The organism is Staphylococcus sp. T93, assembly GCF_016743875.1.
In the GTDB taxonomy this organism is placed as follows: domain Bacteria; phylum Bacillota; class Bacilli; order Staphylococcales; family Staphylococcaceae; genus Staphylococcus; species Staphylococcus aureus.
Window position 1 is genome coordinate 288357 of the sequence record NZ_CP068247.1, and the last position, 115343, is coordinate 403699.

Sequence of the window (115343 nt, forward strand, 5' to 3'; positions counted from 1 at the left end):
AGTTGTAGCAGTAAACGACTTAACAGATGACGACATGTTAGCGCATTTATTAAAATATGACACTATGCAAGGTCGTTTCACAGGTGAAGTAGAGGTAGTTGATGGTGGTTTCCGCGTAAATGGTAAAGAAGTTAAATCATTCAGTGAACCAGATGCAAGCAAATTACCTTGGAAAGACTTAAATATCGATGTAGTATTAGAATGTACTGGTTTCTACACTGATAAAGATAAAGCACAAGCTCATATTGAAGCAGGCGCTAAAAAAGTATTAATCTCAGCACCAGCTACTGGTGACTTAAAAACAATCGTATTCAACACTAACCACCAAGAGTTAGACGGTTCTGAAACAGTTGTTTCAGGTGCTTCATGTACTACAAACTCATTAGCACCAGTTGCTAAAGTTTTAAACGATGACTTTGGTTTAGTTGAAGGTTTAATGACTACAATTCACGCTTACACAGGTGATCAAAATACACAAGACGCACCTCACAGAAAAGGTGACAAACGTCGTGCTCGTGCAGCGGCAGAAAACATCATCCCTAACTCAACAGGTGCTGCTAAAGCTATCGGTAAAGTTATTCCTGAAATCGATGGTAAATTAGATGGTGGTGCACAACGTGTTCCTGTAGCTACAGGTTCATTAACTGAATTAACAGTAGTATTAGAAAAACAAGACGTAACAGTTGAACAAGTTAACGAAGCTATGAAAAATGCTTCAAACGAATCATTCGGTTACACTGAAGACGAAATCGTTTCTTCAGACGTTGTAGGTATGACTTACGGTTCATTATTCGACGCTACACAAACTCGTGTAATGTCAGTTGGCGACCGTCAATTAGTTAAAGTTGCAGCTTGGTATGATAACGAAATGTCATATACTGCACAATTAGTTCGTACATTAGCATACTTAGCTGAACTTTCTAAATAATTTTAGTATAGTTTTTATTCAAATACGCTAGTGCTCAGAACTATTTAGCATTAATTAAAGCTTATGAGTAAGCGGGGAGCACAAACGCTTCTCCGCTTATTTTTATATAAAATTTCCTAATTACAAGGAGGAAACACCATGGCTAAAAAAATTGTTTCTGATTTAGATCTTAAAGGTAAAACAGTCCTAGTACGTGCTGATTTTAACGTACCTTTAAAAGACGGTGAAATTACTAATGACAACCGTATCGTTCAAGCTTTACCTACAATTCAATACATCATCGAACAAGGTGGTAAAATCGTACTATTTTCACATTTAGGTAAAGTGAAAGAAGAAAGTGATAAAGCAAAATTAACTTTACGTCCAGTTGCTGAAGACTTATCTAAGAAATTAGATAAAGAAGTTGTTTTCGTACCAGAAACACGCGGCGAAAAACTTGAAGCTGCTATTAAAGACCTTAAAGAAGGCGACGTATTATTAGTTGAAAATACACGTTATGAAGATTTAGACGGTAAAAAAGAATCTAAAAATGATCCAGAATTAGGTAAATACTGGGCATCTTTAGGTGATGTGTTTGTAAATGATGCTTTTGGTACTGCGCATCGTGAGCATGCATCTAATGTTGGTATTTCTACACATTTAGAAACTGCAGCTGGATTCTTAATGGATAAAGAAATTAAGTTTATTGGCGGCGTAGTTAACGATCCACATAAACCAGTTGTTGCTATTTTAGGTGGAGCAAAAGTATCTGACAAAATTAATGTCATCAAAAACTTAGTTAACATAGCTGATAAAATTATCATCGGCGGAGGTATGGCTTATACTTTCTTAAAAGCGCAAGGTAAAGAAATTGGTATTTCATTATTAGAAGAAGATAAAATCGACTTCGCAAAAGATTTATTAGAAAAACATGGTGATAAAATTGTATTACCAGTAGACACTAAAGTTGCTAAAGAATTTTCTAATGATGCCAAAATCACTGTAGTACCATCTGATTCAATTCCAGCAGACCAAGAAGGTATGGATATTGGACCAAACACTGTAAAATTATTTGCAGATGAATTAGAAGGTGCGCACACTGTTGTATGGAATGGACCTATGGGTGTATTCGAGTTCAGTAACTTTGCACAAGGTACAATTGGTGTATGTAAAGCAATTGCAAACCTTAAAGATGCAATTACGATTATCGGTGGCGGTGATTCAGCTGCAGCAGCAATCTCTTTAGGTTTTGAAAATGACTTCACTCATATTTCAACTGGTGGCGGCGCGTCATTAGAGTACCTAGAAGGTAAAGAATTGCCTGGTATCAAAGCAATCAATAATAAATAATAAAGTGATAGTTTAAAGTGATGTGGCATGTTTGTTTAACATTGTTACGGGAAAACAGTCACAAGATGACATCGTGTTTCATCACTTTTCAAAAATATTTACAAAACAAGGAGTGTCTTTAATGAGAACACCAATTATAGCTGGTAACTGGAAAATGAACAAAACAGTACAAGAAGCAAAAGACTTCGTCAATACATTACCAACACTACCAGATTCAAAAGAAGTAGAATCAGTAATTTGTGCACCAGCAATTCAATTAGATGCATTAACTACTGCAGTTAAAGAAGGAAAAGCACAAGGTTTAGAAATCGGTGCTCAAAATACGTATTTCGAAGATAATGGTGCGTTCACAGGTGAAACGTCTCCAGTTGCATTAGCAGATTTAGGCGTTAAATACGTTGTTATCGGTCATTCTGAACGTCGTGAATTATTCCACGAAACAGATGAAGAAATTAACAAAAAAGCGCACGCTATTTTCAAACATGGAATGACTCCAATTATATGTGTTGGTGAAACAGACGAAGAGCGTGAAAGTGGTAAAGCTAACGATGTTGTAGGTGAGCAAGTTAAGAAAGCTGTTGCAGGTTTATCTGAAGATCAACTTAAATCAGTTGTAATTGCTTATGAACCAATCTGGGCAATCGGAACTGGTAAATCATCAACATCTGAAGATGCAAATGAAATGTGTGCATTTGTACGTCAAACTATTGCTGACTTATCAAGCAAAGAAGTATCAGAAGCAACTCGTATTCAATATGGTGGTAGTGTTAAACCTAACAACATTAAAGAATACATGGCACAAACTGATATTGATGGGGCATTAGTAGGTGGCGCATCACTTAAAGTTGAAGATTTCGTACAATTGTTAGAAGGTGCAAAATAATCATGGCTAAGAAACCAACTGCGTTAATTATTTTAGATGGTTTTGCGAACCGCGAAAGCGAACATGGTAATGCGGTAAAATTAGCAAACAAGCCTAATTTTGATCGTTATTACAACAAATATCCAACGACTCAAATCGAAGCGAGTGGCTTAGATGTTGGACTACCTGAAGGACAAATGGGTAACTCAGAAGTTGGTCATATGAATATCGGTGCAGGACGTATCGTTTATCAAAGTTTAACTCGAATCAATAAATCAATTGAAGACGGTGATTTCTTTGAAAATGATGTTTTAAATAATGCAATTGCACACGTGAATTCACATGATTCAGCGTTACACATCTTTGGTTTATTGTCTGACGGTGGTGTACACAGTCATTACAAACATTTATTTGCTTTGTTAGAACTTGCTAAAAAACAAGGTGTTGAAAAAGTTTACGTACACGCATTTTTAGATGGCCGTGACGTAGATCAAAAATCCGCTTTGAAATACATCGAAGAGACTGAAGCTAAATTCAATGAATTAGGCATTGGTCAATTTGCATCTGTGTCTGGTCGTTATTATGCAATGGATCGTGACAAACGTTGGGAACGTGAAGAAAAAGCTTACAATGCTATTCGTAATTTTGATGCCCCAACTTATGCAACTGCCAAAGAAGGTGTAGAAGCAAGCTATAATGAGGGCTTAACTGACGAATTCGTAGTACCATTCATCGTTGAGAATCAAAATGACGGTGTTAATGATGGAGATGCAGTGATCTTCTATAATTTCCGACCTGATAGAGCAGCGCAATTATCGGAAATTTTTGCGAACAGAGCATTCGAAGGCTTTAAAGTTGAACAAGTTAAAGACTTATTCTATGCAACATTCACTAAGTATAATGACAATATCGATGCGGCTATCGTCTTCGAAAAAGTTGATTTAAATAATACAATTGGTGAAATTGCACAAAATAACAATTTAACTCAATTACGTATTGCAGAAACTGAAAAATACCCTCACGTTACTTACTTTATGAGTGGTGGACGTAACGAGGAATTTAAAGGTGAACGCCGTCGTTTAATTGATTCACCTAAAGTTGCAACGTATGACTTGAAACCAGAAATGAGTGCTTATGAAGTTAAAGATGCATTATTAGAAGAGTTAAATAAAGGTGACTTGGACTTAATTATTTTAAACTTTGCTAACCCTGATATGGTTGGACATAGTGGTATGCTTGAGCCGACAATCAAAGCAATCGAAGCGGTTGATGAATGTTTAGGAGAAGTGGTTGATAAGATTTTAGACATGGACGGTTATGCAATTATTACTGCTGACCATGGTAACTCTGATCAAGTATTGACGGATGATGATCAACCAATGACTACGCATACAACGAACCCAGTACCAGTGATTGTAACAAAAGAAGGCGTTACACTTAGAGAAACTGGTCGCTTAGGTGACTTAGCACCTACATTATTAGATTTATTAAATGTAGAACAACCTGAAGATATGACAGGTGAATCTTTAATTAAACACTAATATTGTAAAAGATGTTAAGTAAACGCTTAATGACACTTATTTTTTGAAAATAATAGTAATATCATTTTGTTAAATGAAAGAATAAAGCTATAATAATTATAGAATAACTATTTAAAGGAGATTATAAACATGCCAATTATTACAGATGTTTACGCTCGCGAAGTCTTAGACTCTCGTGGTAACCCAACTGTTGAAGTAGAAGTATTAACTGAAAGTGGCGCATTTGGTCGTGCATTAGTACCATCAGGTGCTTCAACTGGTGAACACGAAGCTGTTGAATTACGTGATGGAGACAAATCACGTTATTTAGGTAAAGGTGTTACTAAAGCAGTTGAAAACGTTAATGAAATCATCGCACCAGAAATTATTGAAGGTGAATTTTCAGTATTAGATCAAGTATCTATTGATAAAATGATGATCGCATTAGACGGTACTCCAAACAAAGGTAAATTAGGTGCAAATGCTATTTTAGGTGTATCTATCGCAGTAGCACGTGCAGCAGCTGACTTATTAGGTCAACCACTTTACAAATATTTAGGTGGATTTAATGGTAAGCAGTTACCAGTACCAATGATGAACATCGTTAATGGTGGTTCTCACTCAGATGCTCCAATTGCATTCCAAGAATTCATGATTTTACCTGTAGGTGCTACAACGTTCAAAGAATCATTACGTTGGGGTACTGAAATTTTCCACAACTTAAAATCAATTTTAAGCAAACGTGGTTTAGAAACTGCAGTAGGTGACGAAGGTGGTTTCGCTCCTAAATTTGAAGGTACTGAAGATGCTGTTGAAACAATTATCCAAGCAATCGAAGCAGCTGGTTACAAACCAGGTGAAGAAGTATTCTTAGGATTTGACTGTGCATCATCAGAATTCTATGAAAATGGTGTATATGACTACAGTAAGTTCGAAGGCGAACACGGTGCAAAACGTACAGCTGCAGAACAAGTTGACTACTTAGAACAATTAGTAGACAAATATCCTATCATTACAATTGAAGACGGTATGGACGAAAACGACTGGGATGGTTGGAAACAACTTACAGAACGTATCGGTGACCGTGTACAATTAGTAGGTGACGATTTATTCGTAACAAACACTGAAATTTTAGCAAAAGGTATTGAAAACGGAATTGGTAACTCAATCTTAATTAAAGTTAACCAAATCGGTACATTAACTGAAACATTTGATGCAATCGAAATGGCTCAAAAAGCTGGTTACACAGCAGTAGTTTCTCACCGTTCAGGTGAAACAGAAGATACAACAATTGCTGATATTGCTGTTGCTACAAACGCTGGTCAAATTAAAACTGGTTCATTATCACGTACTGACCGTATTGCTAAATACAATCAATTATTACGTATCGAAGATGAATTATTTGAAACTGCTAAATATGACGGTATCAAATCATTCTATAACTTAGATAAATAATTTTCTTTATAATCAAATGCTGACATAATTTTAGTTGAGGATTATTATGACGGTATAAATTAAATAAAGATTTTGAGTTCACGCTTAAATAAGTTCACGCTTAAATTTATAGCCTGCCACAGAGTTGAGACTGTGGTAGGTTTTTTATTTTGAAGTATTAATCATAACAGACTAATAATCATGAGGTAACTAATAACACATATTTAACTTGTATTCTTAAACTGGTATAATAAATTTATGTTGAAATGAATATTGTATGACAGGGTATTCACTTTTATTAAAAGGTAAAATTAAATAAAGGTTTTATAGAACGTATTTAAATATATGAGGAGTAAACAAATGGCTGATAGAACGAATAAAGAAATTAAAACAGGACGCTTTATTGCAACTGCATCAATCGTATTCTCAATATTATTGATTATTCATTACTTTGTTTCGTTGGATAATGCGACTGCCAAAGCATTACTTAATTTAACGAATCAAAACACTTCAGATAAAGCGATTGATTACATTTTAAACAGCTTTAGATTCACTGGTATTATGTATATTTTGGCTTATCTAGCAGGCTTCATCACTTTTTGGAATCGACATACTTATGTGTGGTGGTTTATGTTTGCAGTTTATGTATCAAATAGTTTGTTTACGTTGATTAATTTATCAATCACAATTCAAGCAATAAAAGCTGCACACGGTGCGTACTTAACATTGCCAATTTTAATTGTTATTATAGGTTCGGTTGCATTAGCGATTTATATGCTTGTTGTTTCTATCAAACGTAAAAGTACATTTAATCGCTAGAAAATTGATTTTAACAATAAAAATATGATATACTACTTGTCGTATATAAGGAACGGAGGACAATTTATGCATACATTTTTAATCGTATTATTAATCATTGATTGTATTGCATTAATAACTGTTGTACTACTCCAAGAAGGTAAAAGCAGTGGACTTTCAGGTGCCATCAGTGGTGGTGCTGAGCAGTTATTCGGTAAACAAAAACAACGTGGCGTCGATTTATTCTTAAATAGATTAACAATTATTTTATCAATATTATTTTTTGTACTTATGATTTGCATAAGTTATCTTGGTATGTAAGGTCCGGCGATGTAAATGTCGGGCTTTTTTATTTATAATTAAGAATGTAATAGTTTAACAATAAGCTATGTAAAATATATAGCCTAGTTAAGTATGCAAAGGGAGCGTTAGATTTATGCAGATAAAATTACCAAAACCTTTCTTTTTTGAGGAAGGTAAACGTGCCGTGTTATTACTACATGGTTTTACAGGCAATTCGTCTGATGTTCGTCAATTAGGTCGATTTTTACAAAAGAAAGGTTATACATCATATGCACCGCAATATGAAGGCCACGCGGCACCACCAGATGAAATACTGAAATCTAGTCCTTTCGTTTGGTTTAAAGATGCGTTAGATGGTTATGATTATCTTGTTGAACAAGGTTATGATGAAATTGTTGTTGCTGGTCTATCATTAGGTGGGGATTTTGCTTTAAAATTAAGCTTAAATAGAGATGTAAAGGGTATTGTAACGATGTGTGCTCCTATGGGTGGCAAAACTGAAGGTGCCATTTATGAAGGCTTTTTAGAATATGCACGCAATTTTAAAAAGTATGAAGGTAAAGATCAAGAGACTATTGATAATGAAATGGATCATTTTAAACCAACTGAAACTTTAAAAGAACTAAGTGAAGCATTAGATACGATTAAAGAGCAAGTTGATGAAGTGTTGGATCCTATTTTAGTGATTCAAGCAGAAAACGACAATATGATTGATCCACAATCCGCAAATTATATATATGACCATGTAGATTCTGATGACAAAAATATCAAGTGGTACAGTGAATCTGGACATGTTATTACGATTGATAAAGAGAAAGAACAAGTATTTGAAGATATTTATCAATTTTTAGAGTCATTAGACTGGTCAGAATAAAAAGAGATTTTAACATTAGAAAGGAGGGGCATAATGAATTTAAAGCAATCTATAGAAGAGATTATTAATCAACCTGAATATGAACCTATGTCAGTGTCAGATTTTCAAGATGCATTAGGTTTAAGCAGTGCCGACTCGTTTAGAGATTTAATTAAGGTGCTTGTGGAGTTAGAACAATCAGGATTAATCGAACGTACAAAAACAGACAGATACCAAAAAAAGCATAGTTATAGAGGTCAATCAAAATTGATAAAAGGAACGTTAAGTCAAAATAAAAAAGGCTTTGCATTCTTAAGACCTGAAGATGAGGATATGGAAGATATATTTATTCCCCCGACGAAAATTAATCGTGCCTTGGATGGAGATACTGTTATTGTAGAAATCCATCAATCAAAAGGTGAACATAAAGGTAAAATCGAAGGGGAAGTTAAGTCGATTGAGAAGCATTCTGTAACTCAAGTTGTTGGTACGTATAGTGAAGCTAGACATTTTGGCTTTGTTATTCCGGATGATAAACGTATTATGCAAGATATTTTCATTCCTAAAGGTCAAAGTTTAGGCGCAGTCGATGGTCATAAGGTACTTGTACAAATTACTAAGTATGCTGATGGTTCAGATAATCCAGAAGGACATATTTCTGCTATTTTAGGACATAAAAATGATCCTGGCGTAGATATTTTATCTATTATCTATCAACATGGCATAGAAATTGAATTTCCTGATGAAGTGTTACAAGAAGCTGAAGCAGTACCTGATCATATTGAAAATACTGAAATTAAAGGCCGTCATGATTTACGTGATGAATTGACAATCACAATTGATGGTGCTGATGCTAAAGACTTAGATGACGCAATTAGTGTTAAAAAGTTAGCGAACGGTAATACGCAATTAACTGTAAGTATTGCTGATGTCAGCTATTATGTAACAGAAGGTTCTGCATTGGATAAAGAGGCATATGATAGAGCGACAAGTGTATATCTTGTTGACCGTGTAATTCCAATGATTCCACATCGATTAAGTAATGGTATTTGTTCATTGAATCCTAATGTTGATCGTTTAACTCTAAGCTGTCGCATGGAAATCGATGCTAGTGGTCGCGTTGTTAAACATGAAATTTTTGATAGTGTTATACATTCTGATTATCGAATGACGTATGATGCGGTAAATCAGATTATTACTGAAAAGGATCCTAACATTCGCGAACAATATAATGAAATTACGCCTATGCTAGATTTAGCACAAGATTTATCTAATCGTTTGATTCAAATGAGAAAACGACGTGGTGAAATCGATTTTGATATTAGTGAAGCAAAAGTATTAGTTAACGAAGACGGTATACCAACAGATGTTCAATTAAGACAACGTGGCGAGGGTGAACGTCTAATTGAATCATTTATGTTAATTGCAAATGAAACAGTTGCTGAACATTTTAGTAAGTTAGATGTACCTTTTATTTACCGAGTGCATGAGCAACCTAAATCAGATCGCTTAAGACAATTCTTTGATTTTATTACAAACTTTGGCATCATGATTAAGGGTACTGGCGAAGATATTCATCCAACAACACTTCAAAAGGTTCAAGAAGAAGTAGAAGGTCGACCTGAACAAATGGTCATTTCAACAATGATGTTGCGTTCAATGCAACAAGCGCATTATGATGATGTGAACTTGGGACATTTTGGCTTATCAGCTGAATATTATACGCATTTTACATCACCAATTAGACGTTATCCTGATTTAACAGTTCATCGTTTAATCCGTAAGTATTTAATTGAGAAATCAATGGATAACAAAGAAGTGAAGCGTTGGGAAGACAAATTGCCTGAGTTAGCTGAACATACTTCTAAACGTGAACGTCGTGCTATTGAGGCAGAACGTGATACTGATGAATTGAAAAAAGCAGAATATATGATTCAACATATTGGTGATGAATTTGAAGGTATTGTCAGCTCAGTAGCTAACTTCGGTATGTTCATTGAATTGCCAAATACGATAGAAGGTATGGTTCATATTGCGAATATGACTGATGATTATTACCGTTTTGAAGAGCGTCAAATGGCATTAATTGGTGAGCGTCAAGCTAAAGTATTTAGAATTGGTGACACAGTTAAGGTTAAAGTGACGCATGTTGATGTAGATGAACGATTAATTGATTTTCAAATTGTAGGTATGCCTTTACCGAAAAATGATCGATCACAGCGCCCAGCGCGAGGTAAGACAATTCAAGCCAAAACGCGTGGTAAATCATTAGATAAATCAAAATCTGATGATAAGGGTCGTAAGAAAAAAGGTAAGCAACGTAAAGGTAAAAACCAACGTAATAATGATAAATCAGGTAATAGTAAGCATAAGCCATTTTATAAAGATAAAAGTGTGAAAAAGAAAGCACGTCGTAAGAAAAAATAAGCAGCAATGAGGTGAGTATGAATGGCTAAGAAGAAATCACCAGGTACATTAGCGGAAAATCGTAAGGCAAGACATGATTATAATATTGAAGATACGATTGAAGCGGGAATTGTATTGCAAGGCACAGAAATAAAATCAATTCGCCGAGGTAGTGCTAACCTTAAAGATAGTTATGCGCAAGTTAAAAACGGTGAAATGTATTTGAATAATATGCATATAGCACCATACGAAGAAGGGAATCGTTTTAATCACGATCCTCTTCGTTCTCGAAAATTATTATTGCACAAGCGTGAAATCATTAAATTGGGTGATCAAACACGTGAGATTGGTTATTCGATTGTGCCGTTAAAGCTTTATTTGAAGCATGGACATTGTAAAGTATTACTTGGTGTTGCACGAGGTAAGAAAAAATATGATAAACGTCAAGCTTTGAAAGAAAAAGCAGTCAAACGAGATGTTGCGCGCGATATGAAAGCCCGTTATTAAGCGATTTAGTTGCTTAATCGGGCTATATTTGATATAGTTATATGTGCTTTTGTAAATTACAAAAGTATGATTTGTTTGATTTATTATTTCGGGGACGTTCATGGATTCGACAGGGGTCCCCCGAGCTCATTAAGCGTGTCGGAGGGTTGTCTTCGTCATCAACACACACAGTTTATAATAACTGGCAAATCAAACAATAATTTCGCAGTAGCTGCCTAATCGCACTCTGCATCGCCTAACAGCATTTCCTATGTGCTGTTAACGCGATTCAACCTTAATAGGATATGCTAAACACTGCCGTTTGAAGTCTGTTTAGAAGAAACTTAATCAAACTAGCATCATGTTGGTTGTTTATCACTTTTCATGATGCGAAACCTATCGATAAACTACACACGTAGAAAGATGTGTATCAGGACCTTTGGACGCGGGTTCAAATCCCGCCGTCTCCATATTTGTAGCCTACAGCCTTTGTGGTTGTGGGCTTTTTTATTTTGTGTTTTTCAGGGGATAATGCATTGCAGAATTTGTTGTGAGTATTGATATAGCAGTGTTTGTATAGGTGTTTATTTGATGGAGGAAAGAGTAATAAGTGATTATGAATTAGTTTTTGAGATATAAGGGGACAGTGATGTGTGTCAAATAAGTGTCAAAAAAGTTGGATTCTGAGTTTTACATTCAACATTGTTCATGAAGAAACTTCTTTATACGCAAAAAATTCTCCATGTTATATATGTCAATATAAAAATGTGAATCGTCTACACTTAATTGGATAAATGGCTACTGAAAAAGAACTTTTCATTTTTGTTACGTCACTAAGTGGGTGTAGTTATAAAGAGATGAGCCGAGTTTTGATATTTTCATTAGAATCAATATGCCTATTAACACAATCAGCAATAGTTGACGAGACGGAAATAAAAGAAGTCGTAGTTAAGAAATGCATTTCACAACATACCATTGTAGCCATTTTTATTGTTTTGGATGATAAACTCTTTTTGGAATTTTTAGTTTTTATAATTTGCAACTACACTACTTCTTTTACTAATATTAATGTCTAAGTAATCGATAAAAAATTTTCCATTGAATAAATGAGAAGTTAAAAACTTTACTTAACCTTTCTCATTGCATTTTCCTATTCACGATTTTAAGAACCCAACATACTACAAACGAATTTTAAAAGGCGAGAGTAAAGCTTACTTGTTTATTATACATATTTAAAATCCAAGAGTCAGAACAGACTACTCCTCTTTATAACTATAAAAAATAGCTATGAAAAAATCTATCGTCATAGATTCCTTCATAGCTAATCTTAGTATGTTTATTTTTATTTTAGGATGCTATTTATCAACTCAACATATAACTCACTATTTTTATAACCTTCTAATATATCATTAACTTGTCTAATAGGTATTTCTGGTACTTCTCTAATGTTTTCCAATTTTGTTTTAAATTGTTTTTTTGTTATTTGCTCTTTATTTGTAGCCAATTGGAACAAGTAAGAATCTAGCATATTAATTTCTTTATATGAATACATATATCTTAATAACACTAAATCTCTAGTTTTTAAGTTAGGCGCTAGTTCTTCTTGTAATTGTTCTATTGATTGTTTCATTAATAACAATCTCATTTCTAATTCTTCATTATTCATTTTATCACACTCTTTTTATATTAATGCTTGACCAACTTGGGAAACCCAAAACCCTATGCTTCTTGCAGTAGAATCTTTAATACCAGTTCCCATCAATGCTTGTGAAACTTGACCTTGTACATTTCCCCATGTAGCCTCTTCTTGTTTTAATGCATTATTCAATGCGGGATTTACAAATTTATCCCATCTTTTTTTTATGATTTTCCGGCACGGGGACTGATTTCTTTAACACCATTAAACACAGATTTTTTATTTTTAATCATAGCTTTATAGTATCATGTTGGCTAAGCTATAAATAAGTCAGTTTCTCTAAAAATTAAATAACTGAATGTAAGACAATCAACAAACCAAATTTATACTTCATCTAAACCACTGTGGTCGTCATCTTTTTGCTTTTCTTTTTCTTTCTCTCGTTCTTGTTCTTTTTTGTACTCTTCTTCAAATTCTTTTTCTTTCTTTTCTACTTCTTCTCTTGTTTCCGCTCTATGAGAAAAATCTTCGGTTTTAAGTTTACTAAATTTGAATGATTTAGAATCAACTGTTTTATCTTCTGAGTATTTATGGACATTTAAATTAATATTTCCATCACCTCTTAACTCATAGATAAACATGGCTTGTGCAGTTTTGCCTTTTTTAATTTGATCTTGGTTATGTTCTGTCCAATCTTTATATTTTTTATCACTTAAAAGATAACCATCTCTTAATTTATTTACTGTATTTTTATCATCTTGAGTGATATTAATATAGTCATGAGAAATAGAAGATGGATTTAAATCTTTATCGTCTTTTTTAGCAGTAATTTCCATTTTAAAAGCGATATATTTCTTTTTCTCATCTTTTTCATTGATGATAAACGGTTCTTTTATTTTAGCTTCAAATTTGTCACTAACAATAGTATCGCCTTTAATTTTTATATCCATATTTTTTTTGCTTTTAAATTCTTTAAGTTCTTCATTTAATTCTTCATTGTCATTTTCTTTCTTTTTGTGACTAGTGCTCTCTTTTTTTGCACTATCTTGATGATGTCCACAAGCACCTAAGATAAGTGTACTTGCTAATAATATCCCCATTACTTTTTTCATTTAACATGTCTCCTTTATTTCGCAAAAATTTATTTTAAAAACTCTAAATGACTTATCATTTTGAGTAATTAAACAAAGTTGATATTTTGTGAGATTCTAAGATGATATTAAATAATTCTTGTAATAATGATCCTATGTATTGTTGCAATAAATTAATGAAACTATAATTACTAATATTATATTACTTTTATTGATAGAAATATATTACTTTTTTAAAAAAACTTGTAATATATCGAAAGATTTAAATGTAAAATTTTGATTTGTTAAGAAATTACGTTTGTAAAAATAAAAAAATCAACTTATTTGTATGAGATAAATATGTATTGAAGAAGACGTGTTATTAATTTGGAAAATACTGGTCAAAGATGGGAGCTCTTAAAAGCGTTATTGTATTTTTTAGTCAATACAAATAGATTGCCGTAATAATAATCGTACTTGATGGTTAAAAAATTACTTAAGGCTATAAAGCAAAACTTTTTATATGAGCAGTCGAATATAACGTTTAAAATGATTGTTTTTGGATATAAACGATTAAGTAAAATGCTTTTTCAGTTTGAAATTAATCATATAAATTTCTTATGGGAGGGTTGATATCTTAATGATTAACATTATTTCAGCTATAGGATCTATTGGAACATTTATTATGGCTTTATTTTATTTTGTATCAGTTTCAGTTCAACTTTATCAAATGAAAATTAGCTTTCTGCCAGCTTTAGGTTTTAACCAAATTTTATTAGAAAGGGAGGAGGATCAACTTAATATAATGAATTCGGCAACAGAAGAGCATCATCATAAAGATTATATTAAACTATATAATTTAGGTGGCGGTGCTGCTAAAAAAATTGCAATAGAGGTTTTATTGGGGAAGGATAAAGTCATTCAGAAAAAATACGTGCATATTTTACCTAGTAAAGAAGGGTACATGTTACCAATTAATAAAAATGTGTACGAAGAATTAGAAAGAACGATTGAGAACAATGGTCATGAAGCTGATTTGAATGTACGTATGACTTATTATCATAATGTAAGTCGCAAACAACAGGAAGTTATATTAAAAGGTCAAATCGACCGTTTTAATACTTATAATAATAAAGAAATTTATGATTTGCAGTTTATCTAAAAATTGATTTAAGAGGGTAGTTGTTTATTGCGAAAAATATCATTCAATTTTAATGAAATAATGGCGTCATTACTATAAAATATTACTTTATGTTGTAATGCATTTTTCTATAAGATAGAACTAAAAGGAGGGGCAAAGATGCAAATTAGACAAATACATCAACATGACTTTGCTCAAGTGGACCAGTTAATTAGAACGGCATTTGAAAATAGTGAACATGGTTATGGTAATGAATCAGAGCTAGTAGACCAAATTCGTCTAAGTGATACGTATGACAATACCTTAGAATTAGTAGCTGTTCTTCAAAATGAAGTTGTAGGGCACGGTTTACTAAGTGAAGTTTATCTTGATAACGAGGCACAACGGGAAATTGGATTAGTGTTAGCACCTGTATCTGTTGATATTCATCATCAAAATAAAGGTATTGGGAAGCGATTGATTCAAGCATTAGAACGAGAAGCAATATTAAAAGGATATAATTTTATCAGTGTATTAGGATGGCCGACGTATTATGCCAATCTAGGATATCAACGCGCAAGTATGTACGACATTTATCCACCATATGATGGTATACCAGACGAAGCGTTTTTAATTAAAGAATTAAAAGTGAACAGTTTAGCGGGAAAAACAGGTACCATAAATTACACATCTGCTTTTGAAAAAATATGATTTCAAGCTAGGATTACATTAGGTAGAGTTCATATTAATAATAAAAAATGTTTGCAATCAAATCGTACGTTGTCGTTTGTAATTCTTAAAATAGCAATAAATAAAATGTTTGTTAGTAAAGTATTATTGTGGATAATAAAATATCGATACAAATTAATTGCTATAATGCAATTTTAGTGTATAATTCCATTGACAGAGATTAAATATATCTTTAAAGGGTATATAGTTAATATAAAATGACTTTTTAAAAAGAGGGAATAAAATGAATATGAAGAAAAAAGAAAAACACGCAATTCGGAAAAAATCGATTGGCGTGGCTTCAGTGCTTGTAGGTACGTTAATCGGTTTTGGACTACTCAGCAGTAAAGAAGCAGATGCAAGTGAAAATAGTGTTACGCAATCTGATAGCGCAAGTAACGAAAGCAAAAGTAATGATTCAAGTAGCGTTAGTGCTGCACCTAAAACAGACGACACAAACGTGAGTGATACTAAAACATCGTCAAACACTAATAATGGCGAAACGAGTGTGGCGCAAAATCCAGCACAACAGGAAACGACACAATCATCATCAACAAATGCAACTACGGAAGAAACGCCGGTAACTGGTGAAGCTACTACTACGACAACGAATCAAGCTAATACACCGGCAACAACTCAATCAAGCAATACAAATGCGGAGGAATTAGTGAATCAAACAAGTAATGAAACGACTTCTAATGATACTAATACAGTATCATCTGTAAATTCACCTCAAAATTCTACAAATGCGGAAAATGTTTCAACAACGCAAGATACTTCAACTGAAGCAACACCTTCAAACAATGAATCAGCTCCACAGAGTACAGATGCAAGTAATAAAGATGTAGTTAATCAAGCGGTTAATACAAGTGCGCCTAGAATGAGAGCATTTAGTTTAGCGGCAGTAGCTGCAGATGCACCGGTAGCTGGCACAGATATTACGAATCAGTTGACGAATGTGACAGTTGGTATTGACTCTGGTACGACTGTGTATCCGCACCAAGCAGGTTATGTCAAACTGAATTATGGTTTTTCAGTGCCTAATTCTGCTGTTAAAGGTGACACATTCAAAATAACTGTACCTAAAGAATTAAACTTAAATGGTGTAACTTCAACTGCTAAAGTGCCACCAATTATGGCTGGAGATCAAGTATTGGCAAATGGTGTAATCGATAGTGATGGTAATGTTATTTATACATTTACAGACTATGTAAATACTAAAGATGATGTAAAAGCAACTTTGACCATGCCCGCTTATATTGACCCTGAAAATGTTAAAAAGACAGGTAATGTGACATTGGCTACTGGCATAGGTAGTACAACAGCAAACAAAACAGTATTAGTAGATTATGAAAAATATGGTAAGTTTTATAACTTATCTATTAAAGGTACAATTGACCAAATCGATAAAACAAATAATACGTATCGTCAGACAATTTATGTCAATCCAAGTGGAGATAACGTTATTGCGCCGGTTTTAACAGGTAATTTAAAACCAAATACGGATAGTAATGCATTAATAGATCAGCAAAATACAAGTATTAAAGTATATAAAGTAGATAATGCAGCTGATTTATCTGAAAGTTACTTTGTGAATCCAGAAAACTTTGAGGATGTCACTAATAGTGTGAATATTACATTCCCAAATCCAAATCAATATAAAGTAGAGTTTAATACGCCTGATGATCAAATTACAACACCGTATATAGTAGTTGTTAATGGTCATATTGATCCGAATAGCAAAGGTGATTTAGCTTTACGTTCAACTTTATATGGGTATAACTCGAATATAATTTGGCGCTCTATGTCATGGGACAACGAAGTAGCATTTAATAACGGATCAGGTTCTGGTGACGGTATCGATAAACCAGTTGTTCCTGAACAACCTGATGAGCCTGGTGAAATTGAACCAATTCCAGAGGATTCAGATTCTGACCCAGGTTCAGATTCTGGCAGCGATTCTAATTCAGATAGCGGTTCAGATTCGGGTAGTGATTCTACATCAGATAGTGGTTCAGATTCAGCGAGTGATTCAGATTCAGCAAGTGATTCAGACTCAGCGAGTGATTCAGATTCAGCAAGCGATTCCGACTCAGCGAGCGATTCCGACTCAGACAATGACTCGGATTCAGATAGCGATTCTGACTCAGACAGTGACTCAGATTCCGACAGTGACTCAGATTCAGATAGCGATTCTGACTCAGACAGTGACTCGGATTCAGATAGCGATTCAGATTCAGATAGCGATTCAGATTCCGACAGTGATTCCGACTCAGACAGCGATTCTGACTCCGACAGTGATTCCGACTCAGACAGCGATTCAGATTCCGACAGTGATTCCGACTCAGATAGCGATTCCGACTCAGATAGCGACTCAGATTCAGACAGCGATTCAGATTCAGACAGCGATTCAGATTCAGATAGCGATTCAGATTCCGACAGTGACTCAGATTCCGACAGTGACTCGGATTCAGATAGCGATTCAGATTCCGACAGTGACTCAGATTCCGACAGTGACTCAGACTCAGACAGTGATTCGGATTCAGCGAGTGATTCGGATTCAGATAGTGATTCCGACTCCGACAGTGACTCGGATTCAGATAGCGACTCAGACTCGGATAGCGACTCGGATTCAGATAGCGATTCGGACTCAGATAGCGATTCAGAATCAGACAGCGATTCAGATTTAGACAGCGACTCAGACAGTGACTCAGATTCAGATAGTGACTCGGATTCAGCGAGTGATTCAGACTCAGGTAGTGACTCCGATTCATCAAGTGATTCCGACTCAGAAAGTGATTCAAATAGCGATTCCGAGTCAGTTTCTAACAATAATGTAGTTCCGCCTAATTCACCTAAAAATGGTACTAATGCTTCTAATAAAAATGAGGCTAAAGATAGTAAAGAACCATTACCAGATACAGGTTCTGAAGATGAAGCAAATACGTCACTAATTTGGGGATTATTAGCATCAATAGGTTCATTACTACTTTTCAGAAGAAAAAAAGAAAATAAAGATAAGAAATAAGTAATAATGATATTAAATTAATCATATGATTCATGAAGAAGCCACCTTAAAAGGTGGCTTTTTTACTTGGATTTTCCAAATATATTGTTTGAATATAATTAATAATTAATTCATCAACAGTTAATTATTTTAAAAAGGTAGATGTTATATAATTTGGCTTGGCGAAAAAATAGGGTGTAAGGTAGGTTGTTAATTAGGGAAAATTAAGGAGAAAATACAGTTGAAAAATAAATTGCTAGTTTTATCATTGGGAGCATTATGTGTATCACAAATTTGGGAAAGTAATCGTGCGAGTGCAGTGGTTTCTGGGGAGAAGAATCCATATGTATCTAGTCGTTGAAACTGACTAATAATAAAAATAAATCTAGAACAGTAGAAGAGTATAAGAAAAGCTTGGATGATTTAATATGGTCCTTTCCAAACTTAGATAATGAAAGATTTGATAATCCTGAATATAAAGAAGCTATGAAAAAATATCAACAGAGATTTATGGCTGAAGATGAGGCTTTGAAGAAATTTTTTAGTGAAGAGAAAAAAATAAAAAATGGAAATACTGATAATTTAGATTATCTAGGATTATCTCATGAAAGATATGAAAGTGTATTTAATACTTTGAAAAAACAAAGTGAGGAGTTCTTAAAAGAAATTGAAGATATAAAAAAAGATAACCCTGAATTGAAAGACTTTAATGAAGAGGAGCAATTAAAGTGCGACTTAGAATTAAACAAATTAGAAAATCAGATATTAATGTTAGGTAAAACATTTTATCAAAACTATAGAGATGATGTTGAAAGTTTATATAGTAAGTTAGATTTAATTATGGGATATAAAGATGAAGAAAGAGCAAATAAAAAAGCAGTTAACAAAAGGATGTTAGAAAATAAAAAAGAAGACTTAGAAACCATAATTGATGAATTTTTTAGTGATATAGATAAAACAAGACCTAATAATATTCCTGTTTTAGAAGATGAAAAACAAGAAGAGAAAAATCATAAAAATATGGCTCAATTAAAATCTGACACTGAAGCAGCAAAAAGTGATGAATCAAAAAGAAGCAAGAGAAGTAAAAGAAGTTTAAATACTCAAAATCACAAACCTGCATCTCAAGAAGTTTCTGAACAACAAAAAGCTGAATATGATAAAAGAGCAGAAGAAAGAAAAGCGAGATTTTTGGATAATCAAAAAATTAAGAAAACACCTGTAGTGTCATTAGAATATGATTTTGAGCATAAACAACGTATTGACAACGAAAACGACAAGAAACTTGTGGTTTCTGCACCAACAAAGAAACCAACATCACCGACTACATATACTGAAACAACGACACAGGTACCAATGCCTACAGTTGAGCGTCAAACTCAGCAACAAATTATTTATAATGCACCAAAACAATTGGCTGGATTAAATGGTGAAAGTCATGATTTCACAACAACGCATCAATCACCAACAACTTCAAATCACACGCATAATAATGTTGTTGAATTTGAAGAAACGTCTGCTTTACCTGGTAGAAAATCAGGATCACTGGTTGGTATAAGTCAAATTGATTCTTCTCATCTAACTGAACGTGAGAAGCGTGTAATTAAGCGTGAACACGTTAGAGAAGCTCAAAAGTTAGTTGATAATTATAAAGATACACATAGTTATAAAGACCGAATAAATGCACAACAAAAAGTAAATACTTTAAGTGAAGGTCATCAAAAACGTTTTAATAAACAAATCAATAAAGTATATAATGGCAAATAATTAATGCATGGCTGCAAAGCAAATAATGAGTTTGTCGTAAAAATAACAACATTTTAAACTAGCAATAAATAATATCAAAGTCATCATTTCAATGATGCAATCTAGTATAGTCCACATTCTAAACAGGTGTGGACTATTACTTTTTTCACTTTATATTACGAAAAAATTATTATGCTTAACTATCAATATCAATAATTAATTTTAAGCTGAAAAACAATAAAAATGTTAAGACAACGTTTACTTCAAGTTAATTATTATACTGAAAATTCTGGTATATAATGCTGTTAGTGAATATAACAGGGAAATTATATTGGTTATAATATTGAGTCTATATAAAGGAGAAATAACAGATGAAAAAGAAATTATTAGTTTTAACTATGAGCACGCTATTTGCTACACAAATTATGAATTCAAATCACGCTAAAGCATCAGTGACAGAGAGTGTTGACAAAAAATTTGTAGTTCCAGAATCAGGAATTAATAAAATTATTCCAGCTTACGATGAATTTAAGAATTCGCCAAAAGTAAATGTTAGTAATTTAACTGACAATAAAAACTTTGTAGCTTCTGAAGATAAATTGAATAAGATTGCAGATTCATCGGCAGCTAGTAAAATTGTAGATAAAAACTTTGTCGTACCAGAATCAAAGTTAGGAAACATTGTGCCAGAGTACAAAGAAATCAATAATCGCGTGAATGTAGCAACAAACAATCCAGCTTCACAACAAGTTGATAAGCATTTTGTTGCTAAAGGCCCAGAAGTAAATAGATTTATTACGCAAAACAAAGTAAACCACCACTTCATTACTACGCAAACCCACTACAAGAAAGTTATTACTTCATACAAATCAACACATGTACATAAACATGTAAATCATGCAAAGGATTCTATTAATAAACACTTTATTGTTAAACCATCAGAATCGCCTAGATATACACATCCATCTCAATCTTTAATTATCAAGCATCATTTTGCAGTTCCTGGATATCACGCGCATAAATTTGTTACACCAGGGCATGCTAGCATTAAAATTAATCACTTTTGTGTTGTGCCACAAATAAATAGTTTCAAGGTAATTCCACCATATGGTCACAATTCACATCGTATGCATGTACCAAGTTTCCAAAATAACACAACAGCAACACATCAAAATGCTAAAGTAAATAAAGCATATGACTATAAATACTTCTATTCTTATAAAGTAGTTAAAGGTGTGAAGAAATATTTCTCATTTTCACAATCAAATGGTTATAAAATTGGGAAACCATCATTAAATATCAAAAATGTAAATTATCAATATGCTGTTCCAAGTTATAGCCCTACACACTACGTTCCTGAATTTAAGGGTAGCTTACCAGCACCACGAGTATAAAAATTGGCACTAAGTTTACGAGATATGATAAATACCTATTATTTTAAATATAGTCTACAATCTATGTGGTTGTAGGCTGTATTTTTTGCAGTTTATCAATAAACACCCATCAACAAATTATACCGTTTTTCTACTTTGAAAGTTGGAAGTAACATAATCTTAAATAAATATATTATTAATTAAGATAAATATAATACTCAAGATTATTGTTAATAGTTTGTTCATCGCAAGTTAATTATTGTTTCTAAAATATTGGTATATAATTTTCAATGGCGAAGAAAACAGGGTGAAAAAGTCGGTTTTTATATCAAAGCAAATAAGGGAGCATAAACAAATGAAAAGGAAAGTATTAGTACTAACAATGGGTGTAATTTGTGCAACTCAATTATGGCATTCTAATCACGCAAACGCATTAGTAACAGAGAGTGGCGCAAATGATACTAAGCAATTTACTGAAATTGTATCGGAAGAGAAAGTTATAACAGTTGAACATGCTCAAATTAATATTTTTCAATCTAATAGCAATTCAAACTTGATGGAGTTCAACATATTAACAATGGGCGGTAAATCAGGAGCTATGGTTGGTTATAGTGAAATTGACTCATCACATTTCACAGACCGTGACAAACGCGTTATTAGACGTGATCATGTTAAAGAAGCACAAAGCTTAGTAGAGAACTATAAAGATACACAAAGTGCTGATGCTAGGATGAAAGCCAAACAAAAAGTTAACACATTAAGCAAACCGCATCAAAACTATTTCAATAAACAAATTGATAAGGTTTATAATGGATTACAACGCTAATCCAAAGTAAATTATAAGTTATACATCTCGTTTTTAAATGACAATTTATCCCCGTAAATATTATAAATAATCTTTTCAAATTCCACATAGATATAGAGACACTAATAAACCTCTTTGTCTCGATATGATAGTCTGCAACGATTCATGTTGTAGGCTTTTTAATTTTACAAATAAGGCTAAATATATAAGTTCTGGCACCTAAAATATAGAAAATACATAAAAGTAAGTATAGTTATTTTATTATAATTATTAAATTTTTATTAATTAATTGTAAAAATGTATAATTATAATTAATTAACGTTTAATATTAAAATTAACTAAAAAGAAAGAGGTGTTAGTTATGACAGAATACTTATTAAGTGCTGGCATATGTATGGCAATCGTTTCAATATTACTTATAGGGATGGCTATCAGTAATGTTTCGAAAGGGCAATACGCAAAGAGGTTTTTCTATTTCGCTACTAGTTGTTTAGTGTTAACTTTAGTTGTAGTTTCAAGTCTAAGTAGCTCAGCAAATGCATCACAAACAGATAATGGCGTAAATAGAAGTGGTTCTGAAGATCCAACAGTATATAGTGCAACTTCAACTAAAAAATTACATAAAGAACCTGCGACATTAATTAAAGCGATTGATGGTGATACGGTTAAATTAATGTACAAAGGTCAACCAATGACATTCAGACTATTATTGGTTGATACACCTGAAACAAAGCATCCTAAAAAAGGTGTAGAGAAATATGGTCCTGAAGCAAGTGCATTTACGAAAAAAATGGTAGAAAATGCAAAGAAAATTGAAGTCGAGTTTGACAAAGGTCAAAGAACTGATAAATATGGACGTGGCTTAGCGTATATTTATGCTGATGGAAAAATGGTAAACGAAGCTTTAGTTCGTCAAGGCTTGGCTAAAGTTGCTTATGTTTATAAACCTAACAATACACATGAACAACTTTTAAGAAAAAGTGAAGCACAAGCAAAAAAAGAGAAATTAAATATTTGGAGCGAAGACAACGCTGATTCAGGTCAATAATGCTCATTGTAAAAGTGTCACTGCTGCTAGTGGCACTTTTATAATTTTTAGATCACGATATGATTTATTATCAATTCAGAATTAAAAAAGTAAATAGTATCAAAAGTAAGTGTATTTAATATTAGAAAATAAAAATTTTAAATTTAGTATTAAAATGGAATGTTACTATATAGTTCAATGTGTATTATCACAGAAAATAAAATAATGCTTTACTTCTATATTTAAAAGTGTATAATGAAAGTTAAGTAATAAAGAGCGTGAAGAAAAATGTGAGTTATTTATATAGAATATTCTCCTTTTCATTTATGAATTTGTTACAAAATATTTAGTGCAAAAGCACGACGGAGGTATTCAATATGAATAACGGTACAGTTAAATGGTTTAATGCAGAAAAAGGTTTTGGTTTCATCGAAAGAGAAGATGGTAGCGACGTATTCGTACACTTCTCAGCAATCGCTGAAGATGGATACAAATCATTAGAAGAAGGCCAAAAAGTTGAATTCGACATCGTTGAAGGCGACCGTGGCGAGCAAGCTGCAAACGTAGTTAAAATGTAATTTTAACTTATTCAAACAGTCCTTACTATAGGGCTGTTTTTTTATGCTTTAAATCGATAACAGTTGGTGTGGTAAAAGCACTAGCCGTTATTTTTTTGTCCAATAAATTTAGTTGGAGATTTAACAATATATAATGGTTCTAAAATAAATCGAACTGATGGAAAAGTTTTTTACTTTTCATCTGTCCGACTTTTGATTTTGAATATAAAAAAGCGCCAATACAGAACTTTAATAATGACGAGAATTAAAGTCTGTATATGGCGATAACAAGAAGTAATGTTAAACACTCAAAATGTTTAACAATAATAGGATACCACATCGCATAATATCTTACTACTTAATTAATAATTTAACTAATCAACTTTTTGTTAATTTTTTATTAAGACTGATTAATTATTGAGAATATTTATTGTTTTTAAAATCTCATAATAATTCAGTAATCTTGTTTTCATTTAAAAGGCGAAACATTAAAATAATTAAATAAAAATATTGCGTTTAATTTACAGCGTCAAATATACTTATTTCTAATGCTTTGGGGTCTACTGAAACAAGTAAAGAATGATCGATGTTACTAATATTGCCATTCTCCAAATTTATTTCTGTGAGTATTTGGAAGCTACCATTAGGCAACGGTTTAACAATAGACAATTGCTTTTCCGCTTGTTGTATTAAAAAAGGTTTTGTAGATTGATTATTAATATGCCATTCACTCATGTATGTTTTTCACTCCTGCTTTAAAATAGGGTTAGAAAGTTTATAGTTGAGACATTCATGTTCAACCAAAATTTTGTTCGAATTCAATAAATGTCTTGTTTAAAATAGAAATATTGTAAATGTTATCGTCCAAAACTTCACCAGTTAAGTATTTGTTTTGAATTAAAATTTGGCAGTTAGTTAAGAAGTCTTGATAATCACGATCGCAAAAATAGTTTTCACGTGCATCTTTAGCATCGCCAAAAAAGTTAGCGACTGTTTCTGTTTCTCCTTTATTCGAACGTTCAATATATAATTTGTAAAATTTAGCTATTGTATACTTTTGTTCTTTAGTTAGTTCATTCAAAATATTGGGCCTCCTGAAATATCATTTGTAATCTATACCCAATTTATTGCAAAACAAAAACTAATTTAACTATTTGATGAAACTGTGTTAATAAGCTTTAACAAGCCTTAGTTTGTATGGATCTATAAAATTATCTTTAATTGCATAGGGTGAAATAATATGTAGTCCATAACTTTTAACTGATTTTTCACTTACACCAAATTTATAAGCTTGGTAGATAATTTTAGTACAATACGTAAATTTTTTGCTGTTCAAATTTAATGTAACTAGATAACGATGATTTGTATTCTCATAGTTTTTCTTAACCCATTCAGCCGCTTTTTTACCTGCACCAGGATAGCTGCAACGATAAACTTTCATCCAATCATTTTTGCCACTTGCATAATTATATTTAAAAGATTCGAAGGATTGTGTAGTTGGTTTGTCGCCAGGCCCCTCAATTTGTAAAATCGTTTTATCATCAATCGCGATACTACAATGACCAAAAAATCCCCACATGACAGGGCCTTTTGTAACAATAATATCACCAGGTTGTAATTGGAATTTGTCATCTTGAATTTCTGAATACTTATTATCTGCAATTGTTTTTGGTGAGTTTATTGGGGATACGACAACGAATAATATAAGTAAAATTATCGTTCGTTTAATATAGTTCACTTAAAAGCTCCTTGTTGAAGAAATATATGTAAATAGTCTTAAATTAGAATTGTAATCTTTAATAAGCTTGTAAGACTAAAACATATCTTAAATATTAAAGTATGAGAGTGTGAAATGTCTATTAAGAATAAAAAACAGTCTGAAACATCATTGAGACGTTTCAGACTGGATATAAAATGAATTTCATTTATAGCACACCAAATATAAATGTGTATATTAATATAGCGAATCCAAAAATATAGAGAATGACAGTGAAACTTAAATAGGACTCTTTTTTAGATTCTTTGCTAGTTTTTTTCATTAATACGAGTATAAACGTAGCGGCAACTAAGAAAATTAATGCTAGCCAAAACAGAATTGCAAAATGTAAAGACATGTGAAACCCTCCTTATATACCGTAATTATTAACCTATAAAACTATAAAAAATAGGATAAATGTAATAGAGAACGAGTACGATATTTATAAAAAATAATATTTCACTTAACCAGTTTTTAGTTATCATTGCAATGGTAAAGGATACGATGAGTATCACACCACAAATGATAATACCAGGCAGGAGCCAACATAAATCATCTAAATCTTTATTATATGTGATTAAAATATTAAAGATAACAAAAGTGGTAGTAATAACTATATTGATAGCATTTAACAAAATGTTATTCATGACTGACACCTACTAGTATAAAAATAGCTTCTTAATAAATATGATAACACTATTTTTCAATAGGTAAATAAAAAGTATAGTTATTTTTAAAATATTATTTGCAGAATGCTAAAGTTTATTAATTCAAACAAGTGAGCATATATAGGGGTGTATTGTATTAATATGAAAAGAATATTTACATACTAAAAACTCTTAAAGTTGTATAATTCGTTAATATTTTTAGAATCAGATATCAAAAAAATGTGCAAAATCACTTTTGCACATTTACAAATACTAGTTTTCTGATAAGATTAATAATAACACTTTAAATAGCGCTTAATAAATGAAGGGGGCAAGTCTTATGACGTTTTACAATTTCATCATGGGTTTTCAAAATGATAACACACCATTTGGTATATTGGCCGAACACGTTAGTGAAGATAAAGCATTCCCTCGATTAGAAGAAAGACACCAAGTAATTAGAGCATATGTGATGTCTAATTACACAGATCATCAATTAATTGAAACTACAAATAGAGCTATTAGCTTATATATGGCAAATTAATTTGAGTAGTACCAATTATGATGTATTAGTGCATCCCAAATATCTTTTGTTTTAAAGTTTATTTCATCATTTCTTATCGAAAATGGTGTAATAATGTCTTTATCTAACCAAGTGTTGATAAGTTCATTTGGTACACCATCTAACAACATTTCACTTTTACTAATTATAAAACATTCCCAGTCAAGTGAAACATTTTGTGGATTCACATAATTACATTGATTATGATTATCCATAAACACTCACTCCTTTAAAATTCTGTACTCTTCATTGCGTTTTACCCCGTCACATTATCTTTTAAACTAAAATCATCATTACTTATGAAAAAAATGTACATCAAAAGCAAAGGTTTTCGCTACCGAAAAAGTTTAAATAATGGTTTAATATATTTGGTACTCATTTTAATAAAAAGAGAATACATTTTGAGCTATCAATACTTTTTATTGAAGAGGTGTTATTGTTGGCTAAAACGTTATATTTAATGCGCCACGGACAAACTTTGTTTAATTTTAAGGGACTAATTCAGGGATTTGGAGATTCGCCGCTAACAGAACTTGGAATTGCTCAAGCTCAAAAGGCACGTAGTTATTATGAAACTAAGGGGATAAACTTCGATTTATATGCATCATCAACGCAAGAACGCGCAAGTGACACACTTGAAAATGTTGCACCTAACCAATCGTATCAACGTTTTAAGGGACTGAAGGAATGGCATTTTGGAATATTTGAAGGTGAGTCAGTCTATCTATTTGATAATCTATACAAGCCTGAGGACTTATTCGGAGATCGAATTGTTCCTTTCAAAGGAGAGGCAAGGCAACAAGTTGAAGAACGCATTGTGAAAACTTTACATGACATTATGTCTCAAACAAAGAATAATGCATTAGTCGTGAGTCATGGAACAATAATGGGAGTATTTTTAAGATATTGCCTTAAACTAGATGAAGCATTAAAGCATAATATCGGTAATTGTAATATCCTGAAATTTGAATATGACAATGGAACATTTAAATTTGTTGAGTTAATTGATCCAAATTTATAATAAATAAAGCGTTATACATAGACACAAGTATGTCTTTTGTATAACGCTTTTAAAATACAACTACATAACGCTTTAGAATAATAATTGAATAAGTTTTTGTAATATCATCAGAGCAACAATAATAATTATTATGCTTGATATTTTATTGATTATTGTTAATAATTTTCCGGTTTTATCAATTGATCCAACCATTTTTCCTAAAATTGCGAGTAAAAAGAACCATAACCATGAAACGCTAATACAAGCGATTGTAAACGCAATTTTATTGCTGCCACTATATAATGCAGCACTACTACCAATTACTCCAATTGTATCTAAAATAGCATGTGGATTGAGTAATGAAACTGATAAAGCAAAACTTACTTGTTTCATTGGAGACATAATTTGAGTTTCTCCATCTGTTGAGGGTTTATCATGCCAAATGGTCCAAGCCATATACATCAAGAAAATTAAACCAACTATATAAATAATTGCTTGAAGTACAGGTAAAGACATAATAATGATAGATACTCCTACCACTGCAATAATAATAAGTAAGCTGTCTGACAACCCGGCTGTAATTATTGCAGGCAATACATATCTATATTTTGGTTGATTAGCTCCTTGGTTAAAAATAAATACATTTTGTGCACCTAAAGGTAAAATTAGACCAATCGCTAAGATAAATCCATGAATAATTGCGGTTACCATTAAGTTTTGACACCCCTAAAACATAGAATATTCTGAAAAAACTTATTGTTATCATATCAAATAAAAAACAACTACTCAATAGTAGAGTAGTTGTATGAAAAATAGAACCTATATGATTTGAATTTATGAGAAATGTAGAATATATAAAACTGTATTACTTATTAATCAAATCATAAAAAAGCCAATGTTCATCGAAATAGGTATTTCCGATTTTAATTGCATTTTTCTCAAAACCAAGAATGTCGAATCCTAGTGCACTATAGAAAACTTTAGCACCTATGTTGTTTGACACAATTGATGTAAGTAAAGATTCGTAATTGTTCTGCCGTGCATAATTAATAATGAAATTAATGAGCTCGCTATTAATCGATTTATCGTTATTAGTAACAAAGTTGTATTTAATTAATGATTTATGTTCTTTTCCAACGTATCGAATTTGTTCTAAGGCAGCTGTTGCGATAAGTGTTTCGTTTTCATAACAGCCAAATACAATACATTTCGGTGAACCTTGATTTAAAATGTCATGTATTAAGGTGTCAGTCATTGTTTGACTATAATGTGAATCTTGAGTGAATTCTTCATTGACTGTCGAAACAAGTCTCTTATACTCATTAAAATCATTATTCGTTAATGTTTTAATTTCAATCATTACTGACCTCCTTAATCATTATTAAGAAAGATTTTGTACTAAAAAAATTTCTTAATTACATATTAAAATGTTTATTAAAATTTTGCAATCACTGATTTATATGCACATTCTTGTAAATGGATTATCAATTTAATTATATTTATTTTTAAGTTCAGGAAATTATGGAATTGGTTATTGGTCGACACTGGACTTTTATTTGTAGACGGTATGCGAAGAAGTCAAGCCAGTATTGGAACCGGTCACATTTATGATGACTAAGGTACAATCATTTTCAGTTAAATATTGCCAGAAATTTCAATCACGAATAGAAAAAATAACCAACCAAAAATTTTTGGTTGGCAAATTTGAATTTTATGTGAATTTTATTAATAACGTTGAATAATCTCTTTAAGTTAATGCTAATCTACAACATTTACATTTAAATCGACATTAATATTTCCTTGAGTCGCTTTTGAATATGGACAAAATTCATGAGCCATTTGTAAATATTTTTCAGCTTCTTCTTGAGATATAACATTTTTAATTGTCGCATCAATTGAAACACTTAATTTAGGACTTTCTGAGTCTGAATCATCTTCTAGTCTCACTGTTAGTGTTACTTCTGGATGAGCATCACGCACTTTGTTTTGCTTTAAAATTAGGTCGAAAGCACCGTTGAAGCAAGATGCATAACCTGCTGCAAATAATTGTTCGGGGTTAGTAGCTTTACCATCTGCTTGAGCAGGCGGAACGATATCAATATCTAATGCTCGATCATCAGTATAAACATGTCCTTTACGTCCGCCAACATTCGTCGCTTTAGTTTCATAATGTATTGCCATACTTATAACCTCCTAATTTAAAATACATTTATGCTTTACCCATTCGAAAATACCTTAATCATTTTCATTTATAGCATTGTTTGATTGAAGGATAAAAAGTTGTTGTTTACAATAAAAATAATGAGTATCTGAAATGAGGGATTCACTATGACACATGTGGAAGTAGTAGCGACTATCGCGCCACAATTATCTATCGAAGAAACTTTAATTCAAAAAATTAATCATCGTATTGATGCAATAGACGTATTAGAATTACGAATTGATCAAATTGAAAATGTCACAGTTGATCAAGTGGCAGAAATGATTACAAAGCTGAAGGTTATGCAAGATTCATTCAAATTATTAGTTACGTATCGTACAAAGTTACAAGGTGGCTATGGGCAATTTACAAATGACTCGTATCTTAATTTAATATCAGACTTAGCAAATATCAATGGCATAGATATGATTGATATAGAATGGCAAGCAGATATTGACATTGAAAAACATCAACGAATCATTACACATTTGCAACAGTATAATAAAGAGGTGGTTATATCACATCATAATTTCGAAAGTACGCCTCCATTAGATGAATTGCAATTTATATTTTTTAAAATGCAAAAATTCAACCCAGAATACGTTAAATTAGCAGTAATGCCACATAATAAAAATGATGTGTTAAATTTATTGCAGGCAATGTCTACATTTTCAGATACTATGGACTGCAAAGTTGTTGGTATTTCAATGTCTAAACTTGGACTAATAAGTAGAACGGCTCAAGGCGTTTTTGGTGGTGCGTTGACTTATGGTTGTATCGGAGTACCACAAGCTCCAGGACAGATTGATGTTACTGATTTAAAAGCACAAGTGACTTTATACTAATAAAATGAATTAGGTTGCTTTTGTGTAAGTGCTGTCTTATAATTGAGAAGTATTATCATTGTTCGTGGAGGAGCGATTTTAGATGGAATTACAACAAGCAATAGCTAATAGAAGAAGTGTGAAAAAATTTAAAAGAGATATGCACATAGATGACGCATTGCTATATCAAGCAATTGAGAAAGCTGCTGATGCTCCAAATCACGGAATGAGGGAACCATGGAGAGTTGTGCATGTTCCGAAAGACAGATTAGGAGATATGAGTAAGGATATTTCTAAATTTGCATTTCCTAATGAATTAGATAAGCAACAATGTCATTATGATGCAGTTACGAAACTAGGTGGCATGTTATTGCTTATTTTAAAAACAGATCCAAGACAACGTCAAAATGATGAAAACTACTTTGCATTTGGTGCATATGCACAAAATCTTATGTTGTTACTTTATGAAGCGGGAATAGGTACATGTTGGAAATCGCCATTATATATCTATGATCCTAAAGTAAGAAAAACACTTGGTATAAAGAAAGATGAAGTTCTTGCTGGATTCTTATATTTAACGGATTTAGAAGAAGATATGCCTAAAGCACCACGTAAAAATAGAAACTTAATTACATTATATTAATATGTATAATTATAGAAACATTAATAAAAGCTGAGTCATGAATTGATGGACATCTATCGAGTTAGAGATTTAATCTAACTTACTAGAGTCGGTACAATAACAGTCTCAGCTTTTTATTGTGCAGTATATACACATTTTTATTTTAGTATTTATTTAAAAGTTTCTGCTAAAAATGATTCAACTTGTTCAGGTGACTTAGCATTTGCTGAATGAAGGTGTGCAATTTTATCGCCGTTTTTAAATACTAGCAAGCTAGGGATACCCATAACTTCATTTTCAACAACTACATCTTCTAATTCATCACGATTAACAGTATACCATTGGTAATCATTATATTGTTCTACGATTGGGTCAATCCATAAATCCATAGCACGACAGTCTGGGCACCATCCTGCCTCAAATTTAACAATTACAGGTGTATCGCTATTAATTACAGATTTAAATGATTCATTACTTTTGATTGATTGCATTGTAACAACTCCTCTAGATAGTTTAATAATTTTTATTATAGCTAAATTTATATCATAATAAAAAATTTTAGCTTCAAAATGAAAGCCTTTTGCTTTGGAAAATGATATATTTATTTTAAATACATAAAGGAGGTTGCAGTCGTATGATTAAATTTTACCAATATAAGAATTGTACAACTTGTAAAAAGGCAGCAAAGTTTTTAGATGAATATGGCGTAAGTTATGAACCAATTGATATCGTTCAACATACACCTACAATAAATGAATTTAAAACAATAATTGCAAATACAGGCGTAGAAATTAATAAATTGTTTAATACACACGGCGCGAAATATCGTGAGCTTGATTTGAAAAATAAATTACAAACTTTATCAGATGATGAAAAGTTAGAGTTGTTATCATCTGATGGTATGTTAGTAAAGCGTCCTCTAGCAGTAATGGGCGATAAGATAACATTAGGATTTAAAGAAGATCAATATAAAGAGACTTGGTTAGCGTAAGTGAAATGTAAGCGTTTACTAAATATCTCGATATTTAGATTCATTACATGTAAAATGAAATAAGCTATACAATTGTTAATTTTTATAAATATAGTTGAATAGCATCTAGCCTTATGGCATCATTAATGATGTAAAGATTAATTAGGAGGGGATTCTCTTGGCAGTACCAAATGAATTGAAATATTCAAAAGAGCATGAATGGGTTAAAGTTGAAGGTAATGTAGCAATAATTGGAATCACAGAATACGCACAAAGCGAGTTAGGTGATATTGTTTTCGTTGAATTACCAGAAACAGATGATGAAATTAATGAAGGGGATACGTTTGGTAGCGTAGAATCAGTTAAAACTGTATCAGAATTATATGCACCAATCTCTGGTAAAGTAGTTGAAGTCAACGAAGAACTAGAAGATAGTCCCGAATTTGTAAATGAATCTCCATACGAAAAAGCATGGATGGTAAAAGTAGAAATTAGTGATGAAAGTCAGATTGAAGCTTTATTAACAGCTGAAAAATATTCAGAAATGATTGGTGAATAATCACCGTGTAACTCCTTAATCTAAGATTGAGGAGTTTATTTTTAGTCTGAGAAAATAAATGATATGAAAGAAAAATTATTAGGTACTATTATTTGGAGTATTGCTACATTTTATTATTCAAGAATGATGGAAATAATGAATTTAGCTATTTTAAAAATAAAAATTGGGGGAAGTTAATATGCTAAACATTCAAGACGTTAGTCATCTTTCTAAAAAGGAGCAAAAAGCATATAACCGTTTCGTAGAATCTGTAGAAAACGGTAATTTACCAGTACTACCATGTATTGAAATGGATCTAAAAGAGATGCAAGAAGAAACATTAAACCAGAGTAAGATTGGTGGAATGCCATTTTTAAAATCTTTTAAAGATATACCATTAGATGAAAATAATGTACCAATGGTATTGCTAGCACAGATTAATTTGGATGATCTTCCAGAACAACAAGAATTATTTCCTGTAAAAGAAGGGATATTGCAGTTTTGGATTAGTTCAGAAGATCAAATGTATGGAATGTCTGAAAATTTAAAGGGAAACAATATAAACTCAAGGCTTGTTTATATAAAAGAGCCAATTACAGATTTATCACTCGAAAATATTCAAGCGCATTTGAAGTCATTAGATGCTGATAATGAGGATATCCCGTTCAGTGGAGCATTTTCTATAGAATTTAGATTGTCGAAACAAACTATTACATGTACTGATTATAAGTACGATGAGGACGTGCTTGCATTGTGGAATAAAGTCAATCCATCCTTCGCGCTAAAATCAATGTTTGGTGGTTATGATGAATTGATGGAACCTGTGTGTAACACATTTACTGCTAAGGAACCATTTAATCAACTTGGTGGTTATCCATATTTTGACCAAATAGATCCAAGAACGAACGATCAAGAACTGAAAATGTATGATAGAGTCTTACTGCAAATTGATTCTACAAGAGATGGTAATTCTTCGATTATATGGGGTGATTTAGGTATTGCCAATATCTTAGTGAAATCTACTGACCTTGAGGCTATGAAGTTTGATGATTACATGTATTCATGGGATTGCAGCTAAGAGAATCATAAAAATATATTACTTTAATAAGTGTAGTATCTATAGATCAATCTAGGGAGTGGGACATAAATGATATTTTCGCAAAATTTATTTCGTCGTCCCACCCCAACTTGCATTGTCTGTAGAAATTGGGAATCCAATTTCTCTTTGTTGGGGCCCATCCCCAACTTGCATTGCCTGTAGAATTTCTTTTCGAAATTCTCTGTGTTGGGGCCCCTGACTAGAATTGAAAAAAGCTTGTTACAAGCGCATTTTCGTTCAGTCAACTACTGCCAATATAACTTCGTAGAGCATAGAACATTGATTTATGTCCCAGCCTGTTTTCATAAGCCACAGCTAATGTGTATTTAAAAATAGGAATACATGAGTAAAACTCATGCATAAGAAATACTAATTTCTAAAGAAAAAGTATTTCTTTATGTTGGGGCCCCGCCAACTTGCACATTATTGTAAGCTGACTTACCATCAGCTTCTGTGTTGGGGCCCCGCTATAATTGAAAAGTTTGTTATAGGTGTATTTTCTTTTGGTTAACTATTGTTAATATAACATTGTAGATTTTAGGATGTTGATTTTTGACTTAGCCTTTGTCTGCTTATGTTAAATGTTCCAGCTAGTCAAACATTGAGTTTGTAATTATTATATTAAGCTAGTTTAAATTTTTTGTGATTTATGTTTTATTCATACCAATTTTGTGAAATGATACAGTGACAGATGTTTATTGATTTTAAAGGGTGATGATGATGGCTATTGTAAATAAAGTGATAATTGTTGAAGGAAAATCTGATAAAAAAAGGGTGCAACAGGTTATTGCAGAACCAGTCAATATTATTTGTACTCATGGAACAATGAGTATAGATAAGCTTGATGATATGATAGAATCACTGTATGATAAACAAGTTTTTGTATTAGCCGATTCTGATGACGAAGGAGATCGAATTAGAAATTGGTTTAAACGTTATTTGAGTGAAAGTGAACATATATTTATTGATAAAACTTACTGTCAAGTTGCGAATTGCCCCAAACAATATTTGGCGCATGTACTTTCAAAACATGGCTTTACTTGTAAGAAAGAAACACCTCTTTTACCGAATATAAATAATGAAAGGTTAGTTTTAGTAAATGAATAATTCATTAGACATCAAAGATGTAACTACATTTTATGAGGAAGACAAACATTTAATCTTTGGTTATACACCAACGTGTGGTACTTGTAAGGTTTCAGAAAGAATGTTAGACATTGCTAATGAAATATTGCAGTTACCATTATTGAAAATAGATTTAAACTTTTATCCTCAGTTTTGTAAAGATATGCAAATCATGTCTACGCCGATTTTATTGTTGATGAATAAAGATAAAGAAGTAAAACGAATTTATGCATTTAAATCGGTGACTGATTTGTTAGAAAATTTAAAATAGTTATTGACGAAATTTTACTAAGGTGTTAGGATTAATACAAATTAAATGATGCGTAAACTCTTATCGAGAGTGGTGGAGGGATGTGCCCTACGAAGCCCGGCAACCGTCTTATATAGAAATGGTGCCAATTCACATAAAGTTTTAACTTTTGAAGATGAGAGAAACAATACTACTATTGCTTTCTCAATTTTTCTATCGATATTGAGAAAGCATTTTTTATTTTATTAAGCAACACAGGGAGGAATCAACGTGATTGAATTAAAAGAAGTTGTTAAAGAATATCGGACTAAAAATAAAGAAGTCCTTGCTGTAGATCACGTTAATTTATCGATTCGAGCAGGATCGATTTATGGCGTCATTGGTTTTTCTGGAGCAGGAAAAAGTACTTTGATTCGAATGTTTAATCATTTAGAAGCGCCTACATCAGGTGAAGTTATTATAGATGGAGACCATATAGGTCAATTGTCCAAAAATGGATTAAGAGCAAAAAGACAAAAAGTAAGTATGATCTTCCAACATTTTAATTTGTTATGGTCAAGGACTGTGTTAAAAAATATTATGTTTCCGCTTGAAATTGCAGGTGTCCCTAGAAGGAGAGCTAAGCAAAAAGCATTAGAACTTGTCGAACTCGTCGGTTTAAAAGGTAGAGAAAAGGCTTATCCATCAGAGTTATCAGGTGGACAAAAGCAACGTGTTGGGATTGCACGAGCGTTAGCTAATGATCCAACGGTCTTGCTTTGTGATGAGGCAACAAGTGCACTTGATCCGCAAACAACAGATGAAATTTTAGATCTACTACTAAAAATTAGAGAACAACAAAATTTAACAATTGTACTAATTACGCATGAAATGCATGTCATTCGTCGTATTTGTGATGAAGTTGCAGTTATGGAAAGTGGTAAAGTGATAGAACAAGGACCGGTGACACAGGTTTTTGAAAATCCGCAACACACTGTGACAAAACGATTTGTGAAAGACGATTTAAATGATGATTTCGAAACATCTTTAACAGAATTAGAGCCATTAGAAAAAGATGCATATATCGTTAGATTAGTTTTCGCTGGTTCAACAACAACCGAGCCTATTGTATCGAGTCTATCAACTGCCTATGATATTAAAATTAATATTTTAGAAGCAAATATTAAAAATACAAAAAATGGAACAGTCGGCTTTTTAGTTCTGCATATTCCATATATTTCAAGTGTAGATTTCGGAAAATTCGAAAAAGAGTTAATTGAGCGACAAGTTAAAATGGAGGTGTTAAGACATGGGTAAATCATTTAGTGAAATTATAAATGAAATGATTACAATGCCTAATATTCAGTGGCCAGAAGTTTGGACTGCAATAGTCGAAACACTATACATGACAGTCGTCTCAACTATATTTGCATTTATACTTGGTCTTATTTTAGGTGTGTTATTATTCTTGTCTGCTAAAGGTAAGTCTATCGGTGCAAGGTTATTTTATTCTATCGTTTCTTTCATTGTTAACTTATTTAGAGCGATACCATTTATTATTTTAATTTTATTATTAATTCCATTTACAAGTTTGATACTTGGAACGATAAGTGGTCCGACAGGTGCGTTACCAGCCTTGATCATTGGCGCAGCACCGTTTTATGCAAGGCTCGTAGAAATTGCTTTTAAAGAAATTGATAAAGGTGTCATCGAAGCGGCTTGGTCAATGGGCGCTAATACTTGGACAGTAATTCGTAAAGTCCTTTTACCTGAAGCTATGCCAGCGCTAGTGTCTGGCATTACAGTTACAGCAATCGCTTTAGTTGGTTCAACAGCAGTTGCAGGTGTAATTGGTGCCGGTGGTTTAGGAAATTTAGCATACTTAACAGGTTTCACTCGAAATCAAAATGATGTCATTTTAGTATCAACAGTTTTTATTTTAATTATTGTATTTATAATCCAATTCATTGGGGATTGGCTTACAAATAAACTTGATAAACGATAAATTGGGGGTTTCATTTTATGAAAAAATTATTTGGTCTTATTTTAGTATTAACATTTGCAGTTGTATTAGCAGCTTGCGGTAATGGAAACAAAAGTGGCAGTGACGACAAGAAAATAACAGTAGGTGCTTCACCAGCACCACATGCTGAAATTTTAGAAAAAGCAAAACCATTATTAGAGAAAAAAGGTTATGAACTAGATATTAAAACAATTAACGATTACACTACACCTAATAAATTACTAGACAAAGGTGAAATTGACGCAAACTATTTCCAACATACACCATATTTAAACACAGAGAAAAAGGATAAAGGTTACAAAATCGTAAGTGCCGGTGATGTTCACTTAGAACCTATGGCTGTATACTCTAAAAAGTATAAAAGTTTAAAAGAATTACCAAAAGGTGCAACAGTCTATGTGTCTAATAATCCAGCTGAACAAGGACGTTTCTTAAAATTCTTCGTTGATGCAGGTTTAATTAAAATCAAAAAAGGCGTAAAAATTGAAGATGCTAAGTTTAGTGATATTACAGAGAATAAAAAAGATATTAAGTTTAATAATAAACAATCAGCAGAATTCTTACCTAAAATTTATCAAAATGAAGACGCTGATGCTGTTATCATTAATTCGAACTTTGCAATCGAACAAAAACTAAATCCTAAAAAAGATTCTATTGCTGTAGAAAGTGCGAAAGATAATCCTTATGCAAACTTAATTGCTGTTAAAGAAGGACATCAAGATGATAAGAAAATCAAAGCATTAATTGAAGTATTACAATCTAAAGATATTCAAGACTTCATTAATGAAAAATACAATGGTGCAGTTATTCCTGCTAAATAAATCATATTAATGGCTCAGTAACGTGATGTTGCTGGGCTTTTTAATTTAAACAGGTATTTATATGATATTTAGGAATGAGATGCTATTACGGATAAAGTAAAATCCTATATGCATGCGTGCTACTCATTTATTCTTATTTTTAATTTCACATGGCTAGTGACTAATACATCATAAATCATTAGTGATTCTTTATTATTTCAGTCCCACTCCCTCAAGTTAATGATGAATCTATTTCGCTAGTTATAAAATGACGTCAAATCAATATCAAAAATTATTTAAGTAAAATGTTTAGATAATTTTTCAGTGGGTAAGTATTATATATAACATTTAATTATTCCGAGGAGGCATTTATTATGGCAGACGAAAGTAAATTTGAACAAGCAAAAGGTAATGTTAAAGAAACAGTAGGTAATGTTACTGATAATAAAAATTTAGAAAACGAAGGTAAAGAAGATAAAGCTTCTGGTAAAGCGAAAGAATTCGTTGAAAATGCAAAAGAAAAAGCAACTGATTTTATTGATAAAGTAAAAGGTAACAAAGGCGAGTAATTTTACTTTTTATTCCTAATACACTGCACATGCCACTTAGTCGGTATAACCATCGGCTAGGTGGTTTTTGTATTAAAAAAGTGGATACCAAAATTTATTAATAATTATTTTAATGTTAGAAAAAAACTAAATAAAAACTCGCTAATGATATCCAATAATATGTATACAAAACGAGACATATATTGCATATGATTAACGAGATACTGAAAATATTTTATCACCCCTAAAATGATTATTCATTTTCAGCGGTAATTCGACCTAAAGTCAAACTTACAATAAAACCGATGATAAATACTACTAATGAAACGAACCACATCACGATATTAGTTGGTAAACCTGGAAATACTGCAAAGAGGGAGCCAACAACAAAACCAATGATTAATGCAAAAGTCATTAGTTTATGATGTGTTAGGAAATACTGGATAATTTTGCTTGAAATAATGAATCCAGCAAGCACGCCAAATCCGACTGCAAGTAATATAGGAAGACCTGCAAAGTTAAGTTTAACAACTTCAGATATTGCTAGCATGACCGTACCATAGACGCCAAATACTAATAACATAAATGACCCTGAAATACCTGGGAGTAACATAGCACTAGATGCACACATACCTGCAATAAAATATTTAATAATAAGACTAGTTGATAGAGTAAGTGTTTCTCCAGCATGTTTATCACCATTATTCATTAATGTAATAACAATTAAGATAGCGATACCAGCTATAACCATCATGTAATGTTTAGTTGTAAATGACGTTTTATAGTTAGAAATTTTCAATAAATATGGAACGATACCAATGATTAATCCACCAAAGAAAAACATAGTTGGAATATGGTGTTGGCTTAATAAATAATTAAAAAGATTACTTAGTGATCCCATTGCCAGTAACATTCCAATTATAATGGGGATTAAAAATGTAAAACTTGGCCAAAAACGTCGTGAGAATATGCCGCTAATTGAAGCGATAAATTGATTGTAAATACCTAACAATAATGCGATAGTCCCACCGCTAACACCAGGTACCAAGTCACTCGTTCCCATAGCAAAACCTTTTAGAATATTAATCCATTTAAATTGTTGCATGAATAACTCCTTTCAAACGATTGGAATAAAATCATAAATAGCATCATACCATATTACAAATGTCCTAGTGAAATGATAACATATTTTAAATTCATAAAATCCATTGAGAAATTATGTGCACTTATTATCATTTATATTTTTAAAGAGAGCGGATTAGAGTTGTACTTTAGAGTTATTAAAAATAATAAAAAGGGTTTAAGTTGTTTATATTAAGGTATAAGTAAGTTATAATTAACTGAACGCATTATTACAAAGTCTTTTTGACTACAAATTAAAATTATTATAAACTAGTTAAGAAAACTTTATATTTTACGGAGGGAATATAAAATGGCATCAACATTAGAAATCAAAGACCTACATGTGTCTATTGAGGATAAAGAAATCTTAAAAGGTGTTAACTTGACAATTAACACTGATGAAATACATGCGATTATGGGACCAAACGGGACAGGTAAATCAACTTTATCATCTGCAATTATGGGACACCCAAGCTATGAAGTAACTAAAGGAGAAGTACTTTTAGACGGTGTAAATATTTTAGAATTAGAAGTTGATGAAAGAGCAAAAGCAGGATTATTCTTGGCAATGCAATATCCATCAGAAATTACAGGTGTTACAAATGCTGATTTCATGCGTTCAGCAATCAATGCGAAACGTGAAGAAGGACAAGAAATCAACTTAATGCAATTTATTAAGAAATTAGATAAAAACATGGATTTTCTAGACATAGATAAAGACATGGCACAACGTTATTTAAATGAAGGTTTCTCAGGTGGAGAGAAGAAACGTAACGAAATCTTACAATTAATGATGTTAGAACCTAAGTTTGCAATCTTAGATGAAATCGATTCAGGGTTAGACATCGATGCATTAAAAGTTGTATCTAAAGGTATTAACCAAATGCGTGGGGAAAACTTTGGTGCATTAATGATTACACACTATCAACGATTATTAAATTACATTACTCCTGATAAAGTACATGTAATGTATGCTGGTAAAGTCGTTAAATCTGGTGGTCCAGAATTAGCAAAACGTCTTGAAGAAGAAGGATATGAATGGGTTAAAGAAGAGTTCGGTTCAGCTGAATAATCTTATTAATACAGTATCCATGAGATGTTCATCTATATATGATGAAAATGAACATTTATACGAAATAGTAAATTTCATCAAGTAGGAGGAAAAAGTTATGACAACTGATATTTTGAACATTTCTGAAGAACAACTTGTTGATTATTCTAAAGCCCACAATGAACCTTCTTGGATGACAGAATTACGTAAAAAAGCTTTGAAATTAACAGAAACTTTAGAAATGCCAAAACCTGATAAAACAAAATTAAGAAAATGGGATTTTGATTCTTTTAAACAACACGATGTAAAAGGTGATGTTTATCAATCTTTATCACAATTACCTGAGTCAGTAAGAGAAATTATTGACGTAGATCATTCTAAAAACTTAGTAATTCAACATAATAATACGATTGCGTACACACAAGTTGATGATAATGCATCGAAAGATGGCGTTATCGTTGAAGGTTTAGCAGACGCTCTTATGAACCATAGTGATTTAGTACAAAAGTACTTTATGAAAGATGCAGTAACAGTAGATGAACATCGTATCACAGCGCTACACACGGCATTAGTTAATGGTGGCGTATTTGTTTATGTTCCTAAAAATGTAGTTGTAGAACATCCAGTACAATACGTTGTGTTGCACGACGACGAAAATGCAAGCTTTTATAACCATGTTATCATCGTTACTGAAGAAAGCGCCGAAGTCACATATGTTGAAAATTACTTATCAAATGCATCTGGTGAAGGAAATCAATTAAATATTATTTCTGAAGTGATTGCTGGTGCAAATTCAAATATCACATATGGCTCAGTGGACTATATGGATAAAGGCTTTACAGGTCATATCATTCGACGTGGTATTACTGAAGCGGATGCCTCAATTAATTGGGCACTAGGTTTAATGAATGAGGGTAGCCAAATTATTGATAATACAACAAATTTATTTGGTGATCGTTCAACAAGTTCACTTAAATCAGTAGTTGTAGGTACAGGCGAACAAAAAATTAATCTAACATCTAAAATCGTACAATATGGTAAAGAAACAGATGGTTATATCCTTAAACATGGTGTTATGAAAGAACATGCATCGTCTGTATTTAATGGTATCGGCTACATTAAGCATGGTGGAACTAAATCAATTGCTAATCAGGAATCACGTGTATTAATGTTATCTGAACATGCTCGTGGTGACGCGAATCCTATTTTATTAATTGATGAAGATGATGTACAAGCTGGTCATGCTGCATCAGTAGGTCGTGTTGATCCAGATCAACTTTACTATTTAATGAGTCGTGGTATTTCTCAAAGAGAAGCGGAACGTCTTGTTATACATGGTTTCTTAGATCCAGTAGTACGTGAATTACCTATCGAAGACGTTAAACGTCAATTGAGAGAAGTAATTGAACGCAAAGTTTCTAAATAATATTTTGAAAATAAAAGTTTGTAATAGATATAGACTGTCGATATTGGTATAAGACTAATACAACGTCAGTATTTAAATGATTAGGATTTTTATTTAAGAAAGGTCGTGAATGAAGTGGCCGAACACTCATTTGACGTTAATGAAGTAATCAAGGATTTTCCGATATTAGATCAAAAAGTCAATGGCAAACGTTTAGCATATCTTGATTCAACAGCGACAAGTCAAACGCCTGTGCAAGTGTTAAATGTTTTAGAAGATTACTACAAGCGTTATAATTCAAACGTTCATCGTGGTGTTCATACATTAGGATCATTGGCAACTGATGGTTATGAAAATGCCCGTGAAACCGTTCGTCGTTTTATTAATGCGAAGTATTTTGAAGAAATCATTTTTACACGCGGAACAACTGCGTCGATTAACCTTGTAGCACATAGCTATGGTGATGCAAATGTTGAAGAGGGCGATGAAATTGTTGTCACTGAAATGGAACATCATGCCAATATTGTTCCTTGGCAACAGTTAGCAAAGCGTAAAAATGCGACATTGAAATTTATACCAATGACAGCTGACGGTGAATTAAACATCGAGGATATTAAGCAAACGATTAATGATAAAACAAAGATCGTTGCTATTGCACATATATCTAATGTGCTCGGTACAATTAATGATGTTAAAACCATTGCAGAAATAGCTCATCAACATGGTGCAATTATCAGTGTTGATGGGGCGCAAGCAGCACCACATATGAAACTTGATATGCAAGAAATGAATGCTGATTTTTATAGTTTTAGTGGTCATAAAATGCTTGGACCAACAGGTATTGGCGTATTATTTGGTAAACGTGAGTTACTACAAAAAATGGAACCGATTGAGTTCGGTGGCGACATGATTGATTTTGTAAGTAAGTATGATGCAACATGGGCTGATTTACCTACTAAATTTGAGGCGGGTACTCCATTAATTGCTCAAGCAATTGGGCTTGCAGAAGCTATTCGCTATTTAGAACGCATAGGTTTTGATGCAATTCATAAATATGAACAAGAATTAACGATATATGCTTATGAGCAAATGTCTGCAATTGAAGGAATTGAAATTTATGGCCCGCCAAAGGATCGTCGTGCAGGTGTAATAACGTTTAATTTACAAGATGTACATCCACACGATGTTGCTACAGCCGTAGATACAGAAGGTGTAGCGGTTAGAGCTGGGCATCATTGTGCGCAACCGTTAATGAAATGGTTAAATGTGTCTTCAACAGCTAGAGCGAGTTTTTATATATACAACACGAAAGAAGACGTTGATCAGTTAATAAATGCCTTGAAACAAACGAAGGAGTTTTTCTCTTATGAATTTTAATAATCTAGATCAATTATATAGATCTGTCATTATGGATCATTATAAAAATCCTAGAAATAAAGGTGTATTAGATAACGGGTCTATGACAGTAGATATGAATAACCCGACATGCGGTGACCGTATACGACTAACATTTGATATAGAAGACGGCATTATAAAAGATGCTAAGTTTGAAGGTGAAGGTTGTTCGATTTCAATGGCAAGTGCATCGATGATGACACAAGCTGTTAAAGGTCATTCACTTGGAGAAGCAATGCAAATGAGCCAAGAATTTACGAAAATGATGCTTGGTGAAGACTATGTGATTACAGAAGAAATGGGAGATATTGAAGCATTGCAAGGTGTATCTCAATTCCCAGCTCGTATTAAATGTGCCACATTAGCTTGGAAAGCATTGGAAAAAGGTACTGTTGCTAAAGAAGGTAAAGCAGAAGGTACGACTGAAGAAGAATAGAATGCTGTTAATCATAGATAATTTTGATATTAGACATATAAAAGTATAAAAATTTTTATAAGATGTCATGTCATTGTTATAATATGGTTTACATCATGAATTAAAAACTTACGCACGCCGTTGTAAATATATTTTTAAGGAGTGATTGAAATGGCTAAAAAAGCACCTGATGTTGGGGATTATAAATATGGATTCCACGACGATGATGTGTCCATTTTCAGATCAGAACGTGGTTTAACTGAGAATATCGTTAGAGAAATTTCTAACATGAAAAATGAGCCGGAATGGATGTTAGATTTCCGTCTTAAATCATTAAAATTGTTTTATAAAATGCCAATGCCTCAATGGGGTGGCGACTTATCAGAATTGAATTTCGATGACATTACTTACTATGTAAAGCCTTCAGAACAAGCTGAACGTTCATGGGATGAAGTGCCAGAAGAAATTAAAAGAACTTTCGATAAATTAGGAATTCCTGAAGCTGAACAAAAATATTTAGCTGGTGTTTCTGCTCAATATGAATCTGAAGTTGTTTACCATAATATGGAAAAAGAACTTGAAGAAAAAGGTATTATCTTTAAAGATACAGATAGTGCTTTACAAGAAAATGAAGAATTATTCAAAAAATACTTTGCTTCTGTAGTACCTGCAGCAGATAACAAATTTGCGGCGTTAAACTCAGCAGTATGGTCAGGTGGTTCGTTCATTTATGTACCTAAAAATATCAAACTAGATACGCCACTACAAGCTTATTTCCGTATTAACTCTGAGAACATGGGTCAATTTGAACGTACATTAATCATTGCTGATGAAGGTGCTTCTGTACATTACGTAGAAGGTTGTACTGCACCAGTTTATACAACTAGTTCTTTACACTCTGCTGTTGTGGAAATCATTGTGCATAAAGATGCGCACGTTCGTTATACTACGATTCAAAACTGGGCGAACAATGTATACAATTTAGTTACAAAACGTACTTTTGTTTATGAAAACGGAAATATGGAATGGGTAGATGGTAACTTAGGTTCTAAGTTAACGATGAAATATCCAAACTGTGTTCTTTTAGGTGAAGGTGCAAAAGGTAGTACATTATCTATTGCATTTGCTGGTAAAGGACAAGTTCAAGATGCCGGTGCTAAAATGATTCATAAAGCACCTAATACATCTTCTACAATTGTTTCTAAATCTATTTCTAAAAATGGTGGTAAAGTTATTTATCGCGGTATTGTTCATTTTGGACGTAAAGCAAAAGGTGCTCGTTCAAATATTGAATGTGATACATTAATCTTAGATAACGAATCAACATCAGATACAATTCCATATAACGAAGTATTCAACGATCAAATATCATTAGAACATGAAGCCAAGGTTTCAAAAGTTTCTGAAGAACAATTATTCTATCTAATGAGTCGTGGTATTTCTGAAGAAGAAGCGACAGAAATGATTGTTATGGGATTCATCGAACCATTTACAAAAGAACTTCCAATGGAATACGCGGTCGAAATGAACCGTTTAATCAAGTTCGAAATGGAAGGTAGTATTGGATAGCTTTAAACCGCGTTGTTAAGCCATTCTTGACTTCCGAAAATGGCTATTGATACCATTTTGATACTGAATATAACAAAAAGCCACATTACTGTGGCTTTTTTTGTTTTATAACTAAATCGGATTGATAGATAAGCTTTGTACTTATTTATATCAGTTCGATTTTTTGATTGGTGTAAAAAATAATCATTGATGGTGGATAAAGCGACAACACAAATACAACATGATTGTGGCATTAGAGTGCTGGTCTTTATTAAATTAATTGAAAGCTACATCAAATATTCTTTAGATAATTCGATATTAGTTCGATTAAGATTCGTTGTATAAGTGAGTTAAAATAAGAAAACTATTAATAATATTAAGTTCACTACAGATGTTGCTAATGGACCATAAGTTTTAAAGACATCTTCACTTTTATAACCAACAATCGCATCTAAAAATTGAACTAAGATCATTGCAATGGATATAGTTATCAAAAATATAGCACTATGAATGACTAAAGAAAAAATAGCTAATAAAAATAAAGGTAAGCTTCGACTAAGTGCATAATATGCATTTATATTATGGCTAGATGCACATGCTTGAATTGAATAACCTAAACTTACACTGGCACTGATTATTGTAAATATTGCTAAAACAAAATACATGTTAATCCTTCTTTCTATATTTGGATATAAACAAGTACTTGTCTAAAGTTATTTAAAAGATAATTAGAATAAATTTATGAGAAACTGGTTGTTATCATTATAATGGTTTCAAATGATTATAACTATGTCATAAACTGAATTTGTTGAAATTTTTCATTATGCAAATTTATTAATAACAAACAGCTCGAACTATAGCATCATTTTACTAATGAATGCATTAAAGTAACTATGACTAAAAATGCATATTAATTATCATTATTAAGACTATTATATATAATGAATTTTAACTGGTTTATTAAACGAGAACGTCGGGAATTAAGTAACTACAATAAAAATAAGATATGACAATAAGGAGACTACACGCGTGATCATTGCCATAATTATATTGATATTTATTTCGTTTTTCTTTTCAGGAAGCGAGACGGCATTAACGGCTGCCAATAAAACAAAATTTAAAACTGAAGCTGACAAAGGTGATAAAAAAGCAAAAGGCATTGTAAAGTTACTTGAAAAACCAAGTGAGTTTATTACAACGATTCTAATTGGGAATAATGTCGCGAATATTTTATTACCAACACTTGTTACAATTATGGCTTTACGTTGGGGGATTAGCGTTGGTATTGCATCAGCTGTTTTAACAGTTGTTATCATTTTGATCTCCGAAGTGATTCCCAAGTCTGTCGCTGCAACATTTCCAGATAAAATAACAAGGCTTGTATATCCAATTATTAATATTTGTGTCATTGTGTTCCGTCCTATCACATTACTTTTAAATAAGTTGACGGACAGTATTAATCGAAGTTTATCTAAGGGCCAACCTCAAGAACATCAATTTTCAAAAGAAGAATTTAAAACAATGTTAGCAATTGCTGGACATGAAGGTGCTTTAAATGAAATTGAGACGAGTAGGTTGGAAGGTGTCATTAATTTTGAAAATTTAAAAGTAAAAGATGTAGATACAACACCTAGAATTAATGTGACGGCATTTGCTTCAAATGCGACATACGAAGAAGTTTATGAAACGGTTATGAATAAGCCATACACTAGATATCCAGTGTACGAGGGAGATATTGATAACATTATTGGGGTGTTTCATTCTAAATATCTGTTGGCTTGGAGTAATAAAAAAGAAAATCAAATTACAAACTATTCAGCTAAGCCATTATTTGTGAATGAACACAATAAAGCTGAATGGGTATTACGTAAGATGACTATTTCTAGAAAACATTTAGCAATTGTGTTGGACGAATTTGGTGGTACTGAAGCGATAGTGTCACATGAAGACTTAATTGAAGAATTATTAGGTATGGAAATTGAAGATGAGATGGATAAAAAGGAAAAAGAAAAACTTTCTCAACAGCAAATTCAATTTCAACAACGGAAAAATCGCAACGTATCTATATAAGGAGCGAACAGCTATGTGGAATAAGAATCGACTTACTCAAATGTTAAGTATTGAATATCCAATTATACAAGCAGGTATGGCAGGAAGTACGACACCGAAATTAGTTGCATCAGTAAGTAACAGTGGTGGGTTAGGCACAATAGGCGCAGGTTACTTTAATACGCAGCAATTGGAAGATGAAATAGATTATGTACGCCAATTAACGTCAAATTCTTTTGGCGTAAATGTCTTTGTACCAAGTCAACAATCATATACCAGTAGTCAAATTGAAAATATGAATGCATGGTTAAAACCTTATCGACGCGCATTACATTTAGAAGAGCCGGTTGTAAAAATTACCGAAGAACAACAATTTAAGTGTCATATTGATACGATAATTAAAAAGCAAGTGCCTGTATGTTGTTTTACTTTTGGAATTCCAAGCGAACAGATTATAAGCAGGTTGAAAGCAGCGAATGTCAAACTTATAGGTACAGCAACAAGTGTTGATGAAGCTATTGCGAATGAAAAAGCGGGTATGGATGCTATCGTTGCTCAAGGTAGTGAAGCAGGTGGACATCGTGGTTCATTTTTAAAACCTAAAAATCAATTACCTATGGTTGGAACAATATCTTTAGTGCCACAAATTGTAGATGTCGTTTCAATTCCGGTCATTGCCGCTGGTGGAATTATGGATGGTAGAGGAGTTTTGGCAAGTATTGTCTTAGGTGCAGAAGGGGTACAAATGGGCACCGCATTTTTAACATCACAAGACAGTAATGCATCAGAACTACTGCGAGATGCAATTATAAATAGTAAAGAAACAGATACAGTCATTACAAAAGCGTTTAGTGGAAAGCTTGCACGCGGTATCAACAATAGGTTTATCGAAGAAATGTCCCAATACGAAGGCGATATCCCAGATTATCCAATACAAAATGAGCTAACAAGTAGCATAAGAAAAGCCGCAGCAAACATCGGCGACAAAGAGTTAATACATATGTGGAGTGGACAAAGCCCGCGACTAGCAACAACGCATCCCGCCAACACCATCATGTCCAATATAATCAATCAAATTAATCAAATCATGCAATATAAATAATCGACCGCAATCCACAAAAGCACAAGCACCCCCAAACATTATTTTAGTGCTTGCCATTTTTGTGGATTGCGTTTCTATTTTACCAATTTAATCAAACGAAAACATCAAGCTGAAGATCGCCGAAAGATTTTAATCAAGCAAAAACATCAAACTAAAGTTCGCTGAAATGATTATGATAAAAGTTATATGGTATGATGACATTGGTGATATATATGATAAACATCGGATTAACAGGTTGGGGTGATCACTATTCATTATATGAAGATTTAGAACGCCAAACCGATAAACTTAAAACATATGCTGGACATTTTCCGGTTGTCGAATTAGATGCGACATACTATGCGATACAACCGGAAAGAAATATATTGAAATGGATAAAAGAAACGCCTGATACATTTGAATTTGTGGTCAAAATTCATCAAGCACTCACATTGCATGCAGACTACAAAACATTTGCAGATACAAGGCAAGAACTATTTGATCAATTTAAGAATATGTTAGAGCCCTTACATACACAGAAAAAATTAGCAATGGTATTGGTTCAATTTCCGCCATGGTTTGACTGCAATGCACAAAATATCAAATATATTTTGTATGTAAGACAGCAATTACAAGCATTTCCAATGTGTGTAGAATTTAGGCATCAATCATGGTTTAGTGATGCATTTAAAGAACAAACATTGGCATTTTTAACAGAACATCAAATCATTCATGCAGTAGTTGATGAACCACAAGTGAAAGATGGCAGTGTACCTTTAGTCAATCGAATCACAAATGAAATTGCGTTTGTACGTTATCATGGACGTAATCATTACGGTTGGACTAAGAAAGATATGTCAGATCAAGAATGGCGCGATGTACGCTATTTATATGATTATAATGAGCAAGAATTAATAGACTTGGCACAAAAGGCACAAATATTAGCACAAAAAGCTAAGAAAGTTTACGTCATATTTAACAATAATTCTGGTGGTCATGCAGCAAATAATGCCAAAACATATCAGCGATTATTGAATATAGAATATGAAGGGTTAGCACCACAACAATTAAAATTATTTTAAGAGGCGACGACTATGTTATTAACAATTACATTATTAGTTTTAATCGGAGGTTTGTCAGCGATTATAGGGTCTATCGTAGGCATTGGAGGCGGTATTATTATCGTTCCAACAATGGTTTACCTCGGTGTTGAACATGGATTACTACATAATATTACAACACAAGTAGCGATAGGGACGTCTTCAGTCATTCTAATTGTGACAGGACTTTCTTCATCACTTGGATATTTAAAAACAAAACAAGTTGATATTAAAAATGGTTCCATCTTTTTATTTGGACTATTACCAGGTTCATTGCTTGGGTCCTTCATTAGTAGATATTTAACATTTGAGTCATTTAATTTATATTTTGGTATCTTTTTAATTTTCGTAGCCATTTTATTAATGGTAAGAAATAAGATTAAACCGTTTAAAATTTTCGATAAACCCAAGTATGAAAAGACTTATGTAGACGCTAAAGGTAAAACATATCATTATAGTGTTCCACCATTGTTTGCTTTTATTTCAACGTTTTTAATTGGTATATTGACAGGTTTATTTGGTATTGGAGGTGGCGCACTAATGACGCCACTAATGCTTATTGTATTTAGATTTCCACCTCATGTAGCTGTTGGAACAAGTATGATGATGATTTTCTTTTCAAGTGTCATGAGTTCTATAGGGCACATTGCTCAAGGTCACGTAGCTTGGGGTTATGCAATCATTTTAATTATTTCTAGTTATTTTGGTGCGAAAATCGGTGTCAAAGTGAATCAATCAATTAAGTCAGATACGGTAGTAACATTATTGAGAACAGTAATGTTGTTAATGGGTATATATTTAATTATTCGTGCGTTGATTTAATACAACTTTAAAAGGAGGACGTCAATTTGAGGCTTACAATTTATCATACGAACGATATTCATAGTCATTTACATGAATACGAACGCATTAAAGCATATATGGCAGAACATCGGCCACGACTTAATCATCCTTCTTTATATGTTGATCTAGGTGATCATGTAGATTTATCCGCACCTATAACTGAAGCAACTTTAGGTAAAAAGAATGTGGCATTACTAAATGAAGCAAAATGTGATGTTGCAACAATCGGTAATAATGAAGGGATGACCATTTCATACGAAGCTTTAAATCACCTTTACGACGAAGCAAAATTTATAGTGACATGTAGCAATGTTATAGATGAATCAGGTCATTTACCAAATAATATCGTTTCTTCTTATATTAAGGACATAGACGGTGTGAAAATACTATTCGTTGCAGCGACAGCACCTTTTACCCCATTTTATCGTGCACTAAATTGGATTGTTACCGATCCACTTGAATCTATAAAAGAAGAAATTGAACTTCAACGAGGTAAATTTGATGTATTAATCGTGCTAAGTCATTGTGGCATTTTCTTCGATGAAACATTATGCCAAGAATTGCCTGAAATTGATGTCATTTTTGGTAGTCATACGCATCATTATTTTGAACATGGTGAAATCAATAATGGTGTACTGATGGCGGCAGCTGGAAAGTATGGTAATTATCTTGGAGAGGTTAATTTAACTTTTGAGGCACATAAAGTAGTACATAAAACTGCAAAGATTATTCCTTTAGAAACATTACCTGAAGTTGAAACTTCATTTGAAGAAGAAGGAAAAACGTTAATGTCCAATTCAGTAATTCAACATCCAGTAGTGCTTAAGCGTAGTATGAATCACATAACTGAAGCTGCATACTTATTAGCTCAAAGTGTTTGTGAGTATACACATGCACAATGTGCCATCATCAATGCTGGCTTACTCGTTAAAGATATTGTAAAAGATGAAGTGACAGAATATGACATTCATCAAATGTTACCGCATCCGATTAATATGGTAAGGGTTAGACTTTTTGGTGTGAAATTAAAAGAGATTATAGCTAAAAGTAATAAACAAGAATATATGTATGAACATGCACAAGGTTTGGGTTTCAGAGGGAATATATTTGGAGGATATATTCTTTATAATTTAGGGTACATTCATTCTACAGGGCGTTACTATCTGAATGGAGAAGAAATCGAAGACGACAAAGAATATGTACTAGGTACGATAGATATGTATACGTTCGGTCGTTATTTCCCAACATTGAAAGAATTACCAAAAGAGTATTTAATGCCAGAGTTTTTAAGAGATATATTTAAAGAAAAATTATTGGAATATTAAAAAGTAAGATTATTGGATTTTCATTTGTCATGAATTTCGATATAATGTTTAAAGATACACTTAACAGGAGGGTATGTGTTGTTATGGCGACAAAAAACGAGGAAATATTACGTAAACCGGATTGGTTGAAAATAAAATTAAATACCAACGAAAACTATACAGGACTTAAGAAGATGATGAGGGAAAAAAATCTTAATACTGTATGTGAAGAAGCTAAATGTCCTAATATACATGAATGTTGGGGTGCACGTCGTACAGCGACATTTATGATTTTAGGTGCCGTATGTACAAGAGCTTGTCGTTTTTGTGCGGTTAAGACAGGTTTACCTAATGAACTTGATTTAAATGAGCCTGAACGTGTAGCTGAATCAGTTGAATTAATGAATTTGAAACACGTTGTTATCACTGCTGTTGCGCGTGATGATTTAAGAGATGCTGGTTCAAATGTTTATGCTGAGACAGTACGTAAAGTTAGAGAAAGAAATCCATTTACAACGATTGAAATTTTACCATCAGATATGGGCGGGGACTATGATGCGTTAGAAACATTAATGGCGTCAAGACCTGACATTTTAAACCATAATATTGAAACTGTTCGTCGCTTAACACCGAGAGTTCGTGCGCGTGCGACTTACGACAGAACATTAGAGTTTTTACGTCGTTCAAAAGAATTACAACCGGATATCCCAACTAAATCAAGTATTATGGTTGGATTAGGTGAAACTATAGAAGAAATTTATGAAACGATGGATGATTTACGTGCGAATGATGTAGATATTTTAACGATTGGTCAATATTTACAACCTTCACGTAAACATTTAAAGGTTCAAAAATATTACACGCCTTTAGAGTTTGGTAAATTAAGAAAAGTGGCAATGGATAAAGGGTTTAAACATTGCCAAGCTGGACCTTTAGTACGTAGTTCTTATCATGCGGATGAGCAAGTAAATGAAGCTGCTAAAGAAAAGCAACGCCAAGGTGAGGCACAGTTAAATAGTTAATATTTAACCATTAATAAGGCATAAAGGCTTAGTTTGTACAAAACGAACGTGTCATAGAAGTAATCATTATTTTTATGAAACACTAAAAGTATAAACTGAGCCTTTCATTGTCATAGATAGGTGAAGAATTTGATAAAAGTAGATCAACATTACTTTGAATTAATAGAAAATTATCGCGAATGTTTTAATGAAGAACAATTTATTGCTAGGTATTCAGATATTTTAGATAAATATGATTACATAGTTGGTGACTATGGTTACGATCAATTACGATTAAAAGGTTTTTACAAAGATTCTAATAAAAAAGCAGAGATGAGTAAACGTTTTTCAAATATTCAAGATTACATATTTGAATATTGTAACTTTGGTTGTCCTTACTTTGTATTAAGACATTTGTCTAAACAAGAGGTTAAAAAGTTAATCGAAGAAGTTCATCCGTCTGATGTGATAGATGACGACAATAAACTTCAAGATGTGAAGATTAAGCCAACCATTCAAGATACTGAACATTAATAAAACCCTTAGCTAGATTGAAAATGGGAATCATGCAATTCAAGCATGGACCTGTAATCTAGTTAGGGGTTTTTATCTTTAATGAATGACTTCATTTAAATACTCAGTAATTTCATCGCCTTCTTCAGCATTTACACCTAAAATATGAGCGATATAGCCTTCTTCTTTTAAATCATCAGTACCGATAATACCGAATTTATTTGTTTGCATATTAAGTACGAGTGTCTTACCATAATGTCTATTTGTATGGACTAACATCAAATCATATCGACTATGCTCGCCAACAAAACCAACAAACTGAACTTGACTCTCTTCGTTGTCATCATATAAATACATATCAATCATTTTGTAGCGACTCCTTTTAAAAGTAGTAAAGTTAGTATAACGACAAATGAAGTATACTGCAAAATTATGATAATATATAAGTGAGAGGTGACAAGGAATGTATTTTGTAGACAAAGATAAACTAACTCAGAAATTAGCCTATTTACAAGCATTAACTGATGATTATCATGAGAGCAAGCACAATCATTATGCATTTGAACGCATTGCTCAAATGTTGATAGAATCATCGGTAGATATAGGGAATATGATTATCGATGCATTTATTTTAAGGGATCCTGGTAATTATAAAGATGTGATTGATATATTAGAACTAGAAAATGTTATTACTAAAGAAACACAGCAGGCGATTAATAAAACTGTCGGTATTCGTAAACAATTTACATATGATTACACAGCCTTAGATATTAAGATTATCATGCCAATGTTTGATGACGCATTACCTTATTACAAACAATTTATTACAGAAGTAACGATATTTTTACATCAAGAAAATGTACCAGTAACAGCTTTTGGTAAAGGAGAAAATCAATAATGAAACAGTATAAAGCGTATTTAATCGATTTAGATGGCACAATGTATATGGGAACAGATGAGATTGATGGAGCAAAACAATTCATCGATTATTTAAATGTAAAAGGCATTCCTCATTTATACGTAACTAATAATTCAACAAAAACACCTGAGCAAGTAACTGAAAAATTACGTGAAATGCACATTGATGCTAAACCAGAAGAGGTTGTAACGTCAGCGTTAGCCACTGCTGATTATATTTCAGAACAATCACCAGGAGCATCAGTATATATGTTAGGTGGGAGTGGTTTAAATACTGCGTTAACCGAAGCGGGACTTGTCATTAAAAATGACGAGCATGTTGATTATGTAGTTATTGGACTTGACGAACAAGTTACATATGAAAAGCTTGCGATTGCAACGTTAGGTGTAAGAAATGGTGCAACATTTATTTCTACAAATCCTGATGTATCAATTCCTAAAGAGCGTGGTTTATTACCTGGTAATGGTGCTATTACAAGTGTTGTAAGTGTATCGACAGGTGTATCGCCACAATTTATTGGTAAACCAGAACCGATTATTATGGTTAAAGCATTAGAAATTTTAGGATTAGATAAATCCGAAGTTGCTATGGTAGGCGATTTGTACGATACCGATATTATGTCTGGTATTAACGTAGGTATGGATACGATTCATGTACAAACAGGTGTATCTACGTTAGAAGATGTGCAAAATAAAAATGTGCCACCAACGTATTCTTTTAAAGATTTAAATGAAGCAATAGCTGAATTAGAAAAATAGATATAGTCATTTTATAAAGTAGGTGAATTGATTTGGTAAAAATAGTTGTTTCGAGGAAAATTCCAGATAAATTTTATCAACAATTAAGTAAACTTGGTGACGTTGTTATGTGGCAAAAATCATTAGTGCCTATGCCTAAAGATCAATTTGTGACAGCACTTCGTGACGCAGATGCTTGTTTTATTACATTAAGTGAACAGATCGATGCAGAAATTTTAGCGCAATCACCAAATTTAAAAGTAATTGCGAATATGGCTGTAGGATATGACAACATCGATGTTGAAAGTGCAACAGCGAATAACGTGGTTGTCACGAATACACCAAATGTACTTACTGAAACAACTGCAGAATTAGGATTTACATTAATGCTTGCTATAGCACGCCGTATTGTAGAAGCTGAAAAATATGTAGAAGCAGATGCATGGCAAAGCTGGGGTCCTTATTTATTGTCAGGTAAAGATGTCTTCAATTCAACTATTGGAATATATGGTATGGGAGATATTGGTAAAGCTTTTGCAAGAAGGTTGCAAGGGTTTAATACTAATATTCTTTATCATAATCGATCAAGACATAAAGATGCAGAGGCGGACTTTAATGCAACATATGTTTCTTTTGAAACGTTGTTAGCAGAAAGTGATTTTATCATCTGTACAGCGCCACTTACAAAAGAAACACATCATAAATTTAATGCTGAAGCATTTGAACAAATGAAAAATGATGCAATTTTTATTAATATCGGTAGAGGACAAATTGTAGATGAAACAGCATTAATCGATGCACTAGACAATAAAGAAATTTTAGCATGTGGTTTAGATGTATTAGCAAATGAACCGATTGATCATACACATCCATTAATGGGACGTGATAATGTTCTGATTACACCACACATTGGTAGCGCATCAGTAACAACACGGGACAATATGATTCAATTATGTATTAATAATATAGAAGCGGTTATGACAAATCAGGTACCACATACTCCAGTAAATTGAAAATAAGTATGGTTTTTAATCATTGGTAAAACAAGCAAAGCAATTGTTAAATATGTTATGCTTGACTTGCGAATGTATATATTTGCGCTGATGATAATTCAATAACATTATAAACTCGTCATATTAATGTGATGAGTTTATTTGATTTTGACGTATATAACAAAATTGTTATATAGACTGTAATTGTTTATTGTTTAAATAACCTTTAAAATGAATGATGTTCTCAACAAAGTGTATCATTTACAATAATTGAGTGATGACAACCAATTACTATGTTGAATCTATAAAATTAAAATTGAATTTCATTATGAATATCGATATAATGAATTGTAAAAAACAAATTTTAAAACGTATTTTATATTGAACGGTCTTTATAAAGGCGTTTTTACTAAGAACTTTAAGAGGTGCAATATGAAATCTAAAAGTAAACAGCCACCTAATAAATATGTTGAAGCATTCAAACCATATTTATTAACACTATTGTATTTGGCAATATTTATTACTTTATATTTAATTTATGGCAGTGGCGACACACACAATAACTTCATTTATAATGAGTTCTAATGAGGGAGACTTAATATGACAGATATTATTAACAAGCTGCAAGCGTTTGCGGATGCAAATCCACAAAGCATTGCTGTTAGACACACAACTGATGAATTAACTTATCAACAGTTAATGGATGAGTCTAGTAAATTAGCACATCGATTACAAGGTAGTAAGAAACCGATGATTTTATTCGGTCACATGTCACCATATATGATTGTTGGGATGATTGGTGCCATTAAAGCAGGATGTGGATATGTACCTGTAGACACTTCAATTCCTGAAGACCGTATTAAAATGATTATTAACAAGGTTCAACCAGAGTTTGTATTTAATACGACTGATGAATCATTTGAAAGTTTAGAAGGCGAAGTATTTACAATAGAAGATATTAAAACATCTCAAGACCCAGTAATTTTTGATAGTCAGATTAAAGATAACGACACAGTATACACAATCTTTACATCTGGTTCTACTGGGGAACCTAAAGGTGTTCAAATTGAATATGCAAGTTTAGTTCAATTTACTGAGTGGATGTTAGAACTTAATAAATCAGGAAATGAACAACAATGGCTTAACCAAGCGCCATTTTCATTTGATTTATCTGTAATGGCTATTTATCCATGTTTAGCATCAGGCGGTACATTAAATCTTGTAGATAAAAACATGATTAATAAACCTAAATTATTAAATGAAATGCTAACAGCAACACCGATTAACATTTGGGTATCAACACCATCATTTATGGAAATGTGTTTATTATTACCAACGCTTAATGAAGAACAATATGGTAGTCTTAACGAATTCTTCTTCTGTGGTGAAATTCTACCTCACAGAGCAGCAAAAGCGTTAGTAAACCGTTTCCCAAGTGCGACGATTTACAACACATATGGTCCAACTGAAGCTACGGTAGCAGTTACAAGTATTCAAATTACACAAGAAATCTTAGATCAATATCCGACATTACCTGTTGGCGTTGAAAGACCAGGCGCAAGATTATCTACTACAGATGAAGGTGAACTTGTTATCGAAGGTCAAAGTGTAAGTTTAGGATACTTAAAAAATGACCAAAAAACAGCTGAAGTATTTAATTTCGATGACGGTATTCGTACATATCACACTGGTGATAAAGCGAAGTTTGAAAATGGTCAATGGTTCATTCAAGGTCGTATTGATTTCCAAATCAAATTGAATGGCTACAGAATGGAATTAGAAGAAATTGAAACACAATTACGCCAGTCTGAGTTCGTAAAAGAAGCGATTGTTGTACCTGTATATAAAAATGATAAAGTTATTCATTTAATTGGTGCAATTGTGCCAACGACTGAAGTTACGGACAATGCAGAAATGACTAAAAATATTAAAAATGACTTGAAATCACGCTTACCAGAGTATATGATTCCTAGAAAGTTTGAATGGATGGAACAATTGCCATTGACTTCAAATGGTAAAATTGACAGAAAGAAAATTGCAGAGGTAATTAACGGATGATTCCATATGGTGATTTTACATTCTTCTTAATTGCTTTAATTGCATTATTACCAGTCATTATACTTGGATTTTTAGGTAAGCGAAGTTACATTTATAATGGCGTAGTTACAGCATTTATGATTGTGTTAATCTTTTCTTCTGATAAACATAATCTGTTTGACCAAAAGTATTTAAGTGTTCAATTAATTAGTTTTATTATTTACGTCGTATGGCAAGTTTTATTGATAATGTTTTATTATCATTCAAAACCAAAAAATAATTCATTTTCAAAATTTGTAACTGTAATGGTTTTATCAATATTGCCATTAGCACTTGTGAAAGTGTTACAAAGTACATGGTTAGGTGGACATCAGATTCACTTCCATGAAAGTAAATTAATTGAATTTGTTGGTTTCTTAGGAATTTCTTATGTTACATTCAAAAGTGTGCAGTTAATTATGGAAATTCGTGATGGTTCTATCAAAGAAATTAAAGTATGGAAATTAATTCAATTTATTTCATTCTTCCCAACGATTTCATCTGGACCAATCGATCGTTACAAACGTTTCGTTAAAGACGATAAAAAAGTACCAACAGGCAATGAATATCGTGAATTAGTATTAAAAGCAATTCACATGATTATGCTTGGTTTCTTGTATAAATATATTGTTGCTTACTTTATTAACACATATGCAATCATGCCGTTACAATTAGACTTACATGGCTTTGTCAATTTGTGGTTATATATGTACGCATACAGCTTATATTTATTCTTTGACTTTGCAGGTTATAGTTTATTTGCGATAGCATTTAGTTATTTATTCGGTATTAAAACACCACCAAACTTCGATAAACCTTTCAAAGCGAAAAATATTAAAGATTTCTGGAATAGATGGCATATGACATTATCATTCTGGTTCAGAGATTGTATTTACATGAGATCTTTATTCTACATGTCTCGTAAAAAATTATTGAAGAGTCAATTTGCAATGTCTAACGTGGCATTCTTAATCAACTTCTTCATAATGGGAATTTGGCATGGTATCGAAGTGTATTACATTGTTTATGGTTTATACCATGCAGCATTGTTTATAGGTTATGGCTATTATGAACGTTGGCGTAAGAAACATCCGCCACGTTGGCAAAATGGTTTCACAACAGCACTTAGCATTGTGATTACATTCCACTTTGTAACATTTGGCTTTTTAATCTTCTCAGGTAAACTTATATAATAAAGGAGAATTTAATTATGGAATTTAGAGAACAAGTATTAAATTTATTAGCAGAAGTAGCAGAAAATGATATTGTAAAAGAAAATCCAGACGTAGAAATTTTTGAAGAAGGTATTATTGATTCTTTCCAAACAGTTGGATTATTATTAGAGATTCAAAATAAACTTGATATCGAAGTATCTATTATGGACTTTGATAGAGATGAGTGGGCAACACCAAATAAAATCGTTGAAGCATTAGAAGAGTTACGATGAAATTAAAACCTTTTTTACCCATTTTAATTAGTGGAGCGGTATTCATTGTCTTTCTATTATTACCTGCTAGTTGGTTTACAGGATTAGTAAATGAAAAGACTGTAGAAGATAATAGAACTTCATTGACAGATCAAGTACTAAAAGGCACACTCATTCAAGATAAGTTATACGAATCAAACAAGTATTATCCTATATACGGCTCTAGTGAATTAGGTAAAGATGACCCATTTAATCCTGCAATTGCATTAAATAAGCATAACGCCAACAAAAAAGCATTCTTATTAGGTGCTGGTGGTTCTACAGACTTAATTAACGCAGTTGAACTTGCATCACAGTATGATAAATTAAAAGGTAAGAAATTAACATTTATTATTTCACCACAATGGTTTACAAACCATGGTTTAACGAATCAAAACTTTGATGCTCGTATGTCTCAAACTCAAATTAATCAAATGTTCCAGCAGAAAAACATGTCTACTGAATTAAAACGTCGTTATGCACAACGTTTATTACAGTTTCCACATGTACACAATAAAGAATACTTGAAATCTTATGCTAAAAACCCTAAAGAAACTAAAGATAGTTATATTTCTGGTTTTAAAGAGAATCAATTGATTAAAATAGAAGCGATTAAATCATTGTTTGCAATGGATAAATCTCCATTAGAACATGTTAAACCTGCTACAAAACCAGACGCTTCTTGGGATGAGATGAAACAAAAAGCAGTTGAAATTGGTAAAGCTGATACTACATCGAATAAATTTGGTATTAGAGATCAATACTGGAAATTAATTCAAGAAAGTAAGCGTAAAGTTAGACGTGACTACGAATTCAATGTTAATTCTCCAGAATTCCAAGATTTAGAATTACTTGTAAAAACAATGCGTGCTGCTGGTGCAGATGTTCAATATGTAAGTATTCCATCAAACGGTGTATGGTATGACCACATTGGTATCGATAAAGAACGTCGTCAAGCAGTTTATAAAAAAATCCATTCTACTGTTGTAGATAATGGTGGTAAAATTTACGATATGACTGATAAAGATTATGAAAAATATGTTATCAGTGATGCCGTACACATCGGTTGGAAAGGTTGGGTTTATATGGATGAGCAAATTGCGAAACATATGAAAGGTGAACCACAACCTGAAGTAGATAAACCTAAAAATTAAAATACAAATAGCACATAACTCAACGATTTTGATTGAGCGTATGTGCTATTTTTATATTTTAAATTTCATAGAATAGAATAGTAATATGTGCTTGGATATGTGGCAATAATAAAATAATTAATCAGATAAATAGTATAAAATAACTTTCCCATCAGTCCAATTTGACAGCGAAAAAAGACAGGTAATAACTGATTATAAATAATTCAGTATTCCTGTCTTTGTTGTTATTCATAATATGTTCTGTTAACTTAATATCTTTATATTAGAATACTTGTTCTACTTCTATTACACCAGGCACTTCTTCGTGTAATGCACGCTCAATACCAGCTTTAAGAGTGATTGTAGAACTTGGGCATGTACCACATGCACCATGTAATTGTAATTTAACAATACCGTCTTCCACGTCAATCAATGAGCAGTCGCCACCATCACGTAATAAAAATGGACGAAGACGTTCAATAACTTCTGCTACTTGATCAAACATCGTTGTATCTTCAGTAGGCATCAGGCAAGTCTCCTTTCGAGAGATGAATTTGATAATCTTTATTAGTATATTATAATAGATAGTGTAATAAAAATCTATCAAACCAATGGGGGATAAATATATGGAGCACGTGAGTGTGGTAGTTTATGGGGCAGATGTTATATGTGCAAGTTGCGTTAATGCGCCAACATCGAAAGATATTTATGACTGGCTACAGCCGCTATTAAAAAGAAAATACCCAAATATATCATTTAAATATACGTATATAGATATTACAAAAGATAATGACAACTTAACAGATCATGATTTACAATTTATTGAAAGAATAGAACAAGATGAACTATTTTATCCATTAATTACAATGAACGATGAATATGTAGCAGATGGTTATATACAAACAAAGCAAATCACTCGATTTATAGACCAAAAGCTTGTGAATGAATAATATACACATAACTAAAAGCAATGTCAGTAATAGTGTGAACTGACATTGCTTTTTAATTTTAACCATTATGATATTTATATAACCAAAGTACGCCGGATTTTAAAATAGAAGCGAGTCGTCCTGTTACAGTGCGGTCCATGATATATGCAAAACCTTGCTTATCTCCTAATGACCCAACGATACCTTGTACCTTTAGTTCCGGCATTTTGTCAGGTAATGGTTCATTTAGCCATTGCTTTTTAAGCACATCGGCAATTTGATCACCTTGAACTTCGGCTAACTGAGCACTTGGCGCATGTGGTAAATCAGCACAATCACCAACTACATAGACGTTACGATATGTTGGTACTTGATGATACTGGTTAACTATCACGCGTCCATTACTATTTATATCAATCGGCAAGTTACGAACAACTTCAACAGGTTGAATTCCTGCTGTCCATACAACTAAATCAATATCTTTAGGTTCATCACAGTTATATATTTTACCAGGTTCAACTTTATTAATATTTGAATTTGGAACAACGGTAACATTATTTTTGGCGAACCATTTCGCAACATACTTACTTAATTTTTCTGGAAAATTTCTTAAAATTCGCGGCCCACGGTCATAAAGATATATTTCCAAGTCTGATCTACTTTCTCTTAATTCGCTGGCAAGTTCTATGCCGCTTAATCCAGCACCAACGATACCGACTTTAGCACCTTCTGGTAGTTCACTAATACTATGGAAAGTATCCCGAGCCTTTGAGAGTGTTTGAATACTATGTGTATATTCTTCGGCTCCTGGAACGTTATGATATTTATCTTCACATCCTAAACCAATGATTAGCTCATCATAATCAATTTTAGAATTACCGACTGAGACAATTTGAGCATCTAAATCTATGTCGTTAATTTCACCATAAACTGTATTCACTTGTGGATGATTAGGGAATTTCATACGAACATCTTTATCTGATTTCGTGCCCGCAGCTAAAGCATAAAATTCTGGTTTCAATCCATGAAATGGCATACGATCAACTAATGTGACTGTATAATCTTGTGGTAAAGAAGTAGTTAAAATGCGTGACATGATACGCATATTACCATATCCGCCGCCTAACAAAACTAAGTTTTTCATAATGAAGTACCCCTTTTATATGTTAATATTTACTTTAATTTTGAAAAGATCAAAGTGCATAGATATATTTGTTAATGAACAGTTATAAAATGCAAGTGTCTTTGATTCATCAATAACCCCTAAAAAAGTAAATATGTATTTATATGCTTATTATATATTTTTTTGAAAATGACTACAAATAAATATTTGTACTAACTAAGGCACTATTACATAACTGGGATAAGAAACATCAGTTGTTGCTAATTGAGCACATCATGTTAAAATACCAGTTTTAAAATGCTATAATATTGTAACAAATGAAATAAGAAGGTGAAGTATGAATCCGATCGTAGAATTTTGTCTCTCTAACATGGCAAAAGGTGGAGATTATGTTTTTAATCAACTGGAAAATGACCCAGATGTCGATGTGTTAGAGTATGGTTGCCTGACACATTGTGGTATATGTTCAGCCGGGTTGTATGCTTTAGTAAATGGTGATATTGTTGAAGGTGATTCGCCGGAAGAATTATTACAAAATATATATGCACATATAAAAGAAACTTGGATTTTTTAAGGAGGAGTTATCATGCCAACAGTTATATTAACAGAAGCAGCTGCTTACGAAGTAAAAGATATGCTTAAAGCAAATGAAATGCCAGATGGCTATTTAAAAATTAAAGTGAATGGTGGCGGGTGCACTGGTTTAACATACGGTATGGGTGCAGAAGAAGCGCCTGGTGAAAATGATGAAGTCTTAGAATACTTTGGATTAAAAGTATTAGTAGACAAAAAAGATGCACCCGTATTAAATGGTACGACTATTGATTTTAAGCAATCATTAATGGGTGGCGGTTTCCAAATCGACAATCCTAATGCAATTGCTTCATGTGGCTGTGGTAGTTCATTTAGAACTGCAAAAGTTGCAGGTAATCCTGAAAATTGCTAATAAAATAACTTTTTAATGGTTAACCCAATTTTTGGGATACAAATTGATATCAATAACGATTAAGGACATATTTGATTATGTCCTATTTTTGCGTAAAGATATTTTGTTTTATTAAAAAGCTTATTGAAAATTAAGAATCTGACTATAAATAGTATTTTAAATGATCGTGATAGCGGATACATTTTTAATCGAAATCAGGCTACGAAAAAATTAATTAATTTTTTCACAATCTGACTGAATCTTGCTTGAAAATATAACATAAAAGCTATAGAATTAGTATTGGATTAAAAATGTCTTTTTTGTGAACATCACAGGTTTTTACATAATTTAAAAGACTTAAATAACAAAATGATGATAAACTAGTATACATTGTGGTAAAAGTAGTAATGACCAGTTGTTACTAGTAATTATCAGCATTTGGTTAAAAAAATATGAAAGCTTAGGTGAAATTAAATGGCTCAAGATCGTAAAAAAGTACTTGTACTTGGTGCTGGTTATGCAGGTTTACAAACTGTAACTAAATTGCAAAAAGCGATATCAACAGAAGAAGCAGAAATTACGCTTATTAATAAAAATGAATATCACTATGAAGCAACATGGTTACATGAAGCATCAGCAGGTACACTAAACTATGAAGATGTATTATATCCTGTGGAAAGTGTCTTGAAGAAAGACAAAGTGAACTTTGTTCAAGCAGAAGTAACAAAAATTGACCGTGATGCTAAAAAGGTAGAAACAAATCAAGGTATTTATGACTTTGATATTTTAGTAGTAGCATTAGGTTTCGTTAGTGAAACATTCGGCATCGAAGGTATGAAAGATCATGCTTTCCAAATTGAAAATGTTATCACAGCACGTGAATTATCACGTCATATCGAAGACAAATTTGCTAACTATGCAGCATCAAAAGAAAAAGATGATAACGATTTATCTATCTTAGTTGGTGGTGCTGGATTCACTGGTGTTGAATTCTTAGGTGAATTAACAGACAGAATTCCTGAATTATGTAGCAAATATGGTGTGGATCAAAATAAAGTTAAAATCACTTGTGTTGAAGCAGCACCTAAAATGTTACCAATGTTCTCAGAAGAATTAGTTAACCACGCAGTTAGCTACTTAGAAGACCGCGGTGTTGAATTTAAAATTGCTACACCAATCGTTGCTTGTAACGAAAAAGGTTTTGTAGTTGAAGTAGATGGTGAAAAACAACAATTAAATGCAGGTACTTCAGTATGGGCAGCTGGTGTACGTGGTAGTAAATTAATGGAAGAATCATTTGAAGGCGTTAAACGTGGACGTATCGTTACAAAGCAAGATTTAACAATCAATGGTTACGACAACATTTTTGTTATTGGTGACTGTTCAGCGTTTATCCCAGCTGGAGAAGAACGTCCATTACCAACTACAGCACAAATTGCAATGCAACAAGGTGAAAGTGTTGCTAAAAACATTAAACGCATCTTAAACGGTGAATCAACTGAAGAATTCGAATACGTTGATCGTGGAACTGTTTGTTCTTTAGGTTCACATGACGGTGTAGGTATGGTATTTGGTAAACCTATCGCTGGTAAAAAAGCAGCATTCATGAAAAAAGTGATTGATACACGTGCGGTATTCAAAATCGGTGGTATCGGTTTAGCATTCAAAAAAGGTAAATTCTAGGCTTTAAATAAAGTTTCAGCTAAACACATAAAATTAAATTATTCATTTATAAAGTCCTTCAGTGTCACTGAAGGGCTTTATTGTTGTACAATTTGAAGTGAGTAACATATCAAATCTAAGGAGGTACATTATGAATTTTAAATTAAATAACACACTAAGCAACGAAATAAATACATTGATTATTGGTATACCAGAACATTTAAATCAGTTAGAGCGCATTAGTTTTAATCATATCGATATTACAGAATCACTTGAAAGACTAAAACATCAACATATTATTGGTAGTAAAGTTGGGAAGATTTATACAACTGCATTTGATGTACAAGATCAAACATATCGTTTAATTACAGTTGGTTTAGGAAACTTAAAGACACGTAGTTATCAAGATATGTTGAAAATATGGGGACATCTTTTCCAATACATAAAGTCAGAACACATTGAAGATACGTATTTACTTATGGATTCATTTATTTCAAAATATGATCAGTTATCAGATGTATTAATGGCATGCGGTATTCAAAGTGAGCGTGCAACATATGAATTCGATCATTATAAATCAAGTAAGAAGGCACCGTTTAAGACGAATTTAAACCTTATTAGTGAATCATTAATTGAATTAGATTTTATTCATGAGGGTATCAGTATTGGCCAATCCATTAATTTGGCAAGAGACTTTAGTAATATGCCACCGAATGTATTAACACCACAAACATTTGCAGAAGATATTGTTAATCATTTTAAAAATACAAAGGTCAAAGTAGATGTTAAAGATTATGACACTTTAGTTTCTGAAGGATTCGGACTTTTACAAGCAGTAGGTAAAGGTAGTAAGCATAAACCGAGATTAGTAACCATCACATATAATGGCAAAGACAAAGATGAAGCACCAATTGCCTTAGTTGGTAAAGGTATAACGTATGATTCTGGTGGTTATAGTATTAAAACGAAGAATGGCATGGCTACAATGAAGTTTGACATGTGTGGCGCTGCGAATGTCGTTGGTATCATTGAAGCGGCTAGTCGTTTACAACTGCCTGTAAATATTGTCGGAGTGCTTGCGTGTGCTGAAAATATGATAAATGAAGCATCAATGAAGCCAGATGATGTATTTACAGCATTAAGTGGTGAAACTGTAGAAGTAATGAATACAGACGCTGAAGGTAGATTAGTCCTTGCAGATGCTGTGTTTTATGCAAATCAATATCAGCCTAGTGTGATTATGGACTTTGCTACATTAACGGGTGCAGCAATTGTTGCACTAGGCGATGATAAAGCTGCTGCATTTGAATCGAATAGTAAAGTGATATTAAACGATATATTACAAATAAGTTCTGAAGTCGATGAAATGGTATTTGAATTACCGATTACTGCAACCGAACGTGCAAGTATTAAACACAGTGATATCGCTGATTTAGTTAACCATACGAATGGACAAGGTAAAGCGCTATTTGCGGCAAGTTTTGTAACACATTTTAGTGGTCAAACACCTCACATTCATTTCGATATTGCAGGTCCAGCAACGACTAATAAAGCTTCATATAATGGTCCAAAAGGGCCAACAGGATTTATGATTCCGACGATAGTACAATGGTTAAAACAACAATAATTTAATTATTTGCCTGATACAACTTGTGTCTTGATATACATTTCTAATTTAACTCTTGAAAGTATAAAGGATCGCATTGTATCAGGCATTTTCATTGTTGTAAGAAAATATAAATCGCATATCCTTGTGAGCATAAATCAACTTGACTAGCATTGCAAAAAAATATTATAAGCATATGTTCATTCAGTCAACGACTACTAATATTGCATTTTAGAACTTAGGATTTTGATTGGTGTTCCAAGCTTGTAAAATTGTTTAATTTAATGAAAGCTAAAATTATTTTAAGAAAGACAATTAACTAAAAAATAAAGATTATTGGTATAGTTTGCTATTGACAGGTGTTAAAGCTACTGATACTATGTAGTCTATAAACGCTTTAGTTCGATAGAGTGATAAAGGATGGTTGTCATATGATAAATGCAGTAGTAATAGCAGTAATTTTAATGATTGTGCTATGTTTATGTCGATTAAACGTAGTTATAAGCTTATTTATCAGTGCGCTAGTTGGTGGCTTAATTTCAGGCATGAGCATTGAAAAAGTTATAAATGTATTTGGGAAAAATATAGTCGATGGTGCTGAGGTAGCATTAAGCTATGCTTTATTAGGTGGATTTGCAGCATTAATTTCATACAGTGGTATCACAGACTATTTAGTAGGAAAAATTATAAATGCAATTCACGCTGAAAATAGTCGATGGTCAAGAGTTAAAGTCAAAGTGACAATAATCATTGCATTATTAGCTATGAGTATCATGAGTCAAAACTTAATTCCTGTACATATTGCATTCATTCCAATTGTCATCCCACCATTGTTAAGTCTGTTTAATGACTTAAAAATAGATAGACGTTTAATCGGTTTGATTATCGGTTTTGGTTTATGTTTCCCGTATGTGTTATTACCATATGGATTCGGTCAAATTTTCCAGCAAATTATTCAAAGTGGCTTTGCAAAGGCAAATCACCCAATTGAGTTTAATATGATTTGGAAAGCAATGCTTATTCCTTCAATGGGGTATATTGTTGGCTTACTTATCGGTTTATATGTATATCGTAAACCACGTGAATATGAAACACGTAAAATTTCAGATAGTGACAATGTTACAGAGTTAAAACCATATATCTTAATAGTAACAATTGTAGCAATACTAGCTACATTTTTAGTACAAACATTTACAGATTCAATGATTTTTGGTGCACTGGCAGGGGTACTCGTATTCTTTATTTCACGTGCATATAATTGGTATGAATTAGATGCTAAGTTTGTTGAAGGTATTAAAATTATGGCTTATATTGGTGTAGTTATTTTAACAGCAAATGGATTTGCTGGTGTAATGAATGCTACTGGTGATATAGATGAATTAGTTAAAACTTTAACAAGTATTACTGGTGATAATAAATTATTTAGCATTATCATGATGTATGTGATAGGTTTAATTGTCACTTTAGGTATTGGATCATCATTTGCAACAATTCCTATTATCGCATCATTATTCATTCCTTTTGGAGCGTCAATTGGACTAGATACAATGGCATTAATCGCATTGATTGGAACAGCGAGTGCATTAGGTGACTCAGGTTCGCCTGCAAGTGATTCAACATTAGGACCAACTGCGGGATTAAATGTTGATGGCCAACATGATCATATACGTGATACATGTGTACCAAACTTCTTGTTTTATAATATTCCTTTAATGATTTTCGGTACTATTGCTGCTATGGTACTATAAGCATAAAGAGGTGAAAATATGACTCATTTATTAGAGACATTTGAGATGTCAATAGATCACCAGGAAGATGGTTTAGTTGTTATTTCTATGCCTGTTACTGATAAAGTAAAACAACCATTTGGATATTTACATGGTGGGGCTTCGATTGCTTTAGGTGAAACAGCATGTTCATTAGGATCTGCTAATTTAATTGATACAACCAAATTTATTCCATTAGGTTTAGAGATGAATGCTAACCATATTCATTCTGCTAAAGATGGTCGTGTTACTGCGACAGCTGAAATTATTCATCGAGGTAAGTCGACACATGTATGGGATATAAAAATTAAGAATGACAAAGAACAATTAATTACAGTTATGCGTGGTACAGTTGCTATTAAACCTTTAAAATAAAAGAACTGCTAGCTGAAATGTTATGAGATATTCATAACTACGGCTAGCAGTTTTTTTATGCGCTATATTGTTGTAGTTTTAGAAATGCTTGTTCAATGCGTTCGGCAGCTTTACGGCCACCCATAACATTTCTACCAAATGGTCCTAATTCTAAGTCTGCAAAGCATCCTGCGACAAATAGATTTGGTATCCATTCTAATTTTTCGGAAATAACAGGGTAATTACATTCGTTGATAGGTGCATCATAATTTTGTATTAATTGCTTAATAAGTGGTTGTGACATAAAATCTTGTTCAAAACCAGTTGCAACCATAATCTGTTGATATGGAACAGAATCATTTTCAGTGTTAATTACACCACCACTAATTTGAGTGATAGGTGTTTTATGCACATTTATACGACCATTTTTAATATGTTTTTTAAGGCGTAAGTACAGTTCGTGAGGCATTGATCCTTTATGACGTTCGCGTTGTACAATGGCATTTCTTTCAGGCATGCTTTTAGTACTTAAAAATGAAGACATATTTTTCGGACCTAACCAACCAGGATCAGCATCAAAGTCATGTATTTCAATATCTTTATTTAGCCATAAATGAATCTTTTTATCGTTATCATGATTTAACAATTTAAGTGCAAGATGTGCAGCAGTAATGCCGCTACCAACGATATGATCGGTCTTATCATATACTACTTGATCAAGTTCTTTCTCGAAGATATGATTTACATTCTGTTTGTCTTTTAAAATGTCAGGCATAAACGGAATATTTGTACTGCCTATTGCAATAACGACGCAATCTGTAGTGATAATTTGTCCATCTTCTAACTTGATATGCCATTTGTCTTCTTGTTTATCTAAAGTTTGAACTAAACCTTGAACCAAGCAATCCTCTAATTGATATTGTTTAGAAGCATGTGCAATATGATCCATAAACATTGTCAATTCAGGTCGTTGATAAGGACCATAAAAAGCATTTGTATATTGGTGCTGTTTAGCGAATTGTTTTAGATGGAACGGTTGTGGATGTACGTGATGTACAATCGGTGATCTTAAATAAGGCATTTCTATTCGATTTGTATATGAGTTAAACCTTTGGCAAAAAGTTTCGTGTGGGTCAATGATTGTTAATCGGTCTGTTGTTAATCCGCTTGATAATAGTTTTTGTGCGATTGCAGTTCCCTGTATGCCACCGCCGATAATTGTCCAATGCATAATAAAACCTCTCTCTTTTTAAAACGTAATAGTTACGATTTATAATTATTATTATCATAATACATAACGACATGAAAGGCAATTAAATTAAAGAGATATATGTAGATAGGGCGAATCTGTAGTCAAAGAAAAAATCATTGAAAAAGAGGTAACAATGTCAAAAGAAAACAGCAGTAAAATCATTCCTAATTTGGAATCATCTTACTGCTGTTTGTTGTTGATTTATATTCATGATTTTGTTATATAATCTACAATTTTGTGTCTTTTAAGTCTTCCGAAATTTCATCGACTTTAGTCTTTTTAGTATAAGGCGTTTTAATATTATATGCTGCTTTCATAATCATATGACTTGAAAGAGGACCTGTAATTAATACAAAGATAATCGCAACGATTAATTGCATATTTACAAAACCTTGAGTAGCAATAAAATATAAAAACGTACCAAATAGTAATGACATTGCACCTAATGTTGATGCTTTTCCGGCAGCATGTGCACGTGAATATACATCTTCAAGTCTCAATAATCCTATAGCTGCTAGGGCGCTAATTAAAGCACCGATGATAACAAAGATAAGTGCAAGACTAATCAGTATGATTTTGATCATGTTCAATCACCTTACCTTTGTCCATAAATTTAGAGAATACTGCAGTACCTAAAAAAGCTAATATACCAATCATCATAATAACGACAATCATGTATTTAATATTTAATAAAATACTGAATAATGCTATAACTGCCATTAATTGAAGACCAATCGCATCTAATGCGACAACACGATCGGCAAGTGATGGGCCTAGCACAACGCGAATGAGCATAGCTAACATAGAAATGACAACTATGATTAATGCAATAACGATAATAACATTATGATTCATTATATTTCGCCCACCTCTCTTACAATTTTCTCTAATGATGTTTTAATACTTTCTACTTCTTGCTCTTTAGTTGAAAAATCTATGGCATGAATATAAATTTTTGTACGATCGTCACTTACACCAAGCACTACAGTACCAGGTGTTAATGTAATTAAATTAGACAGCAAGACAATTTGCCAATCTTTTTTTAAATCTGTGTGATAAACAAAGAATCCTGGTTCATTTTTAATCGAAGGTTTAATAATAATTTTCAAAACATCAAAATTAGCTTTAATCAGTTCGATTAAGAAAATAATAACTAATTTAATAATACGATATAGCGTGATGACATAAAATCTACCTGGTAACACTCTGTGTAAGAGGTAAACAAGAACTAGGCCAAAGATGAAACCTAACACAAAGTTATTTGTTGTGTAACTATTTGTCACAAACAACCAAAACACTGCGATAATAAAGTTTAATACTAATTGTACAGCCATGTTATTTACCTCCTAATACAGCTTTAACGTAGGTTGATGGATTGTAGAATGTTTCTGCACCAGCTTTTACCATTGGATATAAGTAATCTGCTGACAATCCATATAAAACAGTTATCACAACTGCAACGATTGCAATCGTAGTTAAATATTTGACGTCGACTTTGTTATTAAGATCATATCCTTTTGGTTGACCGAAAAAGCCTTGTAGGAATATGCGAATGACAGAATATAATACGACTAAACTTGATAATAAGACGATGACACCACTTAAATAAAATCCTCTTTCAAATGTTGATTGGACAATAAAAAATTTTCCATAAAAGCCACTGAGTGGGGGAATGCCAGCTAAACTTAATGCTGCGATAAAGAATGACCAACCAAGTACAGGATATCGTTTAATTAAGCCACCAAATTGTCTTAAATCAGCAGTGCCTGTAATTTTAATCATAATTCCGATAAGCAAGAATAATGCAAGTTTTACTAACATGTCGTGCAATGTATAGTAAATAGCCCCAATCATACCTGACTCTGTCATCATTGCAACGCCGACTAAGATCACACCTACAGCAATCATGACATTGTATAGGATGATTTTTTTAATGTTGGCATATGCAACAGCACCGACACAACCAAAGATGATCGTTAATAGTGCTAAGAATAAAATGACATAATGTGAAAAGCTTACATTATCACTAAAGAATAGGCTCAATGTTCTAGCGATTGCATAAACACCAACTTTTGTTAACAAAGCACCAAAGAATGCAATGATTGGAATTGGTGGTGCATAGTATGCACTAGGTAACCAAACAAACATTGGGAATACGCCAGCTTTTGTAGCAAAAACAAAGATAAATAGTATGAAAACGATATTGACTAAGCCACTGTCATGCGCTGAAAGGTTAGCTAATTTATTGCTTATATCTGCTAGATTCAATGTTCCTACTACTGAATATAAAATCGCTACACCCATTACGAAGAAGGATGACGATACAACGTTAACAAGAACATATTTTATTGTTTCTTGTAGTTGAATTTTTGTAGAACCAATTACTAATAAGAAATAAGATGACATTAAAAATACTTCGAAAAATACGAATAGGTTGAAAATGTCACCAGTTGTGAATGCACCAATGATACCTATTAACATAAATAGTACTGAAAAATAATAATAATATCTTTCACGTTCAATACCAATTGTTTGGTATGAATATAAAATCACAATAGCTGTAATAATAATACTAGTAATTATTAGTAGGGCACTGAATATGTCTAATACAAAGACAATACTGTATGGTGCTTTCCATGAACCTAGCTCTACGCGTATTGGTCCATGTTTAACAACATTTGCTAAATTGATAATTGCCGCGACCAAGGTTAATAATGTACCGCCTAGTGCGACATAACGCTTTATAATAGGACGCTTTCCAATAAAGACAAGTAATATGGCTGTAATTACTGGAATAACTAGCGTTAACACAAGCATATTACTTTCAATCATCTTCTGGAACTCCTTTCATACTCTCAACGTTATCTGTGCCTAATTCTTTATATGTTCTAAATGCTAATACTAAGAAAAAGGCTGTTGTCGCAAAGGCGATAACGATTGCTGTTAAAATAAGTGCTTGCGGGATAGGATCAACATAGCTTTTTACGTTCGCTTCATAAATTGGAACAGTACCATGTTTAAGTCCGCCCATAGTTATTAAAAATAAATTTGCTGCATGTGTTAATAGTGTAGTTCCCATAACAATTCGTATCAGACTTTTAGACAAAACGAGATAGACACTAATTGCTGTGAGAATACCACTAACAAAAATCATAATAATTTCCACTATTCGTTCTCTCCAATCGAAATAATAATTGTCATGACAGTACCAACTACTGCACATAAAACACCGAAATCAAAGAATACTGCTGTTGTCATATGAACAGGTTCTAATATAAATAACGGTATATCAAATGTGACATGCGTAAAGAAATTTTTGCCTAAAAACCAACTTGCGATAGGCGTCGCAATACAAAAAACTAATCCGATACCTATCAAGATTTTAAAATCTAATGGGAAAATTTTACGCATTGTTTCTATATCAAATGCAATCGTAATGATAACAAGTGAACTTGCGAATAATAATCCGCCGACGAAACCGCCACCAGGTGTATAATGTCCTGCTAAGAAAAGTGAAAAACCAAAGACCATTACCATGAAAAAGATAATAACTGCAGCAAATTGCAAAATTAGATCATTTTGTTGTCTATTCATGATTTTTCACCTCGTTACCTTGCGTTTGACGCTTTTTACGTAATTTAATCATTGTATATACAGCTAATCCTGCGATACCAAGCACAGATGACTCGAATAAAGTATCCATACCACGGAAATCAACAAGTATGACGTTTACCATGTTTTTACCGTGAGCTAAATCATAAACGTGCTCTTGATAAAACTTAGATATCGATTCAAAATGTCTATTTCCGTATGCAATTAAACCGATAATAATGACGGACAAACCAACACCACCAGCAATTAAAGCATTAGTAAGCTGGAATGAGCGCTTTTCATTATAACGATTTAAATTTGGTAAGTGGTAGAAGCATAATAAGAACAATGCTGTTGAAATAGATTCAACGACAAACTGTGTCAATGCTAAGTCGGGTGCTTTAAAGAATATAAACAATACAGACACAGCATATCCAACTGCACTTAACATAATGATGCTAAATAATCTTGATTTAGCGAAAAGAATTAAAAAGGCAGCACTTAATAATAAAATTACGATACAAACTTCGAAAATTCTAATCGGACTAACGTCTTTAAAATTAATGTTGAAAGGTACTGAGAATATAGTGACAAATGTTAATAAAATTAATGCACCAAAAATGATAACTAAATTATTACGTGAATAATCGGTAACATAGCTATTCGTCATCTTTTCAGAGTAGTTTGGAATAACATTTGCACTTCTGTTGTACCAATAATTGAATGTTAGTTTACCAGGTTGTCGTTGCAACAATTTCACCCAATAACTAAATGTCACAATTAGTAAGATACCTAAAATATAAATCACTAATGTTGATAAAAAGGCAGGCGTTAATCCATGGAACATATGGAATTCAACATCATCAATTACCGTATGATTAATCGAAGATGTAGCTGGTTCAATAATCGAATTAGTTAAAATGCCAGGGAATAAACCAAATACAATTACTAATGTAGCTAAAATAGCTGGTGATAAAAGCATTAATATTGATACTTCGTGTGCTTTTTTAGGTAATTGTTCAGGTTTATATTGTCCGAAAAATATATGCATTATAAATTTAATTGAATATACAAATGTGAAGACACTGCCCACTATACCAATGATTGGGAATAGGTAGCCTAATGTATCAACACTGAATAAATTTGCTTGGCTTGCTGTAAATGTTGTTTCTAAAAATGATTCTTTTGATAAGAAACCATTGAACGGTGGTACACCAGCCATACTTAATGCTGTAATAACAGTGATTGTAAATGAAATAGGCATAATTGTTAGTAAGCCACCTAATTTCTTAACATCACGTGTACCAGTAGAATGATCCACTGCACCTGTAATCATAAATAGGGCACCTTTAAATGTTGCATGGTTGATTAAATGGAATATTGCAGCCGTAAATGCAGCAGCATATATTTTGCTATCATCGCCTTGATAGTGATAACTAATGGCACCGATTCCAAGCATCGCCATAATCATACCTAATTGGGATACTGTTGAAAATGCCAGTATACCTTTCAAGTCTTGTTGTTTTGTTGCGTTTAGCGAAGCCCAGAATAATGTAATTAAACCAACGAGTGTGACAGTCCATACCCAACCTTGCGATGCTGCGAAGATTGGTGTCATTCGAGCGATTAAATATAACCCTGCTTTAACCATTGTTGCTGAATGAAGATAAGCACTGACTGGTGTAGGTGCTTCCATTGCATCTGGTAGCCAAATATAAAATGGAAACTGAGCAGATTTTGTAAAAGCACCAATCATGATTAAAATCATCGCAAAAATGAAGAATGGGCTATTTTGAATTTCAGAAGCATGTTGAATCATGTACTGAATGCTAAATGATTGTGTTGGTATAGCGAGTAAGATGATACCACCTAATAATGATAGACCACCAAATACTGTGATTATGAGCGATTTTTGAGCACCATATATAGATGCTTGTCGTTCGCGCCAGAATGAAATAAGTAAAAAACTAGAAAATGACGTTAGCTCCCAGAATAAATATAGAATAATAACATTATCTGAAAGTACGACACCTAACATTGCACCCATAAATAGTAATAAATAACAATAAAAATTCCCTAGTTGTTCTGACTTACTTAAGTAGCCGATTGAATATAATACTACTAAACTGCCGATTCCTGAAATAAGCAAACTAAAGAGTAAACCTAAGCCATCAAGATATAAATCAAAGTTCATACCAAAATGAGGCATCCAATTTAAGGTTTTCATTACAGTATTACCTGACATCGTCGTTTTAATTAATGTAAGCATATAAATAAATATGACGATAGGGACAGGTAATACGAACCATCCTAAATGTATACGTTTAAAAAATCTATACAGGATAGGAATAATGAGTGCGAATATTAACGGTAATATCACCGCAATATGTAACAAACTCACTATGTTGTCCTCCTTTAAAAAATATTTATGTTATTCATTATACATGAATGATATAGTTCTGAAAAACGTACACACTCCTTGTTGTGCTTTATTTTCAGAAGTATTTAAATAAGAAGAAACACGTCATTTTTTATTTAAAATTTTCTTTGTATTGAAGTGAATAATCTTCTTTTAAGCGTGCTAAACTAGCTAAAGACATTTCAGCATGTTTTGTTTGCTGAGCTTTAAGTTTAGTTTCTAAATCTGTAATTGCTTGTTGAAGTGAATCTTCATAGCGCAATACATCAACATTGAAGTCGCGTAATTGTGAACGTTTCGTATAGCGTTTTTCAAAATGGCTTAATGCTTTGCGGTCATGGAAAAATACACCTTCAGTTTCAGTAGGGTTATGTAAATCACCTTGTTTCGGGTGTTTGATAACTTGTTCAACTTTAACAAGGACATCGTCTCCATTTTCTTCAACAATCGTGACACCATAGCTACCTGTTTTGTGTGAAAATCGATATAGCTTCATGCTATTTTCCTCCCTTAAAAGTATGTTAATATATATGTATCATAACATGAATGGAGAATATAAATGGCTAACTATCCACAGTTAAACAAAGAAGTACAACAAGGTGAAATCAAAGTGGTTATGCACACAAATAAAGGTGACATGACATTCAAATTATTTCCAAATATTGCACCAAAAACAGTTGAAAATTTTGTGACACATGCAAAAAATGGTTATTATGATGGAATCACATTCCACCGTGTCATTAATGACTTCATGATTCAAGGTGGCGATCCAACAGCTACTGGTATGGGTGGCGAAAGTATTTATGGCGGTGCTTTTGAAGATGAATTTTCATTAAATGCATTTAACTTATATGGCGCATTATCAATGGCTAACTCAGGACCTAATACTAATGGTTCACAATTTTTCATTGTTCAAATGAAAGAAGTACCTCAAAATATGTTAAGTCAACTTGCAGATGGTGGCTGGCCTCAACCAATCGTTGATGCATATGGCGAAAAGGGTGGTACACCATGGTTAGATCAAAAACATACAGTATTCGGTCAAATCATTGATGGTGAAACTACATTAGAAGATATTGCAAATACAAAAGTGGGACCACAAGATAAACCACTTCATGATGTTGTAATTGAATCTATTGATGTTGAAGAATAATATCTAAACATAATTAACTACCAACATTTTAAACTCGGATAAAGCTAATTTATGAATGGATTAGTATATATTCCAACGAAAATAAATAAACTAATATGATGAGCAATCTCAATATATTTATCAAGAAAGCACAGTTTTTAAATAGATGTGTATTTTAAAGATAATAGTTGAGGTTGCTTTTTATGTTTTTACAGAGAATTGCTATTCAAATAGTAAATAAATTGAAAACAAAGTAGCTGGATATCATATTGATTTAGATAGGAATTTGTTGCTAATTTTATTTGTAAATCCAAGTTTGTAGAATTCTTATTCATTTATAAAATAATATTCGTATGATTTGATTTTTTAATTAGTCCACCATTTCGATTTGTGCTATGATAATAGTGTTAAGTAAACGAAATAAGGGGTTATTAAGTTGAATAACTACAAAATTGGCCAACATATCAAGGTGCGTGTAACTGGTATTCAACCATACGGTGCGTTTGTTGAGACCCCTAATCATACTGAAGGACTGATTCATATATCAGAAATTATGGATGACTACGTTCATAATTTGAAGAAATTTCTATCAGAAGGCCAAATTGTTAAAGCTAAAATTTTGTCTATAGATGATGAAGGAAAGCTTAATCTATCATTAAAGGATAATGATTACTTCAAAAATTATGAGCGTAAGAAGGAAAAACAATCAGTATTAGATGAAATCAGAGAAACAGAAAAATATGGGTTTCAAACACTTAAAGAACGCTTACCAATCTGGATAAAACAGTCAAAGCGAGCAATTCGAAACGACTAAAGGAACAGATAAATCGTACCGAAAATCATACAAAGGGTCTGAAATGAAAGTTTCTTAGACTATAAAAGAGATTAGTATCTATTAAATTTTATTAGATACTAATCTCTTTTTGTCTACGATAACGTAATATGATTGATTCTATTTACACGTACAAATGGTTTAAGGTGACATATCCATTATCTTTGTTAGATAGAATCGTTGATTTGCAATATTGTATGTGGATTTGTTTTTTTTATTTATTTTAGAAATGAGAACTACAACTTAAAGTATTAAACGAATTGCAACTATATAAACAGATAATTGGAGAATGAAAAAATTACATGTTATAGTCAACTCAATAATTTTAAGGAGGAATTAAGTAATGAAAAGTAAATACGAACCATTGTTTGATAAAGTAGAATTACCAAATGGAGTAGAGTTGAGAAATCGATTTGTGTTAGCCCCTTTAACACATATTTCTTCAAATGATGATGGTACTATTTCAGATGTAGAACTTCCTTATATTGAAAAGCGTTCACAAGATGTTGGTATTACAATTAATGCTGCGAGTAATGTGAGTGATGTCGGAAAAGCATTTCCAGGACAGCCATCAATCGCGCATGACAGTAATATTGAAGGACTAAAACGATTAGCTACAGCAATGAAGAAAAACGGTGCCAAAGCACTCGTACAAATACATCATGGCGGTGCACAAGCATTGCCTGAATTAACACCTGATGGAGACGTCGTAGCACCAAGTCCAATTTCTTTAAAAAGTTTTGGTCAGAAACAAGAACATAGTGCTAGAGAAATGACGAATGAAGAGATTGAACAAGCAATCAAGGATTTTGGTGAAGCAACGCGACGTGCAATTGAAGCAGGGTTTGATGGTGTTGAAATACATGGCGCGAATCATTACTTAATTCATCAATTTGTATCACCATACTATAATAGAAGAAATGATGTATGGGCAAATCAATATAAATTCCCGGTCGCTGTGATTGAAGAAGTACTTAAAGCGAAAGAAGCGTATGGCAATAAAGACTTTATAGTTGGATACAGATTATCTCCAGAGGAAGCGGAGTCTCCAGGAATCACAATGGAAATTACAGAGGAACTCGTTAATAAAATTAGCCATATGCCAATCGACTATATTCATGTTTCAATGATGGATACGCATGCAACGACACGTGAAGGTAAATACGCTGGACAAGAAAGACTGCCTTTAATTCACAAATGGATAAATGGTCGTATGCCACTTATCGGTATTGGTTCAATTTTCACAGCTGACGAAGCTTTAGATGCAGTTGAAAATGTTGGTGTTGACTTAGTAGCCATTGGTAGAGAGCTACTACTGGATTATCAATTTGTTGAAAAAATTAAAGATGGACGGGAAGATGAAATTATTAATTACTTTGATCCAGAGAGAGAAGATAATCATCACTTAACTCCTAATTTATGGCATCAATTTAATGAAGGGTTTTATCCATTACCACGTAAAGATAAATAAGTGTTTAACTGTTACCACTAATGATATTGTGTATGCAATTTGTTAGTGGTTTTCAATATTTATAAATAAAAATATTCTTAGTAAAATATACTTTTGATTAAGTGTAAAATTATCAATTCTTTTGCTTGTAATCATTTAAGTAATTATGTCATTATAAATGTAAGGGTTTTCAAAATAGACAAATTTAATGAAACTTAGTGATTATTTCATCTTTTTTGGTGGAAAAGTATCTGCTTTGAAAACTAATGTAATTATTTGGATAATGTTTCATGTATAATAGTTATAAATGATGAAAAGGGGAGATATGATGACTAAATCTGAAAAAATTATTGAGTTAACAAATCATTACGGAGCACATAATTATTTACCATTGCCAATTGTCATTTCAGAAGCTGAAGGGGTATGGGTTAAAGATCCTGAAGGCAATAAATATATGGATATGTTATCTGCATATTCCGCTGTTAACCAAGGTCATAGACATCCGAAAATTATTCAAGCATTAAAAGATCAAGCTGATAAAGTGACTTTAGTTTCACGTGCTTTTCATAGTGATAACTTAGGTGAATGGTACGAAAAAATTTGTAAACTGGCAGGTAAAGATAAAGCTTTACCAATGAATACAGGTGCTGAAGCAGTAGAAACAGCTTTGAAAGCAGCACGACGCTGGGCATACGATGTTAAAGGAATTGAGCCAAATAAAGCAGAAATCATTGCATTTAATGGTAACTTCCATGGTCGAACAATGGCGCCAGTTTCATTATCTTCAGAAGCAGAATACCAACGTGGTTATGGTCCGTTATTAGATGGATTTAGAAAAGTTGATTTTGGAGATGTAGATGCATTGAAAGCTGCAATTAATGAAAATACTGCAGCAGTTTTAGTAGAACCAATTCAAGGTGAAGCGGGTATAAATATACCGCCAGAAGGATATTTGAAAGCAATTAGAGAATTATGTGATGAACATAATGTCTTATTTATTGCTGACGAAATCCAAGCAGGATTAGGTCGTTCGGGTAAATTATTTGCTACGGATTGGGATAATGTAAAACCTGATGTCTATATTTTAGGTAAAGCACTAGGTGGTGGAGTCTTCCCAATTTCTGTTGTATTAGCAGATAAAGAAGTATTAGATGTCTTTACACCTGGCTCACATGGTTCAACATTTGGTGGTAATCCACTTGCTTGTGCTGCATCAATTGCTGCATTAGATGTTATCGTTGATGAGGATTTACCAGGCCGCTCTTTAGAATTAGGAGATTATTTTAAAGAACAATTAAAGCAAATTGATCATCCATCAATTAAAGAAGTCCGTGGACGTGGTTTGTTTATAGGTGTGGAACTTAATGAAAGTGCTAGACCATATTGTGAAGCTTTGAAAGAAGAAGGCTTATTATGTAAAGAAACGCATGATACTGTCATTCGTTTTGCACCACCATTAATTATTACTAAAGAAGAATTGGACCTTGCACTTGAAAAAATAAGACATGTATTTCAATAATGTCAAAAAGTTGTAACAATCAGTTTGTAAGGGCTTTAAAAAGGAATACGTTATGTTACAATATGTTTGAAAGCGAAATCATTAGGTAAAGAAGAGGCGAAAAGGATCATGACTGAGAACAATAATTTAGTAACTTCTACTCAAGGAATTATTAAAGAAGCATTGCATAAATTGGGATTTGACGAAGGAATGTACGATTTAATTAAAGAACCTTTAAGAATGTTACAAGTGCGTATCCCTGTACGAATGGATGATGGCACAGTAAAAACATTCACAGGTTACCGTGCGCAACATAATGATGCTGTTGGACCAACAAAAGGGGGCGTGCGTTTCCACCCAGATGTTGATGAAGAAGAAGTAAAAGCATTATCAATGTGGATGACTTTGAAATGTGGCATTGTAAACTTACCATACGGTGGTGGTAAGGGTGGTATCGTTTGTGATCCACGTCAAATGAGCATTCATGAAGTTGAACGTTTATCACGCGGATATGTAAGAGCAATTTCACAATTCGTAGGTCCGAACAAAGATATTCCAGCACCAGATGTATTTACAAACTCACAAATTATGGCTTGGATGATGGATGAATATAGTGCATTAGATAAATTTAATTCACCAGGTTTCATCACAGGTAAACCAATTGTATTGGGTGGTTCTCATGGACGCGACAGATCAACTGCACTAGGTGTAGTTATTGCAATTGAACAAGCTGCAAAACGTCGTAATATGCAAATTGAAGGTGCCAAGGTTGTTATTCAAGGTTTCGGTAATGCCGGAAGTTTCTTAGCTAAATTCTTATATGATTTAGGTGCAAAAATTGTAGGTATCTCTGATGCTTACGGTGCATTACACGATCCAAATGGCTTAGATATAGATTATTTATTAGACCGTCGTGATAGTTTTGGTACGGTAACAAATTTATTTGAAGAAACAATCTCAAATAAAGAATTGTTTGAATTAGATTGTGACATTTTAGTACCAGCGGCTATTTCAAACCAAATTACAGAAGACAATGCACATGATATTAAAGCTAGTATCGTTGTTGAAGCTGCTAATGGACCTACAACACCAGAAGCAACACGTATTTTAACTGAACGTGGTATATTATTAGTTCCAGACGTATTAGCAAGTGCTGGTGGTGTAACGGTTTCTTACTTCGAATGGGTACAAAATAATCAAGGTTATTATTGGTCTGAAGAAGAAGTTAATGAAAAGCTACGTGAAAAATTAGAAGCGGCATTTGATACGATTTACGAATTGTCTCAAAACCGAAAAATAGATATGAGACTTGCAGCATATATCATAGGTATTAAACGTACAGCAGAAGCAGCTAGATATCGTGGTTGGGCATAATTAATTATCATATGTGATTTAACGAGCTTGGGACAGAAAACAAAGCCCTAAGCTCGTTAATTTTATTTTAGCAGTAGTTGACTGTAAAACAATGCCCGTGTAACACGCTCTTTTCAAAAATAGTCGGGGCCCCAACACAGAGGCTGGTGGAAAGTCAGCTTACAATAGTGTGCAAGTTGGCGGGGCCCCAACACAGAGGCTGGCGGAAAGTCAGCTTACAATAGTGTGCAAGTTGGGGTGGAGCCCCGACACAGAGAAATTAGCTCCTCAATTTCTACAGACAATGCAAGTTGGCGGGGCCCCAACACAGAAGCTGGCGAAAAGTCAGCTTACAATAGTGTGCAAGTTGGGGTGGGACGACGAAATAAATTTTGCGAAAATATCATTTCTGTCCCACTCCCAAAAAGACAGCAGTAGGATAATTTCAATTTGGAAATATCTTACTGCTGTTTTTTATAGTAATAGCTATATTTTTGTATTTATGTTTTCTAGTTTAACATTACTACTTAATGACTTCTTTATATTTATCAGCGAAATTTGTAAAGACACCATCAACGCCATATTTATTTAATCGTAACATATCAGCTTTTTCATTCACTGTATAAGGATGTACTATAAATCCTAAGTCTTTTAAATGATGGGTATTTTGTTCAGTTAAATCTGTATAATCAGGACCTAATCCAATCGCATAAGAGCGTATCTCTTTTAAGCGTTGGTCGTTAAATTGTTGTAGTTCACCTTTATCAACTAATTTTACTAATGGCACATGCTTATTTTGACGATGAATTTTCTTTAAACTTTCGTCAGAAAATGATTGAATCATTACATGTCCATTTTTTAATTTATTGTTATTTAAAAGGTGATGCTTTTTCAATGAAGCTAATAATTGTTCTTCCATTCCTGGGTATACATCAGGTGACTTTGTTTCAATATAATAGTTTGCATTCGGGCCATAACGTTCTAAAATTTCATCTAAAGTGGGTACTTTAGCATTTTTATAACTTGCTCTTGCGTATTTTGGATATTTTTTATTAAACCAACTTCCTGCATCTAACTGTTTTAATTCATCAAGGGTATAATCCTCAACTTTACCGTGTCCATTTGTTGTACGGTTAACAGTTTCATCATGCATAGCAACTAAATGGCCATCTTTGGTACGTTGTAAATCAATTTCGATATAAGATGCTTTTAACTCATTATGACTCTTATCATATGCTTGAAACGTATGCTCGGGTGCATAGCCACTTGCGCCACGATGTGCGATAGTAGTGAATCGCTCATTCGTTAAATTTGTATGCCATTGAATAGCCTGAGGTTTATTTGCAATTTGATTTGTTTGTTCAGCGCCAGCAGTAGGTACTGATAAAAATCCCATAGTAAAAACAGCAGAAGCAGCCATAAATTTAGTGAAGCTTTTCGAAGAGTTAGTCATAGTCTTTATCCTTTCATCTCTTTATTTGTAGTCTAACAATTTTAAAATACTACAAAAACCTGCTTGTGAAAACGCTTTACACATTTCTTTTACAATTTATAACATTTTTGTAATATAAATTTAAAAGAATTATCAAACATTTTAGGAATCTTAAAAATGTGATGTTCAACAAGACGAAGAGAGCATTAAAATACCCACAATGTAATTTTAATAGACATTGTGGGTAGGTAGATTAACGTATTTATTGTGATAGTAATTGTTTAGCAACATCAAGTTGTTGTTTGACCGATGATTGACCTGTTGAACCGTAACTTTGACGTCGTTTTAAACAATTTTCAGGCTGCAAATAATCGTAAATATCGGCATCAATACTAGAATGATGTTGTTGATATGTTGCTAAAGGAACATCTAATAAATAATGACCTTGTTGTATACATTCTAAGACGATTTTTCCTACAATTTCATGTGCAGTTCTAAATGGAATATTTTTAGTTACTAAATAATCTGCTAGTTCCGTTGCATTTGAAAAATCTTCTTTAACAGTTTGATTGAGTCGTTCTTTATTAATTGTCATCGTTTGAATCATACCTTCGAAAATACGTAAAGAACCTTTAATTGTATGGACAGCATCGAATAAACCTTCTTTATCTTCCTGCATATCTTTGTTATATGCTAGAGGTAATCCTTTTAAAGTCATAAGCATGCTCATTAAATGACCAGTCGTTCGACCAACTTTACCTCTAATTAATTCTGCCATATCAGGATTTTTCTTTTGTGGCATAATAGATGAGCCAGTTGAAAATGCATCTGATAATGTAATGAATTTAGCTTCGTCTGTGGACCAGAAAATAATTTCCTCTGCAAAGCGTGATAAGTGAACCATCGTTAAAGAAATATTATGCAATGTTTCAATAATATAGTCTCTGTCACTAACAGCATCTAGGCTATTCTCATAGAGACTGCCAAAGTTCAACAATGCTGTTGTCTCGTGTCTATCGATAGGGTATGTGGTACCACTTAAGGCTGCTGCACCTAAAGGATTAATATCGATTCGTTTTAAACTATCTTCAAATCGTTGTTGGTCTCGTTGTAACATCCAAAAATAAGTCATAATATGATGTGCAAATGAAATTGGCTGTGCACGCTGTAAATGAGTATAACCAGGCATAATTGTATCAACATTATTGGAAGCGATGTCTACAATTACACTTTGTAACGACTTAATTAATGCGATGATATCTTGCACTTGTTTCTTAGTGTACAAGTGCATGTCTGTTGCAACTTGATCGTTTCTACTGCGTCCAGTATGCAACTTACCACCAGCATCACCGATACGTTTAATTAATTCATGTTCAATATTTAAATGAATATCTTCTAATGATGCACTAAATTGAATTTGATCTTGATGATAATCATGTTGAATAGATTTTAGTCCTTGTATAATTTGTTCGCTGTCTTGTTGACTAATAATGCCTTGATTCGCAAGCATAGTTGCATGTGCAATGCTGCCTTCGATATCTTGATCTATGAGCGTTTGATCAAAAGTAATGGATGCGTTAAAGTCGTCAACCCACTCTTCAGGTTGTACTTCAAATCTACCGCCCCAAGCTTTATTGCTCATTGCTATAGCCTCCATGCAACATCGCATTTACTTGAGTAGGTAAACCATAGATATCGATAAAGCCAACAGCAGCGTCTTGATTAAATGCATCTTCTTTTGTATAAGTTGCTAATTTTTCATCATATAATGTGTAAGGTGATTTTCTACCATTCACGATGGCATTACCTTTGAATAATTTAATTCTGACATCACCACTTACGTATTGCTGAGTACTATCAATAAATAATTTCAAGCTATCAGTTAAAGGTGAGAACCAAAGTCCATTGTATAGTTGTTCAGCAAATTGCTTCTCAATGATTGGTTTAAAGTGTGCGACATCTTTCGTTAACGTAATCGTTTCTAATGCTTTATGCGCTTTTAAAATAACTTCTGCAGCAGGTGCCTCATAAATTTCTCTTGATTTGATACCTACAAGTCTATTTTCTACATGGTCAATTCTTCCGATACCATGCTTACCAGCTAATGCATTCAACGTTAAAATTAAATCGTCTAATTCATATGTTTTGCCATCAATTTGAACTGGGATGCCTTTATCAAACGTTAAAATGATTTCATCAGCAGTATCTGGTGTTTCTTCTAAAGCATTTGTTAGATCGAACGCATCCTCTGGTGGCGCAGCATAAGGATCTTCTAAAATACCACATTCATTCGCTCTGCCCCATAGATTTTGATCGATAGAATAAGGTGAATCATGGTTGATTGATACAGGGATATTATGTTTAATTGCATAATCGATTTCTTCTTCACGACTCCATGCCCACTCACGTACAGGTGCGAATGCTTTCAATGATGGGTTTAATGCTTTAATGGCAACTTCGAAACGTACTTGGTCATTCCCTTTACCAGTACAACCATGTGCAATACCTACTGAATTTGTTTTCTCAGCAATCTCTACTAATTTTTTAGCGATTAATGGTCTTGATAAAGCTGAAACTAATGGATATGCATTTTCATACATTAAATTTCCTTTGATTGCATAACTTACATACTCATCACTAAATTCTTTTGTTGCATCAATAATATGACATTCAACTGCTCCCATATCTAAAGCTTTTTTATAAACGATGTCTAAATCTTTACCTTCACCAACATCTAGGCAACAAGCTACAACGTCGTATCCTTTGTCGATAAGCCATTGAACGGCCACACTTGTATCTAGTCCTCCTGAATATGCTAAAACAATTTTCTCTTTCATAAAATTCACCTCATTGTAGTTATCTGAATATTTCGTATGAACACATGATAGCAAACTTTTAATGAAAATAAAACCATTATTTTACATATTTATTCATAAAATGCGATAGAGATAGTTAGAGTTGTAAGTGTAAATGCTTATTTATCAATGTTTAAAAGTATTTTAAAAAACATGCAAATTGTATAAAAAATGTTTGAGTGTTTGACGCCAGTTTGAAATGTTTGTTGAAAAATAGGTGTGAAACGTCACATAAATATCAATTTTATTGATTAAGTACAAACTTGTGAATTGAATCGCAAACGTAAACTTAGTAAAATTAAGATATTAAATGAAACAGGAGGCTTTTATAGATGACTCATATTCAATTAGATTTTAGTAAAACGTTAGAATTTTTCGGTGAACACGAATTAAAACAACAACAAGAAATTGTTAAATCAATTCACAAAACAATTCATGAAGGTACTGGTGCAGGTAGTGACTTCTTAGGCTGGATTGATTTACCAGTTGATTACGACAAAGAAGAATTTTCAAGAATTGTTGAAGCATCAAAACGCATTAAAGAAAATTCTGATGTTTTAGTAGTCATCGGTATTGGTGGTTCTTACTTAGGTGCACGTGCAGCAATCGAAATGTTAACGTCATCATTTAGAAACAGCAATGAATACCCTGAAATTGTATTTGTTGGTAATCACTTATCATCAACATATACGAAAGAGTTAGTTGATTATTTAGCAGACAAAGATTTCTCTGTAAACGTTATTTCTAAATCTGGTACAACTACAGAACCAGCAGTTGCATTTAGATTGTTCAAACAATTAGTTGAAGAAAGATACGGTAAAGAAGAAGCACAAAAACGTATATTTGCAACAACGGATAAAGAAAAAGGTGCTTTAAAACAGTTGGCTACAAACGAAGGTTATGAAACGTTTATCGTACCTGATGATGTAGGTGGAAGATATTCTGTTTTAACAGCAGTAGGATTATTACCAATTGCAACAGCTGGAATTAACATCGAAGCTATGATGATTGGTGCTGCAAAAGCACGTGAAGAATTATCTTCAGATAAATTAGAAGAAAACATTGCATACCAATATGCGACAATTCGAAACATTTTATATGCAAAAGGTTATACAACAGAAATGTTGATTAACTATGAACCATCTATGCAATACTTTAATGAATGGTGGAAACAATTATTTGGTGAATCAGAAGGTAAAGACTTCAAAGGTATCTATCCTTCAAGTGCCAACTACACAACTGATTTACATTCTTTAGGTCAATATGTACAAGAAGGCCGTCGCTTCTTATTCGAAACAGTTGTAAAAGTAAATCATCCTAAATATGATATTACTATTGAAAAAGATAGTGATGATCTAGACGGATTAAATTATTTAGCTGGTAAAACAATCGACGAAGTTAACACAAAAGCATTCGAAGGTACATTATTAGCGCATACTGATGGTGGTGTTCCTAACATGGTAGTGAACATTCCACAATTAGATGAAGAAACTTTCGGTTACGTCGTATACTTCTTCGAACTTGCTTGTGCAATGAGTGGATACCAATTAGGCGTAAATCCATTTAACCAACCTGGTGTAGAAGCATATAAACAAAACATGTTCGCATTATTAGGTAAACCTGGTTTTGAAGACTTGAAAAAAGAATTAGAAGAACGTTTATAAAATACATTACTTCAAAGATTAGTGAAGTTTGAAAAGATAGAACTAGACGTTAACTATTTAAAGCATATTTTCGAGGTTGTCATTACAAATGTAAAAATGTAATGACAACCTCGTTTTTATTTATATGCAAGAACTAGGTTACTAGCTAATGTGACAAGATGTTAAGAGAAAATTAAAGATAAAATAATATCTGCCTTACAATAATATTGTTATACTACTAGAGACTGATTTATTAGCATGATTACATGTTAATGTTTCTTTACTTAGTAATTAACTTTATAATGTAAGAATAATTATCTTCAACCAAAGAAAGGGATTGATGATTTGTCGTTTCATCAAGTAGAAGAATGGTTTGAGATATTTCGACAGTTTGGTTATTTACCTGGATTTATATTGTTATATATTAGAGCTATAATTCCAGTATTTCCTTTAGCACTCTATATTTTAATTAACATTCAAGCTTATGGACCTATTTTAGGTATATTGATTAGTTGGCTTGGATTAATTTCTGGAACATTTACAGTCTATTTGATCTGTAAACGATTGGTGAACACTGAGAGGATGCAGCGAATTAAACAACGTACTGCTGTTCAACGCTTGATTAGTTTTATTGATCGCCAAGGATTAATCCCATTGTTTATTTTACTTTGTTTTCCTTTTACGCCAAATACATTAATAAATTTTGTAGCGAGTCTATCTCATATTAGACCTAAATATTATTTCATTGTTTTGGCATCATCAAAGTTAGTTTCAACAATTATTTTAGGTTATTTAGGTAAGGAAATTACTACAATTTTAACGCATCCTTTAAGAGGGATATTAATGTTAGTTGTGTTGGTTGTATTTTGGATTGTTGGAAAAAAGTTAGAACAGCATTTTATGGGATCGAAAAAGGAGTGACATCGTGAAAAAAGTTGTAAAATATTTGATTTCATTGATACTTGCTATTATCATTGTACTGTTCGTACAAACTTTTGTAATAGTTGGTCATGTCATTCCGAATAATGATATGTCACCAACCCTTAACAAAGGGGATCGTGTTATTGTAAATAAAATTAAAGTTACATTTAATCAATTGAATAATGGTGATATCATTACATATAGGCGTGGTAACGAGATATATACTAGTCGAATTATTGCCAAACCTGGTCAATCAATGGCGTTTCGTCAGGGACAATTATACCGTGATGACCGACCGGTTGACGCATCTTATGCCAAGAACAGAAAAATTAAAGATTTTAGTTTGCGCAATTTTAAAGAATTAGATGGTGATATTATTCCGCCAAACAATTTTGTTGTGCTAAATGATCAAGATAATAACAAGCACGATTCAAGACAATTTGGTTTAATCGATAAAAAGGATATTATTGGTAATGTTAGTTTACGATACTATCCTTTTTCAAAATGGACTGTTCAGTTCAAATCTTAAAAAGAGGTGTCAAAATTGAAAAAAGAAATATTGGAATGGATTATTTCAATTGCAGTCGCTTTTGTCATTTTATTTATAGTAGGTAAATTTATTGTTACGCCATATACAATTAAAGGTGAATCAATGGATCCAACTTTGAAAGATGGCGAGCGAGTAGCTGTAAACATTGTTGGATATAAAACAGGTGGTTTGGAAAAAGGTAATGTAGTTGTCTTCCATGCAAACAAAAATGATGACTATGTTAAACGTGTCATCGGTGTTCCTGGTGATAAAGTAGAATACAAAAATGATACATTATATGTCAATGGTAAAAAACAAGATGAACCATATTTAAACTACAATTTAAAACATAAACAAGGTGATTACATTACTGGGACTTTCCAAGTTAAAGATTTACCGAATGCGAATCCTAAATCAAATGTCATTCCAAAAGGTAAATATTTAGTGCTTGGAGATAATCGTGAAGTAAGTAAAGATAGCCGTGCGTTTGGCCTCATTGATGAAGACCAAATTGTTGGTAAAGTTTCATTTAGGTTCTGGCCATTTAGTGAATTTAAACATAATTTCAATCCTGAAAATACTAAAAATTAATATGAAACAAATACAACATCGTTTGTCGGTTTTAATACTGATAAACGATGTTTTATTTTGTTAGTACCACAATAAAAGCTAAGTTCGAAATGAACTTATAATAAATCAATCACAATCACTTTGTGTTAAAATATGTGTCAAAGGAAGTGAGGGTTTGTCATGACATTACATGCTTATTTAGGTAGAGCGGGAACAGGTAAGTCTACGAAAATGTTGACCGAAATAAAACAAAAAATGAAAGCAGATCCGCTTGGAGATCCAATCATTTTAATTGCGCCAACTCAAAGTACATTTCAATTAGAACAAGCCTTTGTCAATGATCCGGAATTAAATGGTAGTTTAAGAACAGAAGTGTTGCATTTTGAACGATTAAGTCATCGTATTTTCCAAGAAGTTGGTAGTTATAGCGAACAAAAGTTATCTAAAGCTGCAACGGAAATGATGATTTATAACATTGTTCAAGAACAACAAAAGTATTTAAAACTTTATCAATCACAAGCAAAATATTATGGGTTTAGTGAAAAATTAACAGAACAAATTCAAGATTTTAAAAAATATGCAGTAACGCCTGAACATTTAGAACACTTTATTGCTGATAAAAATATGCAAACTCGAACTAAAAATAAGTTAGAGGATATTGCTTTAATATACCGTGAGTTCGAACAACGCATTCAAAACGAGTTTATTACGGGTGAGGATTCATTACAATATTTTATTGATTGTATGCCGAAATCAGAGTGGCTAAAACGTGCTGATATATATATTGATGGTTTTCACAACTTTTCAACGATTGAGTATTTAATAATCAAAGGATTAATTAAATATGCGAAGAGTGTCACAATTATATTGACGACAGATGGTAACCACGATCAATTTAGTTTATTTAGAAAACCATCGGAAGTGTTACGACATATTGAAGAAATAGCAAATGAACTCAATATTTCTATTGAACGTCAATATTTCAACCAATTATATCGCTTCAATAATCAAGATTTAAAGCATCTTGAACAAGAATTTGATGCACTTCAAATCAATCGAGTGGCATGTCAAGGTCATATCAATATTTTAGAATCTGCGACTATGAGAGAGGAAATAAATGAAATTGCGCGACGTATCATCGTTGATATTCGTGATAAGCAATTACGATATCAAGATATTGCTATTTTATATCGTGATGAATCTTATGCTTATTTATTTGATTCCATATTACCGCTTTATAATATTCCTTATAATATTGATACAAAGCGTTCGATGACACATCATCCGGTCATGGAAATGATTCGTTCATTGATTGAAGTTATTCAATCTAATTGGCAAGTGAATCCAATGCTACGCTTATTGAAGACTGATGTGTTAACGGCATCATATCTAAAAAGTGCATACTTAGTTGATTTACTTGAAAATTTTGTACTTGAACGTGGTATATACGGTAAACGTTGGTTAGATGATGAGCTATTTAATGTCGAACATTTTAGCAAAATGGGGCGTAAAGCGCATAAACTGACCGAAGATGAACGTAACACATTTGAACAAGTCGTTAAGTTAAAGAAAGATGTCATTGATAAAATTTTACATTTTGAAAAGCAAATGTCACAAGCGGAAACTGTAAAAGATTTTGCAACTGCTTTTTATGAAAGTATGGAATATTTCGAACTGCCAAATCAATTGATGACAGAGCGAGATGAACTTGATTTAAATGGTAATCATGAAAAGGCGGAGGAAATTGATCAAATATGGAATGGCTTAATTCAAATCCTTGATGACTTAGTTCTAGTATTTGGAGATGAACCAATGTCGATGGAACGTTTCTTAGAAGTATTTGATATTGGTTTAGAACAATTAGAATTTGTTATGATTCCGCAAACATTGGACCAAGTAAGTATTGGTACGATGGATTTGGCTAAAGTCGATAATAAGCAACATGTTTACTTAGTAGGTATGAATGATGGAACGATGCCACAACCAGTAACTGCGTCAAGCTTGATTACAGATGAAGAAAAGAAATACTTTGAACAGCAGGCTAATGTCGAGTTAAGTCCAACATCAGATATTTTACAGATGGATGAAGCATTTGTTTGTTATGTTGCTATGACTAGAGCTAAGGGAGATGTTACATTTTCTTACAGTCTAATGGGATCAAGTGGTGATGATAAGGAGATCAGCCCATTTTTAAATCAAATTCAATCATTGTTCAACCAATTGGAAATTACTAACATTCCTCAATACCATGAAGTTAACCCATTGTCACTAATGCAACATGCTAAGCAAACCAAAATTACATTATTTGAAGCATTGCGTGCTTGGTTATATGATGAAATTGTGGCTGATAGTTGGTTAGATGCTTATCAAGTAATTAGAGATAGCGATCATTTAAATCAAGGTTTAGATTATTTAATGTCAGCATTAACGTTTGACAATGAAACTGTAAAATTAGGTGAAACGTTGTCTAAAGATTTATATGGTAAGGAAATCAATGCCAGTGTATCCCGTTTTGAAGGTTATCAACAATGCCCATTTAAACACTATGCGTCACATGGTCTGAAACTAAATGAGCGAACGAAGTATGAACTTCAAAACTTTGATTTAGGTGATATTTTCCATTCTGTTTTAAAATATATATCTGAACGTATTAATGGCGATTTTAAACAATTAGACCTGAAAAAAATAAGACAATTAACGAATGAAGCATTGGAAGAAATTTTACCTAAAGTTCAGTTTAATTTATTAAATTCTTCAGCTTACTATCGTTATTTATCAAGACGCATTGGCGCTATTGTAGAAACAACACTAAGCGCATTAAAATATCAAGGCACGTATTCAAAGTTTATGCCAAAACATTTTGAGACAAGTTTTAGAAGGAAACCAAGAACAAATGACGAATTAATTGCACAAACATTAACGACAACTCAAGGTATTCCAATTAATATTAGAGGGCAAATTGACCGTATCGATACGTATACAAAGAATGATACAAGTTTTGTTAATATCATTGACTATAAATCCTCTGAAGGTAGTGCGACACTTGATTTAACGAAAGTATATTATGGTATGCAAATGCAAATGATGACATACATGGATATCGTTTTACAAAATAAACAACGCCTTGGATTAACAGATATTGTGAAACCAGGTGGATTATTATACTTCCATGTACATGAACCTAGAATTAAATTTAAATCATGGTCTGATATTGATGAAGATAAACTAGAACAAGATTTAATTAAAAAGTTTAAGTTGAGTGGTTTAGTTAATGCAGACCAAACTGTTATTGATGCATTGGATATTCGTTTAGAACCTAAATTCACTTCAGATATTGTACCAGTTGGTTTGAATAAAGATGGCTCTTTGAGTAAACGAGGCAGCCAAGTGGCAGATGAAGCAACGATTTATAAATTCATCCAACATAACAAAGAGAATTTTATAGAAACAGCTTCAAATATTATGGATGGACATACTGAAGTTGCACCATTAAAGTACAAACAAAAATTGCCATGTGCTTTTTGTAGTTATCAATCGGTATGTCATGTAGATGGCATGATTGATAGTAAGCGATATCGAACTGTAGATGAAACAATAAATCCAATTGAAGCAATTCAAAATATTAACATTAATGATGAATTTGGGGGTGAGCAATAGATGACAATTCCAGAGAAACCACAAGGCGTGATTTGGACTGACGCGCAATGGCAAAGTATTTACGCAACTGGACAAGATGTACTTGTTGCAGCCGCGGCAGGTTCAGGTAAAACAGCTGTACTAGTTGAGCGTATTATCCAAAAGATTTTACGTGATGGCATTGATGTCGATCGACTTTTAGTCGTAACGTTTACAAACTTAAGCGCACGTGAAATGAAGCATCGTGTAGACCAACGTATTCAAGAGGCATCGATTGCTGATCCTGCAAATGCACACTTGAAAAACCAACGCATCAAAATTCATCAAGCACAAATATCTACACTCCATAGTTTTTGCTTGAAATTAATTCAACAGCATTATGATGTATTAAATATTGACCCGAACTTTAGAACAAGCAGTGAAGCTGAAAATATTTTATTATTAGAACAAACGATAGATGAGGTCATAGAACAACATTACGATATCCTTGATCCTGCTTTTATTGAATTAACAGAGCAATTGTCTTCAGATAGAAGTGATGATCAGTTTCGAATGATTATTAAACAATTGTATTTCTTTAGCGTTGCAAATCCAAATCCTACAAATTGGTTGGATCAATTGGTGACACCATACGAAGAAGAAGCACAACAAGCGCAACTTATTCAACTACTAACAGACTTATCTAAAGTATTTATCACAGCTGCTTATGATGCTTTAAATAAGGCGTATGATTTGTTTAGTATGATGGATAGCGTCGATAAACATTTAGCTGTTATAGAAGATGAACGACGTTTAATGGGGCGTGTTTTAGAAGGTGGCTTTATTGATATACCTTATTTAACTGGTCACGAATTTGGCGCGCGTTTGCCTAATGTAACAGCGAAAATTAAAGAAGCAAATGAAATGATGGTCGATGCCTTAGAAGATGCTAAACTTCAGTATAAAAAATATAAATCATTAATTGATAAAGTGAAGAGTGATTACTTTTCAAGAGAAGCTGATGATTTGAAAGCTGATATGCAACAATTGGCGCCACGAGTAAAGTACCTTGCGCGTATTGTGAAAGATGTTATGTCAGAATTCAATCGAAAAAAGCGTAGCAAAAATATTTTGGATTTTTCTGATTATGAACATTTTGCATTACAAATTTTAACTAATGAGGATGGTTCGCCTTCAGAAATTGCCGAATCATACCGTCAACACTTCCAAGAAATATTGGTCGATGAGTATCAAGATACGAACCGAGTTCAAGAGAAAATACTATCTTGCATCAAAACGGGTGATGAACATAATGGTAATTTATTTATGGTTGGAGATGTTAAGCAATCCATTTATAAATTTAGACAAGCTGATCCAAGTTTATTTATTGAAAAGTATCAACGCTTTACTATAGATGGAGATGGCACTGGACGTCGAATTGATTTGTCGCAAAACTTCCGTTCTCGAAAAGAAGTACTGTCAACGACTAACTATATATTCAAACATATGATGGATGAACAAGTCGGTGAAGTAAAATATGATGAAGCGGCACAGTTGTATTATGGTGCACCATATGATGAATCGGACCATCCAGTAAACTTAAAAGTCCTTGTTGAAGCGGATCAAGAACATAGTGATTTAACTGGTAGTGAACAAGAAGCGCATTTTATAGTAGAACAAGTTAAAGATATCTTAGAACATCAAAAAGTTTATGATATGAAAACAGGAAGCTATAGAAGTGCGACATACAAGGATATCGTTATTCTAGAACGCAGCTTTGGACAAGCTCGCAATTTACAACAAGCCTTTAAAAATGAAGATATTCCATTCCATGTGAATAGTCGTGAAGGTTACTTTGAACAAACAGAAGTCCGCTTAGTATTATCATTTTTAAGAGCGATAGATAATCCATTACAAGATATTTATTTAGTTGGGTTAATGCGCTCCGTTATATATCAGTTCAAAGAAGACGAATTAGCTCAAATTAGAATATTGAGTCCAAATGATGACTACTTCTATCAATCGATTGTAAATTACATTAATGACGAAGCAGCAGATGCAATTTTAGTTGATAAATTAAAAATGTTTTTATCAGATATTCAAAGTTACCAACAATATAGTAAAGATCATCCGGTGTATCAGTTAATTGATAAATTTTATAATGATCATTATGTTATTCAATACTTTAGTGGACTTATTGGTGGACGTGGACGACGTGCAAATCTTTATGGTTTATTTAATAAAGCTATCGAGTTTGAGAATTCAAGTTTTAGAGGTTTATATCAATTTATTCGTTTTATCGATGAATTGATTGAAAGAGGCAAAGATTTTGGTGAGGAAAATGTAGTTGGTCCAAACGATAATGTCGTTAGAATGATGACAATTCATAGTAGTAAAGGTCTAGAGTTTCCATTTGTCATTTATTCTGGATTGTCAAAAGATTTTAATAAACGTGATTTGAAACAACCAGTTATTTTAAATCAGCAATTTGGTCTCGGAATGGATTATTTTGATGTGGATAAAGAAATGGCATTTCCATCTTTAGCTTCGGTTGCATATAGAGCTGTTGCCGAAAAAGAACTTGTGTCAGAAGAAATGCGATTAGTCTATGTAGCATTAACAAGAGCGAAAGAACAACTTTATTTAATTGGTAGAGTGAAAAATGATAAATCATTACTAGAACTAGAGCAATTGTCTATTTCTGGTGAGCACATTGCTGTCAATGAACGATTAACTTCACCAAATCCGTTCCATCTTATTTATAGTATTTTATCTAAACATCAATCTGCGTCAATTCCAGATGATTTAAAATTTGAAAAAGATATAGCACAAATTGAAGATAGTAGTCGTCCGAATGTAAATATTTCAATTGTGTACTTTGAAGATGTGTCTACAGAAACCATTTTAGATAATGATGAATATCGTTCGGTTAATCAATTAGAAACTATGCAAAATGGTAATGAAGATGTTAAAGCACAAATTAAACACCAACTTGATTATCGATATCCATATGTAAATGATACTAAAAAGCCCTCAAAACAATCTGTTTCTGAATTGAAAAGACAATATGAAACAGAAGAAAGTGGCACAAGTTACGAACGAGTAAGGCAATATCGTATCGGTTTTTCAACGTATGAACGACCTAAATTTCTAAGTGAACAAGGTAAACGAAAAGCGAATGAAATTGGTACGTTAATGCATACAGTGATGCAACATTTACCATTCAAAAAAGAACGCATATCTGAAGTTGAGTTACATCAGTATATCGATGGATTAATCGATAAACATATTATCGAAGCAGATGCGAAAAAAGATATCCGTATGGATGAAATAATGACATTTATCAATAGTGAGTTATATTCGATTATTGCTGAAGCAGAGCAAGTTTATCGTGAATTACCGTTTGTAGTTAACCAAGCATTAGTTGACCAATTGCCACAAGGAGACGAAGACGTCTCAATTATTCAAGGTATGATTGACTTAATCTTTGTTAAAGATGGTGTGCATTATTTTGTAGACTATAAAACCGATGCATTTAATCGTCGCCGTGGGATGACAGATGAAGAAATTGGTACACAATTAAAAAATAAATATAAGATACAGATGAAATATTATCAAAATACGCTTCAAACGATTCTTAATAAAGAAGTTAAAGGTTATTTATACTTCTTCAAATTTGGTACATTGCAACTATAGTATTTTGATTTTCAAAAGAATAAAAAATAATTTCGATTAAGTGCAAAGTCCTTGTAGCAGAATGAACACAACTCATTTTCAAAATTGTCTTACTTATTTATTTGTTATTTGATAACGAAAAAAGTTATAATGTGAATTAAGATAAAGATGAGGAGTTGAGAATGAATGAAATTCTTATCATTCAAGTATAATGACAAAACTTCATATGGCGTTAAAGTAAAACGCGAAGATGCTGTATGGGATTTAACACAAGTATTTGCTGACTTTGCAGAAGGAGATTTCCATCCTAAAACATTGTTAGCTGGTTTACAACAAAATCATACTTTAGATTTTCAAGAACAAGTACGTAAAGCAGTTGTAGCAGCAGAAGATAGCGGCAAAGCTGAAGACTATAAAATTTCATTTAATGACATTGAATTTTTACCACCAGTAACACCTCCGAATAATGTGATTGCTTTTGGTAGAAATTACAAAGATCATGCGAACGAATTAAATCATGAAGTGGAAAAATTATATGTATTTACAAAAGCAGCGTCATCTTTAACAGGAGATAATGCAACAATTCCAAATCATAAAGATATTACTGATCAATTAGATTATGAAGGTGAATTAGGTATTGTTATTGGTAAGTCTGGTGAAAAGATTCCAAAAGCATTAGCTTTAGATTATGTTTACGGCTATACAATTATTAACGATATCACTGATCGCAAAGCACAAAGTGAACAAGATCAAGCATTTTTATCAAAAAGTTTAACTGGCGGTTGCCCAATGGGTCCTTATATCGTTACTAAAGACGAACTACCATTACCTGAAAATGTAAATATTGTTACAAAAGTTAACAATGAAATTAGACAAGATGGTAACACTGGCGAAATGATTCTTAAAATTGATGAATTAATAGAAGAAATTTCAAAATATGTTGCACTACATCCGGGAGATATTATTGCAACTGGTACACCAGCAGGCGTTGGTGCAGGTATGCAACCACCTAAATTTTTACAACCAGGTGATGAAGTTAAAGTGACTATTGATAATATTGGAACGCTGACAACTTATATCGCTAAATAATTATCATTTAAAAAGCTAACCAGTCTTTATATAGATTGGTTAGTTTTTTCTTGCTTTTCTAAAAAGGTGTTAAAGATAAATTATTTATAATGTTACCATTTTGAGATGAAAGTGAAATATTGATATTAAGAAGTAGTTGATTATTTTACAGCAGATTCACAATATTCTAATAAGGAATAAAATGTCATGTTCTTCCTCTCAAATATAGAAGTGTGGTAGAATATATATTCGTGTATAATCAAATCATGATTAAATTACAAGCAAGTGGGTATTAATCCCAAGAAGCTTTAATTTAATAATATAAATAATTAAAGTGGGGGGAATCAGTATGTTACATTTACATATATTAAGTTGGGTATTAGCGATTATTTTATTTATCGCTACATACTTAAACATTTCAAAAAATCAAGGCAGATCACCATTTTTCAAACCGTTGCACATGATTTTACGCTTATTTATGCTGTTGACGTTAATTTCAGGATTTTGGATATTAATTCAGTCATTTATGAATGGCGGGGCAAATCATATGTTGCTTACATTGAAAATGCTGTGTGGTGTTGCAGTAGTTGGATTGATGGAAGTGTCGATTGCTAAAAGAAAGAGACATGAACAAAGTCACACAATGTTTTGGATAACAATTGCATTAATTATCATCACAATGGTATTAGGTGTCATTCTACCGTTAGGGCCTATATCAAAATTATTCGGTATTGGCTAATTGATAAGACATATAGTATATGACATAAGGCATGGACAATTATTAGTCCAAGACCTTATGTCTTTTTTGATTCTAAAAATGTTAAACATAAAAAATGGACTGGATAGTAGTACCAGTCCAACATAATTCTAACCTAGACAATTAAGATTAGATTGAATCGCATGATTCATTTATTTAGCTTTGTAACCAATCATATTGATTAAATCTTTAGGGTGGCTATATGGTGGTGCATAAGCCACTTCAAACTCAGTTAACTCATCTACAGTTAGCTGGTTCATCATTGCCATCGATAGTACATCAATACGTTTATCTGCACCTTCTTTTCCTACTGCAGCTGCTCTTAAAATCTGACGGTTTGAAGTGTCATAATATACTCTTAAGTGTAAAGGGGAATTTCCTGGGTAATAATTCGCGTGTGCACCTTGAGTGACTTCTACCATTTTATAGTCAAATTGCTTTAGTTCGTTTGGTTTAACGCCGACACTCGCAAATGTATAATCAAAGAACTTCACAATATTGTTGCCTAAGAAGCCTTTGAATTCAATAGTGTCATTTCCAGCAATTTGTTCGGCAACAATACTTGCTGCACGGTGAGCGCCCCAAGCTAAAGGAACACTAGCCGGTAGATCGACATGTCGATAATGTGATGTTGCAATATCGCCTATTGCATAAATGTTTGGAACATTTGTTTCAAATTTATCGTTTACCGGTATGAAACCTTTTCGATCAAGTTTGATATTTGAACTTTCGATAAATTTTGAATTGGGGTGAGTACCGACACCTTCAATAATCATATCGTAATGTTCAACTTTTCCTGATTTAAATGTAATTTCATTTCCATTGATAGCATTAATTTCCTCATTTAAACGGTATGGAATCTCCCGCTTATCTAATTCATCAAGTATAGGTTGATTCATGTCGGCATCCATTAATTTATTTATCTTATCAGATCGATGAATTAAAGTAGGGTGTAAACCACGTTCATAAAGATTTTCAAGAACTTCTAATGAAACATAACCTGCACCTACAACCAATACTTTATCAACTTGATTTGCTTTGATGAATTGATCGATAGCATCAGTGTCTTCTAAATTTCTAAGTGTAAATGTAATATCACTTTCAAAGCCAAGGCTATTTGCACTTGCACCAGGGCTTAAAATGAGTTTATCGTAAGATTCTTCAAATTGTTCGTTTGTCTTTCTATTTAATACAGATACAGTTTGTCTTTCATCATTGATTGCAATAACTTCATGATAAGTTTTTACTGTAATTTGCTTTCTATCATAAAATTTTTCAGGTGTATACGCTAAAGCATATCTTCTATCTTCAACAACTTCGCCAATGACATAAGGCAATGCACAATTAGCAAAGCTCATATCACGATCTTTTTCAAAAATAATAATGTCACTTTCTTTATCTAAACGTCGAATTTGGCTGGCACATGTTGCACCGCCAGCGACTGCTCCGACTACGACTATTTTGGGCATCGTAACTTACCTCCTATTGTTTTAAAATATTATAAAATGATTAGTTATAAATTAACAGTAATATCTAATATTTAAATTAAAGAAATCATTCAAATATCGACCAATGCCATCTTCATTATTGTTGAATGTAATATTGTTCGCTACATCTTTAAGTTCTTGCAAACCATTTTCCATAGCAACACCGTGACGCGCGTACTCAATCATTTCAATATCATTATCTTCATCACCGAATGCAATAATATTATTTCGGTCAATATTTAAAAATTGTCTAACTTGCTCAATGCCTCTTGCTTTATTAATACCAAGTTTTACAATTTCAATGACAGGGAATGGTGCGCCCCAGCGTCGATGCTCAATATGATCGGCATAAAAATGAGTAAGCATATTTTTGATTTCAGGTATTTTACTTTCTTCGGCTTCAATTAAAATTGAGGTAGGGGATTCTTTCAAGTGGACAAGTAAATTACCAGTTTGAATTCTTGGATTACCCATTGAAAAACCTTCAAATAATCTTGGATCATGATTGTTAATGAAAACATAATCTTTCACTTCTGCTATAATATTCGATACTTGATATTGTTGTAATCCTTGAATAATGTTTTGTGCGATGCCTAAATCTAAAATTTCATGGCAAGTTTTGAAGTTTTTATCTTTAGGGTGATGTACGTAAGCGCCATTAAAATTAACAATTGGTGTCGTTAAATTTAATTCATGATAATACATTTGACTTGCACGATAAGGTCTGCCAGTCGCAATCATAATTTGGTGTCCACGTTGTTGTAATTCATTTAATACTTGTTTAGTATATGATGAAATTTCTTTGTTATCGTTTAATAATGTTCCGTCTAAGTCTAGACATATTAAATGTGGTTGCATATCTCTCTCCTCATAAGTTGCTTAGTTCATATAGATACATCATAGCATTTTATTGGCGTTTTGTCGGATATTTGATATATTATGAATAATATGACATTAAAGAGGTGATATGGATGGAAGAGGCATTGAAAGATAGTATCTTAGGTGCATTAGAAATGGTAATTGACCCTGAATTAGGAATTGATATCGTTAATTTGGGTTTAGTATACAAAGTGAATGTTGATGATGAAGGCGTATGTACAGTTGATATGACTTTAACATCAATGGGATGTCCAATGGGACCTCAAATTATTGATCAAGTTAAAACAGTATTAGCAGAGATTCCTGAAATTCAGGATACTGAAGTGAATATCGTATGGAGTCCACCTTGGACAAAAGATATGATGTCACGTTACGCTAAGATTGCACTTGGTGTGAGCTAACATAAACTTGCATTGCCTGTAGAATTTCTTTTCGAAATTCTCTGTGTTTGGGCCCGCAGTCAATATAACATTGTAGAGTATAATTCATTGTGAATAAGCTCCCTTCAAAGTAGACATTGAAAAATGAAAATTTTGAAGGGAGCCTTATTTATGTTCTAGTTTCTGATTTTATTTTGAAAATTTATATCTAACTTGTTTCAAAAAATATGAATTAAGACAGTGACTTGCACTTCCAAGAGTGCACAATTCATTTTCTAGTTGAATATTTTCTTGAAAATTTTTATAATAAATTGAATTTATATTACAGTTATATTACAATACATAATACTTCATAGTTTTTAAGTTGCCGAGTTGCATTACAAATTGGATTTCGAAGTAAGAATCATCATTGGTAATTTTTTTAATTTAACAGTATTTTAGTCAATATGATTTTGATGATGTCGTAATTCAATAATATACATATGCATTTCAATATTCTTTTAAACAGCATAACTAAATTTAATTAAGCATCTAAGAAGAACAGTTTTAAAAGGGAAGAATGCAAAAATGAACAAAACAAAGGGTTTTACAAAGTATAAGAAAATGAGATATATTCCAGGGCTCGATGGTTTGAGGGCAATCGCTGTTCTAGGAATTATTATTTACCACTTAAATAAGCAATGGTTGACAGGTGGCTTTTTAGGTGTGGATACATTTTTTGTGATCTCTGGTTATTTAATTACAAGCTTATTACTCAAAGAGTATGATGACACAGGTATCATTAAATTGAAAAGCTTTTGGATACGTCGTTTAAAACGTTTATTACCAGCAGTCATAGTTTTATTAATGGTTGTAGGGACAGCAACCTTATTATTAAAATCAGATAATATCATTAGGGTTAAACATGATATTATTGCTGCGATATTTTATGTATCAAACTGGTGGTATATAGCAAAAGATGTTAATTATTTTGAGCAATTTTCATTTATGCCATTAAAGCATTTATGGTCTTTAGCAATTGAAGAACAGTTTTACATATTTTTCCCAGTTATTTTGGTTACATTATTGTTAACAATTAAAAAGCGATACAAAATAGGATTTATTTTTTGGGGAGTATCAATAATTTCTTTAGGGTTAATGATGTTTATCTATAGTATTAATGGGGATCATTCACGAGTGTATTTTGGTACAGATACTAGATTACAGACATTGTTACTGGGTGTTATTTTAGCTTTTTTATGGCCACCGTTTAAATTGAAAAATGATCCACCTAAAGTTGTAAAATATGTTATTGATAGCATAGGTAGTTTATCATTTATAGTACTTATATTATTATTTTTCATTATTAATGATGAGACGAATTGGATATATGATGGTGGTTTCTATTTAATATCCATATTAACGTTATTTATTATTGCTAGTGTCGTTCATCCATCTACATGGATAGCGAAGATATTTTCAAATCCAGTGTTAGTATTTATCGGGAAAAGGTCTTATAGTTTATATTTATGGCATTTTGCAGTAATTAGTTTCGTACATAGTTACTATGTAGACGGACAGATACCTGTATATGTGTACTTTATAGATATAAGTTTAACAATTATATTTGCAGAGCTATCATATCGCTTTATAGAAACTCCATTTAGAAAAGAAGGTATTAAAGCTTTAAATTGGCGACCTTCTTATATACCACAATTTATAAGAATGGCAATTGTAGTAACCTTGTTAATTCCATTTATGTTGATTTTAGTAGGTGCATTCAATAAATATGGTAAAGACATTATTGGAGAAAAAGCGAATAGCTTTGATACCACAATTGAAGATAATTATTTAATGCGGATAGCACCAATTGATAACATACACATTGATGGCTTAGTAAGTGAGAAGAAAAAGGAATCTTCCGACGTATATAATAATATTAAACCTCTTTTAATCGGTGATTCAGTAATGGTTGATATCGGTGAGTCATTTAAGTCATCAGTTCCTAAGTCTAGAATTGATGGAAAAGTAGGGCGTCAATTGTATCAAACCTTACCTTTAGTTAAAGCGAATTATTCACAATATAAAAAATCATCTGATCAAGTCGTATTAGAATTAGGTACAAATGGCGACTTTACTGTCAAACAGCTCGACGATTTACTTAATCAATTTGGAAAAGCCAAGATTTATTTAGTTAATACACGTGTTCCAAGAATTTATGAGGCAAATGTAAATCGATTATTAGCTGACGCGGCGAAACGAAAGTCCAATGTCACATTAATTGATTGGTATAAGCGATCACAAGGACATAGTGAATATTTTGCACCAGACGGTGTACATTTAGAGTACAAAGGAGTCCTAGCTTTAAAAGATGAAATATTAAAAGCACTTAAAAAGAAATAACATATGTTTAATAAGTCTAGTTAATGTGTAACGTAACATTAGCTAGATTTTTTTATTCAAAAAAATATTTACAAATATTAGGAAATTTAAGTGTAAAAGAGTTGATAAATGATTATATTGGGACTATAATATAATTAAGGTCAAAGAAAGTCAAAGTCAAAAGTGCAACTTGACCAACTCTACAAATTAGAGGTGAAATTATATGGATATAAATAAAATGACATATGCTGTTCAAAGTGCTTTACAACAAGCAGTTGAACTGAGTCAGCAACATAAATTACAAAATATAGAAATTGAGGCAATTTTAAGCGCTGCCTTAAATGAAAGTGAAAGCTTATATAAAAGTATTTTAGAACGAGTAAATATTGAGGTAGATCAATTAAACAAAGCTTATGAAGACAAACTAAACACGTATGCATCTGTAGAAGGTGACAATATACAATATGGTCAATATATTAGCCAACAAGCAAACCAATTGATAACTAAGGCTGAATCATACATGAAAGAATATGAAGATGAATATATTTCAATGGAGCATATTTTACGTTCGGCAATGGACATTGATCAAACAACAAAACATTATATAAATAATAAAGTAGAAGTTATCAAAGAAATTATTAAAAAAGTAAGAGGGGGAAATCACGTGACATCACAAAATCCAGAAGTTAATTACGAAGCATTAGCTAAATATGGCCGCGACTTAGTAGAAGAAGTTAGACAAGGTAAAATGGATCCTGTTATAGGAAGAGATGAAGAAATTCGAAATACGATTCGTATTTTAAGTCGTAAAACTAAAAACAACCCTGTGCTCATTGGTGAACCAGGTGTTGGTAAAACTGCAATTGTTGAAGGATTAGCGCAACGTATAGTTAAGAAAGATGTGCCAGAATCATTATTAGATAAAACTGTTTTTGAGTTAGATTTAAGCGCATTAGTAGCGGGCGCTAAATATCGTGGTGAATTTGAAGAGAGATTAAAAGCAGTCCTAAAAGAAGTTAAAGAGTCTGATGGTAGAATTATATTATTTATTGATGAAATCCATATGCTTGTAGGTGCTGGTAAAACAGATGGTGCCATGGATGCAGGCAACATGCTAAAACCAATGTTAGCACGAGGAGAGTTACATTGTATTGGTGCAACAACTTTAAATGAATATCGAGAATATATTGAAAAAGATTCGGCATTAGAGCGTCGTTTCCAAAAAGTAGCAGTTAGTGAGCCTGATGTTGAAGATACAATTTCAATTTTACGTGGTTTAAAAGAACGATATGAAGTGTATCATGGTGTGCGTATTCAAGATAGAGCCTTAGTTGCTGCCGCTGAATTGTCTGATCGTTACATCACTGATCGTTTTTTACCAGATAAAGCGATTGATTTAGTTGACCAAGCATGTGCAACAATTCGTACGGAAATGGGATCAAATCCAACTGAATTGGATCAAGTTAATAGACGTGTCATGCAATTAGAAATTGAAGAAAGCGCACTTAAAAATGAATCTGACAATGCGAGCAAACAGAGATTACAAGAACTACAAGAAGAGCTTGCCAATGAAAAAGAGAAACAAGCAGCACTTCAATCTCGTGTAGAATCAGAAAAAGAAAAAATAGCAAATTTACAAGAAAAACGTGCGCAACTAGATGAAAGTAGACAAGCGTTGGAAGATGCACAAACAAATAACAATTTAGAAAAAGCTGCTGAACTACAATATGGAACAATTCCTCAATTGGAAAAAGAACTTAGAGAATTAGAGGATAATTTCCAAGATGAGCAAGGTGAAGATACAGATCGAATGATTCGTGAAGTTGTAACAGACGAAGAAATTGGCGATATTGTCAGCCAATGGACAGGCATACCAGTTTCAAAATTAGTTGAAACAGAACGTGAAAAATTACTTCACTTAAGTGACATCTTGCATAAACGTGTTGTAGGTCAAGATAAAGCGGTTGACCTGGTTTCAGATGCAGTAGTTAGAGCAAGAGCAGGTATTAAAGATCCAAACAGACCTATTGGTAGTTTCTTATTCCTAGGTCCAACTGGAGTAGGTAAAACTGAATTAGCTAAATCATTAGCTGCATCATTATTTGATTCTGAAAAACATATGATTCGTATTGATATGAGTGAATATATGGAAAAACATGCAGTATCAAGATTGATAGGGGCACCTCCAGGATATATTGGACATGATGAAGGGGGTCAATTAACTGAAGCGGTTCGTCGTAATCCATACTCAGTTATTTTATTAGATGAGGTTGAAAAAGCGCATACTGACGTCTTTAATGTATTATTGCAAATTTTAGATGAAGGCCGTTTAACTGATTCTAAAGGACGTAGCGTTGATTTTAAAAATACTATTATTATTATGACAAGTAATATTGGATCTCAAGTTTTATTAGAAAACGTAAAAGAGACTGGTGAAATTACAGAATCAACAGAAAAAGCTGTTATGACAAGTTTAAATGCATATTTCAAACCAGAAATTTTGAATCGTATGGATGATATCGTATTATTTAAACCATTATCTATTGATGACATGAGTATGATTGTAGATAAAATCTTAACGCAATTAAATATAAGATTATTAGAACAACGAATCTCAATTGAAGTTTCTGATGATGCTAAAGCTTGGCTAGGTCAAGAAGCTTATGAACCTCAATACGGTGCAAGACCATTAAAACGTTTTGTACAACGCCAAATTGAAACACCATTAGCACGTATGATGATTAAAGAGGGATTCCCAGAAGGTACAACGATTAAAGTTAATTTAAATTCAGACAATAACTTAACGTTTAATGTTGAAAAAATTCATGAATAAAATTGAACCAAGAATGTGATGATTAATCGCATTCTTGGTTTTTTAGATTTGAAATTTATTATAATTGTTCATTGGCAATATACTTTTTAAATGATTTAATAAACACCAATATTTCTGGGCTTTCTTTTTTGCTGTATATATATGTAAATGAAATAGGTGCTTGTAAAATTTTCGTGTTAATAACCGAAATATTGTAATCACTATTTGTTGTTATATAAAGAGGCAGGAATGATATACCTTGATTCATTTCGATTAATTTAATTGAAGTATGCACATCATTGATAGATAGAAATTGTGCTTTTTCATAAATATTTAAAATATTATTTTTAAGTGATGACCAATATTCTGGATGGTTATCACTTATTATTTTGTATTTTTCAAATAAAGATGCCTCAGTTAGAAGATGATTATTCTCTTTATTGGGAGCAATCAATACAATTTTACCTTCGCATACTTTTTCAGAATGAACTTCTCTTAGTTTAGGTTGATTTCTGCTAATCCCGATGTCATACGTATGATTATTAATATCTTTTTCAATATTTTCATTTTTGACATGAAGAGAAACATCGATAAAAGGATGCTCGTTAAAGAAAGATTTTAAAAATTTGGGCATAATGAATGTCGCGATATATGAAGACACGACAACATTTAATTTCGATTGAAACATCGTTTTTTTAAGTTGGATATGTTTGATGCCACTTTCATATTGTTCAATAAAACTTTGCGCAATTGGAAGAAATGTATGACCATCTTCAGTCAAGATAATTTGATTTTTATAAGTTTCAAATAGTTTCACATTGAGATGCTGTTCTAAATTTTTAATTTGCTTATGTATAGAAGGTATAGTGAGATTAATTTCTTCACTAGCTAATCGATAGTTTAACGTCTTCGCTAAAATGACAAATGTATAGTACCAATCTAAATTCATGAACTTACCTCTTTCAAAAAAGTTAATAATTCATTAGATAATATTTAATTTTTATTGCATAAAAATAATATTAATATTATATCAGAGGTTATCGAGGGGGTGAAGTAATATGATTCGAATTCAAGATAATACAATAAGGGATGGTATGCAACAAAGTAATGTTCGAAAAAGTCTAATTATAAAAAAAGAAGTATTGAAACAAATTAACAAGTTAAATATAAATTCTGTTGAAGTAGGCATGTGTACAACTATCGAGGATGAATTTAATATTCATCAATTCAGAGACATTTTAAGTCCTGAAAAAGAATTAGTAGTATTGACTAGGCTTAATGAAAAAGAAATAAAAAAAATAGTCAAATTGAAAATTCATAATTTAGTGGTAAAAATACTATTGCCAATATCTGACTTGCATATAAAAGAAAAGCTTAATTTTTCAAATAAATATTATATTCAGAAAATCAAAGACTGCTTGGATATATTAAAGAAAGATAAAAAAGGAGTAGATATTTGTTTTGAAGATGGAACAAGGACTTCTAGAGAAAAATTGAAAGAATACATGGAAATTATTTCAAAATATCAAGTTAGAACAGTTACATTTGCGGACACTGTAGGATGTTCGACACCATTAGAATACGGAGATATTTTTAATTACTTTGTAAAAAAATATTCTAACATAATTTTTTCTGCTCATTGTCATAACGATCTAGGGTTGGCTACTGCAAATACATTAGCTGCAATTTTAAATGGTGCAAAGCAAATAGAAACTACATTTTTGGGAATTGGTGAGAGAGCGGGTAATGCTCCTATTGAGGAAATAATTACTATTTTGACAAAAAAACAAATAGAAAGTACGGAATTCACTTTACCCGACGTATATAAAACTAGTATTAATATTTCTAAAATTCTCGATTTTCAAATATCAGAAAACAAACCTATAATTGGTGAAAATATATTTAAACATGAATCAGGAATTCATCAAGATGGTACTAAAAAAAATATAAATATGTATCAATATTTAGTTCCTAGTGATTTAGGATTGAAAAATTCACAAGTTGTTCAGTTTCCAATAAGTAATATTTCTAGTAAGAAAATCTTGCACAATAAATTTAAATCAATAGTTAACACTGAAGAAATTGATGAAAATATTTCTTTCTATAAACTTGTGAACAAGTTTTCACCTGAAGTAGCACCTGAAGATACAGTGGATTTACTTCAGATAATAAAAAGGAGGAGTAAAGATGGAAATTTTAAATGATTCTGTAAAAAGTTTTGAAAAACTTTATTTACAATTACAAGATGGTTTTCCAGTGATTGTTCCTACTGATACTAATTATAATTTATGTAGTTTACCTAACAACGATCTTTGTATCGATAAAATATTTGAATATAAAAAGCGATCGAAAGATAAGCCATTATCATTATTTATTGATAAGCCAGAGGATTGGAAATTGTATGGAGATAATCAAAATACGGAAATAGTTGATAAACTAGTTGAAATATTTTGGCCTGGACCATTAAATATTATTTTAAAAAATAAAACAAGCTATAATTATATGCTCAATAATTCAGATAGTATAGCTATAGGATGTGTACAAAATAAAACGATGAGAAGATTTATTTCATATATTAATTCACCTATAGCAATTACTTCAGCAAATATATCTGGAACTGCCGATGATATTTTAATAACTGAAAATGAAGCAATTAAGCACATGGGCGAAAATGTAAGATATATGCTAAGAAGTCAAAATAAAACTAACTATAAAACATCTAGTACGATTATTAAAGTGACAGATAATAAAATTGAATTATTAAGAGAAGGAGATATAAAGTTTGAAGAAATAAAAGAAAGACTAGGTACAGGTATTATTTATGAATAAGTTAATACTTGGGATTTATTTATACCGAATTTTTTCACGAGCATACTTTTATTTACCGTTTTTATTAATTTACTTTTTGATTCAAGGTTATTCCATAATACAATTAGAAATATTAATGGCGTCTTATGGCATTGCAGCATTTTTATTCTCTCTATACAAAGAGAAGTGTTTTAAAATTTGTAACTTAAAAGATTCTAATAAATTAGTTGTTAGTGAAATATTCAAAATCATCGGTTTATTGTTGTTATTATATCAAAATCAATATTTAATTTTAGTAGTGGCACAAATATTATTAGGGTTAAGTTACTCAATGATGGCGGGTGTTGATACCGCAATAATTAAAAGAAATATAACAAATGAGAAATACGTACAAAATAAGTCAAATAGCTATATGTTCCTATCATTATTAATTTCAGGGATTATAGGTAGTTATCTTTATGGAATAAATATTAAATGGCCTATAATAATGACTGGTATATTTTCAATTCTAACAATTATAATTATTCGATGCACATTAGTTGAAAATAGGGAATTAAATTTAATAGGAGAAACAAAGGGAAAGATAAAGAAATTTCTACCAGAAGAGAAGTTTTGGATATTGCATTATTCTTTTTTAAGAGCGTTAATATTAGGATTTTTTATAGGATTTATTCCAATTAATATATATAATGATTTAAAACTGAATAATTTACAATTTATTTCAGTATTAACTTGTTACACAGTTATGGGTTTTGTATCTTCACGTTATTTAACTAAATACTTGAATTATAAGTTTGTGTCAGAAATTTGTTTAGTAATATTTTTAATAATATATACATATCAAAGTTTCATAGCAGTTACTATTTCTATGATATTTTTAGGTATTTCTTCAGGGTTAACTCGTCCACAAACTATAAATAAACTTTCTAGCAGTAGTAACTTAAGAGTGATGCTTAATTATGCAGAAACGTTATATTTTATTTTTAATATCGCATTTTTACTTATGGGTGGTTACTTATATACAATAGGAACTATTCAATACTTAATATTATTTATTTCGTTATTAATTTTTATATATTTAATAATAATATTTTATTTTACAAGGAGAGAGCAACATGAAAATAAAAACTGAATTTAAAGGGAACAATATACCATATGAATACGCAGCAGGTGCAGATGTGAGTGATTCTATTAACGGGAATCCAATTAAGTCATTTCCATTTGAAGTAATTGAATTACCGGAAGGGACTAAATATCTTGCTTGGTCTTTAATTGACTATGATGCAATTCCTGTATGTGGCTTTGCTTGGATTCATTGGAGTGTAGCTAATGTAAGTGTTAGTGGCAATTCAATTTCTATAAAAGCAGATTTATCAAGAACAAAGGGCGACTATGTACAAGGTAAAAATAGCTTTACTAGTGGGTTGTTGGCTGAAGATTTTTCAGAAATAGAAAATCACTATGTAGGACCTACACCACCTGATCAAGATCATCAATATGAATTAACAGTTTATGCGTTAGATCATTCTTTAAATTTGAAGAATGGGTTCTACTTGAATGAATTTTTAAAAGAAGTAAATCAACATAAAATTGATCAAACAAGTATTAACCTTATAGGAAGAAAAATTTAATACTAAATATCTCATCAATATAAAATTGTTCAATTAAAAGTACAAAGAAACAAAGGTTTTAATTTATATATTAGGTACGGCGTTCGCTATAATGCAAAGAAGTAATTAAATTTAAGAAATGTAAACTTAGTTATTGTAATGTGAATTTATTTGAAAAAATAGAAAGTATTAACAATTATAGCTTTTACATTAATTAAAATTTATTTTTAAAAACAAGTAAACAATTTACATACTTATAATTTTTGAAAATTTTCAATTTGTGTTATATTGATTTTGTAAGATACTTTAACTCACAAAGGAGAGAGAGTATATGAAATTAAAATCATTTATAACTGTAACTTTGGCACTGGGCATGATCGCAACGACTGGCGCTACTGTGGCAGGTAATGAGGTATCTGCAGCAGAAAAGGACAAACTACCGGCAACTCAAAAAGCTAAAGAAATGCAAAATGTTCCATATACAATTGCAGTAGATGGCATTATGGCTTTCAATCAATCTTACTTAAATTTACCAAAAGATAGCCAATTATCATATTTAGATTTAGGAAATAAAGTTAAAGCTTTGTTATATGATGAACGCGGTGTAACACCTGAGAAGATTCGAAATGCAAAATCTGCCGTTTACACGATTACTTGGAAAGATGGTAGTAAAAAAGAAGTGGATCTTAAGAAAGATAGCTACACAGCAAACTTGTTTGATTCAAATTCAATTAAACAAATTGATATTAATGTAAAAACTAAATAAACACTTAAAATTATCAAATTCAACATGAAGCATTTAATTTTACAGTGATGATTATAAAATAATTGCCTTGATACAAAGATTACTCGTAAATGACATCTTTGTATTAAGGCTTTTTCTAAATTTAAAAGTGATGGGTTAGAGGTCATTGAGCTTTAAAATATTCAAAATACAAAACATTAATGGCCAAAAATAAAAGCCGCCTTTATCTGGGCAGCTTCAATAATAAGAAAGACATATTTCATTTTATACTAAATAGTTATTGTGATGAATCTTTCGGCGGTTTAATTACTGCAGCAAAAATTGCTGTGAAAATCGTGAACAATACTGCCATGATAATTGGATTCACTACATTTAAGCTGTCTCCACCTACTAGGCTATTAAGTACAAAGTTAACCATTTGCATTAATAATAATGCCCAAAAGAATGTTACGAGGTGTTTCATGTCATTCTACCTCCACTTTAATTATATATATTTTATTTTAAGTGAAAGTTAGAAATTTGTATAGTAACATCTCATATATTTTGACCATATTATACAGTTTAAATAAATGATTTTATCTGAATGGCTATTCTAAATTAAGCGCATTAAAACCAATTTCATACTGAAATTTGACGATAATAAAGCATTAAAATTTTATTAACTAGTCAATATTCCTACCTCTGACTTGAGTTTAAAAAGTAATCTATGTTAAATTAATACCTGGTATTAAAAATTTTATTAAGAAGGTGTTCAACTATGAACGTGGGTATTAAAGGTTTTGGTGCATATGCGCCAGAAAAGATTATTGACAATGCCTATTTTGAGCAATTTTTAGATACATCTGATGAATGGATTTCTAAGATGACTGGAATTAAAGAAAGACATTGGGCAGATGATGATCAAGATACTTCAGATTTAGCATATGAAGCAAGTTTAAAAGCAATCGCTGACGCTGGTATTCAGCCCGAAGATATAGATATGATAATTGTTGCCACAGCAACTGGAGATATGCCATTTCCAACTGTCGCAAATATGTTGCAAGAACGTTTAGGGACGGGCAAAGTTGCCTCTATGGATCAACTTGCAGCATGTTCTGGATTTATGTATTCAATGATTACAGCTAAACAATATGTTCAATCTGGAGATTATCATAACATTTTAGTTGTCGGTGCAGATAAATTATCTAAAATAACAGATTTAACTGACCGTTCTACTGCAGTTCTATTTGGAGATGGTGCAGGTGCGGTTATCATCGGTGAAGTTTCAGATGGCAGAGGTATTATAAGTTATGAAATGGGTTCTGATGGCACAGGTGGTAAACATTTATATTTAGATAAAGATACTGGTAAACTGAAAATGAATGGTCGAGAAGTATTTAAATTTGCTGTTAGAATTATGGGTGATGCATCAACACGTGTAGTTGAAAAAGCGAATTTAACATCAGATGATATAGATTTATTTATTCCTCATCAAGCTAATATTAGAATTATGGAATCAGCTAGAGAACGCTTAGGTATTTCAAAAGACAAAATGAGTGTTTCTGTAAATAAATATGGAAATACTTCAGCTGCGTCAATACCTTTAAGTATCGATCAAGAATTAAAAAATGGTAAAATCAAAGATGATGATACAATTGTTCTTGTCGGATTCGGTGGCGGCCTAACTTGGGGCGCAATGACAATAAAATGGGGAAAATAGGAGGATAACGAATGAGTCAAAATAAAAGAGTAGTTATTACAGGTATGGGAGCCCTTTCTCCAATCGGTAATGATGTCAAAACAACATGGGAGAATGCTCTAAAAGGCGTAAATGGTATCGATAAAATTACACGTATCGATACTGAACCTTATAGCGTTCACTTAGCAGGAGAACTTAAAAACTTTAATATTGAAGATCATATCGACAAAAAAGAAGCGCGTCGTATGGATAGATTTACTCAATATGCAATTGTAGCAGCTAGAGAGGCTGTTAAAGATGCGCAATTAGATATCAATGAAAATACTGCAGATCGAATCGGTGTATGGATTGGTTCTGGTATCGGTGGTATGGAAACATTTGAAATTGCACATAAACAATTAATGGATAAAGGCCCAAGACGTGTGAGTCCATTTTTCGTACCAATGTTAATTCCTGATATGGCAACTGGGCAAGTATCAATTGACTTAGGTGCAAAAGGACCAAATGGTGCAACAGTTACAGCATGTGCAACAGGTACAAATTCA

Annotated in this window: 119 protein-coding genes, 1 other RNA gene, 1 pseudogene and 1 riboswitch (2 of these 122 cut by a window edge); of the genes and pseudogenes, 87 read left to right on the top strand and 34 right to left on the bottom strand. The window is 32.3% G+C overall.

Annotated features, from left to right (window positions below):
- The 12 genes from gap to JG553_RS01435 all read left to right on the top strand — a co-directional run.
- Nucleotides 1-928, top strand: partial view of a type I glyceraldehyde-3-phosphate dehydrogenase gene (gap, locus tag JG553_RS01380; protein ID WP_000279414.1) — the 3' portion only. The gene continues 83 nt to the left of window position 1, outside the view; the window shows 928 of its 1011 coding nt (coding positions 84-1011); the start codon falls outside the window, past its left edge; the stop codon is at nucleotides 926-928.
- A gap of 138 nt (nucleotides 929-1066) precedes the next feature.
- Nucleotides 1067-2257 carry a phosphoglycerate kinase gene (locus JG553_RS01385; RefSeq protein WP_001074749.1) on the top strand — a complete coding sequence of 397 codons (1191 nt, stop codon included), beginning with the start codon at nucleotides 1067-1069 and terminating at the stop codon, nucleotides 2255-2257.
- A gap of 121 nt (nucleotides 2258-2378) precedes the next feature.
- A complete protein-coding gene (gene tpiA, locus JG553_RS01390; protein WP_001260103.1) occupies nucleotides 2379-3140 on the top strand; it encodes a triose-phosphate isomerase in 762 nt (253 codons plus the stop codon).
- Between the two features lie 2 nt (nucleotides 3141-3142).
- A complete protein-coding gene (gpmI, locus tag JG553_RS01395) occupies nucleotides 3143-4660 on the top strand; it encodes a 2,3-bisphosphoglycerate-independent phosphoglycerate mutase (RefSeq protein ID WP_001085505.1) in 1518 nt (505 codons plus the stop codon).
- A 129-nt stretch (nucleotides 4661-4789) separates the two neighbouring features.
- A complete protein-coding gene (gene eno / locus JG553_RS01400; protein ID WP_001121760.1) occupies nucleotides 4790-6094 on the top strand; it encodes a surface-displayed alpha-enolase in 1305 nt (434 codons plus the stop codon).
- Nucleotides 6095-6433: 339 nt separating this feature from the next.
- Nucleotides 6434-6892 carry a hypothetical protein gene (locus JG553_RS01405; protein ID WP_000785252.1) on the top strand — a complete coding sequence of 153 codons (459 nt, stop codon included), beginning with the start codon at nucleotides 6434-6436 and terminating at the stop codon, nucleotides 6890-6892.
- Nucleotides 6893-6958: 66 nt separating this feature from the next.
- Nucleotides 6959-7192, top strand: a complete 234-nt coding sequence (secG, locus tag JG553_RS01410; RefSeq protein ID WP_000556760.1) for a preprotein translocase subunit SecG — start codon at nucleotides 6959-6961, stop codon at nucleotides 7190-7192.
- A gap of 115 nt (nucleotides 7193-7307) precedes the next feature.
- Nucleotides 7308-8048: an alpha/beta hydrolase gene (locus JG553_RS01415; RefSeq protein WP_001165952.1), complete on the top strand. Its 741-nt coding sequence runs from the start codon at nucleotides 7308-7310 to the stop codon at nucleotides 8046-8048.
- Nucleotides 8049-8081: 33 nt separating this feature from the next.
- Complete coding sequence (gene rnr / locus JG553_RS01420) at nucleotides 8082-10454, top strand: ribonuclease R (RefSeq protein ID WP_001050064.1); 2373 nt, start codon at nucleotides 8082-8084, stop codon at nucleotides 10452-10454.
- A gap of 21 nt (nucleotides 10455-10475) precedes the next feature.
- Nucleotides 10476-10940 (top strand): SsrA-binding protein SmpB, encoded by a 465-nt coding sequence (gene smpB / locus JG553_RS01425; RefSeq protein ID WP_001085185.1) that lies wholly within the window; start codon nucleotides 10476-10478, stop codon nucleotides 10938-10940.
- A 90-nt stretch (nucleotides 10941-11030) separates the two neighbouring features.
- Nucleotides 11031-11392, top strand: a transfer-messenger RNA (tmRNA) gene (gene ssrA, locus JG553_RS01430).
- Nucleotides 11393-11713: 321 nt separating this feature from the next.
- Nucleotides 11714-11995 carry a hypothetical protein gene (locus JG553_RS01435; RefSeq protein ID WP_001788408.1) on the top strand — a complete coding sequence of 94 codons (282 nt, stop codon included), beginning with the start codon at nucleotides 11714-11716 and terminating at the stop codon, nucleotides 11993-11995.
- Between the two features lie 266 nt (nucleotides 11996-12261).
- Here JG553_RS01435 and JG553_RS01440 read toward each other — a convergent pair whose 3' ends face one another.
- The 3 genes from JG553_RS01440 to JG553_RS01450 form a co-directional block, all read right to left on the bottom strand.
- On the bottom strand, nucleotides 12262-12585 hold the full coding sequence (locus JG553_RS01440) for a hypothetical protein (RefSeq protein ID WP_001058299.1): 324 nt from the start codon (nucleotides 12583-12585) through the stop codon (nucleotides 12262-12264).
- A 15-nt stretch (nucleotides 12586-12600) separates the two neighbouring features.
- The gene (locus tag JG553_RS13300) at nucleotides 12601-12747 is read right to left on the bottom strand and encodes a hypothetical protein (protein WP_001057759.1); all 147 of its coding nucleotides are present in this window, start codon (nucleotides 12745-12747) and stop codon (nucleotides 12601-12603) included.
- Nucleotides 12748-12938: 191 nt separating this feature from the next.
- Nucleotides 12939-13667, bottom strand: a complete 729-nt coding sequence (locus JG553_RS01450; RefSeq protein WP_000757406.1) for a DUF5067 domain-containing protein — start codon at nucleotides 13665-13667, stop codon at nucleotides 12939-12941.
- 435 nt (nucleotides 13668-14102) lie between these two features.
- Between JG553_RS01450 and JG553_RS01455 the strand changes: the two genes are divergently transcribed.
- The 9 genes and pseudogenes from JG553_RS01455 to JG553_RS01495 all read left to right on the top strand — a co-directional run bounded on the left by JG553_RS01455 (nucleotide 14103) and on the right by JG553_RS01495 (nucleotide 24010).
- Entirely contained in the window at nucleotides 14103-14258 is a 156-nt protein-coding gene (locus JG553_RS01455) for a hypothetical protein (RefSeq protein WP_001790158.1), read from the top strand.
- Nucleotides 14259-14265: 7 nt separating this feature from the next.
- Nucleotides 14266-14787, top strand: coding sequence for a hypothetical protein (locus tag JG553_RS01460; protein ID WP_000608179.1), 522 nt, complete (start codon nucleotides 14266-14268; stop codon nucleotides 14785-14787).
- Between the two features lie 138 nt (nucleotides 14788-14925).
- The gene (locus JG553_RS01465; RefSeq protein WP_001167175.1) at nucleotides 14926-15456 is read left to right on the top strand and encodes a GNAT family N-acetyltransferase; all 531 of its coding nucleotides are present in this window, start codon (nucleotides 14926-14928) and stop codon (nucleotides 15454-15456) included.
- 262 nt (nucleotides 15457-15718) lie between these two features.
- Entirely contained in the window at nucleotides 15719-18502 is a 2784-nt protein-coding gene (gene clfA, locus JG553_RS01470; RefSeq protein WP_001056233.1) for an MSCRAMM family adhesin clumping factor ClfA, read from the top strand.
- 220 nt (nucleotides 18503-18722) lie between these two features.
- Nucleotides 18723-20248 (top strand): annotated as a pseudogene (gene vwb, locus JG553_RS01475) (von Willebrand factor binding protein Vwb).
- A 350-nt stretch (nucleotides 20249-20598) separates the two neighbouring features.
- Entirely contained in the window at nucleotides 20599-21621 is a 1023-nt protein-coding gene (gene emp / locus JG553_RS01480; RefSeq protein ID WP_000728056.1) for an extracellular matrix protein-binding adhesin Emp, read from the top strand.
- Nucleotides 21622-21955: 334 nt separating this feature from the next.
- Nucleotides 21956-22426, top strand: coding sequence for a hypothetical protein (locus tag JG553_RS01485; RefSeq protein WP_000824472.1), 471 nt, complete (start codon nucleotides 21956-21958; stop codon nucleotides 22424-22426).
- Between the two features lie 340 nt (nucleotides 22427-22766).
- Nucleotides 22767-23453: a thermonuclease family protein gene (locus JG553_RS01490; protein WP_001548082.1), complete on the top strand. Its 687-nt coding sequence runs from the start codon at nucleotides 22767-22769 to the stop codon at nucleotides 23451-23453.
- Nucleotides 23454-23809: 356 nt separating this feature from the next.
- Nucleotides 23810-24010, top strand: a complete 201-nt coding sequence (locus JG553_RS01495) for a cold-shock protein (RefSeq protein WP_001059082.1) — start codon at nucleotides 23810-23812, stop codon at nucleotides 24008-24010.
- A gap of 495 nt (nucleotides 24011-24505) precedes the next feature.
- Here JG553_RS01495 and JG553_RS01500 read toward each other — a convergent pair whose 3' ends face one another.
- From JG553_RS01500 to tsaA, 5 genes are all read right to left on the bottom strand, one after another.
- A complete protein-coding gene (locus tag JG553_RS01500; RefSeq protein ID WP_000005886.1) occupies nucleotides 24506-24724 on the bottom strand; it encodes a hypothetical protein in 219 nt (72 codons plus the stop codon).
- 61 nt (nucleotides 24725-24785) lie between these two features.
- On the bottom strand, nucleotides 24786-25070 hold the full coding sequence (locus tag JG553_RS01505; protein WP_001004395.1) for a hypothetical protein: 285 nt from the start codon (nucleotides 25068-25070) through the stop codon (nucleotides 24786-24788).
- Between the two features lie 87 nt (nucleotides 25071-25157).
- Nucleotides 25158-25727 carry a lipoprotein N-acylation protein LnsA gene (lnsA, locus tag JG553_RS01510; RefSeq protein ID WP_001106654.1) on the bottom strand — a complete coding sequence of 190 codons (570 nt, stop codon included), beginning with the start codon at nucleotides 25725-25727 and terminating at the stop codon, nucleotides 25158-25160.
- 187 nt (nucleotides 25728-25914) lie between these two features.
- Nucleotides 25915-26103: a type II toxin-antitoxin system toxin TsaT gene (gene tsaT / locus JG553_RS01515; RefSeq protein ID WP_000052078.1), complete on the bottom strand. Its 189-nt coding sequence runs from the start codon at nucleotides 26101-26103 to the stop codon at nucleotides 25915-25917.
- Between the two features lie 28 nt (nucleotides 26104-26131).
- Entirely contained in the window at nucleotides 26132-26392 is a 261-nt protein-coding gene (gene tsaA, locus JG553_RS01520; protein WP_001059690.1) for a type II toxin-antitoxin system antitoxin TsaA, read from the bottom strand.
- A gap of 340 nt (nucleotides 26393-26732) precedes the next feature.
- Between tsaA and JG553_RS01525 the strand changes: the two genes are divergently transcribed.
- The gene (locus JG553_RS01525) at nucleotides 26733-26936 is read left to right on the top strand and encodes a sterile alpha motif-like domain-containing protein (RefSeq protein ID WP_000145163.1); all 204 of its coding nucleotides are present in this window, start codon (nucleotides 26733-26735) and stop codon (nucleotides 26934-26936) included.
- Here JG553_RS01525 and JG553_RS01530 read toward each other — a convergent pair.
- Nucleotides 26933-27169, bottom strand: a complete 237-nt coding sequence (locus tag JG553_RS01530; protein ID WP_000368687.1) for a hypothetical protein — start codon at nucleotides 27167-27169, stop codon at nucleotides 26933-26935. The two genes, JG553_RS01525 and JG553_RS01530, sit on opposite strands and share 4 nt — an antisense overlap.
- Before the next feature lie 224 nt (nucleotides 27170-27393).
- Here JG553_RS01530 and JG553_RS01535 point away from each other — a divergent pair, with 224 nt between their 5' ends.
- Nucleotides 27394-27975 (top strand): histidine phosphatase family protein, encoded by a 582-nt coding sequence (locus tag JG553_RS01535; RefSeq protein WP_001140693.1) that lies wholly within the window; start codon nucleotides 27394-27396, stop codon nucleotides 27973-27975.
- Nucleotides 27976-28047: 72 nt separating this feature from the next.
- Here the strand turns inward: JG553_RS01535 and JG553_RS01540 are convergent, their stop codons facing one another.
- The 3 genes from JG553_RS01540 to JG553_RS01550 all read right to left on the bottom strand — a co-directional run bounded on the left by JG553_RS01540 (nucleotide 28048) and on the right by JG553_RS01550 (nucleotide 30135).
- Nucleotides 28048-28665 carry a LysE/ArgO family amino acid transporter gene (locus JG553_RS01540; RefSeq protein ID WP_000255561.1) on the bottom strand — a complete coding sequence of 206 codons (618 nt, stop codon included), beginning with the start codon at nucleotides 28663-28665 and terminating at the stop codon, nucleotides 28048-28050.
- Between the two features lie 154 nt (nucleotides 28666-28819).
- Nucleotides 28820-29314 (bottom strand): GNAT family N-acetyltransferase, encoded by a 495-nt coding sequence (locus tag JG553_RS01545; RefSeq protein ID WP_000569884.1) that lies wholly within the window; start codon nucleotides 29312-29314, stop codon nucleotides 28820-28822.
- Between the two features lie 398 nt (nucleotides 29315-29712).
- The gene (locus JG553_RS01550; RefSeq protein WP_000974460.1) at nucleotides 29713-30135 is read right to left on the bottom strand and encodes an organic hydroperoxide resistance protein; all 423 of its coding nucleotides are present in this window, start codon (nucleotides 30133-30135) and stop codon (nucleotides 29713-29715) included.
- Between the two features lie 147 nt (nucleotides 30136-30282).
- Between JG553_RS01550 and aroD the strand changes: the two genes are divergently transcribed.
- A complete protein-coding gene (gene aroD, locus JG553_RS01555) occupies nucleotides 30283-30999 on the top strand; it encodes a type I 3-dehydroquinate dehydratase (protein WP_000150017.1) in 717 nt (238 codons plus the stop codon).
- A gap of 82 nt (nucleotides 31000-31081) precedes the next feature.
- Nucleotides 31082-31621, top strand: a complete 540-nt coding sequence (locus JG553_RS01560) for a nitroreductase family protein (protein WP_000422908.1) — start codon at nucleotides 31082-31084, stop codon at nucleotides 31619-31621.
- 149 nt (nucleotides 31622-31770) lie between these two features.
- Here the strand turns inward: JG553_RS01560 and JG553_RS01565 are convergent, their stop codons facing one another.
- A complete protein-coding gene (locus tag JG553_RS01565; RefSeq protein WP_001190695.1) occupies nucleotides 31771-32091 on the bottom strand; it encodes a thioredoxin family protein in 321 nt (106 codons plus the stop codon).
- 143 nt (nucleotides 32092-32234) lie between these two features.
- Here JG553_RS01565 and JG553_RS01570 point away from each other — a divergent pair, with 143 nt between their 5' ends.
- From JG553_RS01570 to JG553_RS01610, 9 genes are all read left to right on the top strand, one after another.
- A complete protein-coding gene (locus JG553_RS01570; RefSeq protein WP_000589549.1) occupies nucleotides 32235-32591 on the top strand; it encodes an arsenate reductase family protein in 357 nt (118 codons plus the stop codon).
- Nucleotides 32592-32748: 157 nt separating this feature from the next.
- Complete coding sequence (gcvH, locus tag JG553_RS01575) at nucleotides 32749-33129, top strand: glycine cleavage system protein GcvH (RefSeq protein WP_000290485.1); 381 nt, start codon at nucleotides 32749-32751, stop codon at nucleotides 33127-33129.
- Nucleotides 33130-33307: 178 nt separating this feature from the next.
- The gene (locus tag JG553_RS01580; RefSeq protein WP_000932216.1) at nucleotides 33308-34186 is read left to right on the top strand and encodes a YwqG family protein; all 879 of its coding nucleotides are present in this window, start codon (nucleotides 33308-33310) and stop codon (nucleotides 34184-34186) included.
- A gap of 741 nt (nucleotides 34187-34927) precedes the next feature.
- The gene (locus JG553_RS01585; protein WP_001018962.1) at nucleotides 34928-35314 is read left to right on the top strand and encodes a toprim domain-containing protein; all 387 of its coding nucleotides are present in this window, start codon (nucleotides 34928-34930) and stop codon (nucleotides 35312-35314) included.
- Entirely contained in the window at nucleotides 35307-35603 is a 297-nt protein-coding gene (locus JG553_RS01590) for a thioredoxin family protein (protein WP_001065801.1), read from the top strand. Before JG553_RS01585 ends, JG553_RS01590 begins: the two co-directional genes overlap by 8 nt.
- Before the next feature lie 57 nt (nucleotides 35604-35660).
- A riboswitch (SAM riboswitch) is annotated at nucleotides 35661-35764 on the top strand.
- Between the two features lie 88 nt (nucleotides 35765-35852).
- Nucleotides 35853-36878, top strand: coding sequence for a methionine ABC transporter ATP-binding protein (locus JG553_RS01595; protein ID WP_000571218.1), 1026 nt, complete (start codon nucleotides 35853-35855; stop codon nucleotides 36876-36878).
- A complete protein-coding gene (locus JG553_RS01600) occupies nucleotides 36871-37566 on the top strand; it encodes a methionine ABC transporter permease (protein ID WP_000520233.1) in 696 nt (231 codons plus the stop codon). Before JG553_RS01595 ends, JG553_RS01600 begins: the two co-directional genes overlap by 8 nt.
- Nucleotides 37567-37583: 17 nt before the next feature.
- Nucleotides 37584-38405, top strand: coding sequence for a MetQ/NlpA family ABC transporter substrate-binding protein (locus JG553_RS01605; RefSeq protein ID WP_000732326.1), 822 nt, complete (start codon nucleotides 37584-37586; stop codon nucleotides 38403-38405).
- Nucleotides 38406-38758: 353 nt separating this feature from the next.
- Nucleotides 38759-38953, top strand: a complete 195-nt coding sequence (locus JG553_RS01610; RefSeq protein WP_000752917.1) for a CsbD family protein — start codon at nucleotides 38759-38761, stop codon at nucleotides 38951-38953.
- Nucleotides 38954-39185: 232 nt separating this feature from the next.
- Here JG553_RS01610 and popT read toward each other — a convergent pair whose 3' ends face one another.
- Nucleotides 39186-40037, bottom strand: a complete 852-nt coding sequence (gene popT / locus JG553_RS01615) for a polyprenyl-phosphate transporter PopT (protein ID WP_001183858.1) — start codon at nucleotides 40035-40037, stop codon at nucleotides 39186-39188.
- Nucleotides 40038-40364: 327 nt separating this feature from the next.
- Here popT and sufC point away from each other — a divergent pair, with 327 nt between their 5' ends.
- The 6 genes from sufC to JG553_RS01645 all read left to right on the top strand — a co-directional run bounded on the left by sufC (nucleotide 40365) and on the right by JG553_RS01645 (nucleotide 46213).
- Nucleotides 40365-41126 (top strand): Fe-S cluster assembly ATPase SufC, encoded by a 762-nt coding sequence (gene sufC / locus JG553_RS01620; RefSeq protein ID WP_000168845.1) that lies wholly within the window; start codon nucleotides 40365-40367, stop codon nucleotides 41124-41126.
- Nucleotides 41127-41223: 97 nt separating this feature from the next.
- Nucleotides 41224-42531: a Fe-S cluster assembly protein SufD gene (gene sufD / locus JG553_RS01625; RefSeq protein ID WP_000205572.1), complete on the top strand. Its 1308-nt coding sequence runs from the start codon at nucleotides 41224-41226 to the stop codon at nucleotides 42529-42531.
- 105 nt (nucleotides 42532-42636) lie between these two features.
- Nucleotides 42637-43887, top strand: a complete 1251-nt coding sequence (locus JG553_RS01630) for a cysteine desulfurase (protein WP_001006454.1) — start codon at nucleotides 42637-42639, stop codon at nucleotides 43885-43887.
- Nucleotides 43877-44341, top strand: coding sequence for a Fe-S cluster assembly sulfur transfer protein SufU (sufU, locus tag JG553_RS01635; protein ID WP_001010508.1), 465 nt, complete (start codon nucleotides 43877-43879; stop codon nucleotides 44339-44341). The genes JG553_RS01630 and sufU overlap by 11 nt, the downstream gene beginning before the upstream one ends.
- Nucleotides 44342-44491: 150 nt before the next feature.
- Nucleotides 44492-45889, top strand: coding sequence for a Fe-S cluster assembly protein SufB (gene sufB / locus JG553_RS01640; RefSeq protein ID WP_001074405.1), 1398 nt, complete (start codon nucleotides 44492-44494; stop codon nucleotides 45887-45889).
- 186 nt (nucleotides 45890-46075) lie between these two features.
- On the top strand, nucleotides 46076-46213 hold the full coding sequence (locus tag JG553_RS01645; RefSeq protein ID WP_001790198.1) for a chorismate mutase: 138 nt from the start codon (nucleotides 46076-46078) through the stop codon (nucleotides 46211-46213).
- Nucleotides 46214-46218: 5 nt separating this feature from the next.
- Here the strand turns inward: JG553_RS01645 and JG553_RS01650 are convergent, their stop codons facing one another.
- Nucleotides 46219-46533: a hypothetical protein gene (locus JG553_RS01650; RefSeq protein ID WP_000274029.1), complete on the bottom strand. Its 315-nt coding sequence runs from the start codon at nucleotides 46531-46533 to the stop codon at nucleotides 46219-46221.
- Nucleotides 46534-46897: 364 nt separating this feature from the next.
- Here JG553_RS01650 and JG553_RS01655 point away from each other — a divergent pair, with 364 nt between their 5' ends.
- From JG553_RS01655 to JG553_RS01690, 8 genes are all read left to right on the top strand, one after another.
- On the top strand, nucleotides 46898-47938 hold the full coding sequence (locus JG553_RS01655) for a hemolysin family protein (protein ID WP_000582332.1): 1041 nt from the start codon (nucleotides 46898-46900) through the stop codon (nucleotides 47936-47938).
- 13 nt (nucleotides 47939-47951) lie between these two features.
- A complete protein-coding gene (locus JG553_RS01660; protein ID WP_000267247.1) occupies nucleotides 47952-49019 on the top strand; it encodes an NAD(P)H-dependent flavin oxidoreductase in 1068 nt (355 codons plus the stop codon).
- A gap of 66 nt (nucleotides 49020-49085) precedes the next feature.
- A complete protein-coding gene (locus JG553_RS01665) occupies nucleotides 49086-49184 on the top strand; it encodes a hypothetical protein (protein WP_001791752.1) in 99 nt (32 codons plus the stop codon).
- A gap of 47 nt (nucleotides 49185-49231) precedes the next feature.
- On the top strand, nucleotides 49232-50080 hold the full coding sequence (locus JG553_RS01670; protein WP_000608129.1) for a DUF72 domain-containing protein: 849 nt from the start codon (nucleotides 49232-49234) through the stop codon (nucleotides 50078-50080).
- A 12-nt stretch (nucleotides 50081-50092) separates the two neighbouring features.
- Nucleotides 50093-50920, top strand: a complete 828-nt coding sequence (locus JG553_RS01675; RefSeq protein ID WP_000927630.1) for a sulfite exporter TauE/SafE family protein — start codon at nucleotides 50093-50095, stop codon at nucleotides 50918-50920.
- 26 nt (nucleotides 50921-50946) lie between these two features.
- Nucleotides 50947-52266, top strand: a complete 1320-nt coding sequence (locus JG553_RS01680) for a bifunctional metallophosphatase/5'-nucleotidase (protein ID WP_001241224.1) — start codon at nucleotides 50947-50949, stop codon at nucleotides 52264-52266.
- Nucleotides 52267-52349: 83 nt separating this feature from the next.
- On the top strand, nucleotides 52350-53267 hold the full coding sequence (gene lipA / locus JG553_RS01685) for a lipoyl synthase (protein ID WP_000201875.1): 918 nt from the start codon (nucleotides 52350-52352) through the stop codon (nucleotides 53265-53267).
- A gap of 129 nt (nucleotides 53268-53396) precedes the next feature.
- Complete coding sequence (locus JG553_RS01690; RefSeq protein ID WP_000598444.1) at nucleotides 53397-53780, top strand: YutD family protein; 384 nt, start codon at nucleotides 53397-53399, stop codon at nucleotides 53778-53780.
- A gap of 78 nt (nucleotides 53781-53858) precedes the next feature.
- On the opposite strand, the gene JG553_RS01695 is transcribed toward JG553_RS01690, so the two are convergent.
- Entirely contained in the window at nucleotides 53859-54125 is a 267-nt protein-coding gene (locus JG553_RS01695; protein WP_000566649.1) for a DUF3055 domain-containing protein, read from the bottom strand.
- Nucleotides 54126-54222: 97 nt separating this feature from the next.
- Between JG553_RS01695 and JG553_RS01700 the strand changes: the two genes are divergently transcribed.
- From JG553_RS01700 to dltD, 9 genes are all read left to right on the top strand, one after another.
- The gene (locus JG553_RS01700) at nucleotides 54223-54657 is read left to right on the top strand and encodes a DUF86 domain-containing protein (protein WP_000273980.1); all 435 of its coding nucleotides are present in this window, start codon (nucleotides 54223-54225) and stop codon (nucleotides 54655-54657) included.
- Complete coding sequence (locus JG553_RS01705; protein WP_000816184.1) at nucleotides 54657-55436, top strand: TIGR01457 family HAD-type hydrolase; 780 nt, start codon at nucleotides 54657-54659, stop codon at nucleotides 55434-55436. The genes JG553_RS01700 and JG553_RS01705 overlap by 1 nt, the downstream gene beginning before the upstream one ends.
- Nucleotides 55437-55468: 32 nt before the next feature.
- On the top strand, nucleotides 55469-56428 hold the full coding sequence (locus tag JG553_RS01710; RefSeq protein ID WP_000239131.1) for a 2-hydroxyacid dehydrogenase: 960 nt from the start codon (nucleotides 55469-55471) through the stop codon (nucleotides 56426-56428).
- A gap of 253 nt (nucleotides 56429-56681) precedes the next feature.
- Nucleotides 56682-56792 (top strand): hypothetical protein, encoded by a 111-nt coding sequence (locus JG553_RS01715; RefSeq protein WP_001790652.1) that lies wholly within the window; start codon nucleotides 56682-56684, stop codon nucleotides 56790-56792.
- Nucleotides 56793-56839: 47 nt separating this feature from the next.
- Nucleotides 56840-56992 (top strand): teichoic acid D-Ala incorporation-associated protein DltX, encoded by a 153-nt coding sequence (locus tag JG553_RS01720; protein WP_000837752.1) that lies wholly within the window; start codon nucleotides 56840-56842, stop codon nucleotides 56990-56992.
- A 15-nt stretch (nucleotides 56993-57007) separates the two neighbouring features.
- Nucleotides 57008-58465 carry a D-alanine--poly(phosphoribitol) ligase subunit DltA gene (gene dltA, locus JG553_RS01725; RefSeq protein WP_000129653.1) on the top strand — a complete coding sequence of 486 codons (1458 nt, stop codon included), beginning with the start codon at nucleotides 57008-57010 and terminating at the stop codon, nucleotides 58463-58465.
- Nucleotides 58462-59676, top strand: a complete 1215-nt coding sequence (gene dltB / locus JG553_RS01730) for a PG:teichoic acid D-alanyltransferase DltB (RefSeq protein ID WP_000613541.1) — start codon at nucleotides 58462-58464, stop codon at nucleotides 59674-59676. The genes dltA and dltB overlap by 4 nt, the downstream gene beginning before the upstream one ends.
- A gap of 17 nt (nucleotides 59677-59693) precedes the next feature.
- Complete coding sequence (gene dltC / locus JG553_RS01735) at nucleotides 59694-59930, top strand: D-alanine--poly(phosphoribitol) ligase subunit 2 (protein ID WP_000395692.1); 237 nt, start codon at nucleotides 59694-59696, stop codon at nucleotides 59928-59930.
- Nucleotides 59927-61102 (top strand): D-alanyl-lipoteichoic acid biosynthesis protein DltD, encoded by a 1176-nt coding sequence (dltD, locus tag JG553_RS01740; RefSeq protein WP_000769416.1) that lies wholly within the window; start codon nucleotides 59927-59929, stop codon nucleotides 61100-61102. The genes dltC and dltD overlap by 4 nt, the downstream gene beginning before the upstream one ends.
- 262 nt (nucleotides 61103-61364) lie before the next feature.
- Here the strand turns inward: dltD and JG553_RS01745 are convergent, their stop codons facing one another.
- Complete coding sequence (locus tag JG553_RS01745; RefSeq protein ID WP_001141883.1) at nucleotides 61365-61607, bottom strand: NifU family protein; 243 nt, start codon at nucleotides 61605-61607, stop codon at nucleotides 61365-61367.
- Nucleotides 61608-61707: 100 nt separating this feature from the next.
- Here JG553_RS01745 and JG553_RS01750 point away from each other — a divergent pair, with 100 nt between their 5' ends.
- The gene (locus tag JG553_RS01750; protein ID WP_000401414.1) at nucleotides 61708-62031 is read left to right on the top strand and encodes a YuzD family protein; all 324 of its coding nucleotides are present in this window, start codon (nucleotides 61708-61710) and stop codon (nucleotides 62029-62031) included.
- Nucleotides 62032-62089: 58 nt separating this feature from the next.
- Here JG553_RS01750 and JG553_RS01755 read toward each other — a convergent pair whose 3' ends face one another.
- Entirely contained in the window at nucleotides 62090-63154 is a 1065-nt protein-coding gene (locus tag JG553_RS01755) for an NAD(P)/FAD-dependent oxidoreductase (protein WP_000794020.1), read from the bottom strand.
- Nucleotides 63155-63470: 316 nt separating this feature from the next.
- Here JG553_RS01755 and JG553_RS01760 point away from each other — a divergent pair, with 316 nt between their 5' ends.
- The 6 genes from JG553_RS01760 (at nucleotide 63471) to JG553_RS01785 (ending at nucleotide 69467) form a co-directional block, all read left to right on the top strand.
- Entirely contained in the window at nucleotides 63471-63707 is a 237-nt protein-coding gene (locus JG553_RS01760; RefSeq protein ID WP_001068337.1) for a YuzB family protein, read from the top strand.
- A gap of 12 nt (nucleotides 63708-63719) precedes the next feature.
- Nucleotides 63720-64079, top strand: a complete 360-nt coding sequence (locus JG553_RS01765) for a HesB/IscA family protein (RefSeq protein ID WP_001143497.1) — start codon at nucleotides 63720-63722, stop codon at nucleotides 64077-64079.
- Between the two features lie 453 nt (nucleotides 64080-64532).
- On the top strand, nucleotides 64533-65741 hold the full coding sequence (locus JG553_RS01770; protein ID WP_000046076.1) for an NAD(P)/FAD-dependent oxidoreductase: 1209 nt from the start codon (nucleotides 64533-64535) through the stop codon (nucleotides 65739-65741).
- Nucleotides 65742-65871: 130 nt separating this feature from the next.
- The gene (locus JG553_RS01775; RefSeq protein WP_001009697.1) at nucleotides 65872-67347 is read left to right on the top strand and encodes a M17 family metallopeptidase; all 1476 of its coding nucleotides are present in this window, start codon (nucleotides 65872-65874) and stop codon (nucleotides 67345-67347) included.
- 410 nt (nucleotides 67348-67757) lie between these two features.
- Complete coding sequence (locus tag JG553_RS01780; RefSeq protein WP_000606324.1) at nucleotides 67758-69074, top strand: Na+/H+ antiporter family protein; 1317 nt, start codon at nucleotides 67758-67760, stop codon at nucleotides 69072-69074.
- 18 nt (nucleotides 69075-69092) lie between these two features.
- Complete coding sequence (locus JG553_RS01785; protein ID WP_000149295.1) at nucleotides 69093-69467, top strand: PaaI family thioesterase; 375 nt, start codon at nucleotides 69093-69095, stop codon at nucleotides 69465-69467.
- Nucleotides 69468-69522: 55 nt separating this feature from the next.
- On the opposite strand, the gene JG553_RS01790 is transcribed toward JG553_RS01785, so the two are convergent.
- The 9 genes from JG553_RS01790 to JG553_RS01830 all read right to left on the bottom strand — a co-directional run bounded on the left by JG553_RS01790 (nucleotide 69523) and on the right by JG553_RS01830 (nucleotide 77204).
- Nucleotides 69523-70677 carry an FAD/NAD(P)-binding protein gene (locus JG553_RS01790; protein WP_000558769.1) on the bottom strand — a complete coding sequence of 385 codons (1155 nt, stop codon included), beginning with the start codon at nucleotides 70675-70677 and terminating at the stop codon, nucleotides 69523-69525.
- Between the two features lie 248 nt (nucleotides 70678-70925).
- Nucleotides 70926-71282 (bottom strand): Na+/H+ antiporter Mnh1 subunit G, encoded by a 357-nt coding sequence (gene mnhG1, locus JG553_RS01795; RefSeq protein ID WP_000590451.1) that lies wholly within the window; start codon nucleotides 71280-71282, stop codon nucleotides 70926-70928.
- A complete protein-coding gene (gene mnhF1 / locus JG553_RS01800; protein WP_001016306.1) occupies nucleotides 71260-71553 on the bottom strand; it encodes a Na+/H+ antiporter Mnh1 subunit F in 294 nt (97 codons plus the stop codon). Before mnhF1 ends, mnhG1 begins: the two co-directional genes overlap by 23 nt.
- Nucleotides 71553-72032 carry a Na+/H+ antiporter Mnh1 subunit E gene (gene mnhE1, locus JG553_RS01805; protein ID WP_000290674.1) on the bottom strand — a complete coding sequence of 160 codons (480 nt, stop codon included), beginning with the start codon at nucleotides 72030-72032 and terminating at the stop codon, nucleotides 71553-71555. Before mnhE1 ends, mnhF1 begins: the two co-directional genes overlap by 1 nt.
- 1 nt (nucleotide 72033) lies before the next feature.
- Entirely contained in the window at nucleotides 72034-73530 is a 1497-nt protein-coding gene (gene mnhD1 / locus JG553_RS01810; protein WP_000573077.1) for a Na+/H+ antiporter Mnh1 subunit D, read from the bottom strand.
- Nucleotides 73523-73864: a Na+/H+ antiporter Mnh1 subunit C gene (mnhC1, locus tag JG553_RS01815; RefSeq protein WP_000402803.1), complete on the bottom strand. Its 342-nt coding sequence runs from the start codon at nucleotides 73862-73864 to the stop codon at nucleotides 73523-73525. The genes mnhD1 and mnhC1 overlap by 8 nt, the downstream gene beginning before the upstream one ends.
- A complete protein-coding gene (gene mnhB1 / locus JG553_RS01820; RefSeq protein ID WP_001081626.1) occupies nucleotides 73864-74292 on the bottom strand; it encodes a Na+/H+ antiporter Mnh1 subunit B in 429 nt (142 codons plus the stop codon). Before mnhB1 ends, mnhC1 begins: the two co-directional genes overlap by 1 nt.
- The gene (mnhA1, locus tag JG553_RS01825) at nucleotides 74285-76690 is read right to left on the bottom strand and encodes a Na+/H+ antiporter Mnh1 subunit A (RefSeq protein ID WP_000054609.1); all 2406 of its coding nucleotides are present in this window, start codon (nucleotides 76688-76690) and stop codon (nucleotides 74285-74287) included. Before mnhA1 ends, mnhB1 begins: the two co-directional genes overlap by 8 nt.
- A 130-nt stretch (nucleotides 76691-76820) precedes the next feature.
- Nucleotides 76821-77204, bottom strand: coding sequence for a kinase-associated lipoprotein B (locus JG553_RS01830; protein WP_000781156.1), 384 nt, complete (start codon nucleotides 77202-77204; stop codon nucleotides 76821-76823).
- A gap of 63 nt (nucleotides 77205-77267) precedes the next feature.
- Here JG553_RS01830 and JG553_RS01835 point away from each other — a divergent pair, with 63 nt between their 5' ends.
- The 5 genes from JG553_RS01835 (at nucleotide 77268) to JG553_RS01855 (ending at nucleotide 82994) form a co-directional block, all read left to right on the top strand.
- Nucleotides 77268-77861: a peptidylprolyl isomerase gene (locus JG553_RS01835; RefSeq protein ID WP_000035058.1), complete on the top strand. Its 594-nt coding sequence runs from the start codon at nucleotides 77268-77270 to the stop codon at nucleotides 77859-77861.
- Nucleotides 77862-78276: 415 nt separating this feature from the next.
- Nucleotides 78277-78654, top strand: coding sequence for a S1 domain-containing post-transcriptional regulator Ygs (gene ygs / locus JG553_RS01840; RefSeq protein ID WP_001067294.1), 378 nt, complete (start codon nucleotides 78277-78279; stop codon nucleotides 78652-78654).
- A gap of 361 nt (nucleotides 78655-79015) precedes the next feature.
- Nucleotides 79016-80143, top strand: a complete 1128-nt coding sequence (locus tag JG553_RS01845) for an NADH-dependent flavin oxidoreductase (protein WP_000838037.1) — start codon at nucleotides 79016-79018, stop codon at nucleotides 80141-80143.
- Nucleotides 80144-80450: 307 nt separating this feature from the next.
- Nucleotides 80451-81641, top strand: a complete 1191-nt coding sequence (locus JG553_RS01850) for an ornithine--oxo-acid transaminase (RefSeq protein ID WP_000167314.1) — start codon at nucleotides 80451-80453, stop codon at nucleotides 81639-81641.
- Nucleotides 81642-81749: 108 nt separating this feature from the next.
- Nucleotides 81750-82994 carry a Glu/Leu/Phe/Val family dehydrogenase gene (locus JG553_RS01855; protein ID WP_000138487.1) on the top strand — a complete coding sequence of 415 codons (1245 nt, stop codon included), beginning with the start codon at nucleotides 81750-81752 and terminating at the stop codon, nucleotides 82992-82994.
- 502 nt (nucleotides 82995-83496) lie between these two features.
- On the opposite strand, the gene JG553_RS01860 is transcribed toward JG553_RS01855, so the two are convergent.
- The 3 genes from JG553_RS01860 to JG553_RS01870 all read right to left on the bottom strand — a co-directional run bounded on the left by JG553_RS01860 (nucleotide 83497) and on the right by JG553_RS01870 (nucleotide 87242).
- Complete coding sequence (locus JG553_RS01860) at nucleotides 83497-84426, bottom strand: glycerophosphodiester phosphodiesterase (RefSeq protein ID WP_000185319.1); 930 nt, start codon at nucleotides 84424-84426, stop codon at nucleotides 83497-83499.
- A 241-nt stretch (nucleotides 84427-84667) separates the two neighbouring features.
- Complete coding sequence (argH, locus tag JG553_RS01865; protein WP_000066053.1) at nucleotides 84668-86047, bottom strand: argininosuccinate lyase; 1380 nt, start codon at nucleotides 86045-86047, stop codon at nucleotides 84668-84670.
- Nucleotides 86037-87242, bottom strand: coding sequence for an argininosuccinate synthase (locus JG553_RS01870; protein WP_000660045.1), 1206 nt, complete (start codon nucleotides 87240-87242; stop codon nucleotides 86037-86039). The genes argH and JG553_RS01870 overlap by 11 nt, the downstream gene beginning before the upstream one ends.
- 350 nt (nucleotides 87243-87592) lie before the next feature.
- On the opposite strand from JG553_RS01870, the gene JG553_RS01875 reads away from it, so the two are divergent.
- The 8 genes from JG553_RS01875 (at nucleotide 87593) to JG553_RS01910 (ending at nucleotide 100020) form a co-directional block, all read left to right on the top strand.
- Nucleotides 87593-88924 (top strand): glucose-6-phosphate isomerase, encoded by a 1332-nt coding sequence (locus tag JG553_RS01875; protein ID WP_000148849.1) that lies wholly within the window; start codon nucleotides 87593-87595, stop codon nucleotides 88922-88924.
- 324 nt (nucleotides 88925-89248) lie between these two features.
- Nucleotides 89249-89824: a TVP38/TMEM64 family protein gene (locus tag JG553_RS01880; RefSeq protein WP_000007967.1), complete on the top strand. Its 576-nt coding sequence runs from the start codon at nucleotides 89249-89251 to the stop codon at nucleotides 89822-89824.
- Nucleotides 89825-89828: 4 nt separating this feature from the next.
- On the top strand, nucleotides 89829-90353 hold the full coding sequence (lepB, locus tag JG553_RS01885; RefSeq protein ID WP_000758215.1) for a signal peptidase I: 525 nt from the start codon (nucleotides 89829-89831) through the stop codon (nucleotides 90351-90353).
- Between the two features lie 15 nt (nucleotides 90354-90368).
- On the top strand, nucleotides 90369-90944 hold the full coding sequence (gene lepB / locus JG553_RS01890; RefSeq protein ID WP_000711486.1) for a signal peptidase I: 576 nt from the start codon (nucleotides 90369-90371) through the stop codon (nucleotides 90942-90944).
- Between the two features lie 159 nt (nucleotides 90945-91103).
- Nucleotides 91104-94580, top strand: coding sequence for a helicase-exonuclease AddAB subunit AddB (addB, locus tag JG553_RS01895; RefSeq protein WP_000172342.1), 3477 nt, complete (start codon nucleotides 91104-91106; stop codon nucleotides 94578-94580).
- Nucleotides 94581-98234, top strand: a complete 3654-nt coding sequence (addA, locus tag JG553_RS01900; protein ID WP_000154930.1) for a helicase-exonuclease AddAB subunit AddA — start codon at nucleotides 94581-94583, stop codon at nucleotides 98232-98234.
- A gap of 165 nt (nucleotides 98235-98399) precedes the next feature.
- Nucleotides 98400-99302 carry a fumarylacetoacetate hydrolase family protein gene (locus JG553_RS01905; RefSeq protein ID WP_000670752.1) on the top strand — a complete coding sequence of 301 codons (903 nt, stop codon included), beginning with the start codon at nucleotides 98400-98402 and terminating at the stop codon, nucleotides 99300-99302.
- 328 nt (nucleotides 99303-99630) lie between these two features.
- Complete coding sequence (locus JG553_RS01910; RefSeq protein WP_000902817.1) at nucleotides 99631-100020, top strand: YisL family protein; 390 nt, start codon at nucleotides 99631-99633, stop codon at nucleotides 100018-100020.
- Nucleotides 100021-100190: 170 nt separating this feature from the next.
- Here the strand turns inward: JG553_RS01910 and JG553_RS01915 are convergent, their stop codons facing one another.
- Entirely contained in the window at nucleotides 100191-101507 is a 1317-nt protein-coding gene (locus tag JG553_RS01915) for a CoA-disulfide reductase (protein WP_001124525.1), read from the bottom strand.
- 51 nt (nucleotides 101508-101558) lie between these two features.
- Nucleotides 101559-102383, bottom strand: coding sequence for a Cof-type HAD-IIB family hydrolase (locus JG553_RS01920; protein WP_001182436.1), 825 nt, complete (start codon nucleotides 102381-102383; stop codon nucleotides 101559-101561).
- A 113-nt stretch (nucleotides 102384-102496) separates the two neighbouring features.
- Here JG553_RS01920 and JG553_RS01925 point away from each other — a divergent pair, with 113 nt between their 5' ends.
- The 3 genes from JG553_RS01925 to clpB all read left to right on the top strand — a co-directional run bounded on the left by JG553_RS01925 (nucleotide 102497) and on the right by clpB (nucleotide 107978).
- Nucleotides 102497-102805, top strand: a complete 309-nt coding sequence (locus tag JG553_RS01925) for a metal-sulfur cluster assembly factor (protein ID WP_000390575.1) — start codon at nucleotides 102497-102499, stop codon at nucleotides 102803-102805.
- Nucleotides 102806-103351: 546 nt separating this feature from the next.
- Nucleotides 103352-105166 carry an acyltransferase family protein gene (locus JG553_RS01930; protein ID WP_001044214.1) on the top strand — a complete coding sequence of 605 codons (1815 nt, stop codon included), beginning with the start codon at nucleotides 103352-103354 and terminating at the stop codon, nucleotides 105164-105166.
- 202 nt (nucleotides 105167-105368) lie between these two features.
- Entirely contained in the window at nucleotides 105369-107978 is a 2610-nt protein-coding gene (gene clpB, locus JG553_RS01935) for an ATP-dependent chaperone ClpB (RefSeq protein ID WP_000353970.1), read from the top strand.
- 58 nt (nucleotides 107979-108036) lie between these two features.
- Here the strand turns inward: clpB and JG553_RS01940 are convergent, their stop codons facing one another.
- The gene (locus tag JG553_RS01940) at nucleotides 108037-108906 is read right to left on the bottom strand and encodes a LysR family transcriptional regulator (RefSeq protein ID WP_001047066.1); all 870 of its coding nucleotides are present in this window, start codon (nucleotides 108904-108906) and stop codon (nucleotides 108037-108039) included.
- 109 nt (nucleotides 108907-109015) lie between these two features.
- Between JG553_RS01940 and JG553_RS01945 the strand changes: the two genes are divergently transcribed.
- The 5 genes from JG553_RS01945 (at nucleotide 109016) to JG553_RS01965 (ending at nucleotide 113141) form a co-directional block, all read left to right on the top strand.
- Nucleotides 109016-110161 (top strand): LeuA family protein, encoded by a 1146-nt coding sequence (locus JG553_RS01945; protein WP_000619365.1) that lies wholly within the window; start codon nucleotides 109016-109018, stop codon nucleotides 110159-110161.
- Nucleotides 110145-110786 carry an L-threonylcarbamoyladenylate synthase gene (locus JG553_RS01950; protein ID WP_000404422.1) on the top strand — a complete coding sequence of 214 codons (642 nt, stop codon included), beginning with the start codon at nucleotides 110145-110147 and terminating at the stop codon, nucleotides 110784-110786. Before JG553_RS01945 ends, JG553_RS01950 begins: the two co-directional genes overlap by 17 nt.
- Entirely contained in the window at nucleotides 110779-111897 is a 1119-nt protein-coding gene (locus JG553_RS01955; RefSeq protein WP_001037436.1) for an MFS transporter, read from the top strand. The genes JG553_RS01950 and JG553_RS01955 overlap by 8 nt, the downstream gene beginning before the upstream one ends.
- Complete coding sequence (locus tag JG553_RS01960) at nucleotides 111881-112396, top strand: YbhB/YbcL family Raf kinase inhibitor-like protein (RefSeq protein WP_000695342.1); 516 nt, start codon at nucleotides 111881-111883, stop codon at nucleotides 112394-112396. The genes JG553_RS01955 and JG553_RS01960 overlap by 17 nt, the downstream gene beginning before the upstream one ends.
- A gap of 310 nt (nucleotides 112397-112706) precedes the next feature.
- The gene (locus JG553_RS01965; RefSeq protein ID WP_000769689.1) at nucleotides 112707-113141 is read left to right on the top strand and encodes an MAP domain-containing protein; all 435 of its coding nucleotides are present in this window, start codon (nucleotides 112707-112709) and stop codon (nucleotides 113139-113141) included.
- Nucleotides 113142-113397: 256 nt separating this feature from the next.
- On the opposite strand, the gene JG553_RS01970 is transcribed toward JG553_RS01965, so the two are convergent.
- The gene (locus tag JG553_RS01970; protein ID WP_000682089.1) at nucleotides 113398-113583 is read right to left on the bottom strand and encodes a YjzD family protein; all 186 of its coding nucleotides are present in this window, start codon (nucleotides 113581-113583) and stop codon (nucleotides 113398-113400) included.
- Nucleotides 113584-113877: 294 nt separating this feature from the next.
- On the opposite strand from JG553_RS01970, the gene JG553_RS01975 reads away from it, so the two are divergent.
- Nucleotides 113878-114819 carry a beta-ketoacyl-ACP synthase III gene (locus JG553_RS01975; RefSeq protein ID WP_001100525.1) on the top strand — a complete coding sequence of 314 codons (942 nt, stop codon included), beginning with the start codon at nucleotides 113878-113880 and terminating at the stop codon, nucleotides 114817-114819.
- 11 nt (nucleotides 114820-114830) lie between these two features.
- A protein-coding gene (gene fabF, locus JG553_RS01980; RefSeq protein ID WP_000081240.1) for a beta-ketoacyl-ACP synthase II crosses the window boundary here: on the top strand, nucleotides 114831-115343 show its 5' end (the start). The gene runs 732 nt beyond the window's last position; 513 of the gene's 1245 nt are visible here — the first part of the coding sequence; the start codon lies at nucleotides 114831-114833; the stop codon falls past the right edge of the window.

Bases quoted from the DNA above. Each gene is read 5' to 3' on its own strand.
- JG553_RS01385 (WP_001074749.1), top strand. From the start codon at position 1,067: ATGGCTAAAAAAATTGTTTCTGATTTAGATCTTAAAGGTAAAACAGTC.
- tpiA (WP_001260103.1), top strand. From the start codon at position 2,379: ATGAGAACACCAATTATAGCTGGTAACTGGAAAATGAACAAAACAGTA.
- gpmI (WP_001085505.1), top strand. From the start codon at position 3,143: ATGGCTAAGAAACCAACTGCGTTAATTATTTTAGATGGTTTTGCGAAC.
- eno (WP_001121760.1), top strand. From the start codon at position 4,790: ATGCCAATTATTACAGATGTTTACGCTCGCGAAGTCTTAGACTCTCGT.
- JG553_RS01405 (WP_000785252.1), top strand. From the start codon at position 6,434: ATGGCTGATAGAACGAATAAAGAAATTAAAACAGGACGCTTTATTGCA.
- secG (WP_000556760.1), top strand. From the start codon at position 6,959: ATGCATACATTTTTAATCGTATTATTAATCATTGATTGTATTGCATTA.
- JG553_RS01415 (WP_001165952.1), top strand. From the start codon at position 7,308: ATGCAGATAAAATTACCAAAACCTTTCTTTTTTGAGGAAGGTAAACGT.
- rnr (WP_001050064.1), top strand. From the start codon at position 8,082: ATGAATTTAAAGCAATCTATAGAAGAGATTATTAATCAACCTGAATAT.
- smpB (WP_001085185.1), top strand. From the start codon at position 10,476: ATGGCTAAGAAGAAATCACCAGGTACATTAGCGGAAAATCGTAAGGCA.
- JG553_RS01435 (WP_001788408.1), top strand. From the start codon at position 11,714: ATGGCTACTGAAAAAGAACTTTTCATTTTTGTTACGTCACTAAGTGGG.
- JG553_RS01440 (WP_001058299.1), bottom strand. From the start codon at position 12,585: ATGAATAATGAAGAATTAGAAATGAGATTGTTATTAATGAAACAATCA.
- JG553_RS01450 (WP_000757406.1), bottom strand. From the start codon at position 13,667: ATGAAAAAAGTAATGGGGATATTATTAGCAAGTACACTTATCTTAGGT.
- JG553_RS01460 (WP_000608179.1), top strand. From the start codon at position 14,266: ATGATTAACATTATTTCAGCTATAGGATCTATTGGAACATTTATTATG.
- JG553_RS01465 (WP_001167175.1), top strand. From the start codon at position 14,926: ATGCAAATTAGACAAATACATCAACATGACTTTGCTCAAGTGGACCAG.
- clfA (WP_001056233.1), top strand. From the start codon at position 15,719: ATGAATATGAAGAAAAAAGAAAAACACGCAATTCGGAAAAAATCGATT.
- emp (WP_000728056.1), top strand. From the start codon at position 20,599: ATGAAAAAGAAATTATTAGTTTTAACTATGAGCACGCTATTTGCTACA.
- JG553_RS01485 (WP_000824472.1), top strand. From the start codon at position 21,956: ATGAAAAGGAAAGTATTAGTACTAACAATGGGTGTAATTTGTGCAACT.
- JG553_RS01490 (WP_001548082.1), top strand. From the start codon at position 22,767: ATGACAGAATACTTATTAAGTGCTGGCATATGTATGGCAATCGTTTCA.
- JG553_RS01495 (WP_001059082.1), top strand. From the start codon at position 23,810: ATGAATAACGGTACAGTTAAATGGTTTAATGCAGAAAAAGGTTTTGGT.
- JG553_RS01500 (WP_000005886.1), bottom strand. From the start codon at position 24,724: ATGAGTGAATGGCATATTAATAATCAATCTACAAAACCTTTTTTAATA.
- tsaT (WP_000052078.1), bottom strand. From the start codon at position 26,103: ATGTCTTTACATTTTGCAATTCTGTTTTGGCTAGCATTAATTTTCTTA.
- tsaA (WP_001059690.1), bottom strand. From the start codon at position 26,392: ATGAATAACATTTTGTTAAATGCTATCAATATAGTTATTACTACCACT.
- JG553_RS01525 (WP_000145163.1), top strand. From the start codon at position 26,733: ATGACGTTTTACAATTTCATCATGGGTTTTCAAAATGATAACACACCA.
- JG553_RS01530 (WP_000368687.1), bottom strand. From the start codon at position 27,169: ATGGATAATCATAATCAATGTAATTATGTGAATCCACAAAATGTTTCA.
- JG553_RS01540 (WP_000255561.1), bottom strand. From the start codon at position 28,665: ATGGTAACCGCAATTATTCATGGATTTATCTTAGCGATTGGTCTAATT.
- JG553_RS01545 (WP_000569884.1), bottom strand. From the start codon at position 29,314: ATGATTGAAATTAAAACATTAACGAATAATGATTTTAATGAGTATAAG.
- JG553_RS01550 (WP_000974460.1), bottom strand. From the start codon at position 30,135: ATGGCAATACATTATGAAACTAAAGCGACGAATGTTGGCGGACGTAAA.
- aroD (WP_000150017.1), top strand. From the start codon at position 30,283: ATGACACATGTGGAAGTAGTAGCGACTATCGCGCCACAATTATCTATC.
- JG553_RS01560 (WP_000422908.1), top strand. From the start codon at position 31,082: ATGGAATTACAACAAGCAATAGCTAATAGAAGAAGTGTGAAAAAATTT.
- JG553_RS01565 (WP_001190695.1), bottom strand. From the start codon at position 32,091: ATGCAATCAATCAAAAGTAATGAATCATTTAAATCTGTAATTAATAGC.
- JG553_RS01570 (WP_000589549.1), top strand. From the start codon at position 32,235: ATGATTAAATTTTACCAATATAAGAATTGTACAACTTGTAAAAAGGCA.
- JG553_RS01580 (WP_000932216.1), top strand. From the start codon at position 33,308: ATGCTAAACATTCAAGACGTTAGTCATCTTTCTAAAAAGGAGCAAAAA.
- JG553_RS01585 (WP_001018962.1), top strand. From the start codon at position 34,928: ATGGCTATTGTAAATAAAGTGATAATTGTTGAAGGAAAATCTGATAAA.
- JG553_RS01590 (WP_001065801.1), top strand. From the start codon at position 35,307: ATGAATAATTCATTAGACATCAAAGATGTAACTACATTTTATGAGGAA.
- JG553_RS01600 (WP_000520233.1), top strand. From the start codon at position 36,871: ATGGGTAAATCATTTAGTGAAATTATAAATGAAATGATTACAATGCCT.
- JG553_RS01605 (WP_000732326.1), top strand. From the start codon at position 37,584: ATGAAAAAATTATTTGGTCTTATTTTAGTATTAACATTTGCAGTTGTA.
- JG553_RS01610 (WP_000752917.1), top strand. From the start codon at position 38,759: ATGGCAGACGAAAGTAAATTTGAACAAGCAAAAGGTAATGTTAAAGAA.
- popT (WP_001183858.1), bottom strand. From the start codon at position 40,037: ATGCAACAATTTAAATGGATTAATATTCTAAAAGGTTTTGCTATGGGA.
- sufC (WP_000168845.1), top strand. From the start codon at position 40,365: ATGGCATCAACATTAGAAATCAAAGACCTACATGTGTCTATTGAGGAT.
- sufD (WP_000205572.1), top strand. From the start codon at position 41,224: ATGACAACTGATATTTTGAACATTTCTGAAGAACAACTTGTTGATTAT.
- sufU (WP_001010508.1), top strand. From the start codon at position 43,877: ATGAATTTTAATAATCTAGATCAATTATATAGATCTGTCATTATGGAT.
- sufB (WP_001074405.1), top strand. From the start codon at position 44,492: ATGGCTAAAAAAGCACCTGATGTTGGGGATTATAAATATGGATTCCAC.
- JG553_RS01650 (WP_000274029.1), bottom strand. From the start codon at position 46,533: ATGTATTTTGTTTTAGCAATATTTACAATAATCAGTGCCAGTGTAAGT.
- JG553_RS01660 (WP_000267247.1), top strand. From the start codon at position 47,952: ATGTGGAATAAGAATCGACTTACTCAAATGTTAAGTATTGAATATCCA.
- JG553_RS01670 (WP_000608129.1), top strand. From the start codon at position 49,232: ATGATAAACATCGGATTAACAGGTTGGGGTGATCACTATTCATTATAT.
- JG553_RS01675 (WP_000927630.1), top strand. From the start codon at position 50,093: ATGTTATTAACAATTACATTATTAGTTTTAATCGGAGGTTTGTCAGCG.
- lipA (WP_000201875.1), top strand. From the start codon at position 52,350: ATGGCGACAAAAAACGAGGAAATATTACGTAAACCGGATTGGTTGAAA.
- JG553_RS01695 (WP_000566649.1), bottom strand. From the start codon at position 54,125: ATGATTGATATGTATTTATATGATGACAACGAAGAGAGTCAAGTTCAG.
- JG553_RS01700 (WP_000273980.1), top strand. From the start codon at position 54,223: ATGTATTTTGTAGACAAAGATAAACTAACTCAGAAATTAGCCTATTTA.
- JG553_RS01705 (WP_000816184.1), top strand. From the start codon at position 54,657: ATGAAACAGTATAAAGCGTATTTAATCGATTTAGATGGCACAATGTAT.
- JG553_RS01720 (WP_000837752.1), top strand. From the start codon at position 56,840: ATGAAATCTAAAAGTAAACAGCCACCTAATAAATATGTTGAAGCATTC.
- dltA (WP_000129653.1), top strand. From the start codon at position 57,008: ATGACAGATATTATTAACAAGCTGCAAGCGTTTGCGGATGCAAATCCA.
- dltB (WP_000613541.1), top strand. From the start codon at position 58,462: ATGATTCCATATGGTGATTTTACATTCTTCTTAATTGCTTTAATTGCA.
- dltC (WP_000395692.1), top strand. From the start codon at position 59,694: ATGGAATTTAGAGAACAAGTATTAAATTTATTAGCAGAAGTAGCAGAA.
- dltD (WP_000769416.1), top strand. From the start codon at position 59,927: ATGAAATTAAAACCTTTTTTACCCATTTTAATTAGTGGAGCGGTATTC.
- JG553_RS01745 (WP_001141883.1), bottom strand. From the start codon at position 61,607: ATGCCTACTGAAGATACAACGATGTTTGATCAAGTAGCAGAAGTTATT.
- JG553_RS01750 (WP_000401414.1), top strand. From the start codon at position 61,708: ATGGAGCACGTGAGTGTGGTAGTTTATGGGGCAGATGTTATATGTGCA.
- JG553_RS01755 (WP_000794020.1), bottom strand. From the start codon at position 63,154: ATGAAAAACTTAGTTTTGTTAGGCGGCGGATATGGTAATATGCGTATC.
- JG553_RS01760 (WP_001068337.1), top strand. From the start codon at position 63,471: ATGAATCCGATCGTAGAATTTTGTCTCTCTAACATGGCAAAAGGTGGA.
- JG553_RS01765 (WP_001143497.1), top strand. From the start codon at position 63,720: ATGCCAACAGTTATATTAACAGAAGCAGCTGCTTACGAAGTAAAAGAT.
- JG553_RS01770 (WP_000046076.1), top strand. From the start codon at position 64,533: ATGGCTCAAGATCGTAAAAAAGTACTTGTACTTGGTGCTGGTTATGCA.
- JG553_RS01775 (WP_001009697.1), top strand. From the start codon at position 65,872: ATGAATTTTAAATTAAATAACACACTAAGCAACGAAATAAATACATTG.
- JG553_RS01780 (WP_000606324.1), top strand. From the start codon at position 67,758: ATGATAAATGCAGTAGTAATAGCAGTAATTTTAATGATTGTGCTATGT.
- JG553_RS01785 (WP_000149295.1), top strand. From the start codon at position 69,093: ATGACTCATTTATTAGAGACATTTGAGATGTCAATAGATCACCAGGAA.
- JG553_RS01790 (WP_000558769.1), bottom strand. From the start codon at position 70,677: ATGCATTGGACAATTATCGGCGGTGGCATACAGGGAACTGCAATCGCA.
- mnhG1 (WP_000590451.1), bottom strand. From the start codon at position 71,282: ATGATCAAAATCATACTGATTAGTCTTGCACTTATCTTTGTTATCATC.
- mnhF1 (WP_001016306.1), bottom strand. From the start codon at position 71,553: ATGAATCATAATGTTATTATCGTTATTGCATTAATCATAGTTGTCATT.
- mnhE1 (WP_000290674.1), bottom strand. From the start codon at position 72,032: ATGGCTGTACAATTAGTATTAAACTTTATTATCGCAGTGTTTTGGTTG.
- mnhD1 (WP_000573077.1), bottom strand. From the start codon at position 73,530: ATGATTGAAAGTAATATGCTTGTGTTAACGCTAGTTATTCCAGTAATT.
- mnhB1 (WP_001081626.1), bottom strand. From the start codon at position 74,292: ATGAATAGACAACAAAATGATCTAATTTTGCAATTTGCTGCAGTTATT.
- JG553_RS01830 (WP_000781156.1), bottom strand. From the start codon at position 77,204: ATGAAGCTATATCGATTTTCACACAAAACAGGTAGCTATGGTGTCACG.
- JG553_RS01835 (WP_000035058.1), top strand. From the start codon at position 77,268: ATGGCTAACTATCCACAGTTAAACAAAGAAGTACAACAAGGTGAAATC.
- JG553_RS01845 (WP_000838037.1), top strand. From the start codon at position 79,016: ATGAAAAGTAAATACGAACCATTGTTTGATAAAGTAGAATTACCAAAT.
- JG553_RS01850 (WP_000167314.1), top strand. From the start codon at position 80,451: ATGACTAAATCTGAAAAAATTATTGAGTTAACAAATCATTACGGAGCA.
- JG553_RS01855 (WP_000138487.1), top strand. From the start codon at position 81,750: ATGACTGAGAACAATAATTTAGTAACTTCTACTCAAGGAATTATTAAA.
- JG553_RS01860 (WP_000185319.1), bottom strand. From the start codon at position 84,426: ATGACTAACTCTTCGAAAAGCTTCACTAAATTTATGGCTGCTTCTGCT.
- argH (WP_000066053.1), bottom strand. From the start codon at position 86,047: ATGAGCAATAAAGCTTGGGGCGGTAGATTTGAAGTACAACCTGAAGAG.
- JG553_RS01870 (WP_000660045.1), bottom strand. From the start codon at position 87,242: ATGAAAGAGAAAATTGTTTTAGCATATTCAGGAGGACTAGATACAAGT.
- JG553_RS01875 (WP_000148849.1), top strand. From the start codon at position 87,593: ATGACTCATATTCAATTAGATTTTAGTAAAACGTTAGAATTTTTCGGT.
- addB (WP_000172342.1), top strand. From the start codon at position 91,104: ATGACATTACATGCTTATTTAGGTAGAGCGGGAACAGGTAAGTCTACG.
- addA (WP_000154930.1), top strand. From the start codon at position 94,581: ATGACAATTCCAGAGAAACCACAAGGCGTGATTTGGACTGACGCGCAA.
- JG553_RS01905 (WP_000670752.1), top strand. From the start codon at position 98,400: ATGAAATTCTTATCATTCAAGTATAATGACAAAACTTCATATGGCGTT.
- JG553_RS01910 (WP_000902817.1), top strand. From the start codon at position 99,631: ATGTTACATTTACATATATTAAGTTGGGTATTAGCGATTATTTTATTT.
- JG553_RS01915 (WP_001124525.1), bottom strand. From the start codon at position 101,507: ATGCCCAAAATAGTCGTAGTCGGAGCAGTCGCTGGCGGTGCAACATGT.
- JG553_RS01920 (WP_001182436.1), bottom strand. From the start codon at position 102,383: ATGCAACCACATTTAATATGTCTAGACTTAGACGGAACATTATTAAAC.
- JG553_RS01925 (WP_000390575.1), top strand. From the start codon at position 102,497: ATGGAAGAGGCATTGAAAGATAGTATCTTAGGTGCATTAGAAATGGTA.
- JG553_RS01930 (WP_001044214.1), top strand. From the start codon at position 103,352: ATGAACAAAACAAAGGGTTTTACAAAGTATAAGAAAATGAGATATATT.
- clpB (WP_000353970.1), top strand. From the start codon at position 105,369: ATGGATATAAATAAAATGACATATGCTGTTCAAAGTGCTTTACAACAA.
- JG553_RS01940 (WP_001047066.1), bottom strand. From the start codon at position 108,906: ATGAATTTAGATTGGTACTATACATTTGTCATTTTAGCGAAGACGTTA.
- JG553_RS01945 (WP_000619365.1), top strand. From the start codon at position 109,016: ATGATTCGAATTCAAGATAATACAATAAGGGATGGTATGCAACAAAGT.
- JG553_RS01950 (WP_000404422.1), top strand. From the start codon at position 110,145: ATGGAAATTTTAAATGATTCTGTAAAAAGTTTTGAAAAACTTTATTTA.
- JG553_RS01955 (WP_001037436.1), top strand. From the start codon at position 110,779: ATGAATAAGTTAATACTTGGGATTTATTTATACCGAATTTTTTCACGA.
- JG553_RS01960 (WP_000695342.1), top strand. From the start codon at position 111,881: ATGAAAATAAAAACTGAATTTAAAGGGAACAATATACCATATGAATAC.
- JG553_RS01965 (WP_000769689.1), top strand. From the start codon at position 112,707: ATGAAATTAAAATCATTTATAACTGTAACTTTGGCACTGGGCATGATC.
- JG553_RS01970 (WP_000682089.1), bottom strand. From the start codon at position 113,583: ATGAAACACCTCGTAACATTCTTTTGGGCATTATTATTAATGCAAATG.
- JG553_RS01975 (WP_001100525.1), top strand. From the start codon at position 113,878: ATGAACGTGGGTATTAAAGGTTTTGGTGCATATGCGCCAGAAAAGATT.